The sequence below is a fragment of the Stenotrophomonas rhizophila genome (assembly GCF_003651185.1).
Taxonomy (GTDB): Bacteria; Pseudomonadota; Gammaproteobacteria; order Xanthomonadales; family Xanthomonadaceae; genus Stenotrophomonas; species Stenotrophomonas maltophilia_Z.
The window spans coordinates 114,560-228,815 of sequence record NZ_RCDC01000005.1 but is presented as its reverse complement, the minus strand read 5'-3'; the positions used below and the strand labels follow the sequence as shown (position 1 = coordinate 228,815).

At 66.2% G+C, this 114,256-nt stretch carries 100 protein-coding genes and 3 tRNA genes (2 of these 103 cut by a window edge); 52 read left to right on the top strand and 51 right to left on the bottom strand.

The features are described 5' to 3' along the window. From BCL79_RS12635 to grxD, 9 genes are all read right to left on the bottom strand, one after another. On the bottom strand, positions 1-4,005 hold the 5' portion of the coding sequence (locus BCL79_RS12635; RefSeq protein WP_121041676.1) for a pilus assembly protein. 579 nt of this gene lie to the left of the window's left edge; the window shows 4,005 of its 4,584 coding nt (coding positions 1-4,005); it begins with the start codon at positions 4,003-4,005; the stop codon falls past the left edge of the window. Beyond that, on the bottom strand, positions 4,002-4,484 hold the full coding sequence (locus BCL79_RS12630) for a pilus assembly PilX family protein (RefSeq protein WP_121041674.1): 483 nt from the start codon (positions 4,482-4,484) through the stop codon (positions 4,002-4,004). Before BCL79_RS12630 ends, BCL79_RS12635 begins: the two co-directional genes overlap by 4 nt. Positions 4,485-4,491: 7 nt before the next feature. After that, positions 4,492-5,673 (bottom strand): PilW family protein, encoded by a 1,182-nt coding sequence (locus BCL79_RS12625; RefSeq protein WP_259462170.1) that lies wholly within the window; start codon positions 5,671-5,673, stop codon positions 4,492-4,494. A gap of 8 nt (positions 5,674-5,681) precedes the next feature. Further along, a complete protein-coding gene (gene pilV / locus BCL79_RS12620; protein ID WP_121041670.1) occupies positions 5,682-6,146 on the bottom strand; it encodes a type IV pilus modification protein PilV in 465 nt (154 codons plus the stop codon). After that, a complete protein-coding gene (locus BCL79_RS12615; RefSeq protein ID WP_121042207.1) occupies positions 6,143-6,658 on the bottom strand; it encodes a GspH/FimT family pseudopilin in 516 nt (171 codons plus the stop codon). The genes pilV and BCL79_RS12615 overlap by 4 nt, the downstream gene beginning before the upstream one ends. Positions 6,659-6,819: 161 nt before the next feature. Further along, on the bottom strand, positions 6,820-8,208 hold the full coding sequence (gene ppnN / locus BCL79_RS12610; RefSeq protein ID WP_121042205.1) for a nucleotide 5'-monophosphate nucleosidase PpnN: 1,389 nt from the start codon (positions 8,206-8,208) through the stop codon (positions 6,820-6,822). 261 nt (positions 8,209-8,469) lie between these two features. Further along, positions 8,470-11,733, bottom strand: a complete 3,264-nt coding sequence (locus BCL79_RS12605; protein ID WP_253247663.1) for a TonB-dependent receptor — start codon at positions 11,731-11,733, stop codon at positions 8,470-8,472. 447 nt (positions 11,734-12,180) lie between these two features. Beyond that, a complete protein-coding gene (locus tag BCL79_RS12600; RefSeq protein WP_121041668.1) occupies positions 12,181-12,921 on the bottom strand; it encodes an SDR family NAD(P)-dependent oxidoreductase in 741 nt (246 codons plus the stop codon). Next, positions 12,918-13,238, bottom strand: coding sequence for a Grx4 family monothiol glutaredoxin (gene grxD, locus BCL79_RS12595; protein WP_019186185.1), 321 nt, complete (start codon positions 13,236-13,238; stop codon positions 12,918-12,920). Before grxD ends, BCL79_RS12600 begins: the two co-directional genes overlap by 4 nt. A 162-nt stretch (positions 13,239-13,400) precedes the next feature. On the opposite strand from grxD, the gene BCL79_RS12590 reads away from it, so the two are divergent. Continuing rightward, entirely contained in the window at positions 13,401-13,982 is a 582-nt protein-coding gene (locus BCL79_RS12590) for a superoxide dismutase (protein WP_121041666.1), read from the top strand. Positions 13,983-14,017: 35 nt separating this feature from the next. Here the strand turns inward: BCL79_RS12590 and BCL79_RS12585 are convergent, their stop codons facing one another. Both BCL79_RS12585 and purE read right to left on the bottom strand, forming a co-directional pair. Further along, a complete protein-coding gene (locus tag BCL79_RS12585; protein ID WP_121041663.1) occupies positions 14,018-15,166 on the bottom strand; it encodes a 5-(carboxyamino)imidazole ribonucleotide synthase in 1,149 nt (382 codons plus the stop codon). Next, positions 15,163-15,666 carry a 5-(carboxyamino)imidazole ribonucleotide mutase gene (purE, locus tag BCL79_RS12580; RefSeq protein WP_019186188.1) on the bottom strand — a complete coding sequence of 168 codons (504 nt, stop codon included), beginning with the start codon at positions 15,664-15,666 and terminating at the stop codon, positions 15,163-15,165. The genes BCL79_RS12585 and purE overlap by 4 nt, the downstream gene beginning before the upstream one ends. A 59-nt stretch (positions 15,667-15,725) precedes the next feature. Between purE and BCL79_RS12575 the strand changes: the two genes are divergently transcribed. The 4 genes from BCL79_RS12575 (at position 15,726) to BCL79_RS12560 (ending at position 18,488) form a co-directional block, all read left to right on the top strand. Next, positions 15,726-15,995 carry a Trm112 family protein gene (locus BCL79_RS12575; protein ID WP_019186189.1) on the top strand — a complete coding sequence of 90 codons (270 nt, stop codon included), beginning with the start codon at positions 15,726-15,728 and terminating at the stop codon, positions 15,993-15,995. Next, on the top strand, positions 15,992-16,852 hold the full coding sequence (gene nadC, locus BCL79_RS12570) for a carboxylating nicotinate-nucleotide diphosphorylase (RefSeq protein WP_121041661.1): 861 nt from the start codon (positions 15,992-15,994) through the stop codon (positions 16,850-16,852). The genes BCL79_RS12575 and nadC overlap by 4 nt, the downstream gene beginning before the upstream one ends. 67 nt (positions 16,853-16,919) lie before the next feature. Then, positions 16,920-18,047 carry a DUF2272 domain-containing protein gene (locus BCL79_RS12565; protein ID WP_121041659.1) on the top strand — a complete coding sequence of 376 codons (1,128 nt, stop codon included), beginning with the start codon at positions 16,920-16,922 and terminating at the stop codon, positions 18,045-18,047. An 84-nt stretch (positions 18,048-18,131) separates the two neighbouring features. Further along, entirely contained in the window at positions 18,132-18,488 is a 357-nt protein-coding gene (locus BCL79_RS12560; RefSeq protein WP_019186192.1) for a DUF3301 domain-containing protein, read from the top strand. A gap of 34 nt (positions 18,489-18,522) precedes the next feature. Here the strand turns inward: BCL79_RS12560 and BCL79_RS12555 are convergent, their stop codons facing one another. From BCL79_RS12555 to BCL79_RS12530, 6 genes are all read right to left on the bottom strand, one after another. Beyond that, positions 18,523-18,966 (bottom strand): ClpXP protease specificity-enhancing factor, encoded by a 444-nt coding sequence (locus BCL79_RS12555; protein WP_121041657.1) that lies wholly within the window; start codon positions 18,964-18,966, stop codon positions 18,523-18,525. A gap of 153 nt (positions 18,967-19,119) precedes the next feature. Further along, positions 19,120-19,755 (bottom strand): glutathione S-transferase N-terminal domain-containing protein, encoded by a 636-nt coding sequence (locus BCL79_RS12550; protein ID WP_019186262.1) that lies wholly within the window; start codon positions 19,753-19,755, stop codon positions 19,120-19,122. Between the two features lie 160 nt (positions 19,756-19,915). After that, positions 19,916-20,617: a cytochrome c1 gene (locus tag BCL79_RS12545; protein WP_428999463.1), complete on the bottom strand. Its 702-nt coding sequence runs from the start codon at positions 20,615-20,617 to the stop codon at positions 19,916-19,918. A 37-nt stretch (positions 20,618-20,654) separates the two neighbouring features. Further along, on the bottom strand, positions 20,655-21,914 hold the full coding sequence (locus BCL79_RS12540) for a cytochrome b (RefSeq protein WP_121041653.1): 1,260 nt from the start codon (positions 21,912-21,914) through the stop codon (positions 20,655-20,657). Positions 21,915-21,916: 2 nt separating this feature from the next. Further along, positions 21,917-22,537, bottom strand: coding sequence for a ubiquinol-cytochrome c reductase iron-sulfur subunit (gene petA / locus BCL79_RS12535; protein WP_019186259.1), 621 nt, complete (start codon positions 22,535-22,537; stop codon positions 21,917-21,919). Positions 22,538-22,708: 171 nt separating this feature from the next. After that, positions 22,709-23,689: a lytic transglycosylase domain-containing protein gene (locus BCL79_RS12530; protein WP_121041651.1), complete on the bottom strand. Its 981-nt coding sequence runs from the start codon at positions 23,687-23,689 to the stop codon at positions 22,709-22,711. 119 nt (positions 23,690-23,808) lie between these two features. Between BCL79_RS12530 and miaB the strand changes: the two genes are divergently transcribed. The 8 genes from miaB (at position 23,809) to BCL79_RS12490 (ending at position 31,606) form a co-directional block, all read left to right on the top strand. Then, a complete protein-coding gene (miaB, locus tag BCL79_RS12525) occupies positions 23,809-25,272 on the top strand; it encodes a tRNA (N6-isopentenyl adenosine(37)-C2)-methylthiotransferase MiaB (protein WP_428999457.1) in 1,464 nt (487 codons plus the stop codon). A 237-nt stretch (positions 25,273-25,509) separates the two neighbouring features. Further along, complete coding sequence (locus BCL79_RS12520; protein ID WP_121041649.1) at positions 25,510-26,496, top strand: PhoH family protein; 987 nt, start codon at positions 25,510-25,512, stop codon at positions 26,494-26,496. Then, on the top strand, positions 26,493-26,978 hold the full coding sequence (gene ybeY / locus BCL79_RS12515) for an rRNA maturation RNase YbeY (RefSeq protein ID WP_121041647.1): 486 nt from the start codon (positions 26,493-26,495) through the stop codon (positions 26,976-26,978). The genes BCL79_RS12520 and ybeY overlap by 4 nt, the downstream gene beginning before the upstream one ends. Positions 26,979-27,033: 55 nt before the next feature. Next, positions 27,034-27,720, top strand: coding sequence for a hypothetical protein (locus tag BCL79_RS12510; protein WP_147433897.1), 687 nt, complete (start codon positions 27,034-27,036; stop codon positions 27,718-27,720). An 81-nt stretch (positions 27,721-27,801) separates the two neighbouring features. Further along, positions 27,802-28,395: a hypothetical protein gene (locus BCL79_RS12505; protein ID WP_121041643.1), complete on the top strand. Its 594-nt coding sequence runs from the start codon at positions 27,802-27,804 to the stop codon at positions 28,393-28,395. A gap of 65 nt (positions 28,396-28,460) precedes the next feature. Then, positions 28,461-29,342, top strand: coding sequence for an HlyC/CorC family transporter (locus BCL79_RS12500; protein ID WP_121041641.1), 882 nt, complete (start codon positions 28,461-28,463; stop codon positions 29,340-29,342). A gap of 8 nt (positions 29,343-29,350) precedes the next feature. Further along, positions 29,351-30,592: a DUF4105 domain-containing protein gene (locus tag BCL79_RS12495; protein ID WP_121041639.1), complete on the top strand. Its 1,242-nt coding sequence runs from the start codon at positions 29,351-29,353 to the stop codon at positions 30,590-30,592. A gap of 15 nt (positions 30,593-30,607) precedes the next feature. After that, positions 30,608-31,606: a magnesium and cobalt transport protein CorA gene (locus BCL79_RS12490; RefSeq protein ID WP_121041637.1), complete on the top strand. Its 999-nt coding sequence runs from the start codon at positions 30,608-30,610 to the stop codon at positions 31,604-31,606. 192 nt (positions 31,607-31,798) lie between these two features. Here BCL79_RS12490 and BCL79_RS12485 read toward each other — a convergent pair whose 3' ends face one another. From BCL79_RS12485 to BCL79_RS12455, 7 genes are all read right to left on the bottom strand, one after another. Continuing rightward, complete coding sequence (locus tag BCL79_RS12485) at positions 31,799-33,163, bottom strand: NAD-dependent succinate-semialdehyde dehydrogenase (RefSeq protein WP_121041635.1); 1,365 nt, start codon at positions 33,161-33,163, stop codon at positions 31,799-31,801. Between the two features lie 75 nt (positions 33,164-33,238). Continuing rightward, positions 33,239-34,084, bottom strand: a complete 846-nt coding sequence (locus BCL79_RS12480) for an ABC transporter permease subunit (protein ID WP_121041633.1) — start codon at positions 34,082-34,084, stop codon at positions 33,239-33,241. Further along, positions 34,081-34,992 (bottom strand): ABC transporter permease subunit, encoded by a 912-nt coding sequence (locus BCL79_RS12475; RefSeq protein WP_121041631.1) that lies wholly within the window; start codon positions 34,990-34,992, stop codon positions 34,081-34,083. The genes BCL79_RS12480 and BCL79_RS12475 overlap by 4 nt, the downstream gene beginning before the upstream one ends. Further along, the gene (locus BCL79_RS12470; RefSeq protein WP_121041629.1) at positions 34,989-36,122 is read right to left on the bottom strand and encodes an ABC transporter ATP-binding protein; all 1,134 of its coding nucleotides are present in this window, start codon (positions 36,120-36,122) and stop codon (positions 34,989-34,991) included. The genes BCL79_RS12475 and BCL79_RS12470 overlap by 4 nt, the downstream gene beginning before the upstream one ends. A 122-nt stretch (positions 36,123-36,244) precedes the next feature. After that, positions 36,245-37,351 carry a polyamine ABC transporter substrate-binding protein gene (locus tag BCL79_RS12465; protein WP_121041627.1) on the bottom strand — a complete coding sequence of 369 codons (1,107 nt, stop codon included), beginning with the start codon at positions 37,349-37,351 and terminating at the stop codon, positions 36,245-36,247. Positions 37,352-37,483: 132 nt separating this feature from the next. Beyond that, positions 37,484-38,881 (bottom strand): glutamine synthetase family protein, encoded by a 1,398-nt coding sequence (locus BCL79_RS12460; RefSeq protein WP_121041625.1) that lies wholly within the window; start codon positions 38,879-38,881, stop codon positions 37,484-37,486. Then, positions 38,878-39,636 (bottom strand): gamma-glutamyl-gamma-aminobutyrate hydrolase family protein, encoded by a 759-nt coding sequence (locus BCL79_RS12455; protein WP_121041622.1) that lies wholly within the window; start codon positions 39,634-39,636, stop codon positions 38,878-38,880. Before BCL79_RS12455 ends, BCL79_RS12460 begins: the two co-directional genes overlap by 4 nt. A gap of 197 nt (positions 39,637-39,833) precedes the next feature. Here BCL79_RS12455 and BCL79_RS12450 point away from each other — a divergent pair, with 197 nt between their 5' ends. Both BCL79_RS12450 and BCL79_RS12445 read left to right on the top strand, forming a co-directional pair. Beyond that, positions 39,834-41,120 (top strand): NAD(P)/FAD-dependent oxidoreductase, encoded by a 1,287-nt coding sequence (locus tag BCL79_RS12450; RefSeq protein ID WP_121041620.1) that lies wholly within the window; start codon positions 39,834-39,836, stop codon positions 41,118-41,120. 622 nt (positions 41,121-41,742) lie between these two features. Continuing rightward, positions 41,743-43,347: an MASE1 domain-containing protein gene (locus tag BCL79_RS12445; RefSeq protein ID WP_121041618.1), complete on the top strand. Its 1,605-nt coding sequence runs from the start codon at positions 41,743-41,745 to the stop codon at positions 43,345-43,347. A gap of 141 nt (positions 43,348-43,488) precedes the next feature. Here the strand turns inward: BCL79_RS12445 and BCL79_RS12440 are convergent, their stop codons facing one another. Next, positions 43,489-43,797 carry a hypothetical protein gene (locus BCL79_RS12440; protein ID WP_259462167.1) on the bottom strand — a complete coding sequence of 103 codons (309 nt, stop codon included), beginning with the start codon at positions 43,795-43,797 and terminating at the stop codon, positions 43,489-43,491. Positions 43,798-44,147: 350 nt separating this feature from the next. On the opposite strand from BCL79_RS12440, the gene BCL79_RS12435 reads away from it, so the two are divergent. Then, on the top strand, positions 44,148-45,494 hold the full coding sequence (locus tag BCL79_RS12435) for a diguanylate cyclase (protein ID WP_121041613.1): 1,347 nt from the start codon (positions 44,148-44,150) through the stop codon (positions 45,492-45,494). A gap of 70 nt (positions 45,495-45,564) precedes the next feature. Then, positions 45,565-46,026 (top strand): bacteriohemerythrin, encoded by a 462-nt coding sequence (locus BCL79_RS12430; RefSeq protein ID WP_121041611.1) that lies wholly within the window; start codon positions 45,565-45,567, stop codon positions 46,024-46,026. Here the strand turns inward: BCL79_RS12430 and BCL79_RS12425 are convergent, their stop codons facing one another. Further along, positions 46,027-47,304 carry an MFS transporter gene (locus BCL79_RS12425; RefSeq protein ID WP_121041609.1) on the bottom strand — a complete coding sequence of 426 codons (1,278 nt, stop codon included), beginning with the start codon at positions 47,302-47,304 and terminating at the stop codon, positions 46,027-46,029. It lies immediately after the preceding gene. 173 nt (positions 47,305-47,477) lie between these two features. On the opposite strand from BCL79_RS12425, the gene BCL79_RS12420 reads away from it, so the two are divergent. After that, positions 47,478-48,110 carry a hypothetical protein gene (locus tag BCL79_RS12420; RefSeq protein ID WP_121041607.1) on the top strand — a complete coding sequence of 211 codons (633 nt, stop codon included), beginning with the start codon at positions 47,478-47,480 and terminating at the stop codon, positions 48,108-48,110. Between the two features lie 6 nt (positions 48,111-48,116). On the opposite strand, the gene BCL79_RS12415 is transcribed toward BCL79_RS12420, so the two are convergent. The 4 genes from BCL79_RS12415 to BCL79_RS20100 all read right to left on the bottom strand — a co-directional run bounded on the left by BCL79_RS12415 (position 48,117) and on the right by BCL79_RS20100 (position 51,261). Next, positions 48,117-49,619 carry an aldehyde dehydrogenase gene (locus BCL79_RS12415; RefSeq protein WP_121041605.1) on the bottom strand — a complete coding sequence of 501 codons (1,503 nt, stop codon included), beginning with the start codon at positions 49,617-49,619 and terminating at the stop codon, positions 48,117-48,119. 418 nt (positions 49,620-50,037) lie between these two features. After that, entirely contained in the window at positions 50,038-50,226 is a 189-nt protein-coding gene (locus BCL79_RS12410; protein ID WP_121041603.1) for a hypothetical protein, read from the bottom strand. A 174-nt stretch (positions 50,227-50,400) separates the two neighbouring features. Continuing rightward, entirely contained in the window at positions 50,401-50,601 is a 201-nt protein-coding gene (locus tag BCL79_RS12405; RefSeq protein WP_147433896.1) for a hypothetical protein, read from the bottom strand. Between the two features lie 93 nt (positions 50,602-50,694). Beyond that, positions 50,695-51,261 (bottom strand): DUF2185 domain-containing protein, encoded by a 567-nt coding sequence (locus tag BCL79_RS20100; RefSeq protein ID WP_147433895.1) that lies wholly within the window; start codon positions 51,259-51,261, stop codon positions 50,695-50,697. 65 nt (positions 51,262-51,326) lie between these two features. On the opposite strand from BCL79_RS20100, the gene BCL79_RS12395 reads away from it, so the two are divergent. The 3 genes from BCL79_RS12395 to BCL79_RS12385 all read left to right on the top strand — a co-directional run bounded on the left by BCL79_RS12395 (position 51,327) and on the right by BCL79_RS12385 (position 55,021). Further along, positions 51,327-52,691: an aspartate aminotransferase family protein gene (locus tag BCL79_RS12395; RefSeq protein ID WP_428999462.1), complete on the top strand. Its 1,365-nt coding sequence runs from the start codon at positions 51,327-51,329 to the stop codon at positions 52,689-52,691. Between the two features lie 79 nt (positions 52,692-52,770). Next, on the top strand, positions 52,771-53,661 hold the full coding sequence (locus BCL79_RS12390) for a plasmid replication/partition related protein (protein WP_121041595.1): 891 nt from the start codon (positions 52,771-52,773) through the stop codon (positions 53,659-53,661). Between the two features lie 67 nt (positions 53,662-53,728). Beyond that, on the top strand, positions 53,729-55,021 hold the full coding sequence (locus BCL79_RS12385; protein WP_070426981.1) for a DUF445 domain-containing protein: 1,293 nt from the start codon (positions 53,729-53,731) through the stop codon (positions 55,019-55,021). A gap of 63 nt (positions 55,022-55,084) precedes the next feature. Here the strand turns inward: BCL79_RS12385 and BCL79_RS12380 are convergent, their stop codons facing one another. Next, positions 55,085-56,380: an aminotransferase class V-fold PLP-dependent enzyme gene (locus BCL79_RS12380; protein ID WP_121041593.1), complete on the bottom strand. Its 1,296-nt coding sequence runs from the start codon at positions 56,378-56,380 to the stop codon at positions 55,085-55,087. After that, the gene (locus BCL79_RS12375) at positions 56,380-58,740 is read right to left on the bottom strand and encodes a TonB-dependent receptor plug domain-containing protein (protein WP_121041591.1); all 2,361 of its coding nucleotides are present in this window, start codon (positions 58,738-58,740) and stop codon (positions 56,380-56,382) included. The genes BCL79_RS12380 and BCL79_RS12375 overlap by 1 nt, the downstream gene beginning before the upstream one ends. Before the next feature lie 390 nt (positions 58,741-59,130). On the opposite strand from BCL79_RS12375, the gene BCL79_RS12370 reads away from it, so the two are divergent. The 4 genes from BCL79_RS12370 to BCL79_RS12355 all read left to right on the top strand — a co-directional run bounded on the left by BCL79_RS12370 (position 59,131) and on the right by BCL79_RS12355 (position 63,750). Next, on the top strand, positions 59,131-61,362 hold the full coding sequence (locus tag BCL79_RS12370) for a TonB-dependent siderophore receptor (RefSeq protein ID WP_121041589.1): 2,232 nt from the start codon (positions 59,131-59,133) through the stop codon (positions 61,360-61,362). Between the two features lie 83 nt (positions 61,363-61,445). Then, a complete protein-coding gene (locus BCL79_RS12365; protein WP_259462166.1) occupies positions 61,446-61,805 on the top strand; it encodes a DUF3649 domain-containing protein in 360 nt (119 codons plus the stop codon). After that, positions 61,802-63,418, top strand: coding sequence for a PepSY-associated TM helix domain-containing protein (locus BCL79_RS12360; RefSeq protein ID WP_121041587.1), 1,617 nt, complete (start codon positions 61,802-61,804; stop codon positions 63,416-63,418). The genes BCL79_RS12365 and BCL79_RS12360 overlap by 4 nt, the downstream gene beginning before the upstream one ends. Continuing rightward, positions 63,415-63,750, top strand: coding sequence for a DUF3325 domain-containing protein (locus tag BCL79_RS12355; RefSeq protein WP_121041585.1), 336 nt, complete (start codon positions 63,415-63,417; stop codon positions 63,748-63,750). The genes BCL79_RS12360 and BCL79_RS12355 overlap by 4 nt, the downstream gene beginning before the upstream one ends. 34 nt (positions 63,751-63,784) lie before the next feature. On the opposite strand, the gene BCL79_RS12350 is transcribed toward BCL79_RS12355, so the two are convergent. The 3 genes from BCL79_RS12350 to BCL79_RS12340 form a co-directional block, all read right to left on the bottom strand. Further along, entirely contained in the window at positions 63,785-64,321 is a 537-nt protein-coding gene (locus BCL79_RS12350) for a GNAT family N-acetyltransferase (protein WP_121041583.1), read from the bottom strand. A gap of 17 nt (positions 64,322-64,338) precedes the next feature. Next, a complete protein-coding gene (rlmKL, locus tag BCL79_RS12345) occupies positions 64,339-66,483 on the bottom strand; it encodes a bifunctional 23S rRNA (guanine(2069)-N(7))-methyltransferase RlmK/23S rRNA (guanine(2445)-N(2))-methyltransferase RlmL (protein WP_121042199.1) in 2,145 nt (714 codons plus the stop codon). 107 nt (positions 66,484-66,590) lie between these two features. Then, the gene (locus BCL79_RS12340) at positions 66,591-67,118 is read right to left on the bottom strand and encodes a hypothetical protein (RefSeq protein ID WP_121042197.1); all 528 of its coding nucleotides are present in this window, start codon (positions 67,116-67,118) and stop codon (positions 66,591-66,593) included. Between the two features lie 57 nt (positions 67,119-67,175). Here BCL79_RS12340 and BCL79_RS12335 point away from each other — a divergent pair, with 57 nt between their 5' ends. After that, entirely contained in the window at positions 67,176-67,745 is a 570-nt protein-coding gene (locus tag BCL79_RS12335; RefSeq protein WP_121041581.1) for an N-acetylmuramoyl-L-alanine amidase, read from the top strand. A 3-nt stretch (positions 67,746-67,748) separates the two neighbouring features. Here the strand turns inward: BCL79_RS12335 and BCL79_RS12330 are convergent, their stop codons facing one another. From BCL79_RS12330 to BCL79_RS12320, 3 genes are all read right to left on the bottom strand, one after another. Next, complete coding sequence (locus tag BCL79_RS12330) at positions 67,749-68,639, bottom strand: sulfurtransferase (protein WP_121041579.1); 891 nt, start codon at positions 68,637-68,639, stop codon at positions 67,749-67,751. Beyond that, positions 68,636-69,439 (bottom strand): CoA pyrophosphatase, encoded by an 804-nt coding sequence (locus tag BCL79_RS12325; RefSeq protein WP_121041577.1) that lies wholly within the window; start codon positions 69,437-69,439, stop codon positions 68,636-68,638. Before BCL79_RS12325 ends, BCL79_RS12330 begins: the two co-directional genes overlap by 4 nt. A gap of 87 nt (positions 69,440-69,526) precedes the next feature. Continuing rightward, positions 69,527-70,228, bottom strand: coding sequence for an FKBP-type peptidyl-prolyl cis-trans isomerase N-terminal domain-containing protein (locus BCL79_RS12320; protein WP_019185884.1), 702 nt, complete (start codon positions 70,226-70,228; stop codon positions 69,527-69,529). A gap of 192 nt (positions 70,229-70,420) precedes the next feature. Here BCL79_RS12320 and BCL79_RS12315 point away from each other — a divergent pair, with 192 nt between their 5' ends. The 16 genes from BCL79_RS12315 to rnt all read left to right on the top strand — a co-directional run bounded on the left by BCL79_RS12315 (position 70,421) and on the right by rnt (position 84,244). Next, positions 70,421-71,179 carry an enoyl-CoA hydratase/isomerase family protein gene (locus BCL79_RS12315; protein ID WP_428999461.1) on the top strand — a complete coding sequence of 253 codons (759 nt, stop codon included), beginning with the start codon at positions 70,421-70,423 and terminating at the stop codon, positions 71,177-71,179. Positions 71,180-71,182: 3 nt separating this feature from the next. After that, complete coding sequence (locus BCL79_RS12310; protein WP_121041573.1) at positions 71,183-71,545, top strand: hypothetical protein; 363 nt, start codon at positions 71,183-71,185, stop codon at positions 71,543-71,545. Next, entirely contained in the window at positions 71,545-72,219 is a 675-nt protein-coding gene (gene nth, locus BCL79_RS12305) for an endonuclease III (RefSeq protein WP_121041571.1), read from the top strand. The genes BCL79_RS12310 and nth overlap by 1 nt, the downstream gene beginning before the upstream one ends. A gap of 180 nt (positions 72,220-72,399) precedes the next feature. Next, on the top strand, positions 72,400-73,611 hold the full coding sequence (locus BCL79_RS12300) for an OprO/OprP family phosphate-selective porin (RefSeq protein ID WP_121041569.1): 1,212 nt from the start codon (positions 72,400-72,402) through the stop codon (positions 73,609-73,611). Positions 73,612-73,713: 102 nt separating this feature from the next. Then, positions 73,714-74,487 (top strand): hypothetical protein, encoded by a 774-nt coding sequence (locus tag BCL79_RS12295; protein WP_121041567.1) that lies wholly within the window; start codon positions 73,714-73,716, stop codon positions 74,485-74,487. 123 nt (positions 74,488-74,610) lie between these two features. Next, positions 74,611-75,630 carry a phosphate ABC transporter substrate-binding protein PstS gene (gene pstS / locus BCL79_RS12290; protein ID WP_121041565.1) on the top strand — a complete coding sequence of 340 codons (1,020 nt, stop codon included), beginning with the start codon at positions 74,611-74,613 and terminating at the stop codon, positions 75,628-75,630. A gap of 231 nt (positions 75,631-75,861) precedes the next feature. Continuing rightward, entirely contained in the window at positions 75,862-76,953 is a 1,092-nt protein-coding gene (gene pstS / locus BCL79_RS12285) for a phosphate ABC transporter substrate-binding protein PstS (RefSeq protein WP_121041563.1), read from the top strand. Between the two features lie 87 nt (positions 76,954-77,040). Continuing rightward, positions 77,041-78,009: a phosphate ABC transporter permease subunit PstC gene (gene pstC, locus BCL79_RS12280; RefSeq protein ID WP_121041561.1), complete on the top strand. Its 969-nt coding sequence runs from the start codon at positions 77,041-77,043 to the stop codon at positions 78,007-78,009. Beyond that, complete coding sequence (gene pstA, locus BCL79_RS12275; protein WP_121041559.1) at positions 78,009-78,875, top strand: phosphate ABC transporter permease PstA; 867 nt, start codon at positions 78,009-78,011, stop codon at positions 78,873-78,875. The genes pstC and pstA overlap by 1 nt, the downstream gene beginning before the upstream one ends. Positions 78,876-78,894: 19 nt before the next feature. Beyond that, positions 78,895-79,725: a phosphate ABC transporter ATP-binding protein PstB gene (gene pstB, locus BCL79_RS12270; protein WP_070471812.1), complete on the top strand. Its 831-nt coding sequence runs from the start codon at positions 78,895-78,897 to the stop codon at positions 79,723-79,725. A gap of 30 nt (positions 79,726-79,755) precedes the next feature. Further along, on the top strand, positions 79,756-80,463 hold the full coding sequence (gene phoU / locus BCL79_RS12265; protein WP_070471813.1) for a phosphate signaling complex protein PhoU: 708 nt from the start codon (positions 79,756-79,758) through the stop codon (positions 80,461-80,463). 569 nt (positions 80,464-81,032) lie between these two features. Then, the gene (locus BCL79_RS12260) at positions 81,033-81,407 is read left to right on the top strand and encodes an HvfA family oxazolone/thioamide-modified RiPP metallophore (RefSeq protein WP_121041557.1); all 375 of its coding nucleotides are present in this window, start codon (positions 81,033-81,035) and stop codon (positions 81,405-81,407) included. Continuing rightward, on the top strand, positions 81,394-82,266 hold the full coding sequence (locus BCL79_RS12255) for an HvfB family MNIO-type RiPP peptide maturase (RefSeq protein ID WP_121041555.1): 873 nt from the start codon (positions 81,394-81,396) through the stop codon (positions 82,264-82,266). The genes BCL79_RS12260 and BCL79_RS12255 overlap by 14 nt, the downstream gene beginning before the upstream one ends. Further along, complete coding sequence (locus BCL79_RS12250) at positions 82,259-83,014, top strand: HvfC family RiPP maturation protein (protein WP_121041553.1); 756 nt, start codon at positions 82,259-82,261, stop codon at positions 83,012-83,014. The genes BCL79_RS12255 and BCL79_RS12250 overlap by 8 nt, the downstream gene beginning before the upstream one ends. Before the next feature lie 24 nt (positions 83,015-83,038). After that, entirely contained in the window at positions 83,039-83,548 is a 510-nt protein-coding gene (locus tag BCL79_RS12245) for an HvfX family Cu-binding RiPP maturation protein (RefSeq protein WP_121041551.1), read from the top strand. A gap of 108 nt (positions 83,549-83,656) precedes the next feature. Then, the gene (rnt, locus tag BCL79_RS12240; protein ID WP_121042195.1) at positions 83,657-84,244 is read left to right on the top strand and encodes a ribonuclease T; all 588 of its coding nucleotides are present in this window, start codon (positions 83,657-83,659) and stop codon (positions 84,242-84,244) included. Between the two features lie 6 nt (positions 84,245-84,250). Here the strand turns inward: rnt and BCL79_RS12235 are convergent, their stop codons facing one another. The 3 genes from BCL79_RS12235 to BCL79_RS12225 all read right to left on the bottom strand — a co-directional run bounded on the left by BCL79_RS12235 (position 84,251) and on the right by BCL79_RS12225 (position 89,572). Continuing rightward, positions 84,251-87,223 carry a ligand-binding sensor domain-containing diguanylate cyclase gene (locus BCL79_RS12235; RefSeq protein WP_121041549.1) on the bottom strand — a complete coding sequence of 991 codons (2,973 nt, stop codon included), beginning with the start codon at positions 87,221-87,223 and terminating at the stop codon, positions 84,251-84,253. A gap of 208 nt (positions 87,224-87,431) precedes the next feature. After that, positions 87,432-88,847: a sensor histidine kinase gene (locus BCL79_RS12230; RefSeq protein ID WP_121041547.1), complete on the bottom strand. Its 1,416-nt coding sequence runs from the start codon at positions 88,845-88,847 to the stop codon at positions 87,432-87,434. After that, entirely contained in the window at positions 88,844-89,572 is a 729-nt protein-coding gene (locus BCL79_RS12225) for a response regulator (RefSeq protein ID WP_121041545.1), read from the bottom strand. The genes BCL79_RS12230 and BCL79_RS12225 overlap by 4 nt, the downstream gene beginning before the upstream one ends. A 172-nt stretch (positions 89,573-89,744) precedes the next feature. Between BCL79_RS12225 and BCL79_RS12220 the strand changes: the two genes are divergently transcribed. Genes BCL79_RS12220 through BCL79_RS12210 form a run of 3 tightly spaced genes read left to right on the top strand, consistent with a single transcriptional unit; the run spans position 89,745 to position 94,392 of the window. Then, a complete protein-coding gene (locus BCL79_RS12220; RefSeq protein WP_121042193.1) occupies positions 89,745-91,001 on the top strand; it encodes an efflux RND transporter periplasmic adaptor subunit in 1,257 nt (418 codons plus the stop codon). Further along, the gene (locus BCL79_RS12215) at positions 90,998-92,968 is read left to right on the top strand and encodes a MacB family efflux pump subunit (protein WP_121041543.1); all 1,971 of its coding nucleotides are present in this window, start codon (positions 90,998-91,000) and stop codon (positions 92,966-92,968) included. The genes BCL79_RS12220 and BCL79_RS12215 overlap by 4 nt, the downstream gene beginning before the upstream one ends. Further along, positions 92,965-94,392: an efflux transporter outer membrane subunit gene (locus BCL79_RS12210; protein WP_121041541.1), complete on the top strand. Its 1,428-nt coding sequence runs from the start codon at positions 92,965-92,967 to the stop codon at positions 94,390-94,392. Before BCL79_RS12215 ends, BCL79_RS12210 begins: the two co-directional genes overlap by 4 nt. 109 nt (positions 94,393-94,501) lie before the next feature. Here the strand turns inward: BCL79_RS12210 and rlmB are convergent, their stop codons facing one another. The 3 genes from rlmB to rnr form a co-directional block, all read right to left on the bottom strand. Further along, a complete protein-coding gene (gene rlmB, locus BCL79_RS12205) occupies positions 94,502-95,248 on the bottom strand; it encodes a 23S rRNA (guanosine(2251)-2'-O)-methyltransferase RlmB (protein ID WP_019184367.1) in 747 nt (248 codons plus the stop codon). Between the two features lie 84 nt (positions 95,249-95,332). Next, on the bottom strand, positions 95,333-95,809 hold the full coding sequence (locus BCL79_RS12200) for a GFA family protein (protein WP_121041539.1): 477 nt from the start codon (positions 95,807-95,809) through the stop codon (positions 95,333-95,335). A 109-nt stretch (positions 95,810-95,918) separates the two neighbouring features. Next, positions 95,919-98,387 carry a ribonuclease R gene (rnr, locus tag BCL79_RS12195; RefSeq protein WP_121041537.1) on the bottom strand — a complete coding sequence of 823 codons (2,469 nt, stop codon included), beginning with the start codon at positions 98,385-98,387 and terminating at the stop codon, positions 95,919-95,921. A 127-nt stretch (positions 98,388-98,514) separates the two neighbouring features. On the opposite strand from rnr, the gene BCL79_RS12190 reads away from it, so the two are divergent. The 4 genes from BCL79_RS12190 to BCL79_RS12175 all read left to right on the top strand — a co-directional run bounded on the left by BCL79_RS12190 (position 98,515) and on the right by BCL79_RS12175 (position 99,941). After that, positions 98,515-98,601, top strand: a tRNA-Leu gene (locus tag BCL79_RS12190). Positions 98,602-98,829: 228 nt separating this feature from the next. Continuing rightward, positions 98,830-98,916 (top strand) — tRNA-Leu (locus BCL79_RS12185). 139 nt (positions 98,917-99,055) lie between these two features. Beyond that, positions 99,056-99,142 (top strand) — tRNA-Leu (locus BCL79_RS12180). Positions 99,143-99,290: 148 nt separating this feature from the next. Beyond that, positions 99,291-99,941 carry a hypothetical protein gene (locus tag BCL79_RS12175; protein ID WP_121041535.1) on the top strand — a complete coding sequence of 217 codons (651 nt, stop codon included), beginning with the start codon at positions 99,291-99,293 and terminating at the stop codon, positions 99,939-99,941. A 52-nt stretch (positions 99,942-99,993) separates the two neighbouring features. On the opposite strand, the gene BCL79_RS12170 is transcribed toward BCL79_RS12175, so the two are convergent. Genes BCL79_RS12170 through BCL79_RS12155 form a run of 4 tightly spaced genes read right to left on the bottom strand, consistent with a single transcriptional unit; the run spans position 99,994 to position 104,699 of the window. Beyond that, complete coding sequence (locus BCL79_RS12170) at positions 99,994-101,565, bottom strand: DHA2 family efflux MFS transporter permease subunit (protein WP_121041533.1); 1,572 nt, start codon at positions 101,563-101,565, stop codon at positions 99,994-99,996. Between the two features lie 7 nt (positions 101,566-101,572). Next, on the bottom strand, positions 101,573-102,754 hold the full coding sequence (emrA, locus tag BCL79_RS12165) for a multidrug efflux MFS transporter periplasmic adaptor subunit EmrA (protein WP_121041531.1): 1,182 nt from the start codon (positions 102,752-102,754) through the stop codon (positions 101,573-101,575). Positions 102,755-102,765: 11 nt separating this feature from the next. Next, positions 102,766-104,250 carry an efflux transporter outer membrane subunit gene (locus BCL79_RS12160; protein ID WP_121041529.1) on the bottom strand — a complete coding sequence of 495 codons (1,485 nt, stop codon included), beginning with the start codon at positions 104,248-104,250 and terminating at the stop codon, positions 102,766-102,768. Between the two features lie 5 nt (positions 104,251-104,255). After that, positions 104,256-104,699, bottom strand: a complete 444-nt coding sequence (locus BCL79_RS12155) for a MarR family winged helix-turn-helix transcriptional regulator (RefSeq protein ID WP_121041527.1) — start codon at positions 104,697-104,699, stop codon at positions 104,256-104,258. A 143-nt stretch (positions 104,700-104,842) separates the two neighbouring features. Here BCL79_RS12155 and BCL79_RS12150 point away from each other — a divergent pair, with 143 nt between their 5' ends. After that, positions 104,843-105,721, top strand: coding sequence for an AraC family transcriptional regulator (locus BCL79_RS12150; protein WP_121041525.1), 879 nt, complete (start codon positions 104,843-104,845; stop codon positions 105,719-105,721). A 58-nt stretch (positions 105,722-105,779) separates the two neighbouring features. Continuing rightward, the gene (parC, locus tag BCL79_RS12145) at positions 105,780-108,023 is read left to right on the top strand and encodes a DNA topoisomerase IV subunit A (RefSeq protein ID WP_121041523.1); all 2,244 of its coding nucleotides are present in this window, start codon (positions 105,780-105,782) and stop codon (positions 108,021-108,023) included. 617 nt (positions 108,024-108,640) lie between these two features. Here parC and bfr read toward each other — a convergent pair. Then, positions 108,641-109,129, bottom strand: coding sequence for a bacterioferritin (bfr, locus tag BCL79_RS12140; RefSeq protein ID WP_121041522.1), 489 nt, complete (start codon positions 109,127-109,129; stop codon positions 108,641-108,643). Positions 109,130-109,274: 145 nt separating this feature from the next. On the opposite strand from bfr, the gene BCL79_RS12135 reads away from it, so the two are divergent. Then, positions 109,275-111,626 carry a penicillin acylase family protein gene (locus BCL79_RS12135; RefSeq protein ID WP_428999456.1) on the top strand — a complete coding sequence of 784 codons (2,352 nt, stop codon included), beginning with the start codon at positions 109,275-109,277 and terminating at the stop codon, positions 111,624-111,626. 25 nt (positions 111,627-111,651) lie between these two features. Here BCL79_RS12135 and BCL79_RS12130 read toward each other — a convergent pair whose 3' ends face one another. Then, positions 111,652-113,034, bottom strand: coding sequence for a cation:proton antiporter (locus BCL79_RS12130; protein ID WP_121041518.1), 1,383 nt, complete (start codon positions 113,032-113,034; stop codon positions 111,652-111,654). Positions 113,035-113,123: 89 nt separating this feature from the next. Further along, a protein-coding gene (asnB, locus tag BCL79_RS12125) for an asparagine synthase B (RefSeq protein WP_121041515.1) crosses the window boundary here: on the bottom strand, positions 113,124-114,256 show its 3' portion. 559 nt of this gene lie beyond the right edge of the window; only the last 1,133 of its 1,692 coding nucleotides appear in the window; its start codon lies beyond the right edge, outside the window; it ends in the stop codon at positions 113,124-113,126.

Below are 114,256 nucleotides of genomic sequence, written 5' to 3'. Positions count from 1 at the left end.
GCTCATGTTGTCCCAGACGCCGTACAGCGATTGCACCGGCGAAGACGAACTCACGGAATTGTCGTCATTGGTGAAGTACTGACCGGTGCCGAACACGATGTTGTAGCCACGCCCGGCCGCCTTGGAGACCTCCAGCCCCCCCATGATCGGCTGGGCGACACTGTTGCGGCTGGCGGTGAACAGCGGCGCGCCACTGTAGGCCACGGCCCACTTGCTGGGATCTGGATCGCGGAGGTCGAACTTCCACAGGTTGCCCTGCATGTCACCGCCATAGACGGTGTCGGCGATCCCGTTGTTGTTGTAGGCGGCCACCGGGGCGACGTTGATCAGGCCGTTGCGCAGCGCATAGCCGCTGCCGCTGGGCGACAGCCGCTTGAGCACCTGCCCGGTCTGGATATCCACCACGAACAGCACCGGCTTGCCACTGGATGCATTCACGCCGTTGCCGAAGATCGCCACGAAACGCGGCGCGCTGTCAGCCGCGCTGCCGGCGACCGGAACGATCACCGGCTTGCCCAGCGCGAAGCCCATGTCCGAATCGGTCTTGCCCGAGACTTCCCACAGCACGTCATCCTTGGTGAAAGCCCCCGGATTGCTGATGTTCAAGCCGAACACCGCGCCGTTGCCGACAGCCTCTGCATTGGGCGCGCGGGTGGCGCCACCGGCACCGGTGGAGCCGACCAGCACGGTATGCCAGGCATCGCCGTAATAGACGTCCGACGAGGTCAGCGCGCCATCCACGTAGTACCGATGCGAATAGGTCGGATTGGCCAGCTCGGCCATGTGTTGCAGCGATGCGGACGGAATGAACGCGAAGAGTTCATTACCCGCCGTTGTGCCGGTGGAGGCGTCGAAGGCGTGCAGCATGCCGTCGTTCGCGCCGACATACACCATGGTGCTCCGGCTCTTCTTCGCGGTCAGGTAGTCGTTGTACCGGGTCGCCAGCGTCGCTTTCCAGGTGGGCGTGGAGCCCCACGCGCCATAGCCGTAGTTGTCGGCCGTGGACACGATCTCGGTGGTGGAGTTGACGATATCGCCAAGAATCGAGCCACGCGAGCGGAAGCCGCTGATGGCCGAGCCTTTCAGGTAGTTCACCAGATCGGCCACGCTGTGCGAGCCGAACCAGTCGGGAATCGAGCTGCTGAAGCCCATGTTGGCCAACTGGGCCTTGCGGTCCGCACCCGGGACATCGTTTGCTTCGAACGGTGCGGCCGCCACCGGCACCAGCGCCCCGCTCCCATTGACCGTGGTCGGCGAGGTTGCCATGACGATGGTGCGGCCACTGGAACTCATCTTGGTCGAAGCGCGCCACAGCTCGATGTCATCGGTTCCCGTGTCGGACACCTTGCTGGCAACGACATCCCCCACCCAGTCATTCGTTCCGGAGGCGACCTTGTAACTGGCCGAGACCGTGAACGAGCCCGCATTGATACGCGCACCGGACCCGCCGCCAGCCACCGGCGCGTCCCCCTCGGCTGCACTCTCGAAGATCGCCTCCAGGGCAGCCTTGAGCGCGGCCGGGTTACGTGCCAGGAAGTAGTTGTCCGGCGTGCCCGGCACCTTGGTGTCCCACTTGCCACTCGGGACACCGTACTTGGCGGCGTACCAGAGCGGACTCTGCAACTGGTTGGCCTGGGATCCGCTGAGCTTGTAGCGCACCACCGAAGGCTTGGTCCAGTTATTCGGCGGGTTCTCGGTGGAGCTGAGCACCGAGCCATTGCTGTTGCCAGGACGCAGCAGCAGACGCTGCACGTTGTTGGCCGCATTGGAGCCAACGATGGTATAGCCGGTCAGCATCGCATTGCCTGCATACGCCGACAGATTCTCAAGGCGCACCAGCACCTCGTCTTCGCCGATGGTCGCACTCAACAGTTCGTTGGAGCACACGGTATTGTTCGGCGAACGCCAGCACATGTCCGCGATGCCCGCCTTGTCGCCACAGGCTGCGCCGACGCAGTAACTCATCATGGTCACAACGTCGTTGTCATGGTCGTTGCCCCAGAGCGAATCCTCCCAGACCAGCGAGAAACTGCCGGACTTTCCGTCGGCACGGTACGGGCGCCCGTAGACGCGTTTGGGCCCGACCGCCGCCTCTTTGGTCCCGATGCCCACCGAGCCCAGGAAGCAACTGCGCCAGCCATTGCTGTTGAAACCTGCGCCACCCTCGTTGTTGGCCTGGCAAAGAGGAGACAGCGAAATCGTGCCGCCTGCGACGCTGATGTCGAACTTGGGCAGGTTCTCGGACATGGCCACCGTATACGTGGTCGCCGTGACCTTGTAATCGCCCGGCTTTCCTGCCAGGCCCGGCCGCAGGTCCGTCTCGGCGGCCGCCTTGGCCAGGCCCGCGATCAGATAGCTGCCTTCGGTGGACGGAATGTCCGGGCAGATACCGCGGACCAGGCTGAGCTGGTTCACCTCCAGCGCCTGGCAGATATCCTCGTGCGTATTGATCGATGCGTAACGCGGCGTTGCGGTGACGCGCCCGGCCAGGTAGCGCTTGCCATTGATGCCTTCAGCGGCGCCAAGCGCATCCGTGGCGGACTCCGCCGAGGCAAGATGCGGGACCGAGCCGACGTTGTCACTGTCAAAGGACGGCAGACCCGAGGACATCACCAGGATGTTGCAGGTCGCGCAGTACGAATTTCCGCCCTGCGCAGGGCTCCGATAGGGATCTTTCCACTCCACACCGACGGGCAGTCCGGACAGATCGCCGGTGTCGTCATACACCTTCGTGCCGGCACCGACGTAGCGCAGTGCCTCGGCATACATCTCGGCCAGCGGATTGCCCCACGCACTGCACTTCTTGGCCTTGTCACCCGACGTGCCCGGGTCCAGCAGGTTGCCGCGATCACCAAAACCCTGGCGATTGAGGATGCTGTAGTCGTTGCAGTCGTTCCAGTTGTTGCTCCAGTTCCACTGATCGATGCGGAAGTTGGACATCGTGTTGATGATGCCCTCCGTCCCGCTGTTGCGCGCCAGACAGAACTGCCCGGTGGCCAGGTTGATCTCATCGCCGGCATCACACAGCTTGCTGCCGTTGCCGGCGATCTTGCCGATGTTCCTGCGCAGGACCCCGCCATCGCGCGGGTGGGAATAGGTGCCGCTCACCAGGCCGAAACGCAAGCGCCCGCTTTCACCGTAGGCCTGCAGCAGGCCGCTGGGCTTATAGTGATCCTTGGTGCCATCGTTGTACTTGCGGCAGAAGCTCTCGCGATGCGCATCATTGGCGGGGTCACAAACTTCCACCCGGACGTCGTAGTCGGTCGTCGCCTTGGGCGTATCCGCTCCACCCTCGCCGGTACGGTTGACGCCACACTGATACGAAGCCGTGGACGCCCACTCGGACCAGTTGCCACCGGCCACCCGCATCAACGGCGCGCCGTTGGCACTGATGCTTGCGTTGCAGAAGGATGTGGTCGAGGTCAATGGCGTGAAGCTGTTGATATCGGCGCCGGCATATACCTTGACCCAGGCATGCAGGTCGCTGGGAATCTGCGCGCGCTCCAGGACCGTCTTGGCCGCATCATCGGTGGAGCGTTGGCCGCCGTAGAGGACGTAGCGCATCACGTCCAGCCGGCTCATGGTCACCCAGTTGAGGAAGTTGCCCGACCAGCCCGTGCCACCACAGCTGTGCCCGTTGGTGCCGGTCGCCGGACCTGATGCCTTGAAGTGATTGCTGGTGTAGCTGTAGCAGAGTTTTGAATCGAAATAGCCTTCGTACGGGAACTTGTCCTGGTACGTGGTATCGATGATCTTGTCACCGTCCAGATCGCTGTAATCGCTGTAGGCCTTGTTGAACAGCTGCTCATCGCGCGACATCACCATCATCATCAGCGGCGGCTGGCTCTGCTTGGTATACAGCGGCTCCTGCGCGATGTCGTAGTCGCCCAGCGCGGCGCGCAGCGGCACGACGCGACTGAGCAGGAAGCCCACCGCGATGACAAGGAAGCCAATGCGCAGCCAGTTGATCGTGCGCTTGCTGAAATGGAAGCGATCAGAGGTCATGGGATATAGATCGTGTCGACGACCGCACTGGCCGAGGGATTGGTCGGTTCGTCACTGGCCAGTGCAGTGATCTGGTAGATGTTGCCGGTCTCTTCGTTCTGACGCTCACCCACGCGCGCACTGGAGGCTGCGAAGCACTTGTCCAGGCGCCGGGTATAGCTCGCCTTGGCATCAGAGGTCCCGTCGGCCCAGGTCAGGGGATCGAAGATCGGGCTGCACTCTTCCTGCTTTGCCGTGTAGGTTCCGCCGGCCGCCAGGTCGGTATCGATGGTGTTCTCCAGCGTGCGTGCATCAGCCTCGGCATTCTGGAAGGCCAGGTTGGTGCGCAGGTAGTTGGCCGCCATGCGCTCCTGCATGCCGGTCACCTGCATGCCTGCTACGCCGAGAAGGGCAAGCAGGATCAATATGATGAGGGCGACATACAGCACGGCACCGTTCTGGCGGCGCGGTGCGACAAAGGGTTTTGGACGCGATGCCATGGAAGCCTCAATTGCCATAAAGGCGATTACGTACGGCGATCGTGGTTTGATAGACCGTCCGGAAACGACCGTCCGTCGGCGCGGTGAAGGTGACGCCCATGGCTGTCAACGCCGCATCCGCGTTGGCCTGCGCTGCGGCTGACGGATCCGGGCTTTCCAGCACCAGGCCCAGCTGCACTGACCCGACCCGGCGCCACGCATCGGCGGCCGGCGTGATCGAGGCATCCACGTCGGCAGCGGTTCCCTGCCGATCGATGTAGCCGGTGGGCGGCGAGGCGGCGCTGAGCGAGCGATCCTGCCCATACAGCAGCTGCATGTTGCGGACCCCCTCCACCAATGCTTCCGGCGTACCCGCGACCAGGGCTTCACCGGGTTTGGCCGAAAACCGCACGCGATAGAGCGAACTCTGCTTGGTGGTGGCGTCGTAGCCGATGTAATAGACCACGCTCTCCGCGCGGTACAGCATGGCCTGGCCCGGCGTATAGAGGCTGGTGAAGCTGCCGGTGTTGTTCGGCGCGGACTCGAACGTCACGGTACCGGCAGACCCACTCACCGCGCTTGCCTGGAACATGGTGGCGGTCAGGCAGTCGGCGACACCGAACAGGCCCGGCGCTTCCACACCACTTTGGAGAACGGCCCAACGGCTGCTGTCGAAATTGAACACGGGCTTGTCGTCCGTGCCCCCCACCACGGTGACCGGGACACCATCGGGCACCAGAAACCGGAGCGCGACGATGTCGCTGCCGTCCACCCGATTGGTCAGCGCTGCGGCGTATTCCGTCGGCAGCGCCGGGGTGTACTCGATGCCGCCGGTCGACGGTGTGGCACTGAGGGTCAACGGGTCGCCGGGCTTGGTATCGGCGGCCTCGAAGCCCTGGATGGACTGCATGAAATCCAGCGCCGGGTGGCCGCCGGCATCGAACGTCGTATGCATCGAGCCAGGGCTCTGCACGTTGTGACTCTGGTCGTTGACGCAACCGAAGTGGCCGGCCATGCGCAGATCACGCTGCAGGAAGTCCATCGCGAAACGGCCATTCTCCTGCACGCGCGCCAACCCTTCCGAGAGGCGCGAGGCCGTGCGCGAAGCGGCGAACACCTGCATCAGGCCCAACAGCAGGACCAGGCCGATGACCATGGCGATCATCAACTCGATCAGCGAAAGACCGCGTACGCGTTCTCGGGACGACATGGCGCGCATCACAGCTGGGTCCTCGCCGCAAAGGTGGTGTCTGCGGCATCCAGCCAGCGCTCGTCGCCCCAGCTCACGCTGACCGTCACTTCATCGCCGCTGCGGGTCACCTTGGCACTGGCTTCATCGCCCAGGGCCTTGCCCAGCCGGCAGCGCCAGTCCGTCATGTACTGATCCTTGGTGATCTTGGCGCCGATCGGCGATTTGCAATCGGCGGCCTTGGTGGTGGCCGCGTAGGTGCCTACGTAGTTCGTCGCGGCGACGCGGTTGATCCGGATCTGGTCCAGCAGCTCGTAGCTGAGGTTGGTCGCCTGGGTGCGGAAATTCGCGCTTTGCACGAACCGCACGTTCATCGTCTGCAGCAGCGCGAAACCAAGCAGGCCGATGCTCATCACCACGATCGCGATCAGCACCTCGATCATGGTGAAGCCGCCCTGCCCTGCGCGCCGCGCGCCAAGATGTCTTGCCGTCACTTGCAGCTCTCCCGTTCCACACGTACCTGCCCCACCGCCGACAGCCGCAGCGTGCGCTGCAGCGGCAGGTCCCCGCACTCATCGGGCTTGAGGGTGATGTCCAGCGCCGATGCAGCGCGATTTCGACCCCGGCCGTCAAAGGCCAACGTCAGGTTGTTCTCGCTGCCCAGCATCTTGGTCGAGCCAGCCGAGTACCGCAGCACCGGTTCCCCGGAATCGAAACTGCCGCTGCCGTCGGCATCGGACCAGACCATCCAGCCGTCGCCCCAGGTATCACCGTTGCAGCTGGTGCCATCGGATGAGGCGCATACCCCCGCCCCCCGGGTGTTCTTCAGCGCTTCGCTGCGCGCCAGCGCCAATGAAGCGATCAGCTCGTTGGTGGTGGTGGCCGCCCGGTTCGAGCGCAGCACGCCCTGGAAGCTCGGAAACGCAATCACTGCCAGGATGGCAAGCACCGCGATGGTGACCATCAACTCGATCAGTGTGAAGCCGTTGGACCGGCGCAAAGACATGAAACGCTCCCCAGCGTTGATGACACAGAAGATGAACGTCCCGCCGCCGATCAGCAAGAGGCGGCAGGACGAACGGTCGCCCGGAGGCGACAGGCGTCAATCAGTTGACGCAGATCCAGACCGACGGCCGGCCCCTGCCCGCCGCCGGCCCGGTCAGGGCCTCAGGCCATGACCTTGTAGCAGGGCTGGTACTCGCCCGAGATCTTCATGCGGCGCTGTTCGACGAAGGCGCGCAGCAGCTCATCCAGGGCCTGCATCATGTCCGCATCGCCATGGATCTCGAACGGACCGAACTGCTCGATGCGGCGCATGCCGTCTTCCTTCACGTTGCCGGCCACGATGCCGGAGAACGCGCGACGCAGGTCGGCCGCCAGGGCATGCGGCGGACGGCCGTGATGCAGGTCCAGCGCGGCCATCGCCTCGTGGGTCGGCACGAACGGCTGCTGGTATTCCCACGGAATCTCGATCGACCAGTTGAAGAAGAACGAGTCCTTCTGCGCCAGGCGGTGCTCGCGCACGCGCTTGATGCCCTGGGCCATCTTGCGGGCCACGTTGACCGGGTCGCCGATGATGATTTCGTAGCGGCTGGCAGCTTCCTCACCCAGGGTGAGGCGGATGAAGCGGTCGATCTGCTCGAAGTACGGCGCGGCGACGGTCGGGCCGGTCAGGATCAGCGGGAATGGCAGGTCCTTGTTCTCGTCGCGCAGCAGGATGCCCAGCAGATACAGGATCTCCTCCGCGGTGCCGACACCGCCGGCGAACACGATGATGCCGTGGCCGATACGCACGAACGCTTCGAGACGCTTCTCGATGTCCGGCATGATCACCAGGTGGTTCACGATCGGGTTCGGCGACTCGGCGGCGATGATGCCCGGCTCGGTCAGGCCGATGTAACGCGTGGTGGTCTTGCGCTGCTTGGCGTGGGCGATGGTGGCGCCCTTCATCGGGCCCTTCATCGCACCCGGGCCGCAGCCGGTGCAGATGTCCAGCCCGCGCAGGCCCAGCTCGTAGCCGACCTGTTTGGTGTACAGATACTCATCGCGGCCGATCGAATGGCCGCCCCAGCAGACCACCAGGTTCGGGTCGCCCGGGTTGAGGATGCGCGCGTTGCGCAGCAGCCCGAACACCGCGTTGGTGATGCCTTCCGAAGATTCCAGCTCCGCCGCGTACGCCGGGCCCATCTCGATGGCCATGTAGGCCAGATCGCGGACCACCGCGAACAGCAGCTCGGCCACGCCGCGGATGATCTCGCCATCCACGAAGGCCATCGCCGGCGCGTTGACCAGATCGATGCGCACGCCGCGGTCCTGCTGGGCCACCTGGATATCGAAATCGGGATACAGATCGCGCGCCGCGCGCGGATCGTCCGAAGCACTGCCGCTGGTCAGCACGGCCAGCGCGCAGCGGCGCAGCAGCTCGTGCATACCGCCACCGGAGGCATCGCGCAGGCGCGCCACTTCCGCGCGCGACAACACATCCAGCCCACCGCGCGGGTAGATCCGCGCGTCCTGCACCGGCAGCGTCCGCGCCGGCTTTTCGTTGATCGTCATGTCCATCTTTTTCGCTTTCCTCAAGGTTACCGACTGTACCGCTGCCCCCTTAAAAAGCAAAACGGCCGGGAAACCCGACCGTTTGGACATCAATTCGAGGAGCCTGACATCTGCCCCATACCGCCCCTGCACGCGAAGGTGCCAAGCCCGCGAAGCCTACACGCCCCGACCCCAAGGCACAAGGGCTTGTCTGGTCCGCGCAAAAAGAAACGGCTGGGGATGCCCCCAGCCGTCTCCGTCACCTTCACATCAGTACAGCAATCAGAAGGTGTAACGCAGGGTCAGCAGCAGAGACCAGCGCTGCGACGGGCTCAGGCTTTCATTGACCGCGAGCGCCTTCGGCGAGTAAACGCCACCAGCGTTGTAGTTGGTGCCCGAGATGTCGTAGATGTACTTGCCATCGGCACTGACACCCGAGACGTCGGCCAAGCGACGGATCAACGGGAAGTCAGCGCGGTGTTCGATACCCCAGTTCTTGTCGATCATGTTCAACACGTTGAACATGTCGAGGCGGATCTCACCCTTGTGACCCTTCATGAAACCAGGGATTTCCTGGCTGAAGGAAAGATCGATCTGATTCACCCAGCCAGCGCGGCTGGCGTTGCGATTGGCCACCGAGCCAGCTGCACGACTCAGGTCGGTGCTGTTGCCAAGATAGTCCCAGAACGAATCTGCCATCGCAGCGGAGGCGGCATTTGCCCAGACCACATCGCCCGGACCACTCGGGACGTAGGCAAGCGAACGACCCGAGATGCCGAGACCCTGGGCATCGTTGCCGAACACCCAGCTGTACGGCGCGCCGGTATGACCGTCATAGAAGGCAGACACGCGGGTCGCATAATCGCCGAAGAACTTACGCTCCCAGCTCAGCGACGCGATGATGCGGTTCGGAATCGAGTAGTTCGACGTCGACAGCACGTCCTCACCCGGGTTGTACCACGCGTTGTTCTGATAGCTGCTGTACGCAACGCTCGAGGTGCCCGGATTGACTTCCTTGGCGCGGCTGTACGTGTAAGCCAGCATGCCCGACCACGAACCATTGAACGGCTTCTTCAACGAAACGGTGAAGTTGTCCGAGCTGCCCTTGTCGGTATTTGCCAGTTCAATGACATTGCCGAAGGACGGGTTCTTGTTCCAGTTGGGCGTATTGGCGCTGGCCGGAGCACCAGCCGGGTTGCGGGCGTAGGTGAAGCGGCCGTCCGGCAGCGTGCCGGTCGGAGCACCGGTGTTCAGATCGCGGTAGATGATGCCCTTGTCGACTTCAAGATGCTGGTATTCGGCAGTGAACACCAGGTCCGACCAAGGAAGCTGATGGTCCAGGCCCAACGTGTACTTCCACACGGCCGGGAGCTTGAAGTCCGGATCGACCACATTCACCGTCATGTTGGAGGTACCCAGTCCAGGCGGGGTGATCACGCCACCCGGAACGTTCTGGTTGGCGCCGTCGCCGCTGAACAGCGGATCGCTGGGCAGGCGCAGGCGGTTGATGTCGTAGCTGGTCACAGCAACGCCGTTGTTCGAATACGGGTTGCCGATCCACACGGCCGGCGTGTTGGAAACGAACAGACCCGCGCCACCACGCAACTGAGTCGGACGCTCGCTGTCAAACTCGTAATTGAACGACACGCGCGGCTGCACCACGCTGTTTCCATCAATGGTGCCCGTGTTGGCATAGCCGAAGCCGCCAGTTGCCGCACCCGGGTTGGCCGGATTGTTACGCAGACCGCACGAACCCAGATTGCCCAAGGTGCCCGGATCGGCGGCGAAACACTCGTTCAGGGTCGGCAGCGGGTTCACCTTCGGCATGTCATAACGCAGGCCGTACTGGACGGACAGGCGATCGGTCGCCTGCCAGGTGTCCTGCAGGAACAGACCGTACTGCTTCAGCTTGAACTCGGCTGCAACGTTGCTCAAGCCATAACCAGCTGCGGGCTGGGCGAGGCGATAGCGACGATAGGTGCCGTTCTCGAAATCGGCAATCGAGTTGAACTCGTACGTGCCGTTGTAGCGCTGCAGGAACAGGTTGTACACCTCATCCTGCTGGTAGTCGAAACCAGCCTTGATCACGTGATCGCCCAGGAACCAGCTACCGGCGAAGTAGGCCGTCAGCGACTTGGTACCCAGCACGTTTGCCTGGCTGGAATATTCCGTGCCGAGAACGACGCTCGGACCGGTGTCACGGCCGCTGGTGCGGACGGTGATTTCCGGCTGGTAACCACCGGCCAGCGGCACACGGCTCTGGTCGAACTTGCTGTAGCCCACGGACGCTTCGGTCGAGAAGGTGTCGCTCCAGTCATCATAGAAACTCAGCGCGTAGCTGGTGTTTTCCTTGGCGACGTTGTACCAGTTGCTCGACAGCTTCAGCTGATCGGTCGAGCTGGCGGTGACGATCGGCTCGTCTTCCTCGGTACGACTGAAGCGAAGGCTGGCACGGTGGAAATCGTTGATGTTCCAGTCGATCTTGGCCAGGTAGCGCTTGCTCTCGATATCCGCATTTGCCGAAGAGGTATCACCGGCGACGACGCCAAAGCGATCAGCGGCAGCCGTGATGCGGTTCAGGTCCGCAGTGGTGACACCCGAAACGGTGCTGGCAGCGCCGGAATCGGCAGTGCCCCACAGCGAGCCCGGGCTCTCCTTGATGCTTTCTTCATAGGAGGCGAAGAAGAACAGCTTGTCCTTCAGGATCGGGCCGCCAACCGTCGCGCCCTTGGTGGTGTCCTTGGTGAAACCGGTCCACTTCGCGCCGTTCTGGCTCTTGCCGACCATGTCATCCGGATCCTGGTAGACGTAGTACGCCGAACCATGGAACTCGTTGGTGCCGCTCTTGGTGACTGCATTGACCCAAGCGCCGACGCCGCGGCGGGTAGCCACGTCAAAGTTGGCCGTCGAGATGTTGTAGCTTTCAATCGCGTCCTGCGAAATCGGCGTACCCTTCGTCGGCAGGCCGTTGTCATTCAAACCAAAGGGGTCACCGGCGTTGATCGTGTCGATCGTGATGCTGTTGTAACGATTGTTCTGGCCCATTGCCGAGAACGCACCGCGGTCGCGATCGGTGACGACCACGCGCGGATCCATACGCACAACGTTCTGGATCGAGCGATCCGGGGTCGGCGTGCGGTCCAGATCCTGACGGCTCAGATTGGTGGCAACGCCCTTGTTGTCCGAGGTAAAGGCTTCCGGCATGCGCGAGGCAACGACACTGACCGAATCAAGCGTTGCCACGTCACCAGTCAAGGCGGCGCTGACGTTGGTGACCTTGTCCAGGTTCAGATACACGCCCTCTTCGGTGCGGGTGCCCTCCCCGGACTTGGTGATGGTGATGGTGTACGGACCACCCACGCGCAGGCCGCGCGCGTTGTAACGACCCGACGCATCGGTGGTCGCACGGCTGACCGTGCCCGACTCGGTGTGCGTGATGGTGACTTCGGCACCAGCGACAGGCGCGCCTGCAGCGCCCGTAACCTGACCGCCGACACCGGCAGAGGTGCTCTGGGCGAAGGCGGGGGCGGCGGCAAGTGCAGCCATGAGACCAAGCGTCAGCTTGGACATCCGGAGACAACGGGAGTGGGTCATTGGGGAGTAGCCTCGATGCGAGATTGGCGATGGCGGAGAAAAAAACGCGCCCAAGCAGCCTTGCTGGCGGCTGACTGGACTTTTATCTGGGTTCCCTAGCCGCGAGCTGGTTTCAGCCGCAACGGTTAACACTAGATTAACACGATAGCCTTGGATTGTGACGGTTTGGAGACAAAACACACGCCATCACAACGGGATCGTGACGCTATCTTCACATCTATTTATGACCGGCTGAATGCGGGCCATTTGGCGCCGCCAGCGGTTTCGGGAGGGTCCCCGCGGGGTTTTCAAGGTTCACTGGGGAGCCGGCCAGCGGCCGGCACTACCTGACAGCCGTGGGACGGCCCTGGGCACGGTCGCCCTGGGCACGGTCACCCGACGGTGACGCCCTTCCCGCCGTCAGGCGTCGAGAATCTGGCCGCGATACGCGCTGCCGGCAGCAGACAGCAGCAGGACCGCCGCGGCGGCGCAGTCGGCCGGGTCACGGGCGGTGCGGTCTTCATCCAAGGAAAAAGCACGGGCGCGCAGCGCCGTACGCATCGGGCCCGGCTGCAGGCCACTGACCCGGACCGGGCTGCGGCCCAGTTCATCATGCAGGGAAGCGATCAGGCCGCGCAGGCCGTGCTGGGCGGCGCCGTAGCCGCCCCAGTAGGCCTGCCCTACCCGCGCGGGATCATCCACGGTGAACACCAGTGCGGCATCGTCGCTCTGGCGCAGCAGCGGCAGGCAGGCCTGGGCCAGCCAGGCCGGCGCGGTCAGGTTCACGTGGATGGCGCGGGCGAAGGCAGCCGGGTCGGCCAGCTCGAACGGGGTCAGCCCGGCGAAATCGGCCGCGCAGTAGAGCACCCCGTCCAGATGGCCGAGTTCGGATTGCAGGCGCTCGGCCAAGGTGGCGTAGTCGTCCGGGGTGGCGCCTTCCAGATCCAGCGGATACAGCAGCGGCTCGGGGCCAGCTGCTTCGACGGCGGCATAGACGCGATCCAGGCGGCGGGGTTTGCGCCCCAGCAGGACCACGGTTGCCCCGGCCTGCGCGCAGGCGACGGCCGCGGCGCTGCCGAAGCCTCCCCCGGCGCCGGCGATAAGAATGACGCGATCGGCGAGCGATCCGGTCCCGACCACCACGGACGGGACCGCACTCACGGCTGGGAGGCCTCTTCGACGATGCGCTTGAGCTCGCCGGATTCGAACAGCTCCAGCACGATGTCGCAGCCGCCGATCAGCTCGCCGTGGATGAACAGCTGCGGGAAGGTCGGCAGGTTGGAGAAACGCGGCAGGTTGGCGCGGATCTCGGGTTCTTCCAGCACGTTGACCGTGCGCAGCGCGATCGCGCCGGCGGCCATCAACGCCTGGATGGCACGGCTGGAAAAGCCGCACATGGGATATTGCGGAGTGCCCTTCATGAACAACACGAGGGGGTAACGTTCGACTTCGGACTGGATCTGCTGCATCACCGCCACAACGACTCTCCCTCCAATGGGACAACCCGGCCTCACCGGTCGGATAGACTTCCCTGACCGCCATTGTATGCCCTACCTTCGCGTGGTGGGCACCCTGCCATCGGCCACACTGATGACGATCCGCCATGGATCGGCGCTCTTCCCTCCCAATCTGCCGTGCCCATGCCTCTAGAACTACCTCGCCTTCCTTATGACCGCGCCGCTCTGCAACCCCACCTGTCGGCGGAGACGCTCGACCTGCACCACGGGCGGCACTTCCGGGCTTATCTGGAGGCAGTGAACGCCCGTATCGAAGGCACGGAGCTGGCCGAGCTGCCGCTGGAGGAGATCGTCCGCCAGACCCAGGGCAGCCTGTTCGATGCGGCCGCCCAGGCCTGGAACCACCAGTTCTATTTCCAATGCCTGCACCCGCGCGCCGGTGGCGATCCGCAGGGTCGGCTGGGCGAACTGGTGACCCGTCATTTCGGCGATGCCAAGCGCCTGCGCGAGGCCTTCGACCGCGCCGCGCTGAGTCTGTTCGGCTCGGGCTGGGTGTGGCTGGTGCAGCACCCCAATGGCGCACTGGCGATCCAGGTCACGCGCAATGCGGGCACGCCGCTGACCGGCGAGAGCACTCCGCTGCTGGCCTGCGATGTGTGGGAACACGCGTATTACACCGACTACCAGAATGAGCGCGCGCGCTATCTGGAGGCGTTCTGGAAGCTGGTGAACTGGGACTTCGTCACCGCGCAATTGCGCGATTGAGGCGGTGCCGGCCAACGGCCGGCACTACCCGATGCTCAACCGCGCAGGATCTTGATCACCGGCGCGACCTGCTCACCGCGATCAAGCTGCGCACCGACGCTTTCCAATGCACCGGCCAGCGCCGCCGCATCATCATCACGCAGCGTGGCATGGCCGACCTTGCGGCCGTCCCGCGCCTGCTTACCGTAATCGTGCCAATGGCCGCTGGCCTGGCCGAGCACGGCCGCGGCACCGGGCATCTGGCCGATCCAGTTGAGCATGCAGGCATGGCCCAGCATGCGCGTGTCGCCCAGCGGCAGGCCAAGCACGGCACGCAGATGGTTCTCGAACTGCGAGGTCTCGCTGCCTTCGATGGTCCAGTGGCCGGAGTTGTGCACGCGCGGCGCCATCTCGTTGGCCAGCAGTTCATCGCCGCGGCAGAACAGTTCGAGCGCGAACACGCCCACATAGTCCAGGCGCTCGGCCAGCGTACGTGCGTAGCCGATGGCCGCCTCGTACTGGGCCGCCGGCAGCTGCGCCGGGGCCAGACTGGCCGAGAGCACGCCATTGACGTGCCAGTTGCCGGTGATCGGCCAGGCGCGGAACTCGCCATCCTGCCCGCGGACCGCCACCACGCTGACCTCGCGATCAAAGGCGACGAAGCCTTCCAGAATCAGGCCGGTCTTTTCGACGTAGCTGCCGAGGGTTTCCCATGCCGCGTCGATGTCGGCCGCGCTGCGAATCCGGAACTGGCCCTTGCCGTCATAGCCCAGCCGGCGGGTCTTGACGATGCAGGGCATGCCGAACTCGGCGACCTTGGCCGCCAGTTCGTCGCGGCTGCGGATATCGGCGAAGGCCGGCAGCGGGATGCCCAGCGACTGGAACAGGGTCTTCTCGCTGAGCCGATCCTGGGCCACGGCCAGCGCATCCGGATTGGGATACACCGGCACGCGCTCGGCCAGGAACGTGGCGCTGCGCGCCGGCACGTTCTCGAAATCGAAGGTCACCACGTCCACGCGCGCGGCGAATGCAGCCAGGGCCGCCTCATCCTCGAACGCGGCCACCTGCAGCGGGGCCACCTGGGCACCACAGGCATCGGCGGCCGGGTCGAACAGCTCGAAGCGCAGCCCCATCGGCGCACCGGCCAGGACCATCATGCGGGCGAGCTGACCGCCGCCCAGAATGCCAACGGTCCTGAGGGTCATTGACGCGGATCGTCGTGGGCCATGACGTCTTCGGTCTGGCGGGCGCGGAAGGCCTCGAGCGCTTCACCGATCGCCGGCTGGTCCGAGGCCAGCATGGCGGCTGCGAACAACGCCGCGTTGGAGGCGCCGGCGTTGCCGATGGCGAAGGTGGCGACCGGGATACCGGCCGGCATCTGCACGATCGAGAGCAGCGAATCCATGCCGTTCAGCGCCTTGGACTGCACCGGCACGCCCAGCACCGGCACGGCGGTCTTGGCGGCGATCATGCCCGGCAGGTGCGCGGCCCCGCCGGCACCGGCGATGATCGCGCGCAGGCCACGCTGGCCCGCCTGCTCGGCGTAGGTGAACAGCACGTCCGGCGTGCGGTGCGCCGAAACCACTTTCACTTCATAGGGAACGCCCAGCGAATCCAGCTTCTGGGCGGCGTGCTGCATGGTTTCCCAATCCGAGCGGGATCCCATGACGATGCCGACGAGCGGCGCGGTTTGGTTGAGGGTCATTGGCCGTCACCTGCCTTAAAGACGTATTCTAGCCGTCTTCCACGCAAGACGAAGAATCCATGGATCGCAAGCTGCTCGACCTCCTGTGCTCGCCCGATACGCGCCAGCCCCTGTCCCTGCTCGACGCCACCGGTCTGGACGCGCTCAACCGCGCGATCGGCAGCGGTGCCGTGCTCAAGGCCGATGGCAGCCCGCAGGCGCAGACGCTGCGCGAGGCCCTGCTGACCCGTGACCGCAAGCAGGTGTTCCGCGTGGACGACGGCATCCCGGTGCTGCTGGCCGAAGAGGCCATCGCCACCGCCCAGATCGCCGATTTTCCGGAAAAATGAGCCACCTCCCCGTGCCGGCCCCCGAGGCCGCCCTGGTGGCCGCCGATGTGGCCCGTGCACTGGCCGAGGACATCGGCAGCGGTGATGTCACCGCCGCCCTGCTCCCCGACCGCCCCGACAGCGCCTACCTGCTGTGCAAGCAGGACGCGGTGATCGCCGGCCGCCCGTGGTTCGATGCGACCCACCGGGCGCTCGATCCAGAGGTCCGGATCGAGTGGCGCGTGGCCGAGGGCGACCGCGTCGCCGCCGGCACCGTACTGGCCCTGCTGCAGGGCCGCAACCGCAGCCTGGTGAGTGCCGAGCGGACCTCGTTGAACTTCCTGCAGACGCTGTCCGGCACGGCGACCACCACCGCGCACTACGTCGCGGCCGTGGCCGGTACCGGCGCGCGGATCCTGGACACCCGCAAGACCCTGCCCGGGCTGCGCGTCGCGCAGAAATACGCGGTCCGCTGCGGTGGCGGCGACAACCATCGCCTGGGCCTGTTCGACACGGTGATGCTCAAGGAAAACCACATCCGTGCGGCCGGCTCACTGACCGCAGCGGTGCTGGCGGCGCGTGCGCAATGGCCGGCGTTGCCGCTGGTGGTCGAGGTGGAAGACCTGGACCAGCTGCGCGAGGCGCTGGCGGTGGGCTGCACCCGCATCCTCATCGACGATTTCGACGCCACCACGCGGCGCGAGGCCGTGCGCATCGCGGCCGGGCGGATTCCGCTGGAGGTGTCCGGCAGTGTCGGCCTGGACGGCCTGCGCGCGATCGCCGAGGACGGCGTGGACTGCATCTCCATCGGCGGGCTGACCAAGCATGTGCAGGCAATCGACCTGTCATTGAAACTGGGCCCGCCCCCACAGGGCTGATGCCGCTTTCACGGTATGGGCAGATGCGGTCTGCGAGGCTGCGTCTGCCCCCACCTGGAATGCACGCATGCGCTGCCTGCCGCTTCTCGCCTGCCTGTCTCCCCTGTTCGCGCTGCTGCCGCCGCAGGCGTCCGCCGCCGAGGTCTGCGATGTACCCCCGCGGTTCGGGCTGAGCCCGCTGGCCGTGGCCATCGTGCAGACCGCGTGCAATGAGCACCGCCTCTGGTACCGGCCCTTCATCGATCGCGATGGCCGCGCGGCCAGTCTCAGCGTGACGGAAGCCGAGGACGTCCACCTGGCCGACAACGGCCTTGTCGCGTGGCAGCGGGTGGTCGGCTACTGGCGGCAGAGCGGCACCTTGTCGCCGATGGGCAGCCAGCCCGGCGCATCGAGCTGCATGGCCCCACCGGGCACGCGCTACACCGATAGCGACTGCCGTGCCTTCCTGGTGGACAACCCGTGGTCGGCCGCCTTCATTTCCTGGGTGATGACCCGCGCCTCGGTGCCCGGCTTCACCCGCTCGCCCCGCCACATCGACTACATCCGCGCGGCCTACCAGAACAGCGGGCCGTACCGGATGACCGACCCGGCGCAGGAGAAACCCGCGCCCGGCGACCTGCTGTGCTACCTGCGCGACCGCCGCGAGACCCTGAGCTACACCGGGCTGGTGCAGTCGCTGGGCAGCGGCGCGGTGACGCACTGGAAATCGCACTGTGAAGTGGTGATCGCGGCCAACATGGGCGGCGACCGCACGCTGTATCTGATTGGTGGCAATGTCATGAACACCGTGGCGTTGCGCAAACTGTCGCTGGACCGCAGCGGCCGGATCGAACTGCCGCCGGCGAAGGCCAATGCAGGCGATGGCGTGGATCTGGGCTGCACGCCGGGCCGCGAAGAGGAATGCAGCTTCAATCGCCAGGACTGGGCCGCACTGCTGAAACTGGTGGCCACCGCGCCGGCGGCGGTGCCGATGGGAGCTCCGGACCCGGCGACCCTGCCCGCTCCCGGTGCGACGGCACCGCCGATGGCCACCCCGGCTTCCCAGGCACCGATGCGCGCGCCCACCGTGGTGCCGCCCCGTCCGCCGGTCCCGAGCGCGAACCCGGTTCCGGCCCCGCCGGCGAGCCCGACTCGGACGCCGACACCCACACCGACACCGATACCCGTCCCGCCACCGCCACCGCGCACGCCCTGATCGCGATCGCGCGGATGGCTTGATCCGCGCCGCATTCGTCGCCATCTTGGAGGGACCGACCTCCCTGACCGCGCCGAGTCACCGATGCCCAGTTTGATCCTGTTGATGATTGCCGGCGCGTTTGCCTACGCCTTCTGGAATTCTTCGCGTGCCGCCGCCGAACGTGCTGGCGTGCTTGGGCGCAATGCCTGCCGCGCTGCCGATGTGCAGTGGCTGGACCAGAGCGTGCACGCCACCGGCCTGCGCGTATGCCGAAAGGACAACGGCTGGCTGGGCTGGGAGCGCACCTTCAAGTTCGAGTACTCGCACGATGGCGTGGACCGCCACAGCGGGCGCATGGTGCTGCGCGGTGATCAGCTGATCACGTTCGTGGGGCCATCGGCGGCACGGATCAGCGAGATCCGGCGCGATATCGATACGCGCGATGCCGAGGACGTCTGATGAAATGGCCGCCTTGCGGCGGCCATGGTGGATCTTATTTGACCACCCGCAGATGCGGGCGACCGCTGGGCTTGGGCGGTGCGTCGTCCGGCGGGGTCGGTGAATCGTCCGGCGGCAGCTCATCGTCCGGACCCGGCTCATGGCCCGGGATGTCATCCGGCAGCGCCATGCCCTGCCCCGTCTCGCGGGCATAGACGGCCAGCACGGCCGAGATCGGCACCTGCACCGGGTAGCTGGTGCCGGAGAAGCGGGCCGAGAAGCTGACGCTGTCATTGTCGATATGCAGGCGCACCACGGCGCGCTCGGCGATGTTCAGCACGACGCGGCCATCCTTGACCGCGCTCTGCGGCACCTGCACGCCAGGCAGGCCGGCGTCGACCAGGATATGCGGCGTCAGGTCGTTGTCATTGATCCATTCCACCAAGGCCCGCAACAGGTACGGGCGGTGGCTGGTCATGCGAAAAGTGTCTTCAGTCATGTGGTAGAGCCGAGCCGTGCTCGGCTGCTCTTGATCCGGATTGCCTGATGCAAGTGTACGCGCCCGCCTACCCGCAGGTCAGCCATGGCGCGTACCGGCACCGCGATTTCGTTCAGTACACGGGTGTGCCGCATGCGGCACACGTACCCCCGATCAGACCGGCAGATCGCGCAGTTTCTTTTCCTGGTCGGTCAGGCTGCGGATGAAGCCGGGGTGCCGGAAAATGCGGTTGCCATAGTCTTCGATCGACTTGCCATCCTTCGGCAGCGGCACGTCCAGTGCCTGCAGCCGCCAGATGATCGGTGCCATCGCGCAGTCGGCCAGGCTCATTTCCGGGTTGAGGAAGAACTTGCTGGCCTTGAACAACGGCACCGCGCTGGTCAGCAGTTCCTTCAAGCGTTTGCGCCCGGCCTCGGCCTGGGTCTTGTTGCCCAGCTGGATGGCCTGCACCTGTGGCACCCAGTCGTGTTCGATGCGCAACATCGCCAGGCGGATGCGGGCCCGCGAGAGCGGATCGACCGGCATCAGCGGCGGGTGCGGATAGCGCTCGTCCAGGTATTCGCTGACCACCGACGCCGCGTACAGCACCAGCTCGCGTTCCACCAGGGTGGGCACGGAGTGGTACGGATTGAGATCGATGAGATCTTCGGGCGGGTTCTGCGGGTCGACCGGCACCGAGTCATAAGTGACGCCCTTGGCCGCCAGTACCAGCCGCACGCGATGGCACAGCACATCGTCGTTCGAGGAAAACAGCGTCAGGGTATTCCGCATGCGTACGCTCGCCGCCATCAAAGGCTCTCCAACGTCCGGTAACCGCCGGTCGTATCGGCGCCGCCAGCCCATTGCCAACGGTCGTCACAGTACCCGAGTGTGCAACCGCACATCACAAAAGCCAATAGGTCGATCGTCCCACGGCAGGAACGATCGACACGGGAAGGCGCCCGGCCGCTCAGTGGACGTCCTTCCAGTATTCCTTCTTGAGCAGATAGGCCAGGAAGGTCAGCAGCGCCAGGAACAGGATCACCCACACGCCCAGCTTCTGGCGTTTGAGGGCCGCCGGCTCGCCGGCATACTCCAGGAAGTTGGTGATGTCGCGCACCACCTGATCGTACTGCCCGGCATCGATGTTGCCCGGCTGTTCGATCTTCAGCCCAACCACCGGAGCATCCAGCCCGGGGCCCTCGGCCTTGCCGTGCACCGCATGCTGCAGCCCCTGCATTTCCCACAGGGGGTTGGGCATGGAGGCATTGGGGAACACGGTGTTGTTCCAGCCCAGCGGCCGCGTGGGATCCAGGTAGAACGATTTGAGGTAGGTGTAGACCCAGTCGCTGCCCCGCACGCGCGAGATCAGGCTCAGATCCGGCGGCATCTTGCCGAACCACTTCTCGGCCTGCGCCTTGGGCATCGTCACCGGAATCGGCTCACCCACCGGGGTGCCGGTGAAGTTGAGGTTGTTCATGACCTCTTCTTCGCTCAGCCCGAGATCGGCGGCCATGCGCGAGTAGCGCAGGTATTTCAGCGCGTGGCAGCCGGAGCAGTAGTTCATGTAAAGCTGTGCGCCGCGTTGCAGCGAGGCACGATCGCTCAGGTCATTGCCTGCCTGCAGGGTCTTGGCGCCCTCGGCGGCATCGGCCACCGCGACACCGAGCATCAGCGCCGCCGCGCAGGCCAGCCGGACAATCCAGTGGTCAGTCATGCGTGGTCACCCGGTCCGGTACCGGCTTGGTCCTGTCCAGCTTGGTCCATAGCGGCATGGTGATGAAGAAGGCGAAATACAGGAAGGTCAGCACGCGCCCGATGTAGGTCTCGTGCGCATCCGTACCCGGGCCGGAGCCGATCACGCCCAGCCACACGAAGCACACCGCGAACATGCCCAGCAGGCCGCGCGAGAGCAGGCCGCGGTAGCGGTAGGACTTCACCCGCGCGCGGTCCAGCCACGGCACCAGGAACAGGATGGCGATCGCCGAGAACATCACGATCACGCCACCGAGCTTGTTGGGCACCACGCGCAACATCGCGTAATACGGGGTGTAGTACCAGACCGGCTTGATGTGCTCGGGCGTCACCAGGCGGTTGGCCTCGGTGAAGTTGTCGTGCTCCAGGAACAACCCGCCGAAGGCCGGGGCGAAGAAGATGATGAAGGCGGCGATGATCAGCAGGAAGCCGGCGCCGACCGCATCCTTGAGCGTGTAGTAAGGATGGAAGGGAATGCCATCGGTAGGCGCGATGGCCGACCAGCGGTTGCCCTTCGGGCCCTTCTTGATCTCCACGCCGTCCGGGTTGTTGGAGCCCACTTCATGCAGCGCGCCCAGATGCAGCACCACCAGCAGCAACAGCACCAGCGGCAGTGCGATCACGTGCAGGGCGAAGAAGCGGTTGAGGGTGGCGTCGCTGGGCAGGTAGTCGCCCATGATCCATTCGGTCAGGCCGGTGCCGATCACCGGGATCGCGCCGAACAGCGAGATGATCACCTTCGCGCCCCAGAACGACATCTGGCCCCACGGCAGCACGTAGCCCATGAAGGCCTCGGCCATCAGCACCAGGTAGATCAGCATGCCGAGGATCCAGACCAGTTCGCGCGGCTTCTGGTAACTGCCATAGAGCAGGCCGCGGAACATGTGCAGGTAGACCACGATGAAGAACAGCGAGGCACCGGTGGAGTGCATGTAGCGGATCAGCCAGCCCCACTCCACGTCCCGCATGATGTATTCGATGGAAGCGAACGCTTCGGCCGCGTTCGTCTTGTAGTGCATCGTCAGGAAGATGCCGGTGACGATCTGGTTGACCAGGATCAGCAGCGCCAGCGAACCGAAGTAGTACCAGATGTTGAAGTTCTTCGGCGCGTAATACTCGCTGACATGCTTGCGGTAGACCGGCATCAGGCCCGGCGCGCGGGCGTTGACCCAGTCGGCCAGTCCGGTGGCGGTGCGGGAAAGGATATTGGCCATGATCAAGCCGCCCCCTGCGGATCAACGCCGATGATGATGGTGTTGTCGTCCTGGTAATGGTGCGGCGGCACCAGCAGGTTGATCGGTGCCGGAACATCCTTAAACACGCGACCGGACATATCGAAACGCGACTTGTGGCAGGGGCAGAAGTAGCCGCCCTTCCACTGCGGGTCGTAGGGCTCGGGGCGGATCTCGGCGACCATTTCCGGCGAACAGCCCAGATGGGTGCACAGCCCGACCAGCACCGAGACCTCGGCCTTGATCGAACGGAATTCGGGATTCTGCTTGAGCACGTACTCGGGCTGCTGTTCCTTCTCGCCCGACTCGGGATCCTTCAGGCGGCCGTCCAGCCCGTGCAGCGCATCGAGGATGGCCTTGGAGCGCTTGACGATCCAGATCGGCTGCCCACGCCACTCCATGACCAGACGCTGGCCTTCCTGGAGCGCACTGATGTCGGCAATCACCGGGGCACCGGCCAGTTTGGCGCGGGCGCTGGGATTCCAGGACTTGATGAACGGTACCGCTGCAAATCCGACGCCAACCGCTCCGACCACCGCAGTGGTTGCTGAGAGAAACCGCCGACGTCCAGTGTTGACTGGATCGTTTACCCCATCGTTGGCCATCCGGCACTCCGATATTGATTTAGGTAGCTTGAGGCTGCCAGCAGACCGGTGGGGGCCAGTCCACATTGAATCAGCCGCGAGTGTAGCTGAACCGAAGTCGGCCACACAACGCGGTACTACGGAACGACATTACCCCGACAGTACGGCATCAGGTACTCCCGGCGCCATCGGTTATTGCTGGGTGGCGACCGCACTTCGATAGCGGTCGGCCAATACGGCCACCCGCTTCACGTAATACTGGGTCTCGCTGTAAGGGGGCACGCCGCCATGACGGGCTACCGCGCCCTCGCCCGCGTTGTAGCCCGCGGCGGCGAGGGTCAGGTCACCATTGAAGCGCTTGAGCAGCCAGGACAGGTATTGCACGCCGCCGCGGATGTTCTGCGAAGCATCATAGGAATCACTGACCCCGAAGCGACGCGCGGTGGGCGGCATCAGCTGCATCAGGCCCTGCGCGCCGGCCCGGCTCAGCGCCAGCGGGTTGTAGGCGGACTCGGCATGGATGATCGCGCGCACGATCGCTTCTTCCACCCCGAACTCCCGGGCGGCCGCGGCAATCTCGCTCTGATAGGCCGTGGTGTTGAGGCGGACCGAGCCGAAGTTGACCGAGGGGTTCGCGCCACAGGCATAGCAGCGTTCGATGAAGGTGTAATGGATGGTGCGGACCTGCCCGAGGCTGGCCATCTGGGCCGGACGTGCGCTGGTGTAATGGCGCACGCCGTCCTTCATATACGAATAGAGCTGACCGCTGCGGACCTGCCCAGCCTTGCCGGCTGCGGGGGCCCGGGTGGGCGGCGCGGTCAGCACGGCGGCCGGAGCCGGAGCCGGAACCGGGGCGGGCGTGATCGCGGTGGCGACCGTGGCGGTATCGGCCCGGACCGGCGCGGCGGTGCCCCCCGCTGCGGGTGTGGCGCTGGCGATCTGGGCGACCGGGGTCGGCGCGGGCGGCGCGGGCGGCGCAGTCGGGGCCCGGCGGGGCGCGCTGCGGTCGGGCCGGTAGCTGCTGATCACGCTGCAGCTGGCCCCGCCCACGCGCTTGCTCACATAGCTGGGAATGCCGTCGGCACCAACACACTTGTACAGGGTGCCCGCACTGGCCGGCATAGCGGTCAGCGCAGCCAAGGCCAGCGCAGCGATCCCCAACATCCCCTTCATGAGCGGGAGTGTCCCCAATTCGCCGGGGATTGCCAAGGGGGGCGCCCGACCCAGCTACAATGGCCTGCTCACCGCAGCCATCCGGCTGCCTGCCCGCCCACCCGACTGGAATAAGCGCCATGACCGGGACGCCAGCTTCGACCGCGCCGACTTCGACCGGTTCTGCCTTGCCTGCCTCTGCTCCGCCCAGCTCCGCCCCCCGCCCCGATCTGCTCCCCCTGCCCGGCGCCACGCCGCAGGTGACCGGTCCGGTGCGCGGCAAGCTGTACATCAAGACCCACGGTTGTCAGATGAACGAGTACGACTCGACCAAGATGGCCGCCGTGCTCGCCGCCTCGGAAGGGCTGGAACTCACCGACGACCCGGCCGAGGCCGACGTGTTGTTGATGAACACCTGCTCGATCCGCGAGAAGGCCCAGGAGAAGGTGTTCAGCCAGCTGGGTTACTGGAAGGCACTGAAGAACAACGGCCGTGGCGTGATCATCGGGGTCGGCGGCTGCGTGGCTTCGCAGGAAGGCGAGGCGATCATCAAGCGCGCGCCACACGTGGACCTGGTGTTCGGCCCGCAGACCCTGCACCGCCTGCCGGAGCTGATCCGCCAGCGCCGTGAATCGGGCAAATCGCAGGTGGACATCAGCTTCCCGGAGATCGAGAAGTTCGATGCCCTGCCCGAGCCGCGTGCCGAGGGTGCCTCCGCGTTCGTCTCGATCATGGAAGGTTGCTCGAAGTACTGCTCGTTCTGCGTGGTGCCCTATACCCGCGGCACCGAGGTCAGCCGCCCGTTCGAGGACGTGGTGGTGGAAGTGGCGCAGCTGGCCGCGCAGGGTGTGCTGGAGATCAACCTGCTCGGCCAGAACGTCAACGCCTACCGCGGCCCGTATGGCGACGGCGAGTTCGCCGACCTGGGCCTGCTGATCCGCACCATCGCCGAGATCGACGGCGTCGGCCGGATCCGCTTCACCACCTCGCACCCGCTGGAGTTCAGCGATTCGCTGATCGATGCCTACCGTGATGTGCCGCAGCTGGCCAACTTCCTGCACCTGCCCGTGCAGGCCGGCAGCGACCGCGTGCTCTCGGCGATGAAGCGTGGCTACACCGCGCTGGAGTTCAAGTCCAAAATCCGCAAGCTGCGCGCGGTGCGTCCGGACATCTCGATCAGCTCGGATTTCATCGTCGGTTTCCCCGGCGAGACCGATGCGGAGTTCGAAAAGACCATGAAGCTGATCGAGGACGTGGGCTTCGACCAGAGCTTCTCCTTCATCTACTCGCGCCGCCCGGGCACGCCCGCCGCCGATCTGGAAGACACCACCCCCGATGCGGAAAAGCACGCGCGCCTGTCGCGCCTGCAGGCCCGGATCAACGAGCAGGCTGCAGCCATCTCGGAAAAGATGGTCGGCACCGTGCAGACCGTGCTGGTGGAGGGTCCGTCCAAGCGCAACCCGAACGAGTTGACCGGCAAGAGCGAGAACATGCGCTCGGTGAATTTCCCGGGGCACCCACGCCTGATTGGCCAGTTCGTGGATGTGGTGATCACCGAGGCGTACAGCAACTCGCTGCGCGCGCGGATGGTGACGGCAGACTGAGCTCAATGGCCGGACCGCGGTCCGGCCATCGTTGACGCTTTTTTGACCACGCAATCGAACCCGTTGCCGCAGTAGGGCTGGCGCCACCTATCCACAGGTTGCTGCACCGGCATTGCACAGCCCCTGTGGAAAACCACTTTCCGCCGGTGCTGTAGCGGCAGCCCCACACCCGCGCTACCCTGTTCTCCCTTTCCCTGCTTGCGGCCCGGTCGGCTGGACCGGCGGCCGCCGGACGCAATGACCGCACTCGCACAACGCGACTTCACCCTCATCCCGGAAGACAACGAGCGCCTGGCCAACATGGCCGGTCCGTTCGATGAACATCTCCGCCAGGTGGAACTCAAACTCGGCGTGGAAATCGCCAACCGTGGCCACGTGTTCCGCGTGACCGGCCCCAAGGCCGTGGTGGCCGACGCGCAGGCGCTGATCGAAGCGCTGTACGCCGAAGCCGGCGACGTGGTGTTCGACAGTCATGCCATCCACCTGCGGCTGAACCAGGCCAACGTGGAGCATGTGGTCGAGCGCGCCTACGAGGCCCAGGACGTGGCGATCAAGGTCAAGCGCGGCACCGTGCGCGGCCGAGGCGCCAACCAGGCCCGCTACCTGCACCAGATCACCACGCATGACATCAACTTCGGCATCGGCCCGGCCGGCACCGGCAAGACCTTCCTGGCCGTGGCCAGCGCGGTGGAAGCGCTCAATGAAGCGCGCGTGCAGCGCCTGATCCTGGTCCGCCCGGCGGTGGAGGCCGGCGAGAAGCTGGGCTTCCTGCCCGGCGACCTGAGCCAGAAGGTGGACCCGTACCTGCGCCCGCTGTACGACGCGCTGTACGAAATGCTCGGCGTGGAGAAAGTGCTCAAGCTGCTGGAGAAGAACGTCATCGAGATCGCGCCGCTGGCCTACATGCGCGGCCGCACGCTCAACGATGCGTACGTGATCCTGGACGAAGCGCAGAACACCACGGTCGAACAGATGAAGATGTTCCTGACCCGCCTGGGCTTCGGCTCCACGGCCGTGGTGACCGGCGACCTCACCCAGACCGATCTGCCCAAGCACGTGAAGTCCGGCCTGCGCGATGCGATCGATGTGCTGCGTGATGTCGAGGGCGTGAGCTTCACCTTTTTCGAAGCGCGCGACGTGGTCCGTCACCCGCTGGTGGCCCGCATCGTCAGCGCCTACGACCGCCGCGATCTGCAGCAGGTCCAACCCGGAGCGACCCCATGACCCGTGGTCCCGTGCGACTGGACGTCGCCATCAGCTACGCCCTGCCCCGGGCTGGCCTGCCCTCGGCGGTGAGCTTCCGCAAGTGGGTGGCCGCCGCACTGAAGGGCCGCATCCGCGAGGCCGACCTGGCGATCCGTCTGGTCGATGCCAAGGAAGGGCAGTCCTTGAACCGGCACTACCGCGGCAAGGATTACGCGACCAACGTGCTCAGCTTCCCGGCCGAACTGCCGGAGGGCCTGCCCAAGGGCGTGAAATTCCCACTGCTCGGCGATCTGGTGATCTGCGCCCCGGTGGTCGCGCGCGAGGCCGACGAGCAGGGCAAGGCGCTCAACGCCCACTACGCGCACCTGACCGTGCACGGCGTGCTGCATCTGCTCGGCTGGGACCATGAGGACGAGAAAGAAGCCGACGCCATGGAACAGCTCGAGCGGGACATCCTGGCCGAGCTGGGCATTGCCGATCCGTATGCCGGCGAACGCTGAGCGTCCCCTGCGTTGCGTGCACTGATTGCTCAACCATACAAGGATGTATGCCGCCATGCTGGTTCCTGATCGTCGCTCTGTACTGGGCCCCGTGCTGCTCGCACTGTCGTGGGTGGGATTGCTGTACGCCGCGATCGGTGCCCCCGGGCTCGCCGCGCTGACGCCGGCCGGCCGTGACCCGGGCGCGCTGCAGCTGGGCATGCTTGCGCTGTCGGCGGTGATCGCCGTGCTGTCGTTGGCGCCCGCGCGAAGCTGGTGGGCGGCGCGGCAGCGACGCGCCCCCTTGTCCGCCGCATGGGCCGGACGTCTGGCCGGCCTGGCTGCCGGCGTGTTCGTGCTGGGCACGCTGACCTGCGTGGTGGCGGGCCTGATCCTGCCGCATCTGCTGGCCGGTGCTGACGAAGCGACCCTCAGCGCCGCCGGCCTGAGCGTGGTGATCTGGTCGGGGCTGGCGGCCGCGCTGGTGGCGCCGCTGGGCTGGCGCACGCTGTATCGCTGGTCACGTCGCGACGGCGCCTCCCCGGCGCAGTCATCGACCTTCCACGCGCGGCCGGTGCAGGTCGCGCTCCTGTTCGTCCTTGCCGCTGCATTCGCCCTGGTGTTCGGGCGCGCGCTACTGTCGGCCACCGCCGACGGGCCGGGCGCGCTGCATCTGGCTGCCGCGGCCCTGGTGCTGTGGGCGGCGGGAATCGCGGTGGTCACCTTCTCCGCCACCCTGCGCTGGCTGTTCCGCCGTCGTTGACGCCTGCCACCGCCGGCCGGTGCCGGCTATGATCGTCGCCGCGTCCGTGCGCTGCACGCCTTAGTTGATGGACCTGTTCCGATGATCCCGTTCCGATGTGCCTGCCTGGGCCTGCTCGCCCTGCTGCCCACCCCGGCCTTCGCCGAGGCGGCGCCGCTGGACCTGCCCGCCTTGATTGAATGCCGCAAGAGCGTGAGCGATTACGATGCCGTCGCCCCGGTCGTGGCCGACCCGCTCAAGGCGGTCGCCAACGGCCTGCAGCCGCTGCCGCAGACCAACCAGTTCATGACCGAATTCCGCCTGGCCGCCCCGATCACGGTGTTCGGCGAGCGTGCCGAGTACATCACGGTGGCCGGCGCCAGCATCATGGCGATCCTGGACCTGGCCGACCCACGCCCGCTGGCCAAGCGCCTGGCCCTGGAGGACGGCGTGGATACCCCGGCGAAGTTCATGGCCGGGCGCGAGCTGGTCAGCCGCGACGTCACCGACCCGCGTACCGGCGAGGCCCTGATCGAATCGGTGATCCTGAGCCTGTCCACGGTCAAATCCCACCCCGGCAAGACCCTGGCCGGCTGTACCTACAGCCTGGACCTGCCACCGGAGGACGACACCCCACCGGCGGGCGCCGCCCCGGCCCCTTTGCCGGGCGTGAATCCGCCCTCGGCCGGGCGCTGACAGGCGCCCGCATCCTGATAGACTAAATCCAACGCCCGGCACGCCGGGTGCCTTTTTTTCCAGAGATGTCTGAAGACGACAGTAGTAGCTCCACCCAGGAGCACAATGAAAAGAAGCGCAGCTGGCTCGAACGCCTGACCGCTGCCTTCTCCGGCGAACCCCACACCCGCGACGAGCTGGTGGCGGTACTGCACACCGCGCACGAAGACGGCCTGATCGCCGCCGACACGCTGCGGATGATGGAAGGCGCCATTTCGGTGGCCGAGCTCACCGTCGGCGACGTGATGATCTCGCGCTCGCAGATGGTCTCCCTGCCGGTCGAAGCCCCCTTCCTTGACCTGATGAAGCAGGTGGTCGAATCCGGCCATTCGCGCTTCCCGGTGCACGGCGACAACAAGGACGACATCCTCGGCATCCTGCTGGCCAAGGACCTGCTGCGCGGCGTGGTGGCCGACAACGGGCCGGCCAACATCCGTGAGCTGCTGCGCCCGGCGGTGCTGATCCCCGAGGCCAAGAAGCTCAACGTGCTGCTCAAGGAGTTCCGGCTCTCGCGCAACCACATGGCTATCGTGGTCGATGAGTACGGCGGTGTCGCCGGGCTGGTCACCATCGAGGACGTGCTGGAACAGATCGTCGGCGAGATCGACGATGAGCACGACGAGGCCGAGGACCACACCTCGCAGATCGCGATCCAGGCCGACGGCCAGTACGTGGTCGATGCATTGACCGCGATCGAGGATTTCAACGAGCGCTTCGGTGCCACGTTCCCCGACGATGATTACGACACCATCGGTGGCCTGGTCACCGAGGCGATCGGGCACCTGCCTGAAACCGGCGACGAGCTCACCCTGGACCGCTTCGTGTTCCGGGTGGCGCGTGCCGATGCCCGACGCGTGCAGGCGTTCCATGTGACCGTGCTGCCGCCCGACACCCACAACGAGGATTGACCCACGCCATGCGGCCCCCTTTGAATCGGTGGTCGCCGTGCCGCCTGTTGTTCGTGTTGTCGCTGCTTGCGATGGCCAGCCTGCCCTTCGGGGCGCTGGCCGCGCAGGATGCCGCCCCGGCCACTTCCGCCGAGGCGCCACGCATCGGCGTGGTCACCATGCAGCCGGGCGAAATCTTCTTTGAACGCTTTGGACATGACGCACTGGTCGTAGTCGATCCGGTGACTGGCGATGCGACGTCGTACAACTTCGGTTACTTCGACCCGAGCGAGTCCGATTTCATCGGCAACTTCGTGCGCGGCGACATGATGTACTACCTGGTCGCGCTGCCGCTTGGGCAGGACCTGTCGTACTACCAGGAGAGCGGCCGCGGTGCGAGCGTGCAGTGGCTGGATCTGACGCCTGCGCAGGCGCGTACCCTGGCCGCGTCGCTGGCCGAGCGGGCCAAGCCCGAGAACGCGCGTTACCACTACGATTACTACACCGCCAACTGCGCCACCATGGTCCGCGATGCGATCGACGGCGCGTTGGGCGGCGGGCTGCATTCGCAGCTGTCCGGGCGCTCGCGCGGCAACACCTACCGCAGTGAATCGGTGCGCCTGGCTTCGCCGTCGCCGTGGATGTGGCTGGGCTTCGATATCGGCCTGGGCCCGTTCGCCGACCAGCCGCTGTCGCGCTGGCAGGAAGCCTTCGTGCCGATGCGCCTGGCCGATGCGCTGCGCCAGGTACGCAACAGCGAAGGTCGTCCGCTGGTGCAGGCCGAGCAGGAGCTGCTGCCGCACCGGATCGCCCCGGAGCCGACCGAATCCCCGCGCCGCTGGTGGCCGTGGCTGCTGTGCGGTTTGATCGCCGCTGCGGGTGTGGTTGCACTGCGCCGCCGGCGCCGCCTGCTTGGCGGCCTGGCACTGCCGTTCTGGCTGTTCTGCGGGATCGGCGGCGCGCTGCTGACCTACCTGTGGGGCTTCAGTGCGCACCAGGCCGCCTGGGCCAACCGCAACCTGCTGCAGCTCTCGCCGCTGTGCCTGCTGCTCGTTCCCGCTGCGATCACCCTGTTGCGCGGCCGCGCGCCGCGCGCGTGGTTCCGGCTCGTGCTGTGGGCGGTCGCTGGCGTGTCGCTGCTCGGCCTGGTGCTGCATTGGCTGACCTTGCAGGCGCAGTACAACCTGCAGTGGATCGTGCTGTTGCTGCCCATCCACGTGGCGCTGGCGTGGGTGCTGGGCCGCCGTGACCTGCCCGTCACGGGCCGCTGACGCACGATGCCCGCCATGGATACCGTCACACCTGAAAACCCCGCCTGCGTCATCAACTGCGTTCACTACGATGACCAGGGCAAGCGCCACGACATCGGCCTGGATGCGATCAGCGATGTGATCGCCAGCGACAACGGCTTCGTGTGGGTGGGGCTGTACGAACCCGACGACAGCGTGCTGCTGAAACTGCAGGAAGAATTCGGCCTGCACTCGCTGGCCATCGAAGACGCCCGCAATGCGCATCAGCGGCCCAAGGTGGAGGCCTACGGCAATTCGCTGTTCGTGGTGGTGACCACCGCGCAGATGGTGGACGAGCGGATCCGCTACGGCGAGACCCACGCCTTCCTCGGGCCACGCTTCCTGGTCACGGTGCGCCATGGGGCATCGCTGTCCTATGCCGCCCCGCGCGCGCGCGTGGAGCGCGAGCCGGAGCTGCTGCGCACGATGGGCCCGTCGTACTGCCTGTATGCAGTGCTGGATTTCGTGGTCGACAACTACCTGCCGATCACCCAGCGCTACCGAGACACGCTGGAGCTGCTGGAGAAGGACATCTTCTCCGACAACTACAAGCGCCAGACCGTGGTGCGGCTGTATGAGCTCAAGCGCGAGCTCAACAAGATGCGCATGGCCGTCGCACCGTTGCAGGACATGCTCTCCCAGATCAAGCGCTACCAGGGCGAGCTGGTGCCCGACGAAGTGAAGCTGTACCTGCGCGATGTGCACGACCACGCCGTGCGGATCAGTGATGTGATCGACACCCTGCGCGAAATGCTGGGTACCGCGCTGAGCGTCAACCTGTCGCTGGTGACGCTGGCGCAGGGCGAGACGGTCAAGCGCCTGGGCGCCTGGGCGGCGCTGCTGGCCGCCCCGACCTTGATCACCAGCTGGTATGGCATGAACTTCACGAACATGCCCGAGCTGGACAAGCCGTGGGCTTACCCGGCGATGATCATCGGCGTCGGTGCGGTGTGCGTGGGGCTGTACCGCTTGTTCAAGCGTGCGCGCTGGTTGTAGGTGTAGGTAGGCGACCGTTGGTCGCTACGGTGGTGACCGTTGCTGGCTACGGCGGGCGACGGCTGGCCACGACGGTGGGTAGTGCCGGCCGCTGGCCGGCTCCTCCGGTGGCATGACCCTCATCTCATGTTCGCGGCCGTCCGGGGCATGGGCGTGAGCCGGCCAGCGGCCGGCACTACCCGGTTCATGGCATCAGGCCACGTAAACGGTCTTGATGTTCATGAACTCATGGATGCCATGTTCGGCGAGTTCACGGCCGAAGCCGGAGCGTTTGCTGCCGCCGAAGGGGAGGCGTACGTCGCTCTTGACGATGGCGTTGACGAAGGCGGCACCGCATTCCAGCTGCTGGGCGATGGCTTCGCCGCGCGCCGCATCGGTGGTCCACACGCTGCCGCCCAGGCCGAAGGTGGTGTCGTTGGCCACGCGCAGTGCTTCGGCGTCATCGCTGACGCGCAGGATCGCGGCGGCCGGGCCGAACAGTTCTTCGTCATAGGCCGGCATGCCGGGCCTCACGTTGTCCAGGATGGTGGCCGGGTAGCCCGCATGCGAGCCGGCTACCGGCTCACCGCCGAGCAGCAGCGTGGCGCCCTTGGCGATGCTGTCCTGCACCTGCTTGTGCAGCTCGTCGCGCAGGTCCGCGCGCGCCATCGGCGCGAGCGTGGTCTTCTCGTCCTGCGGATCGCCGTAGACGCGCTTGCCGGCGGCGGCGACGAACTTCTCCACGAACGCATCGGCGATCGCATCGACCACGATGAAGCGCTTGGCCGCGATGCAGGTCTGGCCACTGTTGTCGAAGCGCGACTTCAGCGCTGCGGCCACCGTCTTGTCCAGATCGGCATCGTCCAGCACCACGAAGGCATCGCTGCCGCCCAGCTCCATCACGCACTTTTTGAGCTGGTCACCGGCATTGGCCGCAATCGACCGCCCGGCGCGCTCGCTGCCGGTCAGCGTGACCGCCTTGACCCGCTTGTCGCGCAGCACCTCGGCGGCCTGGTCGTTGTCGATGTGCAGCACATCGAACACGCCCTCGGGGAGCCCACCATCGCGGCACACCGCCAGGATCAGGTCGGCGCATTGCGGCACGTTGCTGGCGTGCTTGAGCAGCGCCACATTGCCGGCCATGAACGCCGGCGCAAGGAAACGGAATACCTGCCAGATCGGGAAGTTCCACGGCATCACCGCGAACACACAGCCGATCGGCTCGTAGCGCACGTAGCTGCGCTGGGCCTCGGTATCGATCAGCTGCGGCTTGAGGTAGTCGGCCGCGTGATCGGCGTAGAACTCGCAGGCCTCGGCGCATTTGTCGATCTCACCCAGCGCTTCCCCCTTGAGCTTGCCCATCTCGGTGGTCATCGCCTGCTGGATGTCCCCCTTGCGCTGGCGCAGCTGGGCCGCGATGGCGCGCAGTATCGCCCCGCGCTCCTGCAGCGAACGCGCTGACCAGGCCGGGAACGCCTCGGCGGCCGCGGCCAGGCGCTGCTCGACCTCCGTGGCGGTGAGCAGTTCATGGCGATACGTGACCTGGCCGGTCGCGGGATTGATGATGTCAGCGGTCATCGCGGGTCTCCAAAAGTCAGGCCCGTAGTGTGCGCCCGGCCCCGTGATCCGGATGTTGCCGGATCGGGATGACGTTCAGCTGGGGTCCTGCAGCGCCATCTGCATGTCGCGCTGGCGGCGTTTCTCGGCGCGGGAGGTGATGTACCAGCCCACCACCGCCGCGATCGACACCGCCAGCACCATCAAGGTGGCCAGCGCGTTGATCTCCGGCTTGATGCCCATCCGCACGGAGGAGAACACCTTCATCGGCAGGGTGGTCGAGTTCGGGCCGGCCACGAAGCTGGCGATCACCACGTCATCCAGCGACAGCGTGAACGCCAGCAGCCAGCCGGCCACCAGCGCCGGGGCGATGATCGGCAGGGTGATCTGGAAGAACACCTTCAACCGGCTCGCGCCGAGATCCATCGCGGCTTCCTCCAGCGAGCGGTCCAGCTCCTGCAGGCGTGAGGACACCACCACCGTCACGAAGGACAGGGTGAAGGTGACATGCGCGATCCAGATGCTGGTCACGCCGCGGCTGGGGAAACCGGGAATGCCGCCCATCGCCACCAGCAGGGTCATCAGCGAGAAGCCCAGGATCACTTCGGGCATCACCAGCGGCGCGGTGATCAACGCACCGAACACGGTCTTGCCCGGGAAGCGGCGCATGCGGGTCATCACCATCGCGGCCATCGTGCCGAGCACGGTGGCCGCGCAGGCCGTCCAGAACGCGACCTTGAGGCTGATCCACAGCGCATCCAGGATCTGCCGGTTGTTGAACAGCTCGCCGTACCAGCGCGTGGAGAAGCCCGACCATACCGTGGCCAGCTTGGAGGCGTTGAACGAGTACACCATCAACAACAGGATCGGCAGGTACAGGAAGGCGAAGCCCAGCCCGAGCAGGCTCCAGCCCAACCAGCGGTTGCTGCGCACCATGCTCATGCCAGCTTTCCTTCCAGCTCGCGCTGCTGCATGCGGTTGAACAGCAGGATCGGTACCAGCAGCAGGGCCAGCATCACGATCGCCACCGCCGAGGCCGTGGGCCAGTCACGGTTGTTGAAGAACTCGCCCCACAGCACGCGGCCGATCATCAACGTATCCGGCCCGCCGAGCATTTCCGGAATCACGAACTCACCCACGGCCGGGATCATCACCAGCATGCAGCCGGCGATGATGCCGGTGCGCGAGAGCGGCAGTGTGATCCGCACGAAGGCCTGCCACGGCTTGGCGCCGAGGTCGTAGGCGGCTTCGAGCAGGCGGTTGTCCAGCTTGACCAGATTGGCGTACAGCGGCAGCACCATGAACGGCAGGTAGCAGTACACGATGCCGATGTAGGCGGCGGTCGGGGTGTACAGGATCTGCAGCGGCGCATCGATCAGGCCGAGCTTGAGCAGCAGCTGGTTGAGCAGGCCATTGCGGTCCAGGATGCCGATCCAGGCATACACGCGGATCAGGAACGAGGTCCACGAAGGCAGCACCACCAGCATCATCGCCACATTGCGCGCGGCCGGGCTCATCCGCGAGATCACGTAGGCCATCGGGTAGCCGATCAGCAGCGTGAGCAGGGTCGAGATGACCGCGATCTTGATCGAACTCAGGTACGCCAGCGCGTACTGGTTGTCCTTGACCAGGGCCGCGTAGCTGCCGAGGTTGAGCTTGAGCGAGAACGCGCCGTCCACGTACTCCAGCAGCCAGGTGTACGGCGGCGAGCCGACCTGGGTGCGGGCGAAGGAGATCATCAGGATGATCACGAACGGCACCGCGAAGAACAGCAGCAGCCACAGGTACGGCGCGGCGATCACGCCGGCGCGCGTGCCCGGGAGCCAGCGCTTCCAGCCGGTCGCGCTCATGAGGTCAGCACCACGCCGTCGTTGTCGCGCCAGTGCACCCAGACGGCGTCACCCCAGGTCAGGCCATCGCTGGCCCAGCGCTGCGAATTGGCGAAGTTGGACAGCACCTTGGCCCCGCTCGGCAGGCGCACATGGAATACCGAGTGGCTGCCGAAGTAGGCGATCTCCTCGATCACGCCCTGGGCCTTGTTGGTATCCCCGGCCGGCTCGTCCTTGCCGATCATCACCTTCTCCGGGCGCAGCGCGAACGCCACCGGCTGGCCTTCGTAACCGGTGATGCCGTGGGCGACGTAGATCGGTGCGGGGAACAGCGGCGTGCGCACGGTGACGTACTCGGGCAGGTCCTCATCGAGCACGCCATCGAACAGGTTCACCGAGCCGATGAACTCGGCCACGAAGCGGTTGGCCGGCTGCTCGTAGATTTCATCCGGCTTGCCGACCTGCTGGATCCAGCCGGCATCCATCACCGCGATCCGGGTGGCCATGGTCATGGCCTCTTCCTGATCGTGGGTGACCATCACGCAGGTCACCCCGGTGGTCTCGATGATGTTGACCAGCTCCAGCTGCATCTGCGAGCGCAGCTTCTTGTCCAGCGCGCCCATCGGCTCATCCAGCAACAGCAGCTTCGGGCCTTTGGCCAGCGACCGCGCCAGCGCCACGCGCTGCTGCTGACCGCCGGAGAGTTGGTGCGGCTTGCGCTTGGCCAGCTTGCCCAGCTGCACCAGCTCCAGCATTTCGCCGACACGGCGGTTGATCGCATCACGCGCCATGCCGTCCTGCTTCAGGCCGAAAGCGATGTTCTGCTCCACCGTCATGTGCGGGAACAGCGCGTAGGACTGGAACATCATGTTGATCGGGCGCTGGTACGGCGGCAGCGCGTTGATGCGCTGGCCGTCCAGGTCGATGGTGCCCTGGGTGGGGGTCTCGAAGCCGCCCAGGCAGCGCAGCAGCGTCGATTTGCCACTGCCCGAGCCACCCAGCAGCGCGAATATCTCGCCTTTGCGCACGTCCAGGGTGACGTCGTCGAGCGCGACGAAGCCGTCGAACTCCTTGCGCAGCGCGCGGATGGACAGGTAGCCCGGTTCCAGGACCGGCAGGACCGCGCCTTCCGGCTTGGCTTCAAATGGCATGGTCAGCGGCTCCGGGAGCGGCGGCGGGACGGGGGGAGAATGCCATTTTACCGGTGGTGGCCGCGTCATGTCCTACCCCCTGAAACGACGACGCCGGCGCGGGGCCGGCGTCGCGGGGGCGGTCAGCGCCCGGTTTTCACCTCGGTCCACAACCGGGTGTAGAGCTTGTCCACTTCCGGCGTGTTGATCGAATAGGTGAACATCTTCGCCGCCACATCGGCCGGCGGGTAGATGGTCGGGTCGGTGCGGATCGATTCGTCCACCAGCGGCGTGGCCGCGGTCACCGGGTTGGCGTAATGGATGAAGTTGGTGTTGGCCGCGGCGACCTTCGGCTCCAGCAGGTAGTTGATGAAGGCGTAGGCGGCCTCCGGGTGCTTGGCATCCTTGGGGATGGCCAGCATGTCGAACCACTGCGGGCCACCTTCGCGCGGGATCGAGTAGGCCACGGTCACGCCATTGGAGGCTTCAGCTGCACGGTCACGCGCCTGGATGATGTCACCGGACCAGCCCACCACCAGGCAGGTGCCGCCGTTGGCCAGCGAGCCCACGTACTGCGAGGAGTGGAAGTTCTGCACGTACGGGCGGATCGTCTTGAGCAGCGCGGCGGCCTTCTCCAGCGTGACCGGGTCCTGGCTGTGCGGATCTTCGCCCAGGTAGTGCAGTGCGATCGGGATCATGTCCGACGGCGTATCCAGGATGGTGATCCCGCAGTCCTTCATCTTGGCGATGTTTTCCGGCTTGAAGATCAGATCCCAGCTGTTGGCGATGTCGGTGCTGCCACCGAAGCGCTGCTTGAGCAGCTCCACGTTGTAGCCGATGCCGGTGGTGCCGATCATGTACGGCACGCCGTACTCGTTGCCCGGGTCTTGCTGGGCGATGCGCTTCATCACCTCCGGGTCGAGATTGGCCAGGTTCGGGATCTTGCTCTTGTCCAGCGGCAGGAACACGCCGGCCTTGATCTGGCGGCCGAAGAAGTTCAGCGTTGGCACCACCACGTCATAGCCGCTGTTGCCGGCCAACAGCTTGGTTTCGACCATCTCATCACTGTCGAACACGTCATAGGTCACCTTGGTGCCGGTGGCCTTTTCGAAGTTCGGGATGGTGTCTTCGGCGATGTAATCGCTGTAGTTGTAGACGTTCAGCACCTTGGCGTCGTCCTGCTTGTCACCGCCGCCACAGGCGGTCAGCACGGATACGGCAATGCCGAGGGTGAGGATTCGCAGCTTCATCGGACTCTCCACAGGTCAGGTGCGAGTTGGGGGGAACCGGCCGGACCGGCGCAACGGGTGCCAGCCTACCGGGCATGCCCCCATTTTCCCAGCACATGGCCCTCACGGCCATGCCGGATCAGGTGCCTCGGGTCAGACGTTGAGCAGCAGGAACTCGCGCTCCCAGGAGCTGATCACCCGGAAGAAGGTCTCGTATTCCTTGCGCTTGACCGACACGTAGGCGCGGCAGAAGCGCTCGCCGAGCATCTCGCGCAGTTCCGGGCAGGCTTCCAGCCCGTCCAGCGCCTCGCCCAGCGAGCGCGGCAGGTCATAGCCCAGCTCCTTGGCGCTGCCACTGATCGGCGCGGTCGGGGAGCCTTGCTCGCGGATGCCCAGCAGCCCAGCCGCCAGGGTCGCGGCGATGGCCAGGTAGGGGTTGGCATCCGAACCGGCGAACCGGCTTTCCACCCGCATGTTCTCCGGCGTATCCAGCGGCACGCGCAGCCCGCAGGTGCGGTTGTCGAAGCCCCAGTGCACGTTGCTTGGGGAAACCTCGCCGAACATCAGCCGGCGGTAGGAGTTCACGTTCGGAGCGAAAAACGCCATCGCCGCCGGGACGTACTTCTGCAGGCCAGCCAGGTAATGGCCGAACAACGGGCTGAAATCCTCACCGCCATGCTCGCCGGTGAATACGTTGCTGCCATCGCTGATCCGCAGCAGGCTCTGGTGGATATGCATCGCACTGCCCGGCTCGTTCTCCATTGGCTTGGCCAGGAAGGTGGCATAGATGCCGTGGCGCATCGCCGACTCACGCATGGTGCGCTTGAACAGGAATACCTGATCGGCCAGATCCATCGCATTGGCGTGGGTGAAGTTGACCTCCAGCTGTGCGGCGCCGGATTCATGGATCAGCGTATCCACGTCCAGCTTCATCGCATCGCAGTAGTCGTACATCAGATCGAGGATCGGATCGAACTCGTTCACCGCATCGATCGAGTACGACTGGCGCGCGGTTTCAGGACGCCCGGAGCGGCCGGCCGGCGGCAGCAGCGGGAAATCCGGGTCGGTGTTCTTCTGGACCAGGAAGAACTCCAGCTCCGGTGCCACCACCGGGCGCAGGCCCAGTTCGGCATAGGCATTGAGGACGCGCCGCAGCACATTGCGCGGGGCCAGCTCATGCGGCTCACCGGTCTTGGTGAAACAGTCGTGGATGACCTGCGCGGTCGGATCGGTCGCCCAGGGCACCATCCGTACCGTATCGGCATCCGGGCGCAGGATCATGTCCGAGTCCGAGGGCGAGGTCAGCTCGTAGTAGTCGTCCGGGAATTCGCCGGTGACCGTGGTGGCGAATATCCCCTCCGGCAGACGTGTGCCGTAATCGTGCGAGAACTTGTCGGCCGGAATGATCTTGCCGCGCGCGTTGCCGGTGATATCCGGCACCAGGCACTCCACCTCGGTGATACGCCGGTCCTTGAGCCAGCGCAGCAGCGTGCTCTCCTGCGGAACAGGCTTGGGGGCGGCGGCTTTGCGCGAACGCGTTCGGGTGGTCATGACCGGTCTGCTGTAAGAGAGTTGCGGCGACAAGCATCGCCGAAAGCGTGAAAAATGCTGTGATAGAACGAATTGTCGGACACCCGCCACTCCGGATGCCACTGCACCCCAAGCACGAAACGATGCGCGGTGCTGCGGGCGGCTTCTATCAGGCCATCCTCAGCGACGGCCTCGATCTGCAGGCCCTCGGCCAAACGATCGATGCCCTGCCCGTGCACGGAATTGACCCGTGCCGTGGGCGCGCCGGCCCAGCCGGCCAGCCAACCACCCTCACACAGCTGGACCGCATGCGCCGGCCCATAGTGCACCTCGACCGGCGCCTGCGGGTCTTCACGATGATCGTTCATGCCCGGCACCGCGTGCACGCGCGGGTGCAGACTGCCACCGAGCGCGACGTTCAATTCCTGGAAACCCCGGCAGATCGCCAGCACGGGCAGGTCGCGGGCCAGCGCCTCATGCAACAGGGAGAGCGCGTTCGCATCGCGCGCCGGATCATGGCGGTTGCCGGGCCAGCTCGGGGGCCCGGCATACAGATGCGGTTCGATATTGCTCACCGCGCCGGTCAGCAGCAGGCCGTGCAGGCGGCTCAGCCAATGCGCGGCCGGCAACGGCGGCTGCAGGCTGGGCAGCAGCACCGGGGTAACACCGGCCGCTTCGGCCAGCGCGCGGATGTACTTCTCACCCGCCGCCGCGAAGCGGTGATGGCCCAGCATCGTGCTGTCGGTGGGCAGGCCGACCCAAGGGGGCGAGACCATGCGTCATGCTCGGATGACCTGCAGCCACGTTACCCCCGTGCGCAGACCTCGCGCAACACAGCGCGCCACCGCCGGCGCGCGCGCCCCTCACACGCCGGCGGCAGTAGCTGCGACAGACTGACCCCTGTCCCGCGCGCCGGTTGCTGGCATCCTTTGTCCATGATTGTTGTCCTGTCCTCTTCCCGCCGGTGCCCGGCATGACGGCTGCCGGCGAGGCGCATGCACCCAGCTGGTACGCCGACAGCGTGCCGGGCGCGCCGCTACGTGAACCGTTGACGGGCGATCTCAGCGCCGATGTCTGCGTGCTGGGTGCCGGCTACACCGGCCTGTCCGCCGCCCTGACCCTGGCCGAGCGCGGTTATCGCGTCGTGCTGCTGGAGGCGCACCGCGTGGGCTGGGGTGCGTCCGGCCGCAACGGTGGCCAGGCGATCGTCGGCTACGGCTGCGAAGTGGATACGCTCGAGCATCTGGTGGGTGCTGAAGACGCGCGGGCGCTGTTCGAGTTCTCGCGCGATGGCATGCGCCTGCTGCGTGATCGCATCACCCATCACCAGATCGAGTGCGATTGGCGCGATGGCCACGCCAGCGTGCCGATCAAACCCCGCCAGGAGCGCATGCTGCGCGCCGGGCTGATCGATCTGGCCCAGCGCTACGACTATCCCCTGCAATGGTGGGACCGCACGCAGCTGCGCGGGCAGCTGGACAGCCCCCGCTATCGCGGGGCGATGTTCGATCCCCACAGCGGCCACCTGCATCCGCTGGCCTACGCGCAGGGGCTGGCCCGTGCCGCGGAGGCGGCCGGCGCGGTGATCCACGAGCAGTCCCCGGTCCTGCAGCTGATCCGCGGGCCCCGGCCGCAGCTGCGTACCGCACACGGCACGGTCAGCGCCGACCACGTGGTGATCGCCGGCAACGCCTGGCTGGAGGGCATCGCGCCGGAGCTGGAATCGCGGATCATGCCGGTCGGCACCTATATCGGTGCCAGTGCGGTCCTTGGGCAGGCGCGGGCGGAATCGCTGATCCGCAACGGCATGGCGGTGGCCGACGTCAGCTGGGCACTGGACTATTTCCGCCTCAGCCGCGATCACCGCCTGCTGTTCGGCGGCCAAGCCAGCTACTCCGCCCTGCCCCCGCCTGGCCTGCGCGGTGTGATGACCCGGCGCATGCGCGCGGTGTTTCCGCAGCTGGCCGACGTGGAGCTGGAGTACGTGTGGGGCGGCTATGTGGACATCACCCGCAACCGCGCCCCGCACTGGGGCCGACTGACCCCGAATGTCTATTTCGCGCAGGGCTTCTCGGGCCACGGTGTTGCCGCGGCGGGCCTGGCGGGCCAGGTGCTGGCCGAAGCCATCGCCGGCCAGGCGGAGCGCCTGGATGTATTCGAACGCATTCCGCACCGCCCCTTCCCCGGCGGGCGCATGCTGCGGACCCCGCTGCTGGTTGCGGCGATGTCCTGGTACAAACTGCGGGACGCGTTGTGGTGAGGGCTTAAGGGGCTTTCGGGGTGGCGGGCTCGGTGGCGGTGCCGGCCGGGTACTGCGCGGCGGCGGGTTCGAGCTCTTGCGTCGATTCGACATTTCCAGACACTCACCGAGCTCAGTGGCCGTCTGCCGGGGCGTTGTGACAATCGTCGTGCCGTAGGCTGCTCGCCCGACGCACTGCGACGGAAAAGTGAGACGGGGCGCGGCGTCTGAAATCAGGCTTTCCACTTTCCGGCGGTTCCAAAACGGGAGGGGCAGCAGATGTTATGGCGGTGCCTACCACGCCTTTCACGCGTCGGATCACATAACAACGAAACCGAGCAGAATGCGTCACATCAACGCCTGCCGTGACTGAGACAGGCGTTCCTCGAGTTGGTGGATTCATCCGCGTGACTGCAGCGCCTCACCAACGCCGGCGCCAGAGCCGGCGTGAAGGACATCACCCCAAAATGAGATATGTGTCACGCCCATGAACGTGACACATGCCTGTGCGTCCATCCATACCCTGTGCCGCCATCGCGCCAGACCGTTTGCGCAATTGCATAATCGGGCGCGTATATATACCGTCCAATCTAATCGCGGCATTGCTACACAGGGATGTTGAAGGCACGAACAGGGGGAGCCGGTGCGCGGAGAATGGTGGAAAAACGGACTTCAGTTGAATCTGCGGATCGAGCCGATCGGGCTTGTTCTCGCGGTCATCTATGCGTTTGCATGTTGGGGAGCGCGCAAACTGTCCCTCGACCAGTTCTACCTGCCTGCGGGTATACGAGTGGCTGCGCTGCTGCTCTGCCCGCCTCGGCTGTGGCCCTACCTGTTCCTCGGCGAATACGCCTACTTTGCTCAGATGCGTTACCCGATGATCGACAAGTACGGGTTGACGTGGGTCATCCTCGCCTCCGTCTCACTGATGCCCACGGTAGCAATGATCGTGCGACTGCATCGCAGGGTGGTGGCCGCCACCACCCAAGCCTGGCTACTATCGGTTGGGGCCGCATCGGCCGTAGCTGTCACCTCGTTGAATCTGGTGCTTATGCACTTGCTTTGGCCCACCCCGGATGTACCACTACTTACCGGTGCGGCGCGCTACATCGTAGGCGACTTCATCGGCATTCTGACGGTCGTACCGCTTGCCCTGCTTTGGGCAAGCCGGCGCACCGAACTGACATGGACAGGACGTTTCCTCACACCGAGTATCGCTGCGCTGGCGTTGATGATCCTGACCGGCATGGCCTCGGTACTGATTCCCGCAGAATCAGCCACGGTCAAGACGAGTCTGCAGTTGCTGATGGCGCTACCGGCCATTGCCCTTACCTGCCTGCTCGGTTGGCGCGGAGCGGCGATAGCCGTGCCATCACTCAATCTCATCATTGGGCTTACGACACCAAAACCGTATCCGTTGGCATTTGATCCGACGACCTTTACGACCCAGATGGTCATGGCTATTGCAAGTATCGCTCTGCTCTTGTTCGGTTCACGCATTACGCACTTCTATCATCATTACCGGATCCGTGACGATGGCGAGAAAAATGCACTGAAACTGGCCAGAAATTCGCATATTGCAAGTGAAAAGAGCCTTCGCGAGCGTGCACTCCATCTCAGGAAACTCGGCGACGGCATTGAGATATCTCTCAAGGAGGTGGTGAACTGGCTGAAATCGCAGGGCCACCATGAGATAGCAAGTGGGCTTTTGAACACAGCAACAGTGCACTCACAGCAATTCCGTACACAGGCAAGCATGGTCTATCCCACTGCATTGGATCAGTTGGGCCTCTACGTTGCACTGCACGCCGGCGGCGTGCGTGAATCCTGGGACCAGAGCAACCGGGTGAGTCGGCCTCGCTTGGAAGGCGACCCTTGCATGTTGAGCACAGGCCTGCAACTGGCAGCCTATCGGGCGCTCATTGACGCGGTATCTCTGCTGTTGGAACATGAGTTCGGGCAGGTAATGGTCCGCGCCCGATGCGGGGGGCGAGCGTCACAGCGGGGAATCCTTGTAGTGGTTGCACTTCTTGATTCGGCACAGCCGTTGTCCGACACAACCGTCGCGTTGGTCAATGAGCATTTGGCGGGCTTGCCTCTCGCTTACGGAGGCGTAGTACAGTGCCGTCGAAACCGAATCCGGATGCTGCTTGTGGAAACGCCAACACATTCATCCAACAGAGCCGCTCATTGCGATTCGGCGGACAGCAGAACATCGGACTTTGGCAATAGTCGGGCATTAACCTGATCGAGTCCTGGCCCATCCTGCAGCGGGTTGAACCCAACGATGACGGTTATTCGCAGGAAGCCCCGCCCCCCAGCTTTTCATTCAACAACGTGCTGTCACCCTGCGGGTGACAGCACGTCACAGCAAACGTGTCAGCTGTCTCTAGTGCTGCTCATCTGCAGCTTCGACAGCCCACACGGCGTCGCCGCCCTGCCCATAGCGTACCAGCGAGAAGTTGGGTCCTCGATATAGTTCAATCCTCGGTGCGCTAGTGGGATGCTGCACGTACTGCGTCGGCAACGACACCCGAGCACGGCCGTCACCGGCGGGCAGTGTCCAGAACACATCATCGGTATTTCCGATAATCAGCTGTACGCGTCCGGCGAGATCATTTACCTGGAAGTACGAGATACCGTCACGCTGGAATCCGTACACGAGCCAGTTCGGATCCTGACTGAGGTTGACAGCCATTGGCTGCGCTTGACCCAGTCCACTTCTCGCCAGAGGAGTTCCGTGTCCGTCCGATTGCGCCATTCCAACCATCGGAACCGACGCGAGAATAACGACACCCACAACACCCACAATCCTTGGAATGCGCACATTTACCTCCTGATTAAAACGTCGAGGGGAACTTCAGCGATAGTAACCGTAAGCGGACGTCCATCGAGCAAACGGGGACCGCCTGAGCCGCCAGCACAGGACGACGAGCCACACGGCAGCCAGGCGGAGGCTGCGACATTGCGCGGCACCCCCTCCCCCTAAAGTTGCATGTGAAACGGCCGCTACCAGTCCCGACCCACTCGGAATCGAGCGTACGCCTCATGCCGGCACTGTTGCAGGGCGCTGTTCTCAGCGACCCCGGTGATGCCCTGCCCCAGCGGATCCTGCTGGTGGAAAACTCGCGCACGTTCACCAGCATGCTGCGCGAGGCGATCGAGCAGCGGTTGGAGCTGCCGGTCTCGGTGGCGACCAGCCTGGCCGAGGCCGGGCGGTTGCTGGATGAGGAACAGGGCTGGTTCCTGGTCCTGACCGGGCTGGTGCTGGCCGATGGCGACCGCGATACCGTGGTGGACTACTTCCTGTCGCGCGGGCTGCCCACCGTGGTGGTCAGCGGCGTGTATGACGAGGATCTGCGCAAGCGCGTGCTGCAGCAGCAGATCATCGATTACGTGCTCAAGAACACTCCGGGCAGCATCGATTATCTGGTGTGGCTGGTGCAGCGGTTGGAGCGCAACCGGCGCATTGCCGCGCTGGTGGTGGACGACTCGATGTCGGCACGGATGTACGCCGCCTCCTTGCTGCGCATGTACGGGCACGACGTCTACGAGGCCGCCGACGGTGCCGAGGGACTCAAGGCGATCGAGGCCCACCCGGCGATCCGGCTGGCCGTGGTCGACCAGGAAATGCCCGGCATGGAGGGGGTGGAATTCACCCGCCGTCTGCGCACGATGCGCTCGCGCGACAAGCTCGCCGTGATCGGGATTTCCGGCAATACCGATCCGTCGCTGATTCCGCGCTTCCTCAAGAACGGCGCCAACGATTTCCTGCGTAAGCCCTTCTCGCGCGAGGAGTTCTTCTGCCGCGTCTCGCAGAACGTGGATCAGCTCGAGCTGATCGGCACGCTACAGGACCTGGCCACCCGCGATTTCCTGACCGGCCTGCCGAATCGTCGCTGCTTCCTGGAGCAGAGTCAGCGCCAGCTGCCGCAGCTGCACCTGGACGGTGAACAGGTCGCGGTGGCGATGATCGACATCGATCACTTCAAGCACATCAACGATACCCATGGCCACGAGGCCGGCGACGATGCGCTGCGCGCGGTGGCCGCAGCGGTGGCCCAGCATGCGCGCGAGGACGATCTGATCGCACGCTTCGGGGGCGAGGAGTTCTGCCTGCTGGTACCGGGCATGGATGAAGTGCAGGCCGTGCAGTACTTCGACGAACTGCGCCAGACCATCGCCGCGCTGGAGGTCGACCTGGGCCACACCACCCTGCGCATGACGGTCAGCATCGGGCTGTGCTGCCTGCGGCCGCAGCGCGATTCCCTGCACCGGCTGATTTCCGAGGCCGACCGGCAGCTGTACCTGGCCAAGGCCGGCGGCCGCAATCGCGTCCACTGCGCTACCGTGGCAACCGGCCCACGCCAGCGCGAGCCTGCCCTGGCGCCTTGATCGAGATCAACGCGGCCCCGGCCGCGACTGCCTAGAGTCGCCCCCAGTTGAACAGCGCGGGGAACGCACCATGGCACTTCTGGTCTGGCAGGACGATCTGAACATCGGTATCGATGTCATCGATCACCAGCACATGCGCATCGTGGAGATGCTCAACCACCTGCACGTCGCCCAGAAGAGCCTGGAGCGGCTGGCCGTGGCCGAGGTCATCGACGAACTGGTGGACTACACGATGTCCCACTTCGCCTTCGAAGAAGAACTGATGGAGGAAGCCGGGTACCCGTTCTGTTCGGCGCACAAGCGTGTGCACGAGATCTTCGGCAAGCGCGTGGGCGAGTACCGGCTGCGTTTCCAGGCCGGTGAGGACATCACCGACGAGCTGCGCACGATGCTGTCGCGCTGGCTGTTCAACCATATCCGTGGCGATGACAAGGCGTACGCGCCGCAGGTCAAACAACACCTCAACCAGTTCGCGCGCGACCACCAGCAGGGTAGTTGGCTGGGCCGCACGCTCAAGCGCTTCTTCCGCTGATCAGCGCCCGCGCCGCCCCATCGCCAGCAAGGCAACGATGGTGACCAGTGCGGTCACGCACAGGTAATAGCCCACCGCGACCAGGCCATAGCGCTCGGCCAGCCAGGTGGCCACATACGGCGCCGGTGCGGCACCGAGAATGCCGGCCAGGTTGAACGACAAGGAGGCGCCGGTATAGCGCACCTGCACCGGGTAGATCTCGGCCAGGAAGGTGCCGCACGGGCCGTAGGTCAGGCCCATCAGGAACAGCCCCAGCGCCAGGAACCCGAGCACCAGCCACGGGCTGCCGGCCTGGAACAGCGGCGCGAACACCACGCCGAAGGCGAGGATCAGGCCGCTGGCCACGATCATCGTGCGGCGCGTGCCCCAGCGGTCGCCATACAAGGCTGAAATGGGAATGCCGGCGGCGAAGAACAGGATGCCGACCATCTGCAGCAGCAGGAACTGCTCGCGCGAGTAGCCCAGCACGGTGGTGCCATGGCCGAGGGTGAACACCGTCATCAGGTAGAACAGCACGAAGGTGGCGAATGCCCCCAGGGTGCCCAGCACCAGCGTCAGCGGATGTTCGCGCAGCACCGTCCACATCGGCAGCTTGACCCGCTCGTTGCGGTCCAGCGCGGCCTGGAATTGCGGGGTCTCGTGGATGTTCAGGCGTACCCACAAGCCGATGCCGACCAGCAGCGAACTGGCCAGGAACGGCACGCGCCACCCCCACTGCAGGAAGTCGGCCTCGCTCATCGCGCGGCCCAGCAGCAGGAAGATGCCGGCCGAAAGCAGGAAGCCCAGCGGTGCGCCCAGCTGCGGGAACATGCCGTACCAGGCGCGCTTGCCGGGCGGCGCATTCTCGGTGGCCAGCAGCACGGCGCCGCCCCACTCCCCACCCAGCCCCAGGCCCTGGCCGAAGCGGCACAGCGCCAACAGGGCCGGCGCCACCAACCCGATGCTGGCATGCGTGGGCAGCAGGCCGATCGCCACGGTGGAGATGCCCATCGTGAGCAGCGCAGCGACCAGCGTCGCCTTGCGCCCGATGCGGTCACCGTAGTGACCGAACACCGCCGAGCCGACCGGCCGCGCGATGAAGGCCACCGCGAAGGTCGCCAGCGACTGCAGCATCGCCGCACCATCGCTGCTCTCCGGGAAAAACAGGTGCGGGAACACCAGCACCGCCGCCGTGGCGTAGATATAGAAATCGAAGAACTCGATGGTGGTGCCGATCAGGCTCGCCAGCAGGATGCGGCGGGGAGAGTTCACGACAGGGGCGACAGCAGGTGTGGACATCGGGTACGCAGAAAAAGGCAGCTGCCGGATTCTGCCACGGCCTTCCGCTGGCTGCCGCAATGGTTGCAGACGAGACTGTCAGCCTGTGACCGCCTCGGCGGCCTGCGCATCGGGCAGGAACTTCCCCGGCACCGCAGGGTCTGACCGCGGTCACCCCACCAGGACGGTCCCGGATGTCAGCCTCACGGAAGAGTACCGCCCCCTCGCGCTGGGCGCAGCCGGCCGCCATCGCGGTGGTGATCGTTGTGCACGGGCTGATGCTGGGCGTGCTGCTGCGTTCACCGCAGCCCGGTGGCGTCGCGGAGGACGCCCGCCTGGCGGTGTACTGGCTGCCGCGGCCGTTGCCTGCGCCGGTTCCCCCACCCTTGGCGACTCCCGCGCCCCCTATGCCGCAGCCCGCCGCCTCGCAGCGTTTGCCTGCGCCACGCGTGGCCACGCCCACCATCGCATCACATGCTGCGGCGGTGGATCCGCAGGCGCCACGCGCCGCACTGGACCTGAGCGTGCCGGGCTCGCTGATGGGCAACGGCATCGATGCCGCCTTGCTGGTTCCGCGCGTGCTGGGCAACCGCGAGGTACACCCGGCATTCCAGCCCAAACCCAAGCGCTTCCGCATGAAGGCCGGGATGACCCCGGAGCAGATCGTGCACGGCATCTTCCAGCTGATCGGCGCGTGGCCCCCGGGCTACACGGTGGACCCGTGCCGCCTGACGCGGCAGCAGATCGACTACCTGCGCAACGCCGTGGATGAAATGGATCGCGACCTGCTGCGCGAGTCGCTGATTCGCCACAGCCAGGACTGCTGAGCGGCGTCAGCCGCCCAGATGAATCCAGGTCGCCTTGAGCTCGGTGTACTTGTCGAAGGCGTGCAGGGATTTGTCGCGGCCGATGCCGGACTGCTTGTAGCCACCGAACGGGGCGGTCATGTCGCCACCATCCCATTGATTGACCCACACACTGCCCGCGCGCAGCCCGCGTGCCACCCGATGTGCGCGGCCCAGATCGCGCGTCCATACGCCAGCAGCCAGCCCATAGATCGAATCATTGGCCATGCGCAGGGCGTCGCCTTCATGATCGAACGTCAGCACCGACAGCACCGGCCCGAAAATTTCCTCGCGGGCGATGGTGTGCTGCGGATCAACCTCATCGAATACCGTCGGCTCCACGTAGCTCCCACCGGGCACCACCTCCAGCCGCTTGCCCCCCAGCAGCAGGCGCGCGCCATCGGCCTCACCACGTGCTACGTAATCCAGCACCCGCCCGGCGTGCGCCTCGTCGACCAGTGCGCCCATCGCGGCGTCCGGCTCGAAGGGATGCTGCGGCTGCATATGCCGGCCATGCGCCAGCACCCGTGCAACGAACGCGTCCTTGATCGAGCGCTGGACCAGCAAACGCGAGCCAGCCGTACACACCTCGCCCTGGTTGTAGAAGATCGCGGTGGCTGCCGCCTGCGCAGCCTTGTCCAGATCGGGCGCGTCGGCGAACACCAGGTTCGGGCTCTTGCCGCCGCACTCCAGCCAGGTGCGCTTGAGATTCGATTGCCCGGCGCATTGCAGCAACCGGCGACCCACGGCGGTAGACCCGGTGAACGCCAGCGCATCCACATCCATGTGCAACGCCAACGGCTCGCCCGTCCGCTCACCATGGCCGGGAAGCACATTGAAGACACCATCGGGCACCCCCGCCTCGGCCACCAGCGCGGCCAGCCGGATCGCGCTCAGCGGCGAGCGCTCGGAGGGCTTGAGCACCACGGAATTGCCCGCCGCCAAGGCTGGCGCGATCTTCCACGTTGCCATCAGTAGCGGGAAGTTCCACGGCACGATCACCGCCACCACGCCCACCGGCTCACGGGTGATCAGGCCCAGCGTATCCAGCGCGGTCGGGGCAACCTCGCCGTACACCTTGTCCACCGCCTCGGCGGTCCAGCGCAGGCAGCGCACGACACCGGCCAGATCGCCCTCGCGCGCATCGCGTACCGGCTTGCCCATATCCAGGGTCTCCAGCAACGCGAGCGCATCGGCGTGCTGTTCGACCAGATCGGCCAGCCGCAGCAGTACCTGCTTGCGATGAGAGGGCGCAGCCCGCGACCAGTCGCCCGCATCGAAACTGCGCCGCGCCGCCGCGACCGCCCGGTCGACGTCCGCCGTATCGGCATCGGCCACCTGCACCAGCACGCGGCCATCGATCGGGCTGATGCAGTCGTAACGTGCGCCGCTGGCCGCGTCGACGTAGCGTCCATCGATGAACGCCTGGCCCTGGAAGGTCAGTGCATCGGCCTGGCGCTGCCAGTCGTCGCGGGTGCGTGCGGTGGTCATCGGCGTCGTCCTCATCCACTCAGTCGGGTAAGGCGGTTATACCCGGCGCCATCACGGGATGATGTGAGGCGAGTGTGCGTAGCCGGGGCCGCCAGTTGCCGTGCTCCGTTTTGTGTGGCCCGGCGCAGTATTGGTGGTATCACGCCAATGCAGAGGCTTGCACTGGGAGCGTAGTTCCAGTTTTGGCGACCGCTAAAAGCGGAGGGATCACCCTCTCACTTACTCTCTCCTGAGTAATGATGGATTGCGAATCCCACCAAAAATCCAACGAACAGGAGAGCAGCCCCGACAATGGTTTGATAGGAACCAAGAATTATCGGAACTGTCTCAGAGTATGGCTTGTCAGCATCAGCAATCAGGACTGACAAGCCGAATAAGATCAACAAGATTGAAGTGAAGTACTTCCACAGCAGTCTGATCAAGCGCCCCCCCTCTTATCGTTCATCACAATCCATACTCCAAGCAGCAAGAAGAAGGCACCAAACCCAACCGGATCAATTGACAAGTCAATTACCTTGAGAAATCCAGGCTGGCCGCCAACTCCAAAAATCAAACACAACCCGTAAACAATGAACATCACACCAAACAGGCTATTAACCGTCTTCATTCTTGCTACTCACCGCCAATACTCTCAATTCGCTCACCCACGGCCGCCCCGGCCAAACCCGCCGAAGATGCAGGAGGCGCTGGAGAGCCCTTATCAGCCGCTCCTGCTACAAAATCATTCAGCTTACCCATGTGTTTAGTTATCACCGGGCTATTCACAAGGCGCGCCGGGCCGTCAGCCACCGCGCCGACCACCATCGCCCCGTACGGCTCGAACGTAGTCTGCTCGACAAACGTTGCCGTTGGCATCCGTCTTCGTCACCACCATACCCAGCGCATCGGTATGCAGGTAGCGCACCGTCGTCTGAGCGTGGGGAGCCGCCATGGCGAGCGCAATCCCCATCATCGCGAAGGTCTTGAGCAGCTTCTTCAGCATCATCGCTCCAATGCTCACGGGATCACTCACATGGATTACACGGCGGCACACCAGGACCGCCACCCACCTCAGCGATGCAAAGAACTGCCCGGTTCACTCATTGACAGGATCATCGGTATTGGTGGCAATCCACAAGCTGGATGGTCCAGCACGACTCAGCTCAACACCTGGCGGCAGATTGATAAAGACCTCCAACTCTGGCGCGACATCCAGAACCTCACGAACACTCCAAACCTCCGCGCCATCGACATTTTCATCCATCGAACCACAAGAGAATTGCCAACCGCTATCTGCGGGTTCCTCTGGAACCTCGCGATTTGCGCATAGTATCACCGCCCCTGATTTCGCAATATGCTCACGAACGATCGCCGCCATTGCTGGGCCAACTTGACTGAACTTGCTCATTCTATTTTGTCCGATTTCTGTATGTTTTCTTTCCTCGACAGGACCTGCGCGTTTTCTTGGGTCATTTGTTCCACCCGCTGCGCGCGGCGTCTTGTGATCCACCTGCGCTTCATTCCGCGGTGGCGTCACCCCTTTTTTCGATTGTTGTGCAGACTGCAGCAGTTCACCGCTTTTATCTGGATTCAAGCCGGACGAACCACTCCGTCTGTGAATCATTTGCGGAATCGCCGAGAGGCACTTGAACCTGCTGCTCATTTTCCGTCGTCCGACACGACAGAGCGGAGCATCCCTACGCTACAGTCGGACCAACCGCCGCCGTTCTGGAGTCTGCGATGCCCTCCCCGACCCCGCCGCTCAGCGTCCTGGCCACCACGCAGCCGGATAGTCTCCACGCCTACTGGATGCCATTCACCGCCAACCGCCAGTTCAAGGCCGCCCCGCGCCTGCTGGTGCGCGCCGAGGGGATGTATTACCACGACGTCGACGACCGCCCGATCCTGGATGGCGCGGCCGGCCTGTGGTGCTGCAACGCAGGGCATGCGCGGCCGCGGATCGTGCAGGCGATCCAGCAGCAGGCGGCCACGCTGGATTTCGCGCCACCGTTCCAGATGGGCTCGCCCTTGCCGTTCGTGCTGGCCCAGCGCCTCGCTGCGCTGGCACCGGCGAGCTTGAACCACGTGTTCTTCACCAACTCCGGCTCCGAAGCAGTCGACACCGCGATGAAGATCGCGCTGGCCTACCACCGCTTGCGCGGCGAGGGCCACCGCACCCGCTTCATCGGCCGCGAAAAGGCCTATCACGGCGTGGGCTTCGGCGGCCTGTCGATCGGCGGCCTGCCCAACAACCGCAAGACGTTCGGGCCGCTGTTGGCCGGCAGCGACTTCCTGCGCCACACGCTCGATCTGGAGCGCAATGCCTTCAGTCCCGGCCTGCCGCGCCACGGCGCCGAACTCGCAGACGACCTGGAGCGTTTGATCGCACTGCACGATGCGTCCACGATCGCGGCGGTGTTCGTCGAGCCGATCGCCGGCTCGGCCGGGGTGATCCTGCCCGCACCGGGCTACCTGCAGCGCCTGCGCGAGATTTGCGACCAGCACGGCATCCTGCTGGTGTTGGATGAGGTGATCACCGGTTTCGGACGGGTCGGCAACGCCTTCGCTGCGCAGCGCTTCGGGGTTACCCCGGACCTGATGACCTTGGCCAAAGGGCTGACCAACGGCGCGGTGCCGATGGGCGCGGTGCTGGCCAGCGATGCGATCCACGACGCGTTCATGCAGGGGCCGCCGGCCGCCATCGAGTTCTTCCACGGCTACACCTATTCCGGCCACCCGCTGGCCTGCGCAGCGGCCCTGGCGGCGCTGGATACCTACGCCGAAGAGCATCTGTTCGAGCGCGCCATCGAGCTGGGCGACTACTGGCAGGAGCGACTGCACAGCCTACGCGGGCTGCCGCATGTGGTGGATATCCGTAATTTTGGGCTCATCGGTGCTGTCGAGCTGATGCCGCGCAAGGACGCCCCCGGCGCGCGTGGCTACGAGGTGTTCGAGCGCTGCTTCCGCGATGGCCAGTTGCTGGTGCGCTGCACCGGCGATGTGATTGCGCTGTCGCCCCCGCTGATACTGGAGCGCAGCCATATCGACCGGATCGTGGACGTACTGGGCGAGATGATCCGCGCCACCGGCTGAGGCTGAATCCGCCGGCGACGACGGCGACCGCCGCGATCCTTACAATGGTCGGTCACGTTTCGCTCGCGTACCGGATTGCATGGACATTGTCGTCAAAGAAGAACTCAAGGCCTACATCGACCCGCTGACCCCGGACGAGCACGACGCGCTGGAGCGCAGCATCCTCGCAGAGGGCTGCCGCGATGCGCTGGTGCTGTGGGGCGAGGTACTGGTCGATGGCCACAACCGCTACGGCATCTGCCAGAAGCACGGCCTGCCGTTCCAGACGATCCAGAACACCCGCTTCCAGTCGATGGATGACGTCCACCTGTGGATGATCGAACAGCACCTGGGGCGCCGCAGCGTCTCCGATTTCCAGCGTGGCGTGCTGGCGCTGCGCAAGCGCGACATCCTGGCCGAGCGCCACCGCGCCGACCAGGCCCAGCTGCAGAAGGAAAGCGACGGCGAGATCAGCGGGCCGGCCGATGCCGGTGACGAAGACAGCCCGCCGTGGGCCGCCGCGCCGAAGGTCAGCCGCGCCGACATGGCCCGCGAAGCGCGCCTGAGCAGCAGCCAGGTGACGATGATCGAGCGCATCCACAAGCAGGCCGCACCGGAGCTGGTGGAAGCGGTCAAGACCGGTGTGATCTCGATCAGCGCCGCAGCCGCCGTGGCTGATCTGCCCGAAGACGAGCAGCGCGCCGCGGCCGCCGCCGGCAAGGACGAGCTCAAGCAGGCCGCCAAGCGCGTGCGCGAGTCCAAGCGCAAGCCGCGCAAGCCGGTCCAGGAGGTGCTGCACAGTGCCGACGGCGAGGCCGAGGCCGACCCCAGCCGCGCCGCCGAGATCGCCGATGCGCTCAACGCCCTGGGCGAAGGCCCTGCCGAGCTGCGCCAGCGCATCATCGCGCTGACCCTGGAAAACGACACCCTGCGCCAGCAGCTGGCCGCGCTGCGCAAGCAGGTGGCGGACAGCGGGATGGCCGACGCCTGATCCGGTGTAGTGCCGGCCAGCGGCCGGCACTACCTGTTGCTCATGCCGGGGTCGTTAAACTGCCGCAATGACGCCCACCTCCCCTCCCGACCCGCGCCGCGCCCAGCTGCGTCGGCTCAAACTGATCGCCCTGGCCATGCTGGTGGCGATGCTGGCCGGCTTCGCGGTCAGCCACTGGCACGGCGAACGCGGCATCTGGGCCTGGGTCTCGGCCTTCTGCGAGGCTGCCGCGGTCGGCGCGCTGGCCGACTGGTTCGCGGTGGTGGCCCTGTTCCGTCGGCCGCTCGGCCTGCCCATCCCGCATACCGCGATCATCCCGCGCAGCAAGGACCGCATTGCCGACAGCCTGGCGCTGTTCGTGCGCGACCAGTTCCTGGAACCGCAGGCCCTGCTGGCCCGGCTGCAGGTATTCGATCCAGCCAGCCGCCTGGGCAGCTGGCTGGCCGAGCCGGCGCGAGCCCGCATGCTGGCCGACATGGCGCGCGGCTGGGCCCTGCAGGCGCTGGACTTCCTCGATGAAGCGGCCGTCCGGCGCAGCATCCAGGGCTTCGTGATCCAGCAGCTGCGGCAATGGAATGCGGCCGCCACCGCCGGGGAACTGCTCGGCCTGCTCACCGCCGACAACCGCCACCAGCGCGTGCTGGACGAAGGCCTGACCCGGATCAGCGAATGGCTGGGTAACGAGAAGGTCAAAGACCGCGCGTCCACGTTGATCGTGGGCTACATCCAGCGCGAGTGGCCCAAGCTGGCCAGCACGGTCAACTGGGTCAAGCCGATCGATGAGATCGGTGACACCCTTGCCGAGCGCCTGGCGCATGCGGTGCTGGAGGAACTGCAGCAGATCCTGGCCCAGCCCGAGCATCCGCTGCGGCGCGATTACGAAACCTGGCTGAGCGATTACATCCAGCGGCTGCGCGAAGACCCGGCCCTGGCCGAGAAGGTGGAACAGCTCAAGCAGCAGGTGATCGACCACCCGGCCGTGCAGGAGTACGTGCAGGGCCTGTGGGCGCGCATCCATGCCAGCCTGCGAGCCGACCTGGCCAGCGAGGACTCCGCACTGGCCGGCCATCTGCGCCGCAGCCTGGCCTCGGTGGGCGAGGCACTGCAGGCCGACCCGTCGCTGCGCGAGGCGCTCAACCAGCACCTGATGGACGGTGCCGAGCGCCTGACCACGCGGCTGCGCAGCGGCGTGACCGAGCACATCGCACAGACCGTCAAAAGCTGGGACGAACGCCACTTGGTCGAGCAGCTGGAACTGAGCGTCGGCCGCGACCTGCAATTCATCCGTTTCAACGGCACCCTGGTCGGTGGCCTGATCGGCGTGATCCTGCATGCACTGACGGTATGGTTCCACTGGTAACGCGATAACCGCTCGCGTCGGCTGGCGACGCTGGCGGAAACACCGCCAGCGTCGTTGGGTACGTCAGCCCGCGACCGCGCGTACCGCCGCCACCAGTGCGTCCATCTGCGCCGGCGTACTGAAGATGCCTGGCGTCACCCGCAGGCAGGCGCCCGAGGCCAGCCCTTCGCGCGGCACCACGAACACGCCGGACTGCTTCACCATCCGCTGCGAGGTGGCCGTGTTGTCGCGCATCGTGGTCTGCCCACGCAGCCGGAACGAGGTGATCGCACTGGACAGGCGCGGGTCGTCCGAGCCGAGCAGCTGGATGCGCGCGTCGCCGCGCAACGCGTCCATCCACTGATTGCGCAGGCGCAGCAGGCGCGCCCGCTTGTTGGCCACGCCGATGCGCTCGTGCAGGCCCAGTGCGGCCGGCAGCGCCATGTAAGCGGCGAAATTGACCGTGCCGGTGTGCACGCGGGTGCGGATGTCGTCGTGGTCCTGCTCCCCCATGTACGGATCCAGGTCACGCACCCGCCCGCGGCGGACATATACCGCCCCGACACCGACCGGCGCGCCGATCCACTTGTGCAGGTTGATCCCGATGAAATCCACGCCCAACGCGCGCAGCGGCGTGTCCACCTGGCCAATGCCGTGCGCGGCGTCGAGTACCACCTCCACGCCGGCCGCCCTGGCCAGCGCGGCGATCTCGGCCACCGGCAGCAGCATGCCGTTGCGGTGGTTGACGTGGGTCAGCAGCAGCAGGCGCACGCGCGGGTTGGCGGTCAGCGCGCGGCGGTACGTCTCCACGATGCTGTCGTGGTCGAACGGCTCGGGCAGCGTGATCGCCACCGGCTGCACCCCGCGCCGCGCCTGCAGCCACTGCATCGCGCTGATCATGCTGTCGTAGTCGGTGTCGGCGTACATCACCGCATCGCCCGGCGACAGCCCGCGGTAGCTGCCGATCAGCACCTGCATCGCCTCGGTGGCGCCACGCGTGAGCACGATCTCGTCGGTCTCCACGCCCAGCACCTGTGCCAGGCGCACGCGGGCCTGTTCGAACAGCGGTGGAAACGCCAGCCGCCCGAACCAGGCGTTACCGGCATTCACCGTGGCGGTGGCCTGCTGGTAGGCCTGCAGCACCGGGCGCGCCATCGCGCCCCAGTAGCCGTTGTCCAGCATCACGACCTCGTCGGTGAGGTCGTACAGCGCGCGCACCTGGGCCCACCAGGTTTCGTCGGCGGCCAGCTCGGCCGGCGTGCGCGTGCCCACTGCCGGCAGCGTCATCGGCTCAGCGCCCATGGCAGTCGCACCGGACAGTGCCGCGGCGACTGGCAGGGCCAGTGCGCCACGCAGAAGAGAGCGTCGTTGCCGGTCCATCAGTAGCGGATCCGGTATTCGGCGTAGAGGTTGCGGCCGTCGGTGTCATACGGCGCGTTCCGCGAATAGATCAGGCCACGGCTGGCCTGGAAGCTGGCCTCGTCCGGATAGCGGTTGAACAGGTTGTCCGCGCCGATCCGCAGCGTCTGCTGCTCGGTGACATTCCAGCTCACGGCCAGATCGACGAAGCTCATCGCCCCGAAGCGCTGGAAGATGTCGCCGGTGGCATTGCCCGAAGAGTCCGTCCATGCCCCGTAGTATCGCAGCTTGCCGAGCACGCTGAAGCGGCCCCACGCATACGTGCTGCTGAGCGTGGCCTTCTGCCGCGGCAGGCGCTCTTCGAAGATGCGGCGCTGGCTTTCATTGGTGGCCACGCCGGTGGCACCACTGTCGACCTGGGTCTGGTTGTAGTTGTAGCCCAGCGTGGTGCTCAACCGTCCCGCGCCGAGCGCGGTGGTGTGGCTGGCGACCACGTCGACACCGCGCGTGGTGGTGTCGAAATCGTTGGTGTAGAAGCTCACCGAGGTGTACGCCAGCGGATTGGGCACGCCGGCCGGCACTGCGAACGAGGCCGACTGGCTGAAACGATCGGTGACTTTGATGTCGTACAGGTCCACCGAGCCGGAGAAGCCCAGCTCGTTCTTCCAGGTCAGCCCCAGCGAGGCGGTGCGCGACTGCTCCGGCTTGAGCGGTTGGGCACCGAGCTGGATCGCCAGCGGATCGCTGGGCGAGAGGCGGCCGGTGGTGAACACCTGCAGGGTCACGGTGTCCAGGCCCTGCTGGGTGCTCTGCGTGTAGAGCTGGCCCGGCGTGGGCGCACGGAAGCCGGTGGAAAGCGAACCGCGCACGGCCAGGTCCGGGGTGAACTCGAAGCGGCTGGAGAGCTTGCCGTCCAGGCTTTCACCGAAGGCGGAGAAGTGCTCGTAACGGGTCGCCGCGCCGACGGTCCAGCGGGCGGTCAACGGTGCTTCGACATCGATGTAGGCCGCGCGGCTGCGCTGGCTCCAGCGGCCGGCATTGGCCGCGCTGAAGCCCGGCGCACCGTTGGCGCCCCCGGCCAGCCCGGTCACCGCCCCCGGGCCGATCGCATACGACGCCGGATCACCGGCATCCACCCCGTAGGTTTCCTCGCGCGTCTCGGCGCCGAAGGCGATGTTGATCGGTGCGGCCAGCGCGCTGACCGGCAGCGAATAGACGATATCCGCGTTGAGGTTCTTCTCTTCCTGCGAGAGGCGGCCGAGGTAGAACGAGGTGGGGCTGTCCGGGCCGAGCGAGGCATTGATCGAGTTGCCCAGCGTGTAGTCGATGCGGTTGCGCCCGTAGGAGCCGCTCACATCCCAGCGCCAGCGTTCGCCCCAGTAGCCGCGCAGACCGAGTACGCCCTGAAGGTCGTCCTGTTCGTTGCCGTATTTCGGGCTGAAGCCGGTCGGGTACAGGCTGCGCGCATCCCAACCGGGGAACACACGGCTGCGGTTGTAGACCGAGGCAGTGCCATCGGGATTGCGCCAGTTGAAATCACTGACGCCCTCGCTGTGCCCGTACAGACCGAAGCCGTAGAGATCGACGCTGTCGTTCAAGGCCAGGTTGAGGTTGAAGCCGAAATGGCGGTTTTCCAGGTCCGGCTGGCCCCAGCGCTGCACCGGATCGGGCACGACCAGATCCGGGTGGGCGTTCTGGAAGGCGATCGCATCGGCGCGCTGGCGGCTGCGCGAGGTCGCATCGGATCTGTCCCAGTCGGCGAACAGCGACAGGCTGCCCTTGTCACCCAGCGCGAACCCGTGGCGGCCGCCGATCTTGCGACCGGTCCCATCGCCTTCGCTGTATTCGGACAGACCCAGCGACAGCTCCCCGCCGACGCGGTCATCCAGAATGATGTTGATCACCCCGGCGATGGCGTCCGAGCCGTACTGCGCCGACGCGCCATCGCGCAGCACTTCGATGCGCTGGATGGCGTGCACCGGAATCTGGGCCAGGTCCGGCCCCTGCGCGCCGCGCGCGCCCAGCAGCGCCGAGCGATGGAAGCGGCGGCCGTTGACCAGCACCAGGGTCTGGTCCGGCGAAAGGCCGCGCAGCGTGGCCGGCCGCACGAACACCAGCCCGTCGTTCATCGGCATGCGCTGGACCACGAACGACGGCACCAACTGGGCCAGCACGTCGTTGAGGTCGGAGGACTCGATCGCCTGGATCTCTTCCTGCGAGAACACGTCCACCGGGGCCAGCGTATCGAACTGCGTGCGGTTGCTGCCGCGCGTGCCGGTGACGATCATCGTGTCCAGGGTGGCGGGGGCCGCAGCAGTCCCTGCCGGGGCGGCCTCGGCGCGCGCATCGGCGGCCGTGGCGAAGGTAAGGACGGACAACACCGCTACAGCAAGCACACAACGATTCACTGACGACTCCGCAAACGAACAGGTGGGGATGGGCGTGGCCGTGTGTCACGATCCTCACAGTCTGTTGACGCGATGTTGCCCGGCAGTGACACGCAGGCGACGGTGGCTGCGGGCTCCACACATACGCCAGCGCACGGCCTTGCATGGCTTTCGACAGCGGCATAACGCTTGTCTAACGAAATGATAATGACTATCATTCACTGATCGGCTGTACGCCTAGCCAATCGGCGCCCGGATGCACCACGCCTTCCCCGCGCAACGCCCCGTGTACACCCCCTGATCCGCTGCCTTACCTGCCCTGCTGCCTTCGGCAGCGCCGCTGTGCGTGGCGCGCTGACGTTCTCCCACACTGGAAGTGTTGCCATGCCCTGCTCGTCCGCTTCACCGTTGTCCCGGCCATCGCTGTTGGCGATCGCCCTCGTTGCTGCCCTCGCCGGCCCGGCGCTGCCGGCGTTCGCCGAGGCCGAACCTGGCGATGCGACCACCCTGGACACGATCAAGGTGACCGCCGACGGGGAGATCCCGAACGCCTACACGGTCAAGCAGGCCAGCACCGCCACCAAGTTGAACCTGTCGCTGCGCCACACGCCGCAGTCGGTCACCGTGCTGACCCGCCAGCGCCTGGACGACATGGGCCTGTACGCGCTGTCCGATGTGATGGGCCAGGTCACCGGCGTGCATGTATCGGTCACCGATTCGGAGCGCATCAACTACATCTCGCGTGGCTACAGCATCACCAATTTCCAGATCGACGGGATGCTCAACACGTTTGGTGGCTCGCTCAAGACCAACACCGACAGCGCGATCTACGAGCGCATCGAAGTGGTCCGCGGCGCGACCGGCCTGACCACCGGTGCCGGTGACCCGTCGGGCACCATCAACATGGTCCGCAAGCGCCCGACCCAGGAGATGGCGATCAGCGCCGGGCTGACCCTGGGCCGCTGGGGCAACCAGCGCCTGGAAGCGGACATCGGCGGCCCGGTCGCGCTGGACGGCCGCGTGCGTGCGCGCTTCGTCGCCGCCAAGCAGCAGAGCGATTCCTTCCGCGATGTGTACCGTCTGGACAAGGACGTGTTCTACGGCATCGTGCAGGCCGACCTGACCGACAGCACCCTGTTCGAAGTCGGCTATGACTACCAGTCGCCGGAAACCAAGGGCGTGACCTGGGGCGTGGTGCCGTACTGGGGTCCGGACGGAAAGCCGGCCAACCTGCCGCGCTCGACCAATCTCTCGGCACGCTGGAGCAGCTGGCCGATCGTGGAGAAGACCACCTTCGTGCGCCTGGAGCAGCAGCTCGGCAACGGCTGGTCGCTGAAGGCCAGCGCGACCCAGGCCAAGCGCAACACCGATGGCGACGTCTGGTATGGCGCGCAGGGCTATCCCGCGCCGGATGGCACCGGTGTGCGCGCCTACCTCTCGCATTTCGCCGAACGCAGCGAAATGAACGTGTTCGACCTCAACGCCAGCGGCCCGTTCCAGCTGTTCGGCCGCGAGCATGAACTGGTGTTCGGCGTCGGCCAGTCGGTTCGCAAGGGCGAATCGCCTGCCTCGGAATTCACGCAGCCGCCGGGCTACGACGTGGTACCGGACTGGCGCACCTGGACCGGGGATGTCGCCCCGTTGCCGCTCACCCGGCATGACTGGCTGGCCTCGGAGAACGAGTTGACGCAGAAGGCTGCCTACGTGGCCGCCCGCCTGCAGCTGGCCGATCCGTTGCTGGCCGTGCTCGGCGCGCGCTATGGCAGCTGGGAAACCCGCAGCTGGCGCTATACCAACGATGCGGCCGGCAACCGCACCGGTACTACCCGCGGCGGCTACAAGCCGGACGATTCGCTGACCCCTTATTTCGGCCTGGTCTACGATTTCAGCAGGCAGTTCAGCGCCTACGCCAGCTACACCGACATCTTCCAGCCGCAGGACTACCGCGACAAGAACAACGATTACCTGGAGCCGGTGGTCGGCGACATGTGGGAGGCCGGTCTGAAGGGGGAATTCTTCGGTGGCCGCCTGAACACCTCCGCCGCGGTGTTCAAGGGCGAGAAGGACAATGTGGCCGAGCTCGACGATTCGGTACCGGCCGCCTCGCTGCCCGATGGCGGCAGTGCCTACCGGTCCACCGGCAAGGGCAACAAGGTCAAGGGCTGGGAACTGGAAGCCCAGGGTAGCCTGACCGAGAACTGGAACCTCTCGGCCGGTTTCGCGCACACCACCATCCGCAACCAGGCCGGCGTGGCGCAGAACACCACCAACCCGGTGGACACGTTCCGCCTCAACACCAGCTGGCGCCCGAGCGGTGAATGGAACCGCCTCTCGCTGGGCGGCGGGGTGACCTGGCAGAGCCGGATCTACCGCACCAGCACCAAGCCGCGCGCGGATTACGCGACCAGCGGCCGTACCGAATCGGCGTTCATCACCCAGGATGCGTTCTACCTGGTGAATGTGTTCGCCGGCTACCGCTTCAACGACACCTTCTCCGCGCAGCTCAACGTCAACAACCTGCTCGACAAGAAGTACTACAGCAACGTCGGTTTCTACAACGGCGTGTACTGGGGCGAACCGCGCAACGTGATGTTGAACCTGCGCTGGAAGCTCTGACACAGGCTCCAAGGGACCACTGCGACGCGCAGTGAACACGGCCACGGATGGCCACTATCCTTCATCACCGGCTGCGGCCGGTGATGCCCGTTTCCCCGATTGATCAGCAGGTTTCCGTGGACAGCACGCCGCACGCCAGCGCCAGGTTCAACCGTCTTGGTTCCCTCTTCACCCGCCCCTGGCTGGGTGTCCTGTCACGTTCGCTCGCCGCGATCTTCGGCGGCTACGCGCTGGCCGCGACCTGCTCGATGTTCTTCGCGGTCGCGCTGCCGATCGCACGCGGGCAAGCCGTGCTGACCGGCATGCTGGTGGCGATCGTGCTGTGCGCCTGCGCGGCATTGTGGGCGTTCGCTACCCGCACCGCCCTGCGCGCCTGGGTGGGCATCCTGATTCCCACGCTGCTGTTCTGGGTGGGCACCCGCCTGCTGCAGGGGGCCGCATGAAGAACGGATTCCGCCAATCGATGGCCTGGCTGCACACCTGGACCGGCCTGCTGGTCGGCTGGCTGCTGCTGCTGATCTTCATGGCCGGAACGGCCAGCTATTACCGCGAGGAAATCAGCCGCTGGATGCGCCCGGAGCTGCCGCGCAGCAGCGTCACCGCCGACGTCGCCGCCGAGCGCGCCCTGACCTTCCTGCAGCACAAGGCCCCACAGGCCGAGAGCTGGAACGTCACCCTGCCCGACCCGCGCAACCCGGCGATGCGCATGTTCTGGCGCAATCCCGAATCGATGGTCAAGCCGCCGGTGGAAGGCGAGCGCCGCCGGCGCGGCGGTGGCCGCTTCGGCGATGCCACCGTCGATCCGAACACCGGCGAGGAGATCGCCGCACGCGAAACCCGCGGTGGCGACTTCTTCTACCGCCTGCATTTCGACCTGCACTACATCCCGGTGTACTGGGCGCGTTATCTGGTCGGCTTCTGCGCGATGTTCATGCTGGTGGCGATCATCACCGGCGTGATCACGCACAAGAAGATCTTCAAGGACTTCTTCACCTTCCGCCCGGAGAAGGGCCTGCGGTCGTGGCTGGACTTCCACAACGTCAGCGCGGTGATGGCGCTGCCGTACCACGCGATGATCACCTACACCGGCATCGTCACCTTGATGTTCATGTACCTGCCATGGGGCGTGAGCGTGGCCTACCCCAAGGATGAGGAGGCGTTCTTCAGCGAGGCCTTCGCGCGTCTGGCCGAGATCGAGACCCCGGCCGAAGGACGCGCCACGCCGCTGCCGATCCAGCAGTTGCTGGACAGCGCCCGCGCCGAATGGAAGGGTGCGGATGTGGCCGGCTTCACCCTGTACCACCCGGGGGCGGCGAATGCGATCGTGGATATCACCCAGCGCGATGGAAAGCGCCTGTCGGTGGATACCCCGTCGCTGCGCTTCAACGCGATCACCGGCCAGTTGCTCGAGGCCAGCCCGGCCTCGGGCGGCGCCACCCAGACCCGCGGCGTGATGTACGGCCTACACCTAGCGCGCTTCGCCGATTGGGGCCTGCGTGCGCTGTTCTTCCTGTCCGGCCTGATCGGCTGCCTGATGGTCGCCAGCGGCGTGGTGCTGTGGGCAGTGAAGGAACGGCCCAAGCACGCCAAGTCCGGCAAGACCGGGTTCGGCCTGCGCCTGGTCGATGCGCTCAACATCGGCGCGGTGGCTGGCCTGCCGATCGCGTTCGCCACCTATTTCCTGGCCAATCGTCTGCTGCCGGTCCAGATGGCCGAGCGCGCCAACGCCGAGGTCAATGCGTTCTTCTATGCATGGGCCGCCGCATTGCTGGCCGGTTTCCTCTGGCCCAAACGGAGGATGTGGACCTGGCAGCTGTACCTGGGCGGCGTGCTGTTCGCCCTGATTCCGGTGGTCAACGCACTCACCACGCATGCGCATCTGGGCGTCACCCTGCGCAGCGGTGACTGGGTCCTGGCCGGGTTCGATCTGACCATGCTCGCGTTCGGCGCGATGCTGGCCTACTGCGGCCATCGCATGCAGCGCTGGCAGCCACCACTGAGCGCGGCCGAGAAGAAGCGCCGCCAGCAGGCCGCTGCGGCGGGGGCCACGGCATGATGCTGCTCGCAATCACGCTGACCTTCTCCGCGTTCACGGCGTTGTCGCTGGCCATGGACAAGCACCAGCTGGAGCTGCACGGCAAAGCCGGCGCCAGCGCATCCCGTATGCGGGTGTGGCGCTGGGTGGGATGGACGTTGCTGACCGTCGCATTCGCGCTGTGCGTGCTGGACCACGGCTGGGCGATCGGCCCGGTGCTGTGGCTGGGCGCGCTGACGATCAGCGGGGTGGTGATCGCGTTCGGGCTGTACCCGTACCGCCCGCGCTGGATCGCGCCGCTTGCATGGGCGTTGCCGGTGGTGGGGCTGGCGGTGGCGCTGGTCGCGCGCTGAGGGAGCAGCCACGCAGCCGCATCGCGATCGCCGATCAGGGCACCAGTGAGAACATGTACGCGGCGGCAGGCCGGTCGTCGATGACCAATCGGTTGCGCGCCACGCCCTCGCGCAGGGCGCCGGCCTTCACCGCCACCCGTTCGCTGGCCAGGTTGCCCACGGCCACGACGATCTCCACCCGATGCAGGCCCAGCGGCCCGAATGCCTGGGCAGCCAGCGCCTGCACGACGCGGGGCGCCACGCCCTGGCCACGGCACGACTGCCGCACCCAGTAGCCCAGGTTGCAGAACCGGGGGTCGTGCTGGATCTTGTTCAATCCCGCGCCGCCGACGAAGGCGGCCGTGTCCTGGTCGAAGATTCCGTATTCGCAGGCGGTGCCTGCCGCCCAGCCGTCCCGGCAGGCCTGGAACCACTGCAGCGCCTGCTCGGCGCGGTAGTCGACCGCGCTCCACGGCATCCAGCGCCGCATGCCCTCGGCCGATTCGCGCACCGCCGCCGCAAAGGGGGCGGCATCGGAAGCCTCGAACGGACGCAGCAGCAGTCCCTCGGCGTGAAGCGGGCTGGCGTCCATGTCAGCCCCCCGGTCCGTCAGGCGCCGTAGCGGCGCAGTTCCCACGCGCGATGGATGCGCGGGTTGCGCTCGAAGTCCGCCCCGATGGTCTCGGGCGAAATCTCCTTGCACGCCGCGAATTCCTTGATCGCTTCGTCGTCCAGCTTGAAGCGGCGGAAGTTGTTGGAGAAATACAGCACGCCTTCCGGGCTCAAGCGCGCCACGGCCGCGCGCAGCAGGCGCACGTGTTCGCGCTGGATGTCGAAATCATCGGCGCGGGCGGAGTTGGAGAACGTCGGCGGATCGCAGAAGATCACGTCGAAGCGGTGACGTTCGGCTTCCAGCCACGCCAGCGCATCGGCCTGGATCAGCTGGTGCTGGCTGCCGCCCTTGCCGTTCAAGGCGAGATTGTCGGCGCACCACTGCAGATAGGTGCCGGACAGATCCACGCTGGTGGTGGTCGCGGCACCGGCCACGGCGGCCTGCACCGAGGCGACACCGGTGTAGCAGAACAGGTTGAGGAAGCGCTTGCCCTGGGCTTCCTGCGCCATGTGCCAGCGCAGCGGACGGTGGTCCAAGAACAGCCCGGTATCCAGATAATCGAACAGGTTCACGCGCAGCAGCGCATCGTTCTCGCGCACCAGCACGAACTCGCCGCGCTGCTCGAAACGACCGTACTTGCTGCCGCCCTTGCCACGCTCGCGCGACTTCAGCGCGACCTGCTCGGCCGGCACCTGGAAGACCTCGCGCGCGGCCGAGAGCAGCTCGTTGCGGCGGCGACGTACATCGACATCCGGAATGGTCGCCGGGGCCGCGTATTCCTGCACATGCAGGAACGTGCGGCGGGCACCGCCGTCTTCCTCATAGACGTCGATGGCAGCCGCGTACTCGGGCAGATCGGCATCGTAAACGCGGTAGCAGGTGATGCTCTCGCGCGTCCGCCACGTCTTGAACTTCTTGATGTTCTTGCGCAGGCGGTTGGCCACCATCTGCGCGCCCTCGCTGAGCTCGCGCGGCTGACCGGTGTTCTCGCGCTGCGGCACCGCGATCGGGTCGCAGACGATCAGCGCGCACTCGATGGCGCCGTTGAACAGCTGGTACTTCTTGTTGGCGCGCAGGCCGGTGGCGAAGGCCAGGTCGGCGCTGCCGCACAACAGGCTGGCGCGCCACTGCGGCACCGCGCGCTTGAGCGCGTCGCCGAGTTGGCGGTACAGCACCGCGTCGGCGGCCAAGCGCTCGTCATAGGGCGGGTTGCAGACCACGCAGCCGGTCTCCTGCGGCGGGACCTGCACATCGGTGATGTCGCGCACGCCGAACCAGATGGCATGGCCCACACCGGCCGTTTCGGCGTTCTGCTTGGCCGCATGGATGGCGTGCGGATCCACGTCGCTGCCGTGGATCACCTGCTTGAGTGCGCTGCGGCCGGCGGTTTCGCGGGCGCGCGCTTCTTCCATCAGGCTGTTCCAGGCGTCGCGGTCGAAGCCCAGCCAGCGGCTCGGCGGAATGCTGCCGTGGCGCTGCAGGCCCGGGGCCACGTCGGCGGCCATCAAGGCGCCTTCGATCAGCAGCGTGCCGCTGCCGCACATCGGGTCGAGCAGGCCACCGCCTTCGCTGTGGATCTTCGGCCAGTTGGCGCGCAGCAGCACCGCGGCGGCGAGGTTTTCCTTCAGCGGCGCATCGTTCTGCGCCATCCGCCAGCCGCGGCGGTGCATCGGGCCACCGCCCAGGTCGATCGAGATCGTGGCCCGGCCCTTGCGCAGCGACAGGTTGATGCGCACGTCCGGGAAGTCGGTGTTGACCGACGGCCGCTCCAGGCCCTGCGCGCGCAGGCTGTCGACCACGCCGTCCTTGACCCGCTGCGCGGCGAAGCGCGCGTGCGTGATCTCGGTGCCGGACACATGTGCATCCACCGAGAGGGTCAGCTCGGGGCTGATGTGCTGCTCCCACGCCATCGCCGAGACGCCCTGGTAGAGCGATCCCTCGTCCGGGCACTCGAACTCGGCCAGCGGCCACAGCACCCGGCTGGCCAGGCGCGACCACAGCACCACACGCTGCGCCTGCGCCAGCTCGCCCTCGGCGTTGACACCGGAAATGGTGGCGGTGGCCTTGTCCAGGCCGAGCGCCAACAGTTCGTCGGCGAGCAGATACTCCAGGCCCTTGGCGCAGGAAACAAAGAATTTCACGGAATCGGTATCGCAGGTCAGCGGAGAGGGGGTGCCCACGGGCACGGCAAGCAGCCGGGCACGGGGTCCGGGGGGCCATTGTACGTGAGGTGGGCTGGAACGCCCGGTTACAGCGAGGCCAGCAGTTCCTCGAAGGCCCGGCTCGAGGCCTCGACGTGGCCGGCCAGCCGGTGCCCGTCGTCCACCATCAGCAGGCGAGCCGAGCGGGCCTGGGCCCAGGCGATCACCTCCGCCGGCGGGATCAGCTCGTCGTGCCAGGCATGCACCACGCTGGTCGGCACGCGGGCGGCATCCAGCGCCGGCATCGGCCCCATCCGGGTCGGCGGCACCATCAGGAACAGGCCCTGGACCGGCACCTGCAGCGAGGCGATGGCCGAGATGTACGAGCCCAGGCTGGAACCGGCCAGGACCACCGGGCCCTGCGCGGCACGGGCGGTGGCCAGGGTGATCAGGCGCTGCAGGCGGGCACGTACATCGCCGAGACTGCTGACCTCGCGCTGGGCGTCCAGGTCGGTGTAGTCCGGGCGCTCGTGGGTCCAGCCCAGGCGCTCGGCCACCTCGGCCAGGGCGGTCACCTTGATGGCGTCCGGGCCGCTTTCAAAGCCGTGGGAGAGGATGCAGTGGCCGCGGCTCATGCGCATACCGCGCGGGAATCGATAGGAGCGTTCATGCCCGAATGCTAGCATCGCCGCATGCCCGACCGCGCCCCGCCCGCCATCGATGCACAGCCCCTGCCCTACCAGGACAGGCTGCTGCCCCGCACGCACGAAGAGATCGATCTGGTGGTCATCCACTGCACCGAACTGCCGGACCTGGCGATGGCACGCGAGTACGGCGAACGCGTGCTGTATGACAGCGGCACCGGCAACAGCGGGCATTACTACATCGACCGCGACGGGCGCATCGTGCAGTACGTGTCCTTGGACCGCGTCGCGCATCAGGTCAGTGGCTATAACCCGCGCTCGCTCGGGATCGAACTGGTGAACACCGGACGCTACCCGCACTGGTGGGATTCGCGGCACCAGGCGATGGACGAGCCCTACCCGGATGCGCAGATCGCGGCGCTGATCGACCTGCTGCAACACCTGTGCGGGACGCTGCCCGCGTTGGCACATATCGCCGGGCATGAGTGGCTGGATACGCGCGAGGAAGTGGCCAGCGATGATCCGGAGCGGCGGGTGCCGCGCAAGCGCGATCCGGGTCCGATGTTCCCGTGGCCACGCGTGCTGGCGGCGGTGCCGCTGCAGGAACTGCGTGGGTGATGATCAGCCGGTTGCGACAGGACGCGAAGCATCGCTGACCCAGCCACTCCACGAATCCGCATAGATCCGCGCCCCTTCCAGCCCGGCCGCTTCCATCGCCAGCAGCAGATGGCAGGCGGTCACGCCGGAGCCGCACATCAGCACGACCTCGTCCGGAGCGTGCGTGCCGATCAAGGGCTGCAGCGCGGCGCGCAGATCCGCCGCAGGGCGCAACCGTCCTTCATGCACGTTCAACGCGAACGGACGATTGACCGCGCCGGGCACGTGGCCGGCGACCGGATCCAAGGGTTCCACTTCGCCCCGGAAACGCTCGCCCGCCCGCGCATCGATCAGCCAGCCCGGCGCGTGCTTGAGACGCGCCTGGACCTCCTCGACCGAGGCGATCTGGTTGCGGTCGAACTGACCCGGGTACGGCGGCAACGGCGTCACCTGCGGCAGCGCTGCGGTGACCGGCAGACCAGCGGCCTGCCACGCCGCAAATCCGCCATCGAGAACGCGTACCTGTGCATGCCCGATCAGCCGCAGCAGCCACCACAGCCGCGCGGCGGCCATGCTGCCGTCGCCGGCGTCGTAGACCACGACCTGGGTCTGCGGCCCGATGCCCCATGCGCCCAGGCGCGCGGCGAACGCATTGCTGTCCGGCAGCGGGTGACGGCCGTGACCGGTGCGGCCGAGATCGGACAGATCCCGGTTGAGATCGGCGTACAGCGCGCCGGGCAGATGGCCCTGTGCATACAACGCCGCACCGGACTGCGGATCGGCCAACGAGAAGCGCGCATCCATCACCCGCAGCGAGGGGGCGGCACTGGCCGTCGCACGGGCATCCATGAGCCGCGCTGCGCCTTCGTGGAGGGCGTGTGCGAGGGTGCTGACATCGATCAACGGCGTGGTCATGCGGTCTGCTCCAGGCGGCGACGCAGGTTGTAGAGAATGGCGGCGGTCGCGCCCCAGATCCGCTGCCCGGGCCAGCCGTACTCGAGCACGTGGCGGATGCGCCCGCGGTGATCGATCTCCACGTGGTGCAGGTTGGCCGGGTCCATCAGGTAGGACAGCGGCACTTCGAAGACTTCGGCGACCTCACCCGGCTCGGGCACGGCCACGAACGCAGGATCGATCACGGCCACTACCGGCATGACCCGGTAGCCGGTAATCGTCACGAACGGATCCAGATACCCCAGTACCTGCACCTGATCGTGCTTGAGTGCGATTTCCTCGTCGCTCTCGCGGATCGCGGCAGCGACGGCATCGCGGTCCTCCGGCTCCATGCGGCCACCGGGGAAGCCGACCTGGCCCCCGTGATGGCGCAGCGTGTCGGTGCGCCGGGTCAGCAGCACCTGGGCGCCGCCCTCGCGCGGAATGATGCCGGCCAGCACGGCCGCTTCGACCGGCGGACCAGGCGGGAGAAGATCGATCAGTTCGCTGCGGTTCCAGCCATCGCCGGGCGGCGGCTGGTCCAGCGGATGCAGCGCGCGCAGCAGGCGCTCGTGTTCGGCCAGCGAACCGCGCAGCGATTGCCGCAGTTGTTCGCGCAGGGGCAGCGTGTGCTGCATGACGTGATGCTGTTCGGGTCGGCTCATGGTTCGCCAGCGGGTGATTTCATCCACGGTGCGCAGGCAGCCCGTGCACACACCGGCACGATCCAGCGCGCAGATTCCGATGCAGGGAGAGGGCACGGCATGCGGGGATTCTTCCATCGATTGCACCGGTCAACAGTACCGCGATTGCACGGAAACAAAAAACGCGCCGGTGTTGCCACCGGCGCGTTCTTGATGTTGCGAAAATTACTTGACGCTGACGAGCTTGATTTCGAACTGCACCGCAACGTTCGGCGGGAACGGCGTGCGCGGATCGGCACCATAGGCCTGATCCGGCGGCAGCGTCACTTCCCACTTGGAGCCCGCCGGCATCTGCAGCAGGGCTTCACGCATGGCCTTCATTTCGACTTCGCTGACCTTGATGCCCGGGATCTGCTGGGCCGGACGTGCTTCGGCCGGACGGGTGCCGAACGGGTACGGACCGGCCACTTCCAGCTGCACGGTGCTGGCCTGGGTCGGCTTGGCGCCCTTGCCGGCTTCGATCACGCGGTACTGCACGCCGCTCGGGAGCGACTGCACGCCGGCCTTGGCCTTGTTGGCGGCCAGGAACTGGGTGCTCTTGGTCTTGTTCTCGGCGGCAGCCTTGTCGTACTCAGCCTTGGCGGCCTGCGCACGACCCTGCTCACGCTTCTGGAAGGCTTCGACGGCGGGTTTCAACTGCTCGGCCGTGATCGACGGCTGCTTCTTGGCGTAGGCATCCTGCAGGCCCTTCACCACCGAGTTGATGTCCAGCTGCTCGCCGCGTGCGGTGAGTTCAGCCAGGTTGTTACCGTAGTCGTAACCGAAGTAATAGCTCAGCTTGCCCTTTTCGGACGAGGTGTCCTGGGCGAAGGCATTGCCCGTCAGGGCCAGGGCCGCGACGGCGACCGCGATAGAACGCAACTTCATCAAACTTTTCTCCAGGGGTGGTAACTCAGGACGCGTTGGGCCGCCCTGAGGCGACGGGTTAGGATAGCCGCCGCAACGTTGAACCGCCACTAACGACGCAGGCTCTGACCTGACTTCGTTTCAAGAGTTCAACAATCACTTTTTTTTAACGTTTTCAGGAGTCCTGCCGTGGCCGACGCCCTTATCTCGATTATGGACGATGCCGCCGTGCGCACCGTGACGGTCAACCGCCCGGACAAACTCAACGCCCTCAACCGGGCAACCCTGGAAGCCCTTGATACTGCGTTCTCCGAGGCCGCTGCCGACCCGGCGGTGCGGGTGGTGGTGCTGACCGGCGCCGGCCCCAAGGCCTTCGTGGCCGGCGCGGACATTACGGAAATGAACGGTCTGAGCGCGGTTCAGGGTCGTGATTTCTCACTGCTCGGCCAAGGATTGATGCGGCGCATCGAGCGGATGCCCAAGCCGGTGATCGGCAAGATCAACGGTTTTGCGCTGGGCGGTGGCCTGGAACTGGCCATGGCCTGCCACCTTCGGGTGGCGGCGGAGACCGCCAAGGTCGGCCAGCCGGAGGTCAATCTGGGGCTGATGCCCGGCTTCGGCGGCAGCCAGCGGCTGCTGCGCCTGTGCGGCCGCGCCGCCGCGCTGGAGCTGTGCCTGCTGGGCACCCCGATCACCGCCGCGCGTGCCGCGCAGCTGGGTATCGTCAACGAGGTGGTTCCAGCCGCGGAACTGGATGCCCGCGTCGACGCACTCGCGTCGCAATTGGCCTCGGCCGCGCCTCTCGCGCTGCGCGGCATCCTCGATGCGATCCACATCGGCGGCGAGTGCCCGCTGGGCGAGGGCCTGGAGTACGAGAGCGTGCAGTTCGGCCTGATGTTCGCCACCGAGGACATGCGCGAAGGCACCAGCGCGTTCCTGGCGCGCCGGCCGCCGGTGTTCCAGAACCGCTGAGCCATGTCGCCTTTCGATACCGCTTCGCCGGCGCAGCTGCTGGCACTCGTCCTCGACGATCAATGGGATGCCGCGCTGGCGGCCGGGTTGATGGACTACGTCCCGCAGCCGGGCGACGAAGCGCTGCGTCCCGATCATCCCGATCTTCCACAGCGGCTGCAGCACGCACAGCAGCAACTGCAACGCGCCTGGGCCGCGCGCGAGCGCTACCGCCAGCGCCAGCAGCGGCTCGCGCGCCGCGCTGCCGAGCGCGATGCACGCCGCGCACCGCCCCCCACACCCGAGATCCAGAAACCCGCCCTGCCCTCGGCCGCTGCTGCGATCCTCGCGCGCGCCAAGGCCAAGGCCGCGGGCCGCACGTCCTGATGGCTACGATGAAGAAACCCGCCGCACGCACCGCGCGCATGCCCAAGGCCGACGTGATCGAAATGTTCACGCGCCTGCGCGAACTCAACCCGCACCCCAAGACCGAACTGGAGTACAGCTCGCCGTTCGAGCTGCTGGTGGCGGTCACATTGTCGGCACAGGCCACCGATGTCGGCGTCAACAAGGCCACGCGCAAACTGTTCCCCGTCGCCAATACGCCGCAGGCGATTCTCGCTCTCGGTGAAGACGGCTTGAAGAAGTACATCGCCACCATCGGTCTTTACAACGCGAAAGCGAAGAACGTGATTGCCGCGTGCGCCATGTTGGTGGAACAGCACATTGGCGAGGTGCCGCGTGATCGTGCGGCACTCGAGGCGTTGCCCGGTGTCGGCCGCAAGACTGCCAATGTCGTGCTCAACACGGCCTTCGGCGAGCCGGTGATGGCGGTGGACACGCACATCTTCCGCGTCTCCAACCGGACCGGTCTGGCGCCGGGCAAGGATGTGCGTGCGGTGGAGGATCTGCTGATCAAGGTGATCCCGGCCGAGTTCCTGCTCGACGCGCATCACTGGCTGATCCTGCATGGCCGTTACGTGTGCAAGGCACGCAAGCCGGACTGCCCGCAATGCGTGATCCGCGACCTGTGCCGTTTCAAGGAAAAGACCGCCGCCTGAACGGGGGGCGCGACTGCCATATGGGCGCAACCCGGCGGTCATCTGCGCCGGGCATCAATAGCAGCCTCTGACGCCGCTTGGGACACGGGCGATGACGGTTTGTCTGAAACTGTCACATTTACGCAATCTTCACTAATTAGCCTGCGCAGCATCTTCCCACCTGCCTGCAAGGCTCCTTCCATGAAACTGCATCGCCAACTTCTTACTGCGGCCGTGGCGGCTGCGCTGTTCGTTCCGGCCGCTCACGCTGAAGTGGCCATCGACGTGATCGGCGGTTCGGAAATCACGTTCGAAGGCCTGGTCCAGGCCGACGGCAACTGGTTCGACAACGATGTGACCGACCTCAATGGCGGTGACGCCGGCAACGGCAAGAACAGCGAATTCGAGCTGCGCCGCGCCGAGCTGGTGCTCAAGGGCAAGGGCCCGGGCAATGTGGAATGGGTGGTGGGCTACGACGCCAAGGCCGACAAGTTCCTGGACACCAACCTGAAGTACAAGCTGGCCGGCAACGCCAACCACTTCGTGCAGTTCGGCCAGTTCAAACAGCCCAACAGCCTGGAAGAACTGTCCAGCACCAAGAACAACGACTTCATCTCCAAGGCCACGGTCACCAACACCTATGCCGTGGCCCGCCGCCTCGGTGGCGCCTACAGCATCGGCGACAACAACTGGTCCGTCACCGCCAGCGCCTTCGGCCGCGAACTGACCCGCAACCTCGCCCACGGCAGCGGCTACGGCGCGCGTGGCACCTGGGCCCCGATCAATGAAAAGGGCCAGGTCCTGCACTTCGGCCTGAGCTATGTCGATTACGACACCGACGCCGACACCCTGCGTGTGCGCGCCCGCCCGAATGCGGATCTGGCCACCGCGCGCCTGGTCGACAGCGGCAATCTGGTCGATACCGACCGCGTCAGCACGATCGGTGCCGAAGCGATGTACATCGGCGGCCCGTTCAAGGCCCAGGCCGAGTATTACACCAGCAAGGCCAAGCGTTACTCGCACGACAACTACAGCAGCGACGGTTACTACGTCAGCGGCCTGTGGAACATCAGCGGCGAGACCTGGGGCTACAAGGGCGGCACCCCGACCACCGGCCTGCCGGACGAGCCGGGCCGCGGCATGTGGCAGCTGGGCGCGCGTTACGACCACATGGACCTCAATGACGGCAACCTGCTGGCGAACCCGGTGGCCGGTCGCCCGCCGATCGTCGATGGCGTGCTGGGCGGCAAGATGGACATCTGGACCGTGGGCGTGAACTACTACTGGCGCTCCAACACCAAGTTCGCGCTGAACTACGTGATGGTGGACAGCAAGAAGTACAGCTCGACCGCGCGCACGTTCGTCAACGACGACCCGAACATCCTCGAAGCGCGCCTGCAGTTCTTCTGGTAAGCCCTGCAACACGCGTGTGACACAAAGGCGCAGCTTCGGCTGCGCCTTTTTTCGTGCCCGCTCGCGGGTATGCTGTGCGCCCTTTGCCCATGGCTGGACCCGATGCGTATCGCACTCTCGCTGTTGCTGGCTGCCGCGTGCGGTGCCGCCCTGCCCGCCCACGCGCAGGACTGCCACGACGCCCAGGCCGCCGCGGAGGAAGCGTACGTTGTGCGGGCGGACGACGTACTGCCCGATCGCCCCGGCTACACCCGCGACACCGCCGCCAGCGTCTGCCGGCGATGGCCGGCACGCCCCGAGCTGACCCTGGTGGCCACGCCGGTCTGGCGCGACGGCGACCACGACGCCCGCGATGGCGACGTGGAGGTGCTGGTGATCGATAGCGACACCCTCGCCACGCGCGCATGGACGGTGCTGCCCGGCGCGCTCGACAGCGATGCGATCTTCTTCGACGGCATGCAGCTGGATACCGCGCGCTACCTGCTTGCGCCGGACACCCTTGCCTTCGGCCTGCGCGTGCAGCGCCGCAATGGCTCCGGGCCCAATCCGTTCAGCGAAGAGCAGTTGCATCTGCTGGCGGTGCAGGCAGACACGCTGCGCACGCTCGGCCCACCGATGGTGCTGCGCCGTTTCCAGGCCGAGTGGGATACCCGCTGCGCCGGTGAGTCCACCGATGTAACGCGCACCGTGGCCGTCGGCTCCAAAGGTCAACACGGCTTGGCCGACCTCATCCTGCGCGAGCGGCGGGTCACCACGCACAGCTGGATGGACGGCGACACCTGCCGCGACCAGGACACGCCGGTGGACGGCGAGCGCCGCGTGCTGCGCTTCGACGGCCGCCGCTACGCGGTCCCGGAGGCGCTGCAGCCGTTGTGACACCCCGCCCGGAAGGCGCGTCACGAGGTGGTCATATGACAGTCGCTGCGCTGTCATCGAACCGTTATGGAATGAGCACCGGGCGGGACACCCCGCACCTTCATCCATTCCAGGAGCCACCCCGTGATCCACGCCTTCAAGTCGCGCGCCGCTGTTGCCGTCCTCGCCGCGTCGTCCGTGTTCGCCGCCAACGCCGCCGATGTGACCGGCGCGGGCGCCTCGTTCATCTACCCGGTCATGTCCAAGTGGTCGGCCGACTACAGCACCGCGACCGGCAAGAAGGTCAACTACCAGTCCATCGGTTCCGGTGGTGGTATCGCCCAGATCAAGGCCGCCACCGTTGATTTCGGCTCCTCCGATGCCCCGCTGAAGCCGGAAGAACTGGCTGCGGCCGGCCTGGCCCAGTTCCCGTCGGTCATCGGCGGCGTGGTCCCGGTGATCAACGTGGCCGGCATCGCGCCGGGCGCGCTGAAGTTGGATGGCCCGACCCTGGGCAACATCTTCCTGGGCAAGATCAAGACCTGGAACGACCCGGCGATCGCCGCGCTGAACCCGGGCGTGAAGCTGCCGGACGGCAAGATCACCGTCGTGCACCGCTCGGACGGTTCGGGCACCACCTTCAACTTCGTCAACTACCTCTCCAAGGTCAACCCGGAGTGGAAGACCAAGGTCGGTGAAGGCACCTCGGTCCAGTGGCCCGTCGGCATCGGCGGCAAGGGCAACGAAGGCGTTGCCGCCTACGTGAAGCAGATCAAGGGCGGCATCGGCTACGTCGAGCTTTCCTACGCACTGCAGAACAAGATGTCCTACGCTGCGATGAAGAACGCTTCGGGCAAGATCGTGCTGCCGAGCGATACCTCCTTCGCCGCCGCTGCGGCCAGCGCCGACTGGGCCAGCGCGAAGGACTTCTACCTGGTCATGACCAACGCCCCGGGCGCCGATGCGTGGCCGATCACCGCCACCAACTTCATCCTGGTCCGCAAGCAGCCCAAGAACGTCGCCAACGCCAAGGCCACCCAGGAGTTCTTCCGCTGGATCTACAAGAGCGGTGATGCGCAGGCCAAGCAGCTCGATTACGTCCCGCTGCCGGACGCTCTGGTCAAGCAGATCGAGACCTACTGGTCGCAGAACCTGAAGTACTGATCCACCGCACAACGAGGCAATGGCGCCGGAGGGACCTCTCTCCCCCTTCGGCGCCATCGGGCGCGGACCGCAAGGTTCCGCGCCTTTTTGTTGCCTGCCGCTGAATGCCCGGCCCTTGTGCCGCAAGGCTTTGCGTGCGCTCGGTCACGGCGTCATCAAGCTGTAACAAAAACATCATTTCATAGTCGCGTCGCCGGAAAGACCGGCCCTTGTCCCGCTATGGAGTGACGCATGAAACTGCACACGGCCAGCATCGCCGCCCTTTCCCTGGCCATCGCGCTGGGTCTTTCCGCCTGCAAGCCGGGCGCTGAAGGCCAGGCCACCGCGCCGGCCACCGACGCGCCTGCCGCTGCTCCGGCCGCTGGCGATCGCCTGACCGCCGAGATTTCCGGCGCCGGTGCGTCCTTCATCTTCCCGCTGGTGTCCAAGTGGTCGGCCGACTACAACACCGCCACCGGCGCCAAGATCAATTACCAGTCGATCGGTTCGGGTGGCGGCATCGCCCAGATCAAGGCCGGCACCGTTGACTTCGGATCATCCGACAAGCCACTGAGCAGCGAAGAGCTGGCCCAGGCCGGCCTCGGCCAGTTCCCGTCGGCGATCGGCGGCGTGGTGCCGGTGGTCAACATCGACGGCCTGGAAGCCGGCAAGCTGCGCCTGAGCGGCGCCCTGCTGGCCGATATCTTCCTGGGCAAGGTCAAGACCTGGAACGACCCGGCCATCGTCGCCGCCAACCCGGGCGTAAAGCTGCCCGACGGCAAGATCACCCTGGTCCACCGTTCGGACGGCTCGGGCACCACGTTCAACTTCTCCAACTACCTCTCCAAGGTCAGCCCGGACTGGAAGAGCAAGGTCGGCGAAGGCACCTCGGTGCAGTGGCCGGACGGTGTGGGTGGCAAGGGCAATGAAGGCGTGGCGTCGTACGTGAAGCAGATCAAGGGCTCGATCGGCTACGTCGAACTCGCCTACGCGCTGCAGAACGGCATGCCGTATGCCTCTATGCAGAACGCCGCCGGCAACTGGGTGCAGCCGAGCGCGGAAACCTTCGCCGCTGCCGCCGCCAGCGCCGACTGGGCCAGCGCCAAGGACTTCAACCTGGTGATCACCAATGCCCCGGGCGACCAGGCGTGGCCGATCACCGCCACCAACTTCATGCTGATGCACAAGCAGCCCAAGGATGCGCAGCGCAGCAAGGACACCCTGGCGTTCTTCAAGTGGGCCTTCGAGAAGGGCCAGACCCAGGCCAACGAACTGCACTACGTGCCGCTGCCGGCCGAACTGGTCACCCAGATCGAAGCCTATTGGACCAGCGAGTTCAAGTAAGCCAGACAGCGGGCCTGTGCACAGCGCAGGCCCGCTTTCCTCGCCGCACCACCCTGCCGAACCACCACTCGGGCCCCCGCCTCAGCCATGAATGCCATCGCCCAGCCTGTTCCCGCACCGTCCCTCCGCGACCTGCGTGATGCCCGCAACGACAAACTGTTCCGCTGGGTCCTGATCGCCACCGTCATCCTGGTGCTGGTCGCCCTGGCCTGCGCCGCGCTCTCGATGCTGTGGGGCGGCCGCCATGCCCTGCAGGAGCAGGGCCTGAGCTTCTTCTACTCCTCCGAATGGAATCCGGTGGAGAACAAGTTCGGTGCACTCGCACCGATCTACGGCACCCTGGTCACGGCCCTGATCGCGATGGTCATCGCGGTGCCGGTGAGCTTCGGTATCGCCTTCTTCCTGACCGAGGTCGCCCCGCGCTGGCTGCGTGGCCCGGTCGGTACCGCCATCGAACTGCTGGCCGGTATCCCCTCGATCATCTACGGCATGTGGGGCCTGTTCGTGCTGGTCCCGGTGATGACCGAGTACGTCACTCCGTTCCTCAATGATCACCTGGGCACGCTGCCGATCATCGGCCCGCTGTTCCAGGGTCCGCCGCTGGGCATCGGCGTGCTCACCGCCGGCTTCGTGCTGGCGATCATGGTGATCCCCTTCATCTCCTCGGTAATGCGCGAGGTGTTCCTGACCGTGCCGACCCGCCTGAAGGAATCGGCCTATGCGCTGGGCTCCACCAAGTGGGAAGTGAGCTGGGACATCGTGCTGCCCTACACCCGCTCGGCGGTGATCGGCGGCATCTTCCTCGGCCTCGGCCGCGCCCTGGGTGAAACCATGGCGGTGGCCTTCGTGATCGGCAACAGCGTGCGCCTGTCGCCGTCGCTGCTTGAACCGGGCACCACCATTGCCGCCCTGATCGCCAACGATTTCGGCGAAGCCACCGAAACCTATCGCTCGGCACTGCTGCTGCTCGGCTTCGTGTTGTTCCTGGTGACCTTCGTGGTGCTGGCGATCGCCCGCCTGATGCTGATGCGCCTGGCCCGCAAGGAGGGCAACTGATGTCCACCGCCAACGCCCAACCGCTGTACCTGCGCCGCCGCATCGTCAACGTGGTCGCGCTGCTGATGTCCTGCCTGACCGCACTGTTCGGCCTGTTCTTTCTCGGCTGGATCCTGTGGACGCTGGCCTCCAAGGGCCTGGCCGGCATCAATCTGGATCTGTTCACCAAGATGACCCCGCCGCCGATGCAGGACGGTGGTCTGGCCAATGCCTTCTTCGGCAGCGCGGTGATGTGCGGCCTGGCCATCGCCATCGGGACGCCGCTCGGCGTGCTGGCCGGCACCTGGCTGGCCGAGTACGGCAACTTCCGCAAGACCGGCACGGTGGTCCGCTTCGTCAACGACATCCTGCTCTCGGCGCCGTCGATCGTACTGGGCCTGTTCGTCTACACCCTGTATGTGATGCAGACCGGTGGCCAGTTCTCGGCCTTCGCCGGTGCGCTCTCGCTGGCCTTCATCGTGCTGCCGGTGGTGGTGCGTACCACCGATGAAATGCTGCGCCTGGTGCCTTCGCAGATGCGTGAAGCGGCCCTGTCGCTGGGCATCCCGCAGTGGAAGGTGACGGTGCAGGTGCTGTACCGCAGCGCCGCCGCCGGCATCGTGACCGGCATCCTGCTGGCACTGGCCCGCATCTCCGGTGAAACCGCCCCGCTGCTGTTCACCGCCTTCGGCAACCAGTACTGGAACAGCAACGTGTTCCAGCCGATGGCCTCGGTGCCGGTGGTGATGAACCAGTTTGCCGGCAGCCCGTACGAATCCTGGCAGGTGCTGGCCTGGGCCGGCGCGCTGGTGCTGACCGTGTTCGTGCTGCTGGTCAGCCTTTCCGCGCGCGGCATCCTGCTGCGCAACCGTATCTCCCATGACTGACCTTTCCACGGACATCGCCATGAACGATCTCTCCAACGCCGTGCCGATGCAGCGCATCGTGGTCCCGGCCTCGCATGAAAGCCTGCAGACCCCGGCGCCGATCAAGCTGGCCGCACGCGGGCTGGATTTCTACTACGACAAGTTCCATGCGCTGAAGGGCATCGACCTGGAGATTCCGGAAAAGCGCGTCACCGCGCTGATCGGTCCCTCCGGCTGCGGCAAGTCCACCCTGCTGCGCATCTTCAACCGCATCTACGCGCTGTACCCCAAGCTGGAAGCGCGTGGTGAAGTGATGCTGGACGGGGAGAACATCCTCTCGCCGAAGTACCCGATGAACCGCCTGCGCAGCAAGGTCGGCATGGTATTCCAGAAGCCGGTGCCGTTCCCGATGACCATCTTCGAGAACGTGGCCTATGGCATCCGCCACCACGAGAAGCTCTCCAAATCGGAGATGACCGATCGCGTCGAGCAGGCCCTGCGCCAGGGCGCGCTGTGGGACGAAGTGAAGGACAAGCTCAACCAGAGCGCGCTGGGCCTGTCCGGTGGCCAGCAGCAGCGTCTGTGCATCGCCCGCGCCGTGGCCCTGCGCCCGGACGTGCTGCTGCTCGACGAGCCGACCTCCGCGCTGGACCCGATCTCCACCAGCCGCATCGAGCAGTTGGTGGAAGAGCTCAAGCACGATTACACGATCGTGATCGTGACCCACAACATGCAGCAGGCCGCGCGCGTGTCCGATTACACCGCCTTCATGTACCTGGGTGACCTGATCGAGCACGACCGCACCGAAGTGATCTTCTCGCAGCCCAACAAGCAGCAGACCGAAGACTACATCACCGGCCGCTTCGGCTGATTCCGGCCCACGAACCCTGGATAGAACCGCATGAGCATTCCCAACGACCACATCGTCAAGAGCTACGACGAAGAACAGCAGCGCCTGGTGGCCGAGATCGTGCGCATGGGCGAGATGGCGGTCGCGCAGCTGGAGGCGTCCATGGACGTGATCGAGAAGCGCGACGAGAACGCCGCCCAGCGCATCATCGCCAACGATGAAGCCATCGACCAGCTTGAGCAGCACATCAGCCACGACGTGATGCGCCTGGCGCTGCGCGGGCCGATGGCACGCGACCTGCGCGAGATCCTGGCCGGCCTGCGCATTCCCGCCGACATCGAACGCATCGGCGATTACGCGGCCAACGTGGCCAAGCGCTCGATCGCGCTGAGCAAGGTGCCACCGCTGCCGCAGATCCAGGGCCTGCGCGCCCTGGGCCGGCTGGCCGCACAGCAGGTGCGCCGCGCGATCGAGGCCTACCGCGACAACGACGCCGCCGCGGCGCTGGAGCTGCGCGACGATGACGCCCGCCTGGACGCGCAGTACACCGCGCTGTTCCGCGAGCTGCTGACGTACATGATGGAAGACCCGCGCAACATTACCCCGTGCACCCACCTGCTGTTCATGGCCAAGAACCTGGAGCGCGTGGGCGACCATGCGACCAACATCGCCGAGAACGTGTGGTTCCTGGTGCATGGCGAGCAGGCGCTGCCGCCGCGCGAGAAGCGCGACGAGACCAGCAGTACCGATCACGTCTGAGCGCGTGCTCCAAAAAGGAAGCCAAGAGCCGCTGCCTTCGGGTGGCGGTTTTTTTGTTCCTCACCCAAAGCACGACAGCACCTCAGCGGTACTTTGGATCCACCAGTGTTTTCGCTTGGGCCTGCCGCGGGCGTCACGCCCCGCATCAACCGGCAGGCCCCTCGGCAAATGTCCCCCGGCCGGCGCCTCGCGGCGACGGCCTCCTCCTTGATTTTGCCCAGGGGCCTGCCGGCCGCTACGGGGCTCGCGTGTTGGACGACTCCGCGAAGTCGTGCCTTTCTGTGGGCGCGCAGGGTCTCGAGTCGCTGGGTCGTGATGCCCTTGTGGGCGAACTCAAGGAGGAGGCGCCGGCCGCAGGCCGACGCCGGGGGACATTCGCCGACAAGGGCATCGCGGCCCAGCGCCCGACCCGTCCACCGCTGTTGAATAACGCAACGCACTGCGCTGCACTTCACGAAACGTTGAATCCTGTGTGAGGATTCGATGAGCCGGGCCGGGCCACCATGGCCGCACCTGCTGCCCCCACGCAGCCATCCCGGGCCCCGGCCCATTCCAAGGAGCGTTACCCGATGAGCACACCCACCCGTTCGCTGTCCCTGCTGGCGGCCACTGCGCTGGCTGCAGGCCTGGGCGTCACCGCCTCGGCATCCGCGTTGAGCATGACCGAGCTGGCCCAGGGCTACCTGGTGGCTGGACAGGCGGCGACCAAGGCCGCCGAGGGCAAGTGTGGCGAAGGCAAGTGCGGTGCGCATGGCGAGAAGGCCGGCACCAAGGCAGGCGACAAGGCCGCGACTGCCGGTGCCAAGGCAGCCGAAGGCAAGTGTGGGGAAGGCAAGTGCGGCGCCGACAAGGGCAAGGCTGCTGGCACCAAGGCAACGACCGCTGGCGACAAGAAGACGGCGGAAGGCAAGTGCGGCGAAGGCAAGTGCGGTGCCAAGCACTGACGCCCTCGCCACTGGCCTGGGCCGGTCGCCGCTGCCTGCGGCGGCGACCGGACTGGGTCTGCGCCGCGCCCTGCTGCAGGACCTGCGTGACGCGCCCGCCGGCGATATCGACTTCCTCGAATGCGCGCCGGAAAACTGGATCGGTATCGGTGGGCCGGCCGGTGACGCACTCGCCGAACTGGCCGCGCGCCATCCGCTCACCTGCCATGGGCTGTCGCTCTCACTGGGCAGCACCGCGCCGCTGGATACCGTGCTGCTGGAACAGGTAGGACGCTTCCTGGCGAGGCACCACGTGCCGCTTTACAGCGAACACCTGAGCTATTGCAGCGATGAGGGGCATCTGTACGACCTTCTGCCGATTCCGTTCACCGACGAGGCCGTACGCCACACCGCATCACGCATCGCCCGCGTGCAGGACCTGTTGGGCCGGCGGATCGCGGTGGAGAACGTGTCCTATTACCTCGCCCCGGAACCGGCCATGGACGAACTGGCCTTCACCAACGCCGTGCTGGCCGAGGCTGATTGCGATCTGCTGCTGGACGTCAACAACGTCTACGTCAACGCCTGCAACCACGGCTACGACGCCGATGCGTTCATCGCCGGGCTGCCGGCCGCGCGCATCGTCTGCCTGCATGTGGCCGGCCATCTGGACGAGGCGCCCGATCTGAAGATCGACACCCACGGCAGCGCGGTGATCGATCCCGTCTGGGACCTGCTCGCCCGCACCTATGCGCGCATCGGTGCGCGCCCGACGCTGCTGGAACGTGATTTCAATTTTCCGCCGTATGCCGAACTGCGTGGCGAACTGCAGCACATCCGCCAGCTGATGGCCGCCCATGCAGGGAACGGACATGACTGACGCCCCGGCGCGCCTGCACGCACAGCAGAGGGCGTTCACCGCGCACCTGCGCGACCCGGACCATAACGCCGCACCCGACGGCATGGACGCGCGCCGGCTGGGCATCTACCAGCGGTTGGTCTTCAACACTCTGCTGGGGCTGCTCGGCAACGGCTCCCCGGTCTGCGTGCAGCTGCTGGGTGAGGCGGCGTGGGCCACCCTGGTCCGGCGCTTCCTTGCCGGACACCCGGCGCAGACCCCGTTGTTCACCGAGCTGGCCGCCGAGTTCGTGCAGTGGCTGCACCATCAAGCCGCGCTGCCGCACCCGGCGTTGGCCGAACTGGCCCATTACGAGTGGGTGGAAACGGCCCTCTACCAGCTGGACGCGCAGCCCCTGCCGCCCTCGCCGGGCATCGACCCGATGCACGCGGCGCTGCAGCGCTCGCCGCTGGCCTGGCCATTGATCTATCACTGGCCGGTGCATCAGCTTGGCACCGATGATGCGCCTTCGCAGCCCGCCCCCGAGCCGACCGGGCTGCTGGTCCGGCGCGACCCTGATGGCCAGGTCCGCTTCGCCATGATCAGCCCGATGGCCGCGCAGTTGCTGGAGCAGATCGGCCAGCACCCCGGCAGCACCGGTGCCACTTACCTGCAGCAGCTCGCGCAGGCGCACGGCATGGCGGCCGATGCGTTGCGCCTGCCCGGCGCCGCCCTGCTGCGCCAATTCCACGACAACGGCGTGATCGGGCCCGCCGCGCCCGCCACCTGACCGTTCCACAAAGGAATCGCATCGATGAAGTCACCGCCCCTGGTCGCCCTGCGCGCCCGGCTGGATCACCTCGGCCCGTGGTTGGCCCCGCTCGGCCTGCGCCTGCTGATGGGCTGGGAGTACTTCGAGTCCGGCCGTGAAAAACTGCGAGGCCAGAACTGGTTCGAGGACCTGCAGCAGGCCTTCCCGTTTCCCTTCGATCAGCTGCCGGCCACCCTGAACTGGCAGCTGGCCACCTGGTTCGAGCTGGTCGGCGCAGCCTGCCTGCTGCTTGGGCTGGGGACCCGCGTGGCCGCCAGCTGCCTGCTGGTGCTGACCGTGGTCGCCACCGCCGCCGTGCACTGGCCGATGCACTGGAATGGGCTGGCCGAGCTGGCGATGGGCTATGTCATCACCGATCAGGGCTTTGGCAACTTCAAACTGCCGCTGCTGTTCATGGCCATGCTGCTGCCTCTGGCCCTGCAGGGCGCCGGCCCGTTGAGCCTGGATCACCTGCTGCACCGCGGCCGCGGGCGCCTCCCGGCCCTGGCCTGAGCGCAGGGGGGGTACAGGCCGCTCTGCTAAACTGGCGCGATGACTGACGACCTCCCCCGCTCCGACGCGCCGGCTGCTGCCGACGCACTGCCCGCTGCCCAGCGCTTGATGGCGACCCGCTTCCGCGGCTTCCTGCCGGTGGCGGTGGATGTGGAGACCGGGGGATTCGACTCTGATCGCCACGCGCTGCTGGAGATCGCCGCCGTTCCGATCGAGATGGACGAAAACGGCCTGCTCTATCCCGGCCAGACCGCCAGTGCCCACGTGGTCCCGGCCGAAGGCCTGGAGATCGACCCGAAGTCGCTGGAAATCACCGGGATCATCCTGGATCACCCGTTCCGGCTGGCCAAGGTCGAGCGCGATGCGCTGGACCACATCTTCACCCCGATCCGGGCGGCGATGAAGAAGTACGGTTGCCAGCGCGCGATCCTGGTCGGGCACAACGCCCATTTCGATCTGGGCTTCGTCAATGCGGCCGTCAACCGCACCGGCCACAAGCGCAACCCGTTCCATCCCTTCAGCGTGTTCGACACCGTGACTCTCGGCGGCATCGCCTACGGGCAGACCGTGCTGGCACGCGCGGCCACCGCTGCCGGGCTAGGCTGGGATGCCGATGAAGCGCACAGCGCGGTGTACGACACCGAGCAGACCGCCAAACTGTTCTGCAAGGTCGCCAACAGCTGGCCGCGCCCCTGAGCTGCATCACCCGATAGCGGTCCTGTCGCGCCCTTCGCTCTTGGCGCGGTACAGCGCGCGATCGGCGCGCTGGTAAAGCAGCATCGGGGTGCGGTCGGCAGCGTCCAGTTCCACCAGACCGGCACTGAAGGTGACCTTCAGGCCCGGAATACCGGCCCAGTCCGGATGATCATGGAACAGCCCGCGCAGACGCGCGCAGACCTGGGCCGCTTCATCCAGCCGGGTATCGTTGAGCAGCAGCGCGAATTCTTCGCCGCCCGTACGTGCGGGCATGTCCGAATCGCGGCACGCCGAGGCCAACAGACGCGCCACTTCCACCAGCACCACATCGCCCACCGAATGGCTGTGCCGGTCGTTCACTTCCTTGAAGTGATCGATATCCAGCACCACCAGACACAGCGGGTGACGGCTGCGCTGCGAACGGGCGAAATCGCGCGCCAGCGCTTCATCGAATGCACGCCGGTTCGGCAGCCCCGTCAGCGCATCTTCGCGGGCCTGCCGCTCGAACGCCTCGGCCTGCACCGCCAAGCGGTCGGCCAGTTCGGTCTTCTCCTGATTGAGTGCCTGCAGGTTGACCGTCTGGGTCTGCAGATCCAGCGTGGCTTCCTGCACCATCCGCGCCAGCCGCACGTTGCTGGCCTTGTAGCGGTTGATCAGATACCGGTACAGCGCCACCAGCCCAGCCAGCAACAACAGCGCGGCGATCAACTGCACGCTGTGGCGCTGCCACAGGAACGGCTCCACCGTGAATTCCCAGACCGCTTCGCTGTCGCTCCAGACACCGCCTGGATGCGCGGCGGAGACGTGCAGCGTGTAGTCGCCCGGCGGCAGGCCGATGAATTCCACACTGCGCTGCTGGCCGCGCTCGATCCACCCCTTGTCCAGGCCGTCCAGACGGGTCCGGTAGCGGATCCGCTCGGAAAGCAGATAGCTGAGGCCGACGTAGCTCACGCTCAGCCGGCGCCCGCCCGGAATCGCATTGTGATTGCTGCCCTGCCAATGCAGGGGCGCGCCATCGACCTGCACGTTCTCGATCACCGCCGGTGGCGCCATGCGCTCACGGAAGCGCTGCAGGCGCAATGGATCGACCGTGCTCAAGCCGCCGGCGGTCACCACCCAGAAAGTGCCGTCCTGGCGCAGGATCGCCGAGGGCCCGGAGCTGCCGTTGGCCTGCGAATTGGCCATGCCGTCAATCTCGTTGTAGTGCTCCACCTCGACCCGTTCGGCGCGGCCATCGGCGACCGCGTTGAGCATCGCCATGTCGGTGCGAAGCACGCCGCGGTTGCTGCTGATCCACACGTTGCCGACGCGGTCGGGCACCAATTGGAACACCGTATCCACCGGCATGCCCTGCTCCAGACCGACCCGTGCCAGCCTGCCTTCCTGGTAGCGGTACAGGCCGCGGTCGGTGCTGACCCACATCGCATCGCCGATCTGCTGGAACCCGAACACGCTGCGGCCACCGCCCAACGGCTGTAGATCGATCGTCTGGACCCGGTCACCGCGCAGCACGCGGATCCCCTCGATGGTGCCGATCCACAACGCGCCGTCGTCGTCATGCGCCAACGCGGTGATCAGCCCGGTCGGCATGCCCGGGATCACCGGCTGCTCGGCCTTGCCGGCCTCGATGCGGACCACCCCCTTCTGGGTACCGGCCCAGACCACCCCGTCGCGATCGATGCTGATCGCACGGATGTTGCCGCCCGGCAGCCCTTCGTCCGTGCCGTAGTCGCGCAGGCGCTGCCCCTGTTCGTTGATCCGGAAGATGCCGTCGCCAAACGTGCCCACCCACAGCGTGCCCTCGCGATCCTGGGCCAGGCTCAATACCGAGGGACTCTTGCCGACGTTGTTGCGCAGTGGCATCGCGCTGAAGCGACCCTGGGCATCGCGCCGGTCCAGCCCGCTGGCGCTGCCGATCCACAGCTGCCTCTGCCGATCCTCGAACACCGTGCGCACGTAGTCGCCACTGAGCCCGTCGCGCTCGGTGAAGCTGCTGAACAGGGTTTCGCGCAGGCGATACAGCCCGCCGTTGGCGCCGACCCAGATGCTGCCCTCGGCATCTTCGCGCAGGCTGACCACGCGTCCGCCGGGCAACGACAGGCCCGGCGGCAATCGCTCCAGCCCGTGCCGCGACAACCGCAGCAGACCTTGATTCTCGGTGCCCAGCCACAGATCGCCATGGCGGTCCTGCAGCATCGCGGTGATGTGGGTCACGCCCGGCAGCCGGTGCCGCAGCAGCGGTGCGCCGTCCTGCATCCGGTAGATGCGCTCGCCAGCCACTACCCACATCACCCCGTCGGGCGCGCGATACGGCCAGACCAGGCCACGCCCCAGCCCCCAGCTGTCCGGCGCACGGCGCAGCACGCCATCGGTATCGCGTACGACCAGCCCGTCGAGTGTGCCGACCCAGACCCGGTCCTGCGCATCCACGACCAGCTTGGTGAAGCTCATGGCCATCGGTACGTCGGCCGGTGGCTTCTGATAGTCGAACGTCCCGTCCGGCGCCAGACTGCCGATCCCCTTGCCTTCGTACAGCAGCCACAGGCGCCCATGGCTGTCCATCTGCATCGCCTGGATCAGCACCTGCGGCGTATCGGCGCGGTGCTCCCAGACCTGCCAGCGGCCGTCCGGGCCGCGCCGGGTCACGTTGCCGCGCGAGTCACTGATCCACAGTCCGCCGCTGCGGTCCACCAACAACGCGCCGACCCCGTTATCGCGCAGGCCCGGCGTGGTGCTGCGGTCGAACACGGTGAAATCCAGGCCGTTGTAGCGGACCAGGCCTTCCCAGGTGGCGAACCACAGGTGCCCTTCGGGCGTCTGCGCGATGTCGCGCAGGGAGTTGTGCGGCAACCCGTTGCGCGAGGTCCAGACATCGATGGCGTAGTCGCGCAGCGGCGGCGGGCCATCCTGCGCCGACAGCGACCACGGCAGCGCGCACAGCAGCAACAGCCACAGCGCTGCCGCCTGCAGCGTTGGCATGCCCGGGAACTTCAGTTGTGCCGGCCGCCACCGGATCCTGCCCCCCCGATCGCTCATCCGTATGGATCAACCTTGGGCAGGCGCCGTGTGCATGGGGGGAACGGCCGTGCACCGGCGCGATGGCCGGCAGAGTCGTACGCTCTCATGGGGGAGACGCTGGAAAGAGATGCCCATAGTAGGCAAATCCTTTCGCTTTGGGGGACCGGCGTCAGCCCCCGCGTGGCCCCGCCGCCGCCCGCGCCGGCGCGGCCCAGCGCACGATCGCTTCCAGCCCGCCCTGCGGATGGTTGCGCAGGTGCAGCGTCGCGCCGTCCTTTTCGGCCAACGCCCGGGCGATGGTCAGCCCCAGGCCGGCACCGCCGGTCTGGCGCGAGCGCGAGGTCTCCAGCCGCACGAACGGGTCAAACACCGCCTCCAGCTCGTCCTCGGCCAGGCCGGGGCCGCTGTCGCGGATGCGCACCTCCACGTCCTGCCCGGCCTGCTCCACCCGCACGCGTGCGGTCTGGCCGTACATCACCGCGTTGTCGACCAGGTTGGAGAACAGGCGGTGCATCGCCAAGGGGCGCAGCATGAGCACTGCCCCGCTGGGTTGCTCGAAATGGACATCGGCGCCGGCTTCGGCGGCATCTTCGACGATGCTCTCCAGCAGCGAATCGAGGTCCAGCGCGGCACGTTGTTCAGCGCTCTCGGCGCTGCGGGCCAGCTCCAGCCCTTCACGGATCAGCGCCTGCATCGCGCCGAGATCGGCGATCAGGCGTTCACGCAATGTCTCATCGGTGACGTTCTCCAGCCGCAGCCGCAAGCGCGTCACCGGTGTCTGCAGATCATGGGTGATCGCTGCCAGCATCTGGGTGCGCTCACCGAGGTGGCGCTGCAGCCGCTTCTGCATGGCGTTGAACGCCTCCGCAGCCCGGCGGACTTCCACCGGGCCGGTCACCGGCATCGGGGCGCCCTGCAGATCATCACCCAGTGCGGCGGCGGCATCGGCCAACCGCTGCAGCGGGGCGCTGGCCATCCGCGCCACGATGTAGGCCAGGATGGCGATCGCCACGACCAGCAAGGTCAGGAACAACGGGTCCACGGCGAGCACGCCGTTGTGCGCCACGGCGGGGGAATCCAGTGCCAGCCGCAGCGGTGTGCCGTCGGTCAGCTGCAGCGTGACCACGCGGCACTTGGGTGGGATGAAGGCCGGGTCGCGCTCACGCGGCGGGTGCCGCATCTTTTCCTTGTCGCGCGGCGGCGGCAGCAGCTCCGGCAACCGCGGCAGGCAGGAGCGGAACGAGGTGAAGGCCACCTGGCTGCTCGCCACCGGGCCGGGCCGGTCATCGAGGATCTCCATCAGCGCGGCATCGGGCCGGCCGATGCGTGCCCCCTCCGGCAGCTGCCGCACACTCGGCCCGCCACTGGTGAGCAGCCGCTGGCGCAACTCCGGATTACCGTCCAGCAGATTCACGAACCCCTGCAGGCGGTCGGCGATGCGGTTGAGGTTCTGCCGCTCGAACTCCTGCTGGCGCTTGGTACTTGCCAGCATGGTCGCGCCGATCGCGGCCACGCTCATGCCCAGCAGCAGGATCACGAACAGTCGCCCCACCATCGAGGAAAAGAAGTGGCGCAGGCGTTTCATTCCAGGGTGACCGCCGCAGCAAGCACATAGCCTTCGTTGCGCACGGTTTTGATCAGGCCGTCGCTGCCGCCATCATCGGCCAGCTTGTTGCGCAGGCGGCTGACCTGCAGATCGATGGCGCGATCCTGCGATTCGTAGTTGCGGCCGCTGCTCAGCGACACCAGTTGTTCGCGCGACAGCACCTTGTTGGCATGCCCGACGAACACCCGCAGCAGCCGGAATTCGGCGCCGGACAACACCACCACGCGTCCATCGGGATCAACCAGATGGCGGTGTTCGAGATCGAAGATCCAACTGGAGAAGCGCGCACGGCGGATCGCCAGCGGCTCCAGGTTGGCCGGCAGCGCCTCGGTGCGGCGCAGCACGTTGCGGATGCGGGCAAGCAGTTCGCGCGGTTCGAACGGCTTGGCCAGATAGTCGTCGGCGCCCATCTCCAGGCCGAGCACGCGATCGATCGGCTCGCTGCGCGCGGTCAACATGATCACCGGCGTGCTCGAGCGCGCGCGAAGATCGCGGCACAGGGTCAGGCCGTCTTCGCGCGGCAGGTTGAGGTCGAGCACGATCAGATCGACGTGTTCGCGCTCCAGCAGCTGGCGCATGCCCTGGCCATCGCTGGCCGTGCTCACCAGGTAACCGGCGCGGCCAAGCTGCTCGGCGAGCAGCTGGCGGATATCGTTGTCGTCATCGACGATCAGCAGTCTGTGCATGCTGTTGGCAGTCTCCATGCAGTGATCATCCCCTGTCGGGAGCTGAACCGCATCTCCTGGTTTACGTACGTCTGTTTCAAGGGGTGATGCAGATACACAATGAAATGCGCTGTGCACCGCAGGGATACATCTTGGTACACGGCGAGCATTGAGCCGGCGGTGAACGATCTTCACAATGCTGACAACGCCGATGCACCGGCCTGCCGAGTTGACGATCATCGTGAAGCCCCGTTTGCCCAGAACCCGCCGTGCTCGCCTCCTGCTGTTGCTCGTGGTCCTCGTCCTGATCGCCGCGATTGTGGCATGGATGCTGCGCAAGCCGACCGCGCCCACCCTGGCGACCACACCGGTCAGCCGCGGCGACATCGAACAGACGGTGGAAGCCACCGGCGTGATCGACGCCTACAAGCTGGTCAGCGTCGGCGCGCAGGCTTCCGGCCAGGTCACGTCGCTGAAGGTCCAGCTCGGCGATACCGTCAAAGAGGGCGATCTGATCGCCGAGATCGACGCCACCACCCAGCAGAACCAGGTGCTCAATGCCCAGGCCTCGCTGGACCAGGTCAAGGCACAGCGCGCGGTCCAGCAGGCCAGCCTGCGCGAAGCCGAGCTCGAGTTCGCACGCCAGCAGCAGATGCTGGCGGCCGAAGCTACCTCGCGCGCCGAGTTCGATGCGGCCGATGCCAAGCTCAAGACCGCCCGTGCCCAGATCCAGTCCTTCGACGCACAGATCAAGGGGCGCGAAACCGAATTGGGCACGGCCCGCGCCAATCTCGCCTACACCCGCATCATCGCGCCGATGGACGGCACCGTGGTCGCGGTGGTCACCGAAGAAGGGCGCACCGTCAACGCCAACCAGACCGCACCGACCATCGTGATGCTCGCCCGCCTCGATCTGGTCACGGTCAATGCCGATGTGTCCGAAGCAGACGTGGTCAAGATCCGGGCGGGCATGCCGGTGTACTTCACCACGCTGGGCGATCCAGACCGCAGATATCACGCCACGCTGCGCCAGATCAACCCGGCCCCGGCCACCATCGTCAAGAAGGATTCCACCACCAGCGACTCCACCACCACCACCGCGGTGTACTACAACGCGCTGTTCGATGTGGAAAACCCGGACGGCACCCTGCGCATCGACATGACCGCCCAGGTCTCGATGATGCTCAAGCAGGCCAAGGATGTGCTGCTCATTCCCGCCGTGGCGCTCGGCCCGAAGAGTCGCGATGGGCAGTATCTGGTGCGCGTGGCCGGTGCCGACGGCATGCCGGCCCCGCGCAAGGTCAAGATCGGCATCAACAACGGTGCCAACGCCGAAGTCCTGTCCGGCCTGGAAGAGGGTGACAAGGTCATCGTCGGCGAAGGCGGTGGTGCACAGGGCGCAGGCGGCGGCAGCCGCGGTGGCGCCGTGCGGATCAGCGGCCCCGGCATGGGCGGACCGCGCCGATGAGCGCGGCCTCGACGGGCACGCCGCTGCTGCGGCTGCGCGACCTGCGCAGGGAATTTCCGGCAGGCGATGACACCATCGCGGTGTTGCGCGACGTCAATCTGGACATCGCTGCCGGCGAGATGGTCGCCATCGTCGGCCAGTCCGGCTCGGGCAAGTCCACCCTGATGAACATCCTGGGCTGCCTGGACCGCCCCACGCGTGGCAGCTACCAGGTGGCCGGCCGCGAGACCGGGCGGATGGAACCGGACGACCTGGCCGAACTGCGCCGCGAACACTTCGGCTTCATCTTCCAGCGCTACCACCTGCTCGGCGATCTGGATGCGCGCGGCAATGTCGCGGTACCCGCCGTCTACGCCGGCAGCCCCGGCCCGGTGCGCACTGCGCGCGCCGAGGAGCTGCTGCAGCGCCTCGGTCTGGGCGACCGCATGAACCACACCCCAGGCCAGCTCTCCGGCGGCCAGCAGCAGCGTGTCTCGATCGCACGGGCGCTGATGAACGGTGGCGAGGTGATCCTCGCCGATGAGCCGACCGGTGCACTGGACACGAAATCCGGCGAAGAAGTGATGGGCATCCTGGGCGAGCTGCATGCCGAAGGCCACACCATCATCATCGTCACCCACGACATGAGTGTGGCCCAGCACGCCCAGCGCATCATCGAAATCCGCGATGGCGAGATCATCGCCGACCGCGCCAATCCAGCGGCGCCGAGCTATCGCGCACAGCGGCAGCCAACCGTGGCCGCGAGCAAGGGCCACAGCTGGCGTGCCGCCCGCGACCGCTTCACCGAAGCGTTCCGGATGGCCCTGCTGGCCATGAATGCCCATCGCCTGCGCACCTTCCTGACCATGCTCGGCATCATCATCGGCATCGCCTCGGTGGTCTCGGTGGTGGCGTTGGGTAATGGCTCGCAGCAGCAGATCCTGCAGACCATCGGCTCGCTCGGCACCAACACGATCGATGTGTATTCCGGCCGCGGATTCGGCGACATGCGTTCGGCTCGCGTGCAGACCCTCAAGGCCAGTGATGCCGATGCGCTGGCCAACCAGAGTTACGTCGACAGCGCGACGCCCAGCGTCTCCTCCTCGGTGACCGCCCGCTACCGCAACCAGTCGGCCACGGCCCAGGTGAGCGGCGTCGGCGAGCAGTTCTTCCGGGTCAAGGGCGTCAAGCTGCTCGCCGGCAGCTTCTTCGACCGCGACGCGGTCACGCGGCTGGCACAGGTGGCACTGATCGACGAGAACACCCGCACCCAGTTTTTCCCCAATGGCGAAGATCCAATCGGCCAGGTGATCCTGCTCGGGAATGTTCCGGTACGCGTGATCGGCGTCGCCCAGCGGCCAGGATTTGGATTTGGCGGCAGCACCAGCCTGAGCGTGTGGGTGCCTTACACCACCGTGATGTCGCGCATGCTCGGCCAGAGTCACGTGTCCGGCATCACGGTGCGGGTGGATGATGCGACCCCGATGGATGCTGCCGAAGCAGCCATTTCCAAGCTGTTGATCATGCGCCACGGCACCGAGGATTTCTTCCTCAGCAACAGCGCTGAAATCCGCCAGACCATTGAACAGACCACTCGCAGCATGACCCTGCTGATCAGCGCCATCGCCGCGATCGCGCTGCTGGTCGGCGGCATCGGCGTGATGAACATCATGCTGGTCTCGGTGACCGAGCGCACCCGCGAAATCGGCGTGCGCATGGCCGTGGGCGCGCGGCAGAGCGATATACGCCAGCAGTTCCTGATCGAGGCGGTGCTGGTCTGCCTGCTCGGCGGCCTGCTCGGCGTCGGCCTGTCGCTGGTGGTCGGCTGGCTGTTCGGCAGATTCGCGCCGGACTTCCAGATGCTGTTCTCGACCGCGTCCATCGTGGCCGCCTTCGCCTGCTCCAGCCTGATCGGCGTGGCGTTTGGTTTCCTGCCGGCCCGCAATGCCGCCCAACTTGATCCCGTGGAGGCGCTGGCGCGCGAATGAAGATTTCTCCTGCTCTGCTGCACCCCGCATCGCTGCGTCCACTGGCCCTGGCCTGCGTGACTGCACTGGCCCTGTCGGCCTGCGTCAGCACCGGCCGCTACCAGGTCGAGGCGCCGGCAGTACCGGCCACCTATGGTCGTTTGAACACGCCCACCGAGGCAGTGAGCGAGCAGCCGCAGGCGGCTGCCGCCGATGTCCGCAGCGATGCCTGGTGGACCCAGTTCGGCGACACCGGGCTGGACCGCGTGATCGATCGCGCCCTGGCCGCCAACACCGACCTGGTCTCGGCCGGGTTGGCTGTGCAGCGCGCGCGCCTTCAGGCCGGTCTGGCCGACAACGCGCTGTGGCCGCAGCCCTCGGGCAGCGTCAGCAGCAGCGGCAACCGCCCCATCGACCAGCGCGCGGACTGGACCCGCGGCAGCTCGGCCGGCGTGTCCCTGCAGTGGGAGATCGATCTCTGGGGCCGCCTGCGTACCCAGCGCGACATCGCCCAGTGGGAGGCCCAGGCCAGCCAGGAAGACCTGCAGAACACCGCCCTGCTGGTGATCAGCGACGTGGCCACGCAATACTGGACGCTGGCCTTCCTCAACCAGTCGATTGCCGCCGGCCAGGCCAATCTGGAGCGCCTGGAGCGCACCCGCGAGCTGGTCCAGGCGCGCTTCGATGCCGGTGCGGTCTCGCGCCTGGAAGTACGTCAGGCCGTACAGAGCCTGGAGGCACAGCGTGCTGCGCAGAGTGCACTGGAGCAGCAGCGTGTGGCTGCGCGCAATGCACTGACGGTGCTGCTGGATGGGCAGCCGCTGGCACTGGCCGAGGAACCGCAGCAACTGCAGCGCGCCGGCAGCCCGGTCGTGGCCGAAGGCCTGCCGGCCGATCTGCTCGGCCGCCGCCCGGACCTGCGCGCCGCCGAGCTGCGCCTGCGCAACAGCCTGAAGACCATCAAGGTCACAGCTACCCAGTACTACCCTGCGTTGAGCCTGACCGGCAGTGTCGGTACCGGCGCGCCCTCGCTCTCGGACGTGCTGAAGAATCCGGTCGCCACCTTGGGCGCGGGGCTGTCGCTGCCGTTCCTCAATGTGCGCCAGGCCAAGTTGAACACCCGCCTGGCCGGCACCGATTACCAGATCGCGGCCAACGGGTTCCGCCGCACGCTGTACACCGCGCTGTCGGAAGTGGACAACGCCCTGTCGGCGCGCACCCAGTTCGCCACGCAGGTGGCGGCCTCGCAGGCGTCCTACGACGAAGCAGTGGAGATCGAGCGGATGTATGAAGTGCGCTACCGGGTCGGCGCTACCGACCTGCGCACCTGGCTGGAAGCGCAACAGACCCGGCGCGATGCCGAGCTGTCACTGGCGTCCGTGCGCCAGCGGCAGTTGATCAACGATGTGACGTTGTTCAAGGCGCTGGGCGGCAGCGCGGGGTGATCCCCCGCGCCAGGTGCATCACAGGTAGAGCCACGCCATGCGTGGCTGCCTCTGGATCCGGCACCGCTCAGCCACGCATGGCGTGGCTCTACCCGGGCCTGTGCGCGGCTTACAGCCCGCGCTGACGCACCGCTTCGAACAGGCTCACGCCGGTGGCGACGGAGACGTTCAGGCTCTCGATATCGCCCGGCATCGGAATCTTGACCAGGCCATCGCAGTTTTCGCGGGTCAGACGACGCAGGCCGTCGGCTTCGCCGCCCAGCACCAGCGCCACGTTGCCCTTCAGGTCGATCGCGTACAGCGACTCGGTGGCTTCACCGGCCAGGCCGTAGATCCACACGCCCAGCTTCTGCAGGTCCTTCAGGCAGCGCGAGAGGTTGGTCACCTGCACCACCGGGATACGGTCGGCCGCGCCAGCCGACGTCTTGCGCACGGTCGCATTGACCGACGCCGACTTGTCCTTGGGAATGATCACCGCCGTGGCACCGGCCGCCGCTGCGCTGCGCAGGCAGGCGCCGAGGTTGTGCGGGTCCTGGACCTCGTCGAGGATCAGCAGCAGGGCCTTGCCCTCGGCCGCTTCGACCAGCCCTTCCAGCTCGTTTTCGCCCCAGGTCCGAGCGGCCTGGTAGCGCGCCGCCACACCCTGGTGACGCACCGAACCGCCCACACCGTCCAGCGCCTGGGTGTTCACCTTGCGCACGTCGATGCCCTTGCGGCGTGCGTTTTCTTCGATCTCGGTCAGACGCGGGTTCTTCGCGCCGGCCTCGATGAGGACCTCGCGGACGTTCTCGGCATCATTCTCGATCGAAGAGGCGACGGCGTTGACGCCGACGATCCACTGGCTTTGCTTGCTCATTGCGGGGGGCGGGACCGGTAAAGGGGTTGGTAATGGTAGAGCATCAAGGCCCACCCTGCCCTGCCGGGCGTTCACAGACCGCCTTCAGCCCGGCGGCCACTCCGCGGTGTCGTGGTCCGGGTGCTGGTGGGAGACGATATGCAGCAGGAAGTCGCCGGCCTCGGCGTCTTCCTCGCTGCGCAGCGCGCTGAGCGACCCCAGGGCATCCACGAACGGGAGCTTGGCCTCGATCCCGTACTGGATCGTCGGCGGCAGGCGGGCCGGTTCGTCGAAGGCGCCGGCCGCGACCGCCACGCCATCGGGGGCTTCGTAGGTCAGCGGTGTGCCGCAGTCAGCGCAGAAGCCGCGCTGGACTTTGTTGGAGGATTGGAAACGTCGGGGCTCACCACGGGTCCAGCGGAAGTCGCTGCCACGGACCGAGACCAAGGGGGCGTAGTAAGCGCCGAAGGCCTTCTGGCACATCCGGCAATGGCAGATCGAGCTGTGGGTCAGCGCACCGACCACGTGGAAGCGGATTGCGCCGCACTGGCAACCACCGCTGTATTCGGGGAGGGCCTGCATGGGATCGCTCCGGTGGAATCCGTGTGCCCACCAACGGTGGGCGGGTAGGCAGCGTGCCGACCAACGGTCGGCACCTGCCGCTTACCGGCCGTGGGCCGGTAAGCGATGATCAGTACTTCTGCTTCTGGCGCTTGGCCGGCTGGCCGCGCGGCGGCAGCTCGGGCAGCGAATCGTCCTTCTCTTCCACCAGGCGGAAGTCGATCTTGCGCTCTTCCATGCTGGCCTTGAGCACCAGGATCCGCACCCGGTCACCGAGGCGGTAGATCTTGCCGCGGCGTTCGCCGTTGAGCGTTTTGCGCACCGCATCGAACTGGTAATAGTCGTGCGGCAGCTGGGTGACGTGCACCAGGCCATTGACCTTGGATTCGTCCAGTTCCACGAACAAGCCGAAGCTGGTCACGCCACTGATCACGCCCTCGAACTGGCCACCGACGTGCTTTTCCATCCACGCGGCGCGGTAGCGCTCGTCCACTTCACGCTCGGCTTCATCGGCACGGCGCGCCCGCTCGGAGCACTGCAGGGCCAGCGCGGCCATCTCACGCGGCGAATAGGTGAACTTCTCCGGCGCGGCTCCGCTGAGCGCGTGTTTGATCGCACGGTGCACCAGCAGATCGGGGTAGCGACGGATCGGCGAGGTGAAGTGGGCGTACGCATCCAGCGCCAGGCCGAAGTGGCCCAGGTTGTCCGGCGAGTACACCGCCAGGCTCTGGCTGCGCAGCAGCACCGATTCCAGCAGCGCTGCGTCCGGGCGATCGCGCACTTTCTTCAACAGCTTGGTGAAATCGGCCGGCTGCACCTTCGACCACGGCGGCAGGCTCAGCTTGAATTCCTTCAGGAACTCGAGCAGATCGGCATACTTGGATTCCGGCGGACGCTCATGGTCGCGGAACGGCGCCGGCACCTGCTTGGCCAGCAGGTAGCGCGCAGCCTGCACATTGGCCGCGATCATGCATTCTTCGATCAGCTTGTGCGCATCGTTGCGCACCATCATCCCGGCCTGGGTGACTTCGCCGGTGTTGTCCAGCACGAAGCGCACTTCGGAGGTTTCAAATTCGATCGCACCGCGGCGGGTACGCGCCTTGGCCAGCACGTGATACAGCTGGTACAGGCGATCCACCTGCGGCATCAGCGGACCGATCGCCTTGCGCGCAGCCGGGTCGTTCTCGCCCACCGCTTCCCAGACCTGGTTGTAGGTCAGGCGCGCGTGCGAGTTCATCACCGCTTCGTAGAAACGCGAATGAATGACCTCGCCTTCGCGGTTCACCTGCATATCGCAGACGAAGCACATGCGGTCGACCTTGGGCATCAGCGAGCAGATGCCGTTGGACAGCGTTTCCGGCAGCATCGGCACCACGAACCCGGGGAAATAGACCGAGGTCGCGCGCTTCTGCGCTTCAGTGTCCAGCGGCGTACCGGGACGCACGTAATTGGAGACGTCGGCGATCGCCACGACCAGGCGGAAGCCTTCGGCATTGGGTTCGCAGTAGACCGCGTCGTCGAAGTCCTTGGCGTCCTCGCCATCGATGGTGACCAGCGGCGTGTTGCGCAGGTCCTCGCGGTGGCCGATCTGTTCGGGGGTGACCACCATCGGGACCGCGGTGGCTTCAGCCAGCACTTCGGCCGGGAACTCGAACGGCAGCTCATGACCGTGGATGGCGGTTTCCACCACCAGCGAGGCCGTCAGCTTGTCGCCGAGTACGGCGATGATGCGGCCGATCGGCGGGCGGCGGGTGTCCGGCGCCTGGGTCAGCTCGCAGACCACCAGCTGGCCATCGCGGGCATCGCCGGTCTGGTCGGGTGGGATCTGTACATTGCGCTGCACGCGCTTGTCGTCGGGCACGACGTAGTTGATGCCGAACTCGACGCTGAAGCGACCGATCAGGCGGCTCATGCCACGCTCGAGCACACGCGAGATGCTCGCCTCGCGACGGCCGCGACGATCGATGCCGGTCACGTTGACCAGCACGCGGTCACCATGCAGCACCTTGCGCATTTCGAACGGCGGCAGGAACAGATCGTCGCCACCTTCGACCGGGCGCAGGAAGCCGAACCCTTCCGGGTTGGCGATCACCACGCCGGTGATCAGGTTGACGGCCTGCAGCGGTGCGAAACCGCCACGGCGGTTCTGCACCAGCTGGCCGTCACGGCACATCGCGCCCAGACGCTTGCCCAGGGCATCGGCACGGTCCGGCTCGGTCAGGCCGAGGTGGATGGCGATCTCTTCGGCGGTCTGCGGGCCATCGCAGCGGTCGAGCAGCTGCAGGATCGCCTCACGGCTGGCGATCGGCTGCGCATAGCGCTCGGCCTCGCGGGCGGCGAAGGGGTCGACCTGGACCTCACCGTCGAGCGGGGTCGGATGCGGGCGGCGGCGGGTCGGGATCGGCCCGGCATGCGCGGGCTTGGGCCCGCGCTTGTTGCCACGCGACGGCTCAGCAGTGTTCAGGGATTCGGGCATCCAGGGGGGCAGCTTGCCGGCTTTCTTGGCGGCAGCGCGGGGCTTGCCCGACGGACCGGCTGCCTTCTTGGGCGCCGGGGACTTGGGGGCTTTCGCGCCCTGGGTCGGTTTCTTTGGTTTCATTGACCTCAATAGTAACCGCTGCGCGTGTGCAGAACCGATCAGCGGCGCTCCTGTGCAGGATTGTGAAGAAATTTCACAAAACCGTTGACAACCTGCGGGGACATGGCCAAAATTCGCCCCCTGAGTCGCCCAGGTGGCGGAATTGGTAGACGCACTAGCTTCAGGTGCTAGCGGGGGCAACTTCGTGGAGGTTCGAGTCCTCTCCTGGGCACCATGACTCAGAAAATGATCAAACCCGCGCAAGCGGGTTTTTTCGTTTCTGCGGTTCGTCAATGCGCGGCTCTGCCCTGCGTAGTGGGTAACGCACGAGGTGCGCGGCATCAACACGACGATGACGCGGCGACTGACGACTGACGACTGACGACTGACGACTGACGAAAAATTTCCCACGCGATCCTGTTGACACCATCACCGTTCTCCCGCAGAATTCTCCTCCTGAGTCGCCCAGGTGGCGGAATTGGTAGACGCACTAGCTTCAGGTGCTAGCGGGGGCAACTTCGTGGAGGTTCGAGTCCTCTCCTGGGCACCATGACTCAGAAAATGATCAAACCCGCGCAAGCGGGTTTTTTCGTTTCTGGCGATGACGCTGCATCGAGCGACGAACGAAATTTCCTGCGACATCCTGTTGACACATTCGCGGTTCTCCCGCAGAATTCTCCTCCTGAGTCGCCCAGGTGGCGGAATTGGTAGACGCACTAGCTTCAGGTGCTAGCGGGGGCAACTTCGTGGAGGTTCGAGTCCTCTCCTGGGCACCATGACTCAGAAAATGATCAAACCCGCGCAAGCGGGTTTTTTCGTTTCCGGGCCAGTCAAATGACCGCCGTAGGTTGCTAAGGAACCACTCTCCTCAAGTTGCAACCTTCCATGCCGTCATTGGACTGCAGATCTGGATGGAAACTTGAGATGGTTAGCACTGAAAAGACGCACCTGCTTTCTACATCGGATGTTCTTAAGCACCTGCGGCCCGTGCCTCACCCTAAGTCCTGGTATGACTCGTTTGAGAGGATCTCGATTGCGAGCATCGTAGGCTGGTTCGCAATTCTTATCGTCGTGACAATCATCAAACTCGTAAGTGGAAACGAGGACACATCCTTATGGTTTCCCATGGGCTTGGGCATACTCTCGCTGATGTACCTCATGGCCGCCTTATGGCTTGCTGCTCTCGCCATCTTCATCACCATGCCCACGCGATCGTTCCTATATGCGCATATGGACAAAAGGCATGAAGCAGATGAGCAAGTTGCGAAGGGCTTGTCCCACCTTGGGCGAACAGCGCTGCAGAACAAGGCCCGTCATCTAGAGCTTGAAGCCAAGTACGCGGCCACCCGCTTCAATATCGTGGCCATTCTCACCGGCGTCCTGGCAGCGCTTGCTGCGATTTCTCAGGAAGCCACTCAGCTCGAGCTCCTTGATCGCGGCCCGCCTTACAGCATCATCTTAGGCATCGTCGCGATCTGCATACTGCTTGGGGGAGTGAGATCGCTAGGACTAATCTTGCGCCTCACTAGAGGGGCATCTGTCGTCAGTTGGGCAGCGGAGCATGCACAAGTCTGACAAAAAACCCCGCACTGGGCGGGGTTTTTCGTTTCAGCTCACCGCAAGCACGTCAATGCCCACCGGCCGACGCAGCGCCCGCCCCTGCACCGAACGGCGGCTTGGCCAGCCACAGGAAGGCGATGATGGCCAAGAAGATCCAGCCCAGCAGGAAGAAGATGTCGTTGAAGCCCATCTGCGAGGCCTGGTGGTTGATCATGTTGTTGAGCGCCGCCGCACCATGCTGCAGGTCGCCCTGCCCCATCGCGGTGACCTGGTCCTGCATGCCCGGGGTGTAGCCGGAGATGTGCTCGGTCAGATGCGCGTGGTGCTCCTGGGTGCGGCGTGCCCACAACCACGTCGTCAGCGAAGCGGCGAAGCTGCCGCCCAGCGTCCGCAGGAAGGTGGCAAGACCGGAACCGGCTGCGATCTCGCGACCGTCCAGATCCGACAGCAGGATCTGCAGCACCGGCATGAAGAACAACGCCACGCCGATACCCATGATCAGCTGGATGCCGGCCACATGGCCGAAGTCCACCTGCAGGTTGAAGCCCGAGCGCAGGAAGCTGGTGAAGGACAGGAAGATGAAGGCGATCGTGGCCAGCATGCGCATGTCGAACCGCGAGGCGTACTTGCCCACGAACGGCGTCATGATCACCGGCAACACGCCGATCGGTGCGGTCGCCAGACCGGCCCAGATCGCGGTGTAGCCCATGTCACGCTGCAGCCATTGCGGAATCAGCAGCGCCACGCTGAAGAACGCCGCGTAGGCCACCACCATCGCCAGCGTCCCGGCGCGGAAGTTGCGGTGCCGGAACAGGCGCAGGTCGACGATGGGGTCCTTGTCGGTCAGTTCCCAGATCAGGAACACCGCCAGCGCCACCACCGACACACAGGCCAGCACGACGATCTTGGTCGAACTGAACCAGTCTTCGTCGTTGCCCAGATCGAGCACCAGCTGCAGCGCGCCCACGCCGATCACCAGGGTGATCAGGCCGACGTAATCCATCTTCGGCTTTTCGATCTGTTCCGGGCGCCCCTTGAGCTGGTTGCCCACCACCAGCGCGGCGAAGATGCCCAGTGGCACGTTGATCAGGAAGATCCATTCCCAACTGTAGTTGTCGGTGATCCAGCCACCGAGGATCGGGCCGGCGATCGGCGCGACCACGGTGATCATGGCCAGCAACGCCAGCGCTTGGCCGCGTTTCTCACGCGGATAGAGCGAGACCAGCAGGCTCTGCGTGATCGGGTACATCGGGCCGGCGACGAAACCCTGGATCGCACGTGAGACGACCAGCATGCCCATGCTCTGGGCCAGGCCGCACAGCAGCGAGGCCAATGTAAAGGCCAACGTGGCCCACACGAACAGCTTGGTCTCGCCGAAGCGCCGGCTGAGGTAGCCGGTCAGCGGCAGCGCGATCGCGGTGCTGACCGCGAACGAGGTGATGACCCAGGTGGCCTGCTGCGAACTGGCACCGAGATTACCGGCGATGGTCGGCAAGGAGACGTTGGCGATGGTGGTGTCCAGGACCTGCATGAACGAGGCCATCGCCAGGCCTGCGGTGCACAGGGCGACGTTGGCCGGCCGGAAGGCCGTGCCCGGGGCCGCGGGGGCGCCCGGTGCGGCGGGAGCTTGTGCGGACATGGTCGCCTCAGCTCGCCTTGCCCTGCTGCGGCAGGTTGCGCTGGATGATCTGGTGGATCACATCGTCGGCGCTGTGCAGCTGCTTGGCGTAGACGTCGGTGTCGAACACCTGGCCCTTGGCGATCTCGGTCGGCAGCACGGTGCCCTTCTGGTCACGCAGGCTGACTTCGGCCTTGATCGACAGACCAATGCGCAGCGGATGCTCGGCCAGCTGCTTGGCATCGATGGCGATACGCACCGGCACGCGCTGCACGATCTTGATCCAGTTGCCGCTGGCGTTCTGCGCCGGCAGCAGCGAGAACGCCGAACCGGTGCCCAGGCCGAGGCTGTCGATGCGGCCCTTGTAGGTCACATCACCGCCGTACAGGTCCGAACGCAGCTCCACTTCCTGGCCCAGGCGCATGTGGCGCAGCTGGGTTTCCTTGAAGTTGGCTTCCACCCACATCTGCTCGGTCGGCACCACGGCCATCAGGGCATTGCCCGGCTGCACGCGCTGGCCGACCTGCACCGAACGACGCGCCACGTAACCGGTGACCGGCGCGACGATGCCGGCGCGGGCATTGTTGAGGTAGGCCTGGCGCAGCTGCGCGGCAGCGGCCTGCACGTCCGGCTGGGTGGCGATCACGGTGTCATCGACCAGCGCGTTGCTCTGCTCGAAGGTCTCGCGCGAACCGGCCACGGCGGCTTCGGCAGCCGCCAGTTCGGTGCGGGCGTGCGCCAGTTCTTCATTGGAGATCGCGCCGCTGCTGGCCAGATCCTTACGACGGTTGAAGTCCTCGCGCACGCGCTTGAGGGTGACCTGGCGCGCGTTCAATTCGGCCTGGGCACCTTCCACGCTGCGGTACAGACCGCGCACCTGGCGGACCGTCTTGGCGAGGTTGGCTTCGGCCTGCTGCAGGGCCACTTCGGTGTCGGCCGGGTCCAGCTGGACCAGCAACTGGCCGCGCTCGACGCGCATGCCGTCATCGGCGTTGATCCCGACCACGGTGCCGCTGATCAGCGGGGTGATCTGGACCTGGTTGCCCTGCACGTACGCATCGTCGGTTTCTTCGAACCAGCGGCCGAACATGAAGTACCACAGGGCCAGCGCGGCCAGCAGCAGCACTACGATGACCAGCAGGCCGCGCAGCAGCTTGCCGCGACGGGAGGGAGCTGCCTTCTCGGCAGCGGGGGCGGAGGTCTGACTCATGGGGATGACTCTCAGGAATGCGAGGATTCGGGGGTGGCGGCGACCGTGGCGGCATCGCTGGTCGGGGTGAAACCACCGCCCAACGCCTGGCTCAGGCGGACCGAAACAAGGATCTGACGCGACTGCAGTTCGGCCAGCCGCTGCTGGGAGACCAGCAACTGCTCTTCGACGCTGAGCACATCCAGGTAGCTGCCGATGCCGGCGCGGTAGCGCTGTTCGGCCAGATCATGGGCGGCACGCGCCGTGCTGACGGCCTGGGCCTGGGCATTGGCCTGGTCGGCCAGCGAGCGCACCGCGTTGACCTGGTCGGCGACATCGCGCAGCGCGTTGAGCACGGACTGGTTGTAGTCGGCCACGGCCAGGTCGTACTGCGCGTCGGTCTTGCCCAGATTGGCGCGCAGGCGGCCACCGTCGAAGATCGGCAGGCTCAGTGCCGGGCCGAGGAAAGCGAACGTCGAGCCACTCTTGAGCAGCTGGTCTACTTCACTGAAGACCACGCCGCCCAGGGCGGTCAGGTTGAGACTGGGATAGAACGCGGCCTTGGCCGCGTGGATCTCGCGGTTGGCTGCTTCCACGCGCCAGCGCGCGGCGACGATGTCCGGGCGACGGCCGAGCAGTTCGCTCGGCAGCACGCCGGGCAGCTGCAGGGCCAGCGGGTTCAACACCTGCGGGCGCACGATCTGCAGGCCCCGGTCGGGGCCCTGCCCGACCAGCGCGGCGAGCGCGGTGCGGGCTTCGTCGATCTGCTGCTGCGCGGCCTGCTGTTGCTGCTGCGCGGCCGGAATACGGGCTTCGGCCTGGCGGGTCTGCAGGTCACTGTCGATGCCAGCGGCACGTCGCTGACGGGTCAGCTCCAGCGTCTTCTGCGATCGGGCCAGTTCTTCGCTGGCCACGTCATGCAGCGTCCACGCGTAACCGAGCTGCGCATACGCCTCGGCGATGGCGGCGGAGAGATTCAGGCGTGCGGCCTGGGCGTCCACTTCGGCGGCATGACCGCTGTCCACGGCCGCTTCCCACGCGGCGCGCTTGCCACCCCACAGGTCGATGCCGTAGCTGAAGCTCAGATAGGCCTGGCCGCTGCCGGCATAGCTGCCGCCGAGTTCGTCGCCGACCATCGATTCGGGCAGGCGTACGCCGGTGTAGCCACCGGAGGCGGACACGCTGGGCAGGCGGTCGGCGCGGGCGGTGCCGATCTGGGCACGCGCCTGGCGCAGGCGTGCATCGGCCGCGTCCAGCCCCGGATTGCGCTGCAGGCCTTCGGCGATCAGCGCGTCCAGCTGCGGATCGCCCAGCGCGCGCCACCAGTCCGTGGCTGGCCAGCCGGGCTGGCTCAGGCCGGTGCCGGCCAGGGTGCGCTGGGTCTGCAGGCTGTCGGCATCGAGCAGGCGGCCCTGCGGCTCCAGGCCGCGGCTGCTGGCACACGCGGCCAGCGCAAGCGCCAGCGCGGAGACCAGCACCGGCCGCAGTGGGCGCAGTGAATAAGAACGTTCAAACATGGAAGTCATGGCGTTACCAGTGAGTCGCGTACACGGGTCATGAGGGAAAGCAGCTGCGCGCGTTCGTCCGCAGACAGATCACGCATGGCGTCGTCGATGGTCTGGTCGCCCCGCTGTTTGAGGCGGGCCCACAACTGGCGGCCCGGCTCGGTCAGCACGATCTGCAGCGCCCGCCGGTCCTGGGCATGTGGCTCGCGCCGCACGCAGTCCAGGGCTTCCAGCTTGTCCAGCAGGCGGGTGACCGCGCTGGGCACCTGGTCCAGGGCCTGGGCCAACTCGTTGGCGGTGCACGGGGCACGTGCCGCGAGCACCTTCAGGCCGAGATAGTGGGTGAAGCCAATACCGAGGTTTTCCTCGGCCATCGACGTGTCTAGCTGACGGACCAGGCCATCGCGCACTTGGCGCAGCAGGAGTCCGAAGCTGGGGGGATGGGCATCAGGGCAGATCATGGGTGAGCATTCTCTTCCAAAAAATATATTTCTCAATAGAAATATTTAATTTGGAACCAAATGCTGTGTTGCAGCAATCAGAACAATGGGGAGGTCGCTACCTTAATGGCGCCCGCCACTGGCCGGGTATTACAATTTGGACAATGGATAACACTTTCAGGCCAGCGCTGGAGACCGAGGCCACCCAGATGATCCGCAACCAGGTCCTGGACTGGTTCGAGCGGGATGACGGACTGGGCGTGCTCGGCTTCCGCATCGAGAGCCCCAAGGGGCTGGAACGCGAGATCGACTGGCACCAGCACCGGCGCGCCCAGCTGATCTGCGTGGAGGCCGGGCTGCTCACCACCCGCACCCGCCACGGCACCTGGTCGCTGCCACCGGGCTGTGCCGGCTGGATGCCACCGGGCGAGCCGCATACGGTGGATATCTGCGGGCCGCTGCGTGGCTGGGGCGTGATCGTGAGCGCGCCGATGGCCTGTGATCTGCCCGACGAACCTTGCGTGCTGGCCATTTCCGATCTCCTGCAGGCGCTCTCGCTGCGCGTCACCGCGTGGGTGCCCGCGGCCGAGCCGAGCCTGCGCCAGCAGCACATGATCGAGGTCCTGCTGGACGAGATCCGCAATGCGCCGCGCCAGCGCATGCACCTGCCGATGCCGCAGGACCGGCGCCTGCTGAGGATCGCCTCGCAGCTGATCGCCGACCCGGCCGACGGCCGCAGCCTGGAGCAATGGGCCCAGTGGGCCGGGCTGTCGCCGCGTACACTGACCCGGCACTTCCGCGATGAAACCACGCTCAGCTTCGCGCAATGGCGCCAGCAGGCCCGGCTGGCCGAGGGGCTGCGCCGGCTCTCCGATGGCCAGAGCGTGTCCGATATCGCGCACGAACTGGGGTTCAGCAGCCCCAGCGCCTTCGTTACTGTCTTCCGCCGCCACTTCGGCAGCCCGCCCGGGCGCTATCTGGCGCGCAGCGGACACCCCCTGAACCCATCACGCGGCTTGGCATCCCCGGCCGCATCCGGATAATCATCCGCCTGCGAGGGCGACAGCCGTCGCCGTCCCTTGCCACAGGTAACAATCCCGCATGACCGATCTTGCCCGCCCCGCGTTCCACGGCTTTGAACAGCTGCCCCTGCGCGAGTACGCCGAACGGGCGTACCTGGACTATTCCATGTACGTGGTGCTCGACCGCGCACTGCCGTTCCTCGGCGACGGCCTGAAGCCGGTGCAGCGCCGCATCATCTACGCGATGAGCGAGCTGGGTCTGAACGCGTCCTCCAAGCCGAAGAAGTCCGCGCGTACCGTCGGTGACGTGATCGGCAAGTACCACCCGCATGGCGACAGCGCCTGCTACGAAGCGCTGGTGCTGATGGCCCAGCCGTTCTCGTACCGCTACCCGCTGATCGAAGGCCAGGGCAACTTCGGCTCGACCGATGATCCCAAGTCGTTCGCGGCCATGCGTTACACCGAGTCCAAGCTGACCCCGATCGCCGAAGTGCTGCTGGGCGAGATCAACCAGGGCACCACCGACTGGACCCCGAACTTCGACGGCACGCTGGAAGAGCCGACCTGGATGCCGGCGCGCCTGCCGCACCTGTTGCTCAACGGCACCACCGGCATCGCCGTGGGCATGGCCACCGATGTGCCGCCGCACAACCTCAACGAGATCGTCAGCGCACTGCTGCACCTGCTCGACGACCCCGATGCGACGGTCACCGACCTGTGCGAGCACGTGAAAGGCCCGGACTACCCGAGCTTCGCCGAGATCATCACCCCGATCGCCGATCTGCGCACCATGTACGAAACCGGCTACGGCAGCGTGCGGGCGCGTTCCACCTTCCTGAAGGAGAACGGCAACATCGTGGTCAACGCGCTGCCGTTCCAGGTGTCGCCGTCGAAGGTGATCGAGCAGATCGCCGCGCAGATGCGCGCCAAGAAGCTGCCGTGGCTGGAGGACATCCGCGATGAGTCCGACCACGCCAACCCGGTGCGCGTGGTGCTGGTACCGCGCTCCAACCGCGTGGACGCCGAGCAGCTGATGGGCCACCTGTTCGCCACCACCGATCTGGAGCGCAGCTACCGGGTCAACCTCAATGTGATCGGCCTGGACGGCCGCCCGCAGGTGAAGAACCTCAAGACCCTGCTCAGCGAGTGGCTGCAGTTCCGCAGCACCACCGTGACCCGCCGCCTCAACCATCGCCTGCAGAAGGTCGAGCGCCGCCTGCACATGTTGGATGGCTTGCTGATCGCCTTCCTCAACCTGGATGAAGTGATCCACATCATCCGCACCGAGGACGAAGCCAAGCCGGCGCTGATCGCGCGCTTCGCGCTGAGCGAGGAACAGGCCGAGTACATCCTGGAAACCAAGCTGAAGCAGCTGGCCCGCCTGGAAGAGATGAAGATCCGCGGCGAGCAGGACGAGCTGGCCAAGGAACGCGACAAGATCGTCGGCATCCTGGAGAGCAAGGCCAAGCTGAAGAAGCTGATCCGCGATGAGCTGGTGGCCGATGCCAAGAAGTTCGGGGATGACCGTCGCTCGCCGCTGGTGCAGCGTGGCGCGGCGCAGGCCATCGATGAAACCGAGCTGGTGCCGAGCGAGCCGATGACGGTGGTGCTCTCGGAGAAGGGCTGGATCCGTGCGGCCAAGGGCCACGACATGGACCCGTCCACCCTGTCCTACCGTGATGGCGATGCGCTGCTCGGTTCGGTGCGCGCACGCAGTACGCAGCAGGTGGCGTTCCTGGACAGCGAGGGCCGGGCGTATTCGACCCTGATCCATACCCTGCCCTCGGCCCGTGGCAATGGCGAACCGCTGACCGGTCGCTTCTCACCAGCGCCGGGCAGCGCCTTCATGACGCTGGCCAGCGGCGAGAACAACACGCGCTTTGTGCTGGCCTCCACGCACGGCTACGGCTTCGTGACCCGCTTCGAGAACCTCACCGGCCGCAACAAGGCCGGCAAGGCGATGCTCAACCTGACCTCCGGCTCCAAGGTGCTGACCCCGGCCGTGGTCGCCAATCCGGAGACGGACCGCATCGTGGCCGTGACCAGCTCGGGCAACCTGCTGGCGATCGCGGCCAGCGACCTGCCGGAACTGGACAAGGGCAAGGGCAACAAGATCATCGACATCCCCAAGGCCAAGCTCGCCACCGAGCGCGTGGTCGCGGTGGTATCGGTAGCGCCGGGCAACACGCTGCTGGTCCGCAGCGGCCAGCGCACGATGAACCTGTCGTTCAAGGATCTGGACACCTACCTGGGCACCCGCGCGACCCGTGGCCATCTGCTGCCGCGTGGCTGGCAGAAGGTGGAAGGGCTGGCGGTGGAGTAAGCGTCGCGGTGTTGACGTGAATCGGAACGGCCGGGGAAACCCGGCCGTTTTTTTGTTCTTCTCCCAACGAAGGGAGCGCCTGCGGTGCATGTTGGATCTGGCGGTGTCTCCGCTCGGGTCTACCGAGAGCGTGAGGGGCCCCGTAGCGACCGGCAGGCCCCTCGGCAAATGTCCCCCGGCCGCCGCCTGACGGCGACGTCCTCCTCCTTGATTTTGCCCAGGAGCCTGCCGGCCGCTACGGGGCTCGGCTCGCGGCGCGCAGGCGTAACACCGGGCATTGCTGTGAAGCGCCAGTGGTCTCTATACGTGGGTCGCGATGCCCTTGTGGGCGAAATAAAGGAGGAGGTGGCGGCCGCAGGCCGACGCCGGGGGACATTCGCCGGCAAGGGCATCGCGGCCCAGCGCTCGACCCACCTGCGGCCGCGACTGAAAGGTTCAGAGCGCTTCAGGCTTGCCACGCGGACGGAGGGAGAGCCTTTTTGCCCACAGAAAAGGCCGGGTTTCCCCGGCCTCTCTGTTCGAATCAACGTCAGCTGGCTGGCAGAGGCTGGCGGGCGGACGGGGGTTCAGCAGCTGGCTGGCGAAGGCTGGCTGGCGTGCGGAACCCGATGCCGCACTCAGTGCGCAGCGGTGCCTTTCGCATCCATCTTGCTGGTCTGGTACAGCGCCAGGCCGATGCGCTTGATCAGGCCCAGCTGCTGCTCCAGCCACCAGGCGTGGTCTTCTTCGGTGTCCTTCAACTGCACCAGCAGCATGTCGCGGCTGACATAGTCCTGGTGCTGTTCGCACAGCTTCATGCCGGCGGCCAGGTTGTCGCGGACGCTGTACTCGGTCTCCAGGTCCTTCTGCAGCATCTCTTCCACGGTCACGCCGGGCTCGAACACATGCGGGCGCATGTCCGGGTCGCCGCCGAGGAAAAGGATGCGGCGCAGCAGCGCGTCGGCGTGCTGGGTCTCTTCTTCCATCTCGTGGTTGAGGCGCTCATAGAGCGCGAACAGGCCCTGGTCTTCGTAGCGGCGCGAATGGATGAAGTACTGGTCGCGCGCAGCCAACTCGCCGCGCAGCAGTTCCTTCAAGCAGGCGATGACGTCCGGGTTGCCTTTCATGGGGGGTGCTCCTGATGAATCAATGCGCGCATGGTGCCCTATCTGGAATTCCGGTGATCTAATCGGAATCAGTTGCAGTTGCGCTTCGGTCGGCGTGCACAGGGCGTTCACGCCTCCCCTACAATCCAACCACACCTACTGGGGGATGCGCAGGATGCGGCATTGGCTGAAGCGGTTGGTCTGGGGAGCGTTGATACTGACGCTGGCGGCGGTTTTGATGGTGTGGTGGCTGCTGCGTGGCAGCCTGCCCCGCCTGGAAGGCGAACAGGCCATGACCGGCCTGGCGGCGCCGGTGAGCATCACCCGGGATGCCTTGGGCGTGGTCACCATCGAGGCCCGGACCCAGGCCGATGCAATGCGGGCGCTGGGTCTGGTGCATGCGCAGGAGCGCTACTTCGAGATGGACCTGATGCGTCGTACTGCCGCTGGCGAGCTCGCCGAGCTGTTCGGCCCGGCGGCGATCGAGATGGACAAGCGCATGCGCGTGCACCGGCTGCGGGCGCGCACCGAGGCCCACCTGGAGGTTGCCACGGGCAGCAGTGCCGCTGCCCTGCAGGCCTATGTGGACGGCATCAACCAAGGCGTCGCGGATCTTCGGGTACGGCCTTGGCCCTATCTGCTGCTGCGCCAGACGCCCGCACCGTGGCGGACCGAAGACAGCGTGCTGACCGGGCTGGCGATGTATGCCGACCTGCAGGACCCCACCAATCAGAACGAACTGGCGATGGCGCGGATCCGCGCGGTGGTGCCACCGGCGCTGTATGCACTGCTCAGCCACGAGGGCAGCGAGTGGGATGCCCCCCTGTTTGGCGGGGCGCGCGGCAACGCCCCGCTACCGGACGCCACGGCGCTGGATCTCCGACGGCTCGATGCGGCGCAGGCAACCGGTGCCGCCGCCGGTCATCTGGACCCGGACGTGCTGGGCAGCAACAACTTCGCCGTGTCCGGTGCACTGACCACGGACGGCCGCGCCATCGTCGCCGACGACATGCACCTGGGACTGCGCGCGCCGAATCTCTGGTTCCGGGTACGGCTGCGCTATCCCGATCCGCAGGCGCCCGACGGGCGCGTCGATGTCAGCGGCTTCTCGCTGCCCGGCCTGCCGGCCATCGTCGTCGGCAGCAACGGACACGTTGCCTGGGGCTTCACCAACAGTTACATCGACACCGCCGATTTCCGCAGCGTGCCCGCCGATGCCCAAGGCATCACCACGCATGAAGAGCGTATCCGCGTCGCCGGTCAAGCGCCGGTGACGCTGCGCGTGCGCGAGACCGCCTGGGGTCCGGTACTCCACGAACGGCCGGACGGCAGTGGCGAGGCACTGCGCTGGACGGCGCAGCTTCCCGGTGCGGTCCGTCTGGACTTTGCCGAGATGGCGCGCGCAAGGGATCTTGACCAGGCGTTCCAGGTAGCCGACCGCAGCGGTATTCCCGCGCAGAATCTGATCATCGCCGACCGTAACGGACGCATCGCCTGGCGGTTGATCGGCACACGTCCGGGCCGCGCTGCGGGCTGCCCGCCAAACGGCAACACGATCACGGCGCCCGCGAGCTGCACGCCGTGGGCGATCCGCAGCGATGGCGCGCCCGCATTGATCGATCCACCCACGCATCGGCTGTGGACCGCCAACGGCCGCGTGCTCGAAGGGGACGCGCTGGCCATCGCCGGGAACGGGGGCTACGACCTGGGTGCGCGCGGCCGGCAGATCCGCGATGGCCTGATGGCGAAGGAGCGCTTCACCGAAGCCGACCTGCTGGCGATCCAGCTCGACGATCGCGCCCTGTTGCTCACGCGCTGGTGGCACCTGCTGCGCGAGGTGGTCACCGCCAGCGACGACCCTGCCCTGCAGCGGCTTGAGGTCGCAACCCGGCAATGGGAAGGCCATGCGGCCGTCGATTCGGTCAGCTACCGGATCACCCGCGGTTTCCGCGGCATGTTGATCGACCGCGTTGGCGAAGGCCTGCTCGCGCCAGCGAAAGCACAGCTCGGCGAGGCCTATCTGGAGCCGCGACTGGGGCAGTTCGAGGGCGTGTTGTGGCCATTGGTGAGCGAACGGCCGGCGCATCTGCTGCCACCCCCGTATGCCAGCTGGACGGCGCTGTTGACCGATACCGCCAAGGCGCTGGAGGCAGACCTGAGCAGTCAGGGACCGCTGGAGGCGCGTACGTGGGGCGAGCGCAACACCGCCGCGATCTGTCACCCGGTCAGTCGCGCCCTGCCCAACGTCGCCCGACGATGGCTGTGCATGCCTGGCGATCCGTTGCCCGGCGACCGCGACATGCCCCGCGTGCAGGGGCCTGCGTTCGGGGCGTCGCAGCGGATGGTGGTCTCGCCCGGCCACGAAGCCGAGGGATGGATCCACATGCCCGGTGGGCAGAGCGGTCACCCGTTGTCACCCTTCTGGGGCGCCGGACACGACGCCTGGGTGAAGGGAACACCCACCCCGTTCCTGCCGGGCAAGACCGCGTACACGCTGACGCTGGTCCCCGTGGAATGATCACGGGCGGTGGCCGAGCCTACGGCTACCGCCTCTTCCACCGCTCCATCGCGTTGAGCAGCGGCCCGGTCATGGCCGTGGTCACCAGGGCCATGATCACCAGCACGGCAAACAGGCGGTCGCCGAGGAAGCCCAGCTCGTAGCCCAGGTTGAGCACGATCAGCTCCATCAGGCCGCGGGTGTTCATCAGGGCACCGAGCTTCCACGCCTCATGGCTGCCCATGCCGGCACTGCGCGCTGCGCTCCAGGTGCCGATCAGCTTGCCCAGCGTGGCCACCACGATCACGATCAGGCACAGCATCAGGTCGCTGGCCTGCAGGGCATCGGCGCGCATGCGCAGGCCGGTCATGGCGAAGAACAGCGGCAGCAGCAAGGTGACCGCGAACGGCTCGACGCGCTCGGCCACGGTATGCCGCAGGGTGGCGTTGCCGGAGACCGCCACCCCCGCCGCGAAGGCGCCGAACAGCGCGTGGATGCCCAGCATCTCGGTAACCAGCGCGCAGGCCAGCGCCATCAACAGCATGATCAGCAGCCAGCGTCCTTCCTGGCCCGGTGCGATCACCAGGCGCGAGAACCACGGGCGCACCACGCCCAGCATCAGCGCGACGAAGGCGACCACGCAGACCAGATTGATCGTCGCGGGCACCCAGCCCTGCGATTGCGCAGCCGCCACGATCAGGGCCAGCAGGCACCATGCAGTGGCATCACCGAGCGCGGCGCAGGCGATGGCGGTCTGGCCCAGCGGCGTGCCGGTCATGCCCCGGTCGGCCAGAATGCGCAGCAGCACCGGGAAAGCGGTGATGCTCAATGAAATACCCACGAACAACGCGAAGCCGGTGAAGCCCACGCCCGACGGCGCGTGTGCACCGTACAGCCAGATCGCGAGCAGCACGCCCAGCACGAAGGGCACCGCGATGCCGGCATGGCTGACCACGAAGGCAAAACGACGTCGCCCCCGCAGTCCGCCCAGATCCAGCTCCGCCCCGGCCACCAGCAGGAACATCAGCACGCCGAGCTGGCTGAGCAGACCGAGCGGACCGAGCGATGCCGGCGGGAACAGCACGCCATGTACCTGCGGCAACACGGCGCCCAGCACCAGCGGCCCCATCATCAGGCCGGCCGCCATCTCACCGATCACCCCCGGCTGGCCCGGGCGGCGGAACACCCAGCCCGCGCCCTTGGCGACCATCAGCAACACCAGCAACTGCAGCAGGAACAGACCGAGCGGCGCATGCAGATGCCCAGCCCAGTCGGCCCCCAGCGAGGACTCTGCACGTGCCACCTGCGCGGTCACGGCCGGGCCGGCAAACCGCGCCAGGCCCAGGCCGATCAACAGCGGCAGCGCCACCCAGCCCAGGTAGCGCCAGGCCAGCCCGCTGCGGCGCATGCCGGTGGTGTCAGAGTCCATGACCGATCCCCATCGATTGAAGGGGCGATTCTACGGGCTGCACGCGTCGCCACACCACCGCGGACGACGCGGCGGTGTGGCACATCCGATCAGGCCAGTGCCTGTTCGTGTACGCCGGCGATGGCGCGCCCGGAGGGATCGGCCATCGCGGCAAAGCTGGCGTCCCACGCGATCGCCGCTGGCGAGGAGCATGCGATGGATTTGCCACCCGGTACGGTCTCCGCCGCGGCCTGGGTGGGGAAGTACTGCTCGAACACGTGGCGGTAGAAGTAGGCTTCCTTGGTCTGCGGCGGGTTGTGCACGAAGCGCTTGTCCGCCGCGGCCATCACCCGGTCACTGACCTGGGCTTCGGCATGGGCCTTGAGCCCGTCGATCCAGCCATAGCCGACACCGTCACTGAACTGCTCCTTCTGGCGCCACAGGATCGAGTCCGGCAGGTAGCCTTCGAAGGCCTCGCGCAGCACCGCCTTCTCGATCCGGCGTGCACCGGCGGGGCCCTGCCCGACCATCTTGTGCTTGGCATCGATGCGCATGGCCACATCGAGGAACTCGCGATCCAGGAACGGCACGCGCGGCTCCACGCCCCAGGCCATCATCGATTTGTTGGCGCGCAGGCAATCGTAGTTGTTGAGCGCGTCGAGCTTGCGCACCAGCTCCTCATGGAACTCGCGCGCGTTCGGCGCCTTGTGGAAGTACAGGTAGCCACCGAAGATCTCATCGCTGCCCTCACCGGACAGCACCATTTTCACGCCCATCGCCTTGATCCGGCGCGCCAGCAGGAACATCGGCGTGGAGGCGCGGATGGTGGTGACGTCGTAGGTTTCCACGTGGCGGATCACTTCCGGCAGCGCATCCAGCCCCTCTTCGAAGGTGTACTCGAAACCGTGGTGTACGGTGCCCAGGGCTTCGGCCGCGATGGCGGCGGCCGCCAGATCGGGCGAGCCCTTCAGGCCGATCGCGAAGGAGTGCAGGCGCGGCCACCAGGCTTCACTCTGATCGCCATCTTCGACACGGTGGCGGGCATAGCGCGCGGCGACGGCCGCGACCAGCGACGAATCCAGCCCCCCGGAGAGCAGCACGCCGTAGGGCACATCGGTCATCAACTGGCGGTGCACCGCGCGCTCGAACGCCTCACGCAGTTCGACGCGATCCGCCTCCACGCCTTCGACCGCATCGTAGTCGCGCCACGGGCGCTCGTAGTAACGGGTGAGCGTGTCGGTGG

Bases quoted from the DNA above. Each gene is read 5' to 3' on its own strand.
- BCL79_RS12630 (WP_121041674.1), bottom strand. From the start codon at position 4,484: ATGGCATCGCGTCCAAAACCCTTTGTCGCACCGCGCCGCCAGAACGGT.
- BCL79_RS12625 (WP_259462170.1), bottom strand. From the start codon at position 5,673: ATGTCGTCCCGAGAACGCGTACGCGGTCTTTCGCTGATCGAGTTGATG.
- BCL79_RS12615 (WP_121042207.1), bottom strand. From the start codon at position 6,658: ATGTCTTTGCGCCGGTCCAACGGCTTCACACTGATCGAGTTGATGGTC.
- ppnN (WP_121042205.1), bottom strand. From the start codon at position 8,208: ATGACGATCAACGAAAAGCCGGCGCGGACGCTGCCGGTGCAGGACGCG.
- BCL79_RS12605 (WP_253247663.1), bottom strand. From the start codon at position 11,733: ATGGCTGCACTTGCCGCCGCCCCCGCCTTCGCCCAGAGCACCTCTGCC.
- BCL79_RS12590 (WP_121041666.1), top strand. From the start codon at position 13,401: ATGCCTCTAGAACTACCTCGCCTTCCTTATGACCGCGCCGCTCTGCAA.
- BCL79_RS12585 (WP_121041663.1), bottom strand. From the start codon at position 15,166: ATGACCCTCAGGACCGTTGGCATTCTGGGCGGCGGTCAGCTCGCCCGC.
- purE (WP_019186188.1), bottom strand. From the start codon at position 15,666: ATGACCCTCAACCAAACCGCGCCGCTCGTCGGCATCGTCATGGGATCC.
- BCL79_RS12575 (WP_019186189.1), top strand. From the start codon at position 15,726: ATGGATCGCAAGCTGCTCGACCTCCTGTGCTCGCCCGATACGCGCCAG.
- nadC (WP_121041661.1), top strand. From the start codon at position 15,992: ATGAGCCACCTCCCCGTGCCGGCCCCCGAGGCCGCCCTGGTGGCCGCC.
- BCL79_RS12565 (WP_121041659.1), top strand. From the start codon at position 16,920: ATGCGCTGCCTGCCGCTTCTCGCCTGCCTGTCTCCCCTGTTCGCGCTG.
- BCL79_RS12560 (WP_019186192.1), top strand. From the start codon at position 18,132: ATGCCCAGTTTGATCCTGTTGATGATTGCCGGCGCGTTTGCCTACGCC.
- BCL79_RS12555 (WP_121041657.1), bottom strand. From the start codon at position 18,966: ATGACTGAAGACACTTTTCGCATGACCAGCCACCGCCCGTACCTGTTG.
- BCL79_RS12550 (WP_019186262.1), bottom strand. From the start codon at position 19,755: ATGGCGGCGAGCGTACGCATGCGGAATACCCTGACGCTGTTTTCCTCG.
- BCL79_RS12545 (WP_428999463.1), bottom strand. From the start codon at position 20,617: ATGCTCGGTGTCGCGGTGGCCGATGCCGCCGAGGGCGCCAAGACCCTG.
- BCL79_RS12540 (WP_121041653.1), bottom strand. From the start codon at position 21,914: ATGGCCAATATCCTTTCCCGCACCGCCACCGGACTGGCCGACTGGGTC.
- petA (WP_019186259.1), bottom strand. From the start codon at position 22,537: ATGGCCAACGATGGGGTAAACGATCCAGTCAACACTGGACGTCGGCGG.
- BCL79_RS12530 (WP_121041651.1), bottom strand. From the start codon at position 23,689: ATGAAGGGGATGTTGGGGATCGCTGCGCTGGCCTTGGCTGCGCTGACC.
- miaB (WP_428999457.1), top strand. From the start codon at position 23,809: ATGACCGGGACGCCAGCTTCGACCGCGCCGACTTCGACCGGTTCTGCC.
- BCL79_RS12520 (WP_121041649.1), top strand. From the start codon at position 25,510: ATGACCGCACTCGCACAACGCGACTTCACCCTCATCCCGGAAGACAAC.
- ybeY (WP_121041647.1), top strand. From the start codon at position 26,493: ATGACCCGTGGTCCCGTGCGACTGGACGTCGCCATCAGCTACGCCCTG.
- BCL79_RS12510 (WP_147433897.1), top strand. From the start codon at position 27,034: ATGCTGGTTCCTGATCGTCGCTCTGTACTGGGCCCCGTGCTGCTCGCA.
- BCL79_RS12505 (WP_121041643.1), top strand. From the start codon at position 27,802: ATGATCCCGTTCCGATGTGCCTGCCTGGGCCTGCTCGCCCTGCTGCCC.
- BCL79_RS12500 (WP_121041641.1), top strand. From the start codon at position 28,461: ATGTCTGAAGACGACAGTAGTAGCTCCACCCAGGAGCACAATGAAAAG.
- BCL79_RS12495 (WP_121041639.1), top strand. From the start codon at position 29,351: ATGCGGCCCCCTTTGAATCGGTGGTCGCCGTGCCGCCTGTTGTTCGTG.
- BCL79_RS12490 (WP_121041637.1), top strand. From the start codon at position 30,608: ATGGATACCGTCACACCTGAAAACCCCGCCTGCGTCATCAACTGCGTT.
- BCL79_RS12485 (WP_121041635.1), bottom strand. From the start codon at position 33,163: ATGACCGCTGACATCATCAATCCCGCGACCGGCCAGGTCACGTATCGC.
- BCL79_RS12480 (WP_121041633.1), bottom strand. From the start codon at position 34,084: ATGAGCATGGTGCGCAGCAACCGCTGGTTGGGCTGGAGCCTGCTCGGG.
- BCL79_RS12475 (WP_121041631.1), bottom strand. From the start codon at position 34,992: ATGAGCGCGACCGGCTGGAAGCGCTGGCTCCCGGGCACGCGCGCCGGC.
- BCL79_RS12470 (WP_121041629.1), bottom strand. From the start codon at position 36,122: ATGCCATTTGAAGCCAAGCCGGAAGGCGCGGTCCTGCCGGTCCTGGAA.
- BCL79_RS12465 (WP_121041627.1), bottom strand. From the start codon at position 37,351: ATGAAGCTGCGAATCCTCACCCTCGGCATTGCCGTATCCGTGCTGACC.
- BCL79_RS12460 (WP_121041625.1), bottom strand. From the start codon at position 38,881: ATGACCACCCGAACGCGTTCGCGCAAAGCCGCCGCCCCCAAGCCTGTT.
- BCL79_RS12455 (WP_121041622.1), bottom strand. From the start codon at position 39,636: ATGGTCTCGCCCCCTTGGGTCGGCCTGCCCACCGACAGCACGATGCTG.
- BCL79_RS12450 (WP_121041620.1), top strand. From the start codon at position 39,834: ATGACGGCTGCCGGCGAGGCGCATGCACCCAGCTGGTACGCCGACAGC.
- BCL79_RS12440 (WP_259462167.1), bottom strand. From the start codon at position 43,797: ATGGCTGTCAACCTCAGTCAGGATCCGAACTGGCTCGTGTACGGATTC.
- BCL79_RS12435 (WP_121041613.1), top strand. From the start codon at position 44,148: ATGCCGGCACTGTTGCAGGGCGCTGTTCTCAGCGACCCCGGTGATGCC.
- BCL79_RS12430 (WP_121041611.1), top strand. From the start codon at position 45,565: ATGGCACTTCTGGTCTGGCAGGACGATCTGAACATCGGTATCGATGTC.
- BCL79_RS12425 (WP_121041609.1), bottom strand. From the start codon at position 47,304: ATGTCCACACCTGCTGTCGCCCCTGTCGTGAACTCTCCCCGCCGCATC.
- BCL79_RS12420 (WP_121041607.1), top strand. From the start codon at position 47,478: ATGTCAGCCTCACGGAAGAGTACCGCCCCCTCGCGCTGGGCGCAGCCG.
- BCL79_RS12415 (WP_121041605.1), bottom strand. From the start codon at position 49,619: ATGACCACCGCACGCACCCGCGACGACTGGCAGCGCCAGGCCGATGCA.
- BCL79_RS12410 (WP_121041603.1), bottom strand. From the start codon at position 50,226: ATGAAGACGGTTAATAGCCTGTTTGGTGTGATGTTCATTGTTTACGGG.
- BCL79_RS12405 (WP_147433896.1), bottom strand. From the start codon at position 50,601: ATGCTGAAGAAGCTGCTCAAGACCTTCGCGATGATGGGGATTGCGCTC.
- BCL79_RS20100 (WP_147433895.1), bottom strand. From the start codon at position 51,261: ATGAGCAGCAGGTTCAAGTGCCTCTCGGCGATTCCGCAAATGATTCAC.
- BCL79_RS12390 (WP_121041595.1), top strand. From the start codon at position 52,771: ATGGACATTGTCGTCAAAGAAGAACTCAAGGCCTACATCGACCCGCTG.
- BCL79_RS12385 (WP_070426981.1), top strand. From the start codon at position 53,729: ATGACGCCCACCTCCCCTCCCGACCCGCGCCGCGCCCAGCTGCGTCGG.
- BCL79_RS12380 (WP_121041593.1), bottom strand. From the start codon at position 56,380: ATGGACCGGCAACGACGCTCTCTTCTGCGTGGCGCACTGGCCCTGCCA.
- BCL79_RS12370 (WP_121041589.1), top strand. From the start codon at position 59,131: ATGCCCTGCTCGTCCGCTTCACCGTTGTCCCGGCCATCGCTGTTGGCG.
- BCL79_RS12365 (WP_259462166.1), top strand. From the start codon at position 61,446: ATGCCCGTTTCCCCGATTGATCAGCAGGTTTCCGTGGACAGCACGCCG.
- BCL79_RS12360 (WP_121041587.1), top strand. From the start codon at position 61,802: ATGAAGAACGGATTCCGCCAATCGATGGCCTGGCTGCACACCTGGACC.
- BCL79_RS12355 (WP_121041585.1), top strand. From the start codon at position 63,415: ATGATGCTGCTCGCAATCACGCTGACCTTCTCCGCGTTCACGGCGTTG.
- BCL79_RS12350 (WP_121041583.1), bottom strand. From the start codon at position 64,321: ATGGACGCCAGCCCGCTTCACGCCGAGGGACTGCTGCTGCGTCCGTTC.
- BCL79_RS12340 (WP_121042197.1), bottom strand. From the start codon at position 67,118: ATGAGCCGCGGCCACTGCATCCTCTCCCACGGCTTTGAAAGCGGCCCG.
- BCL79_RS12335 (WP_121041581.1), top strand. From the start codon at position 67,176: ATGCCCGACCGCGCCCCGCCCGCCATCGATGCACAGCCCCTGCCCTAC.
- BCL79_RS12330 (WP_121041579.1), bottom strand. From the start codon at position 68,639: ATGACCACGCCGTTGATCGATGTCAGCACCCTCGCACACGCCCTCCAC.
- BCL79_RS12325 (WP_121041577.1), bottom strand. From the start codon at position 69,439: ATGGAAGAATCCCCGCATGCCGTGCCCTCTCCCTGCATCGGAATCTGC.
- BCL79_RS12320 (WP_019185884.1), bottom strand. From the start codon at position 70,228: ATGAAGTTGCGTTCTATCGCGGTCGCCGTCGCGGCCCTGGCCCTGACG.
- BCL79_RS12315 (WP_428999461.1), top strand. From the start codon at position 70,421: ATGGACGATGCCGCCGTGCGCACCGTGACGGTCAACCGCCCGGACAAA.
- BCL79_RS12310 (WP_121041573.1), top strand. From the start codon at position 71,183: ATGTCGCCTTTCGATACCGCTTCGCCGGCGCAGCTGCTGGCACTCGTC.
- nth (WP_121041571.1), top strand. From the start codon at position 71,545: ATGGCTACGATGAAGAAACCCGCCGCACGCACCGCGCGCATGCCCAAG.
- BCL79_RS12300 (WP_121041569.1), top strand. From the start codon at position 72,400: ATGAAACTGCATCGCCAACTTCTTACTGCGGCCGTGGCGGCTGCGCTG.
- BCL79_RS12295 (WP_121041567.1), top strand. From the start codon at position 73,714: ATGCGTATCGCACTCTCGCTGTTGCTGGCTGCCGCGTGCGGTGCCGCC.
- pstS (WP_121041563.1), top strand. From the start codon at position 75,862: ATGAAACTGCACACGGCCAGCATCGCCGCCCTTTCCCTGGCCATCGCG.
- pstC (WP_121041561.1), top strand. From the start codon at position 77,041: ATGAATGCCATCGCCCAGCCTGTTCCCGCACCGTCCCTCCGCGACCTG.
- pstA (WP_121041559.1), top strand. From the start codon at position 78,009: ATGTCCACCGCCAACGCCCAACCGCTGTACCTGCGCCGCCGCATCGTC.
- pstB (WP_070471812.1), top strand. From the start codon at position 78,895: ATGAACGATCTCTCCAACGCCGTGCCGATGCAGCGCATCGTGGTCCCG.
- phoU (WP_070471813.1), top strand. From the start codon at position 79,756: ATGAGCATTCCCAACGACCACATCGTCAAGAGCTACGACGAAGAACAG.
- BCL79_RS12260 (WP_121041557.1), top strand. From the start codon at position 81,033: ATGAGCACACCCACCCGTTCGCTGTCCCTGCTGGCGGCCACTGCGCTG.
- BCL79_RS12250 (WP_121041553.1), top strand. From the start codon at position 82,259: ATGACTGACGCCCCGGCGCGCCTGCACGCACAGCAGAGGGCGTTCACC.
- BCL79_RS12245 (WP_121041551.1), top strand. From the start codon at position 83,039: ATGAAGTCACCGCCCCTGGTCGCCCTGCGCGCCCGGCTGGATCACCTC.
- rnt (WP_121042195.1), top strand. From the start codon at position 83,657: ATGGCGACCCGCTTCCGCGGCTTCCTGCCGGTGGCGGTGGATGTGGAG.
- BCL79_RS12235 (WP_121041549.1), bottom strand. From the start codon at position 87,223: ATGCCAACGCTGCAGGCGGCAGCGCTGTGGCTGTTGCTGCTGTGCGCG.
- BCL79_RS12230 (WP_121041547.1), bottom strand. From the start codon at position 88,847: ATGAAACGCCTGCGCCACTTCTTTTCCTCGATGGTGGGGCGACTGTTC.
- BCL79_RS12225 (WP_121041545.1), bottom strand. From the start codon at position 89,572: ATGGAGACTGCCAACAGCATGCACAGACTGCTGATCGTCGATGACGAC.
- BCL79_RS12220 (WP_121042193.1), top strand. From the start codon at position 89,745: ATGCACCGGCCTGCCGAGTTGACGATCATCGTGAAGCCCCGTTTGCCC.
- BCL79_RS12215 (WP_121041543.1), top strand. From the start codon at position 90,998: ATGAGCGCGGCCTCGACGGGCACGCCGCTGCTGCGGCTGCGCGACCTG.
- BCL79_RS12210 (WP_121041541.1), top strand. From the start codon at position 92,965: ATGAAGATTTCTCCTGCTCTGCTGCACCCCGCATCGCTGCGTCCACTG.
- rlmB (WP_019184367.1), bottom strand. From the start codon at position 95,248: ATGAGCAAGCAAAGCCAGTGGATCGTCGGCGTCAACGCCGTCGCCTCT.
- BCL79_RS12200 (WP_121041539.1), bottom strand. From the start codon at position 95,809: ATGCAGGCCCTCCCCGAATACAGCGGTGGTTGCCAGTGCGGCGCAATC.
- rnr (WP_121041537.1), bottom strand. From the start codon at position 98,387: ATGAAACCAAAGAAACCGACCCAGGGCGCGAAAGCCCCCAAGTCCCCG.
- BCL79_RS12175 (WP_121041535.1), top strand. From the start codon at position 99,291: ATGGTTAGCACTGAAAAGACGCACCTGCTTTCTACATCGGATGTTCTT.
- BCL79_RS12170 (WP_121041533.1), bottom strand. From the start codon at position 101,565: ATGTCCGCACAAGCTCCCGCCGCACCGGGCGCCCCCGCGGCCCCGGGC.
- emrA (WP_121041531.1), bottom strand. From the start codon at position 102,754: ATGAGTCAGACCTCCGCCCCCGCTGCCGAGAAGGCAGCTCCCTCCCGT.
- BCL79_RS12160 (WP_121041529.1), bottom strand. From the start codon at position 104,250: ATGTTTGAACGTTCTTATTCACTGCGCCCACTGCGGCCGGTGCTGGTC.
- BCL79_RS12155 (WP_121041527.1), bottom strand. From the start codon at position 104,699: ATGATCTGCCCTGATGCCCATCCCCCCAGCTTCGGACTCCTGCTGCGC.
- BCL79_RS12150 (WP_121041525.1), top strand. From the start codon at position 104,843: ATGGATAACACTTTCAGGCCAGCGCTGGAGACCGAGGCCACCCAGATG.
- parC (WP_121041523.1), top strand. From the start codon at position 105,780: ATGACCGATCTTGCCCGCCCCGCGTTCCACGGCTTTGAACAGCTGCCC.
- bfr (WP_121041522.1), bottom strand. From the start codon at position 109,129: ATGAAAGGCAACCCGGACGTCATCGCCTGCTTGAAGGAACTGCTGCGC.
- BCL79_RS12135 (WP_428999456.1), top strand. From the start codon at position 109,275: ATGCGCAGGATGCGGCATTGGCTGAAGCGGTTGGTCTGGGGAGCGTTG.
- BCL79_RS12130 (WP_121041518.1), bottom strand. From the start codon at position 113,034: ATGGACTCTGACACCACCGGCATGCGCCGCAGCGGGCTGGCCTGGCGC.